Below are 112,482 nucleotides of genomic sequence, written 5' to 3' on the forward strand. Positions count from 1 at the left end.
CTTCGTCGACCTGATGGTGCTCCTCACCGAGGGGCGGGGCGGGCGGTACGACGGTGACACCTATGTGCCGTCCGGGCGGGAGCCGGTGCTGTACGTCGGATCGCGGCGCGGAGTGCCGTACCACTCGAAGATCGGGTACGACTGGACCGGTGAACGCCCGCCGCTGCCCCGCTTCTTCGGGCCCGACGAGGTCGGCGAACTGCTCGCCCGGCCGGGCGGTTTCGACTTCCGGCGGGATGTGTGGCCGCTGGTGGCGAAGGAGCTGGGGTTCGCGCACTACCACCGGCTGTTCACCGTCCATCCCGAGCGGACGGCCGTCGCCTGGCGGGACTTCGAGGAGAAGTACGCCGCCGCCGGGAGCGACGCCGAGGTGCGGGCGCTGGTGGCGGCCGCCGTGCCGGATCCGGCCGACCGGCTCGACCTCGCGGCGCTGGACCGTCCGCTGGACGGGCTGCGGTACGGCTCGCACGAGGAGTTCCAGGACGCCCTGCGGGCGTATGTCGAGGGAGACCTGAGCCGTCGGCACGATCCGCGCTTCAGCGCCGACCTGGCGGTGTTCCTCGGACTGCTCTCCGTCTACGGGCAGTTGGTCCGGCTCGGGAACATCGGGCCCTGGTGGCACGGGTTCTTCAGCTACCTGGCGTCCGGGCCGCCCGGGCCCCGGCTGCGGCAGCTGCTCGCGCTGTCCCGGGCGGGGCTGCTGAAGTTCGTCGGCGCCGGGATGACCGTGGCGGCGGAGGACAGGGTGTTCCGGGCGTCCGCCGCCACCGTGCCCGGGTTCGCCGTGGAGGCGCGGGCCCTCGTCGAGGCGCGGCTGCCCGAACCGTCCGTGGGACGGGCCCGGGACGCGCTGCTGCGCGAGTTGCGGACCGACGGGGCCGCGGAGACGCCCGACGGGCTGCTCCGGGTGGACCCCGCCGACGGGCGGATCCTCGACGGGGGCGGACGGCCGCATCCTCGGCGGTTCGCGCTCGGGCCGTTCACCGACGGCCGTACGCCCGGCGCGTTCACCCGGCCGCGCACCGGAGGGCCCGCGTTCCGGCAGAACGACGCCACGGCGCGCACGGCACTGGCCTTCCTGCGCGGCCTGGCCGGCCGGGCCGCCGCGTAGTCCGTCTGTCGAAGGTGCTGTGAGGAGGAGGAGTTCTGTGGTGCTTTTCGGAGAGGCTGGTGGCTTATGACCGGCTCGTACGGCCGGGGGCTCCTGCACCTGGCCGCCGCCGTGGACCAGGCCGGCGTGTTCGACGCGGAGCGTTACGTCGAACTGGTGCGGCTGGCCGAGAGCGGGGGACTGGACTTCGTGACGCTCGACGGCCGGTTCGGGTGGGCGGAGACCGACGCGCTCACCGTGCTGGCGCAGGTGGCCCCGCACACCCGGCGGATCGGGCTGGTGCCGATGGCGACCGCCCCGCAGGACGCCGTCGCCCACCTCGACCGGGTCAGCCAGGGCCGGGCCGGCTGGTGGAGCGACACACCGGAGCCCGCGTGGCCGCACCCGGTCCGGGTGGCCGACGCCACCGAGGGGTCCGCCCGGCGGGCCGCCGCCCGGTACGCCGATGTCGCCCTGGTGCGGGCCGCGAGCTCCGCGCAGGCTGCCGCCGTACGGGACGAACTGCGGTCACACGCGCGGGAGTCCGGGCGGGAGCCGGATGCGTTGCGGGTGCTGGTGAGCCTGCTGGTGGATCTGGGGGACGGGGAGTGCGCGGCCGAGCCGGGGCACGGCGGCGGTGGCCCCCGGCAGACCGTGCGGGGGCCGTTGTACCGGGGCGGTCCGGTGGATCTGGCGGAGCTGATCGCCGGCTGGCACGGCGAGGGGGCCGCCGACGGCTTCCACCTCGTCCCCGCCGAGCCGCGCCGTGACCTGGAACGCCTGGTCAACGGCACCGTGGCGGTGCTCCAGCACCGCGGCCTGTTCCGCACCTTCTACCCGGGCAGCACCCTGCGCGAGCACCTCGGCCTCGCCCGGCCCGCGGGCCAGTTCGCGGCGCCGTGAAACACCCCGGGCCCTCCGGTTGTTATGGACGGGCCGGACACCCCTGAGAGCACACGATGCGGGACATGACGAGACCGACGGAAGGGCTGATCGTATGACCGTGGACGCGTCCGACGACTGGAAGCGCTGGCACGAACAGCGCGTGGAGCAGGTGTCGGCTCCCTACGGGCCGCTCGCGCTGACCGGCACCCACTGGATCGAGGACCATCCGGACGGCCGCCTTCCGGGCGTCCCCGGGGTCTGGGCGGCCGACGGCGACGGCGTCGTCCTCACCGCGACGGAGACCGACGGCCTGGCCGTGGACGGTGCGCCCTTCGCCGGTGAGATCCGGCTCGCGGCCGACCGCGAACCCGCGGCCCGGGTCACGCTCGGCGAGCGCCGGCTGGTCGTGCTGATCCGCGAGGGCGTCTGGGGCGTACGGGACTACGACCCGGCCGCCGGGACGCGCCGCGCCTTCCGGGGTATCGACGCCACCCCCTACGACCCGAACTGGTCGGTGCCGGGGCACTTCACGCCGTACGGCGACTGGCGCACCGCCCGTGTCGAGACCGCGGACGGAGTCGAGCGCCTCCTCGTGCTCGCCGGGGAACTCGCCTTCACCCTGGCGGGCGAGGACCTGACACTCAAGGTCGCCGAACAGGCCGACGGGCGGCTCTGGGCGGTGTTCGCCGACACCACCAGCGGCGACAGCAGCTACCGGTTCAGGTTCCTCTATTCGGCCGCCCCGGACACCGACGGCTCCACCACCGTCGACTTCAACCGGGCGCAACTGCCGCCGTGCGCCTTCGCGGACCACTTCATCTGCCCCTTCCCCCCGCCGGGGAACAGGCTGGACCTCGCGGTCGAGGCGGGAGAGCGCCGACTGGTCTGAGGGACAGGAGGGGTCACGACAGGGGCGAGATCGCACAAAGTCGCCACAGTTCACACACAGCCGCACGGCCGAAAGGCGCCCTTGCGGCTACCGGTCGTTCGCCCGAATACTCCCCCACAGCGCTTGTCAGGGGCATTGCGTGTTCGGAATCCGGGCACGACCCCTGGCTGCGCCTCACGGGCCCCGACCCCACGCGGGCCCCCGACTTCCCCTGGGAGGGAACGAAAAGTGAGGATCAAGCGCACGACCCCCCGCAGTGGCATCACGAGACGGACCCGGCTGATCGCCGTCGGCACCGGCTTCCTGGCCGCGGCGGCGTTCGCCGTCCCCACCGCGAGCGCGAGCGACGTCCACACCTTCAGCACCAGCCAGTTGAAGGCCGTGAACAGCTCTGTTCTGAAGGCGGACATCCCCGGCACCGCCTGGTCCGTCGACAGCAAGACCAACCGTGTCGTCGTCACCGCCGACTCCACGGTGTCCAACGCCGAGATCGCGAAGATCAAGCGGCAGGCGGGCGCCGACTCCGGCGCGCTCACCATCAAGCGCACCCCCGGCACCTTCAAGAAGCTGATCACCGGCGGCGACGCCATCTACGGCGGCGCCTACCGCTGCTCGCTCGGCTTCAACGTGCACAGCGGCAGCACGTACTACTTCCTGACCGCCGGACACTGCGGTGAGGTGGCCTCGACCTGGTACAGCAACTCCGGTCACACCACGGTCCTGGGCACCAACGTCAGCTACAGCTTCCCGACGAACGACTTCGCGCTGGTGCAGTACACCAACAGCTCGATCGCGCACCCGAGCGCGGTCGGCAGCCAGACCATCTCCAGCGCGGCCACGCCCAGCGTCGGGACCACGGTGTACCGCCGCGGCTCGACCACCGGCACCCACAGCGGCCGGGTCACCGCGCTCAACGCCACCGTCAACTACGGCAGCGGTGACATCGTCTACGGCATGATCCAGACCACGGTCTGCGCCGAGGGCGGCGACAGCGGCGGCCCGCTCTACGCGGGTTCCGTGGCCTACGGTCTGACCTCCGGCGGCAGCGGCGACTGCACCTCCGGCGGTACGACCTTCTTCCAGCCCGTCACCGAGGCGCTGAGCTACTACGGCGTGAGCGTCGGCTGACGATCCGTACGGATCCGCTCCCGGCGGTGGCCCCCGCACGCAACCGGCGTGCGGGGGCTCCCTTTTGCCCGGGGTGCGGGGTTACCGTCGTAGGACCTTAGAAGTCACCCCTTGGGGGCCGGCATGGTCGAGGCGCTGGTGGCGGCCGGAGCCGCTCTCGTGTCCGTCGGAGCGGTCTACGCGCTGGCCGCGGCACGGGTCGTCAGACAGTACGAGCGGGGCGTGGTGTTCCGCCTGGGCCGGCTCCGACCGGAGGTGCGCGCACCGGGGTTCACCATGATCGTCCCGTTCGTGGACCGGCTCCAGAAGGTCAACATGCAGATCGTCACGATGCCCGTGCCCGCACAGGAGGGCATCACCCGGGACAACGTGACCGTACGCGTGGACGCCGTCGTCTACTTCAGGGTGACCGCGCCCGCCGAGGCGGTCGTCCGGGTCGAGGACTACCGGTTCGCGGTCTCGCAGATGGCACAGACCTCGCTCAGGTCCATCATCGGCAAGAGCGAGCTGGACGACCTGCTGTCGAACCGCGAAAAGCTCAACCAGGGGCTGGAGTTGATGATCGACAGTCCGGCCGTGGAGTGGGGCGTCACCATCGACCGCGTCGACATCAAGGACGTCTCGCTGCCCGAGACCATGAAGCGGTCCATGGCCCGGCAGGCCGAGGCCGACCGCGAGCGCCGGGCCCGGGTCATCAACGCCGACGCCGAGCTCCAGGCCTCGAAGAAGCTCGCGGAGGCCGCCAAGGAGATGTCGGAGCAGCCGGCCGCGCTCCAACTGCGGCTGCTGCAGACGGTGGTGGCGGTCGCCGCCGAGAAGAACTCGACGCTGGTGCTGCCGTTCCCGGTGGAGCTGCTGCGGTTCCTGGAGCGGGCGCAGCAGCCCCTGCCCCCGGCGGCAGGGGCTGATGGTGCCGGCGGGTCGGCAGGGGCGAGTTCCGGCCAGGAGTAGGTGTCACTGTCCGCCGCCCGTTACTCGCGCGTGGTGTTTGCAGTGGGAATCCTCCTGCGGCGACTGTGAACGGTTCGGGCACCGGGGGCGCACAACATCCGCGCACGCGCGTCCTGAAGTCGACCTTGTGTGCTCCCTGTGGGTCTCGGAATAGTGGGCGCCCGTCAACCAGCCTTCCGGCCCTTGAGGTCCCCACAACCTTACGGGCCGCCCCCCCCCACAGGAGGACGTGAGTTGAAGCACCGACGCATACCCGGGCACCGGGCGGCCGTCGCCGGCGCGGGCGTGGCCGCGCTCGTCGCCGCCGGCGTGACCTTCCAGAGTGCGAACGCCAGCGAGCCCGCCAAGTCCGCCGTACCGCAGATCCTGTCCGCCCCGGCGGCCGGAAAGCTCGCCTCGACGCTCGCCGCCGACCTCGGCACCGACTCGGCCGGCACGTACTACGACGCCCGGTCGAAGAACCTCGTCGTCAACGTGCTCGACGACACCGCCGCGCAGGCCGTCGAGGCGGCCGGGGCCAAGGCGAGACTCGTCGCCAACTCCCTCGCCGAACTCGACGGCGCGCGGACCGCGCTGAAGCAGGACGCGACCATCCCCGGCACCTCGTGGGCGACCGACCCGGTCAGCAACAAGGTCGTCGTCACCGCGGACAAGACCGTCACCGGGGCCGACCTGACCAAGCTCGCCAAGGTCGTCGACGGGCTCGGCGAGAAGGTCGAACTGCGGCACTCGAAGGGGGAGTTCAAGACCTTCATCGCCGGCGGTGACGCGATCGGCGGCTCGGGCGGGCGCTGCTCGCTCGGCTTCAACGTGGTCAAGGGCGGCGAGCCGTACTTCCTGACCGCGGGGCACTGCACCCAGGCCATCTCCACCTGGTCGGACTCCGCCGGCGACGTGATCGGCCAGAACGCCCAGTCCAGCTTCCCGGGCAACGACTTCGGCCTGGTCAAGTACACCTCGGCGGTGGACCACCCGAGCGAGGTCGACCTCTACGACGGCACCACCCGGAAGATCACCGGCGCCGCCGAGGCGACCGTGGGCATGAAGGTCACCCGCAGCGGCTCCACGACCCAGGTCCACGACGGCACGGTCACCGGTCTCAACGCCACCGTGAACTACTCGGAGGGCACGGTGAGCGGGCTCATCCAGACCGACGTGTGCGCCGAGCCCGGCGACAGCGGCGGCTCGCTCTTCTCGGGCAGCAACGCGATCGGCCTGACCTCCGGCGGCAGCGGCGACTGCACCTCCGGCGGGGAGACGTTCTTCCAGCCGGTGACGGAGGCGCTGTCGGCCACCGGCACCCGGATCGGCTGACGCACGCCGTATCCCTTAGAGGCCCCGCCCCTCCGGCGAATTCCGGGAGGGCGGGGCCTTCGTGCGTGCCCTCGCGCGCGGGCACGGTACGGCGTCTTCCGGCCGTCGCTCACCCAGTCAAAGAATCGATGTTGTGTTCGAATGTGGGTCGCTGACCGGGGCTGATGGGGTTAGAGTAATCGAACGCGAGTACGATGAACATATCGGATGTATGGCTGAAAAGGGGTGGAGTGATGGAGGTGCGGCATGACGGGCTTCGCCCATCTGCACGTCGCGTCCGGTTACTCCGCCCGCTACGGCGCATCCCACCCCGAGCAACTGGTCCGGCGGGCGGCCGAGCGGGGCATGTCCGCGCTCGCGCTCACCGACCGGGACACGGTCACCGGAGCTGTTCGATTCGCCCAGGCGTGCATGAAGGAAGGGGTCCGGCCGGTCTTCGGCATCGACCTGGCGGTCCAGGCCCTGGCGCCCCCACCGCCGACCCGGCGGCGCCGTACCCCGGCGCACGGCGGTGCGCACGTGATCGAGCCGCCGCTGCGGTTCGTGCTGCTCGCCCAGGACCGGGCGGGCTGGGCGCGGCTGTGCCGCATCACCTCGGCCGCCCATGTCGGCGCCGTCTCCGGTACGCCGCCGGTGGTGCCCTGGGAGGCGCTGCGCGAGTACGGCGGTCCGGGGCTGACCGTCCTGCTCGGACCGCTCTCGGAGCCGGTGCGGGCGCTGTCGGTGGGCCGGGAGGACGTCGCGATGAGGCTGCTGGCGCCCTGGAAGGAGATCTTCGGGAGTGGGGTCCGGTTGGAGATCGTTGCGCAGAAACGTTTCGGCGTCGGGGCGGGATCGCTACGACTGGCCGCCCGCACCCTCGCCCTGGCCGACCGCACCCGCACCACCGCGGTCCTCTCCAACGCCGTCCGCTACGCCGACCCCGACCAGCACCGCCTCGCCGACGTCCTGGACGCCGCCCGGCTGCTCAGACCGATCGACCGGCGCCGGCTGGACAGCGGACAGCGCTGGCTCAAGGGCGAGAGGGAGATGACGGCCGTCGCGCGGCTGGTCGCCGAATGCGCCGGAACGGATGCCCGGCGGGCCCGCCGGCTGCTGGCGGACACCGTCGCCACGGCGGCCGCCTGCACCGTCGATCCCCGGGCGGACCTCGGACTGGGCACGCACCACTTCCCGGAACCGTCGCTCTTCGGCGCCACGCCCGGAACGGGCGGAGCCGCACGGCTGCTGCGCCGGCAGTGCGAGGCAGGCCTGGCCCGACGCGGCCTCGACCGCGATCGAACGGCACTCGACAGGCTGGACGAAGAGCTCGACGTGATCTCCGCGCTGCGCTACGACTCGTACTTCCTCGCCGTCGGCCAGGTCGTGGCCGACATCCGGGCCAAGGGCATCCGGGTCGCGGCCCGAGGCTCGGGCGCCGGGTCGATGGTCTGCCACACGCTGGACATCGCCACCGCCAACCCGCTCGACCACCGTCTGCTGTTCGAACGCTTCCTGAGCGCCCGCCGGGCCTCGCTGCCCGACATCGACATCGACGTGGAGTCCGCCCGCCGCCTGGAGTGCTACGACACGATCTTCGAACGCTTCGGCAAGGAACGGGTGGCGGTCACCGCCATGCCCGAGACCTACCGTGCCCGCCGGGCCCTGCGGGACACCGGCCTCGCCCTCGGCATCGCCCCGGCCGAGGTCGACCGGATCGCCAAGAGCTTCCCGCACCTGAGGGCATCGGACATCACCGGCGCGCTCGCCGAACTGCCCGAGCTACGGCAGCTGGCGGCCGAGGCTCACCGCTACGGCCCTCTGTGGGAGCTTGCCGAAGGTCTCGACTCCCTGGTCCACGGCATGGCCATGCACCCCTGCGGCGTGGTCATCAGCGACGCCACCCTCCTGGACCGGCTGCCGGTGCAGCCCACACCGCAGGGCGACTACCCCATGGCCATGGCCGCGAAGGAGGAGATCGAGGCGCTCGGCAACATCAAACTCGACGTCCTGGGAGTCCGGATGTTGTCCTCAATGGCTCATGCGATCACCGAGATCGAACGGGCGACCGGAAACCATATCGACCTGGACGACCCGAAGCAGGTGCCGCTCGATGACGTCTTCGCGTTCAAGCTCATCCAGGCCAGTCAGACCCTGGGGTTGTTCCAGCTGGAGTCGCCCGGGCAGCAGGACCTGTTGTCCCGGTTGCAGCCGCGCGACGTGCAGGATGTCATCGCCGACATCAGTCTTTTCCGTCCCGGTCCGGTCGCCGGCGGCATGCCCGAGCGGTACATCGCCGCCCGCCACGGCGGCGCACCCTCGTACGCCCATCCGGACCTGGAACCGGTGCTCTCGGACACCTACGGCGTGACCATCTGGCACGAGCAGATCATCGAGACGCTGCGGGTGCTGACCGGCTGCGACCGGGCCTTCGGGGAGATCACCCGGCGGGCGCTCGGCGACAAGGAGCAACTGCCCAGGATCAGGGACTGGTTCCACGAGCGGGCCCGTGGGCGCGGTTACAGCGCGGCCGTGCGGGAGGAGGTGTGGAAGACGGTCGAGGCGTTCGGGGCGTACGGCTTCTGCCGCGCCCACGCGGTCGCCTTCGCCGTGCCCGCCCTGCAGAGTGCCTGGCTCAAGGCGCACTACCCGGCGTTCCTGCTGGCGGGCCTGCTCGAACACGACCCCGGGATGTGGCCCAAGCGGGTCCTGGTCGCCGACGCCCGCCGGGGCGGTGTCCCCGTCCTGCCCGTCGACGTCAACGACTCCCGGGTGCGGCACACCGTGGAGAAGACCGACGGAGACCGGTGGGGGGTACGGCTCGCCCTGTCCGGGGTGCGCGGCATCAGCGGGGAGGAGTGTGCCCGGATCGAGGAGGGGCAGCCGTACGGATCGCTGTCGGACTTCTGGCAGCGGGCCCGTCCCAGCAGACCGGTCGCCGAACGCCTCGCCGAGATCGGCGCCCTGGACTGCCTCCACGACGGCCGGCTCACCCGGCGTGATCTGCTGCTTCAGATCGCGGAGTTGCACCGGCAGTCCCGCAACCGGTCCGCGGGCGCGGGCCAACTGCCCATCGACGCGGGCGCCGTCGGCGGGGCGGAACCGAGCGGGCTGCCGGAGCTGACCGGACGTGAAGCCCTGAGCGCCGAGTTGAACACCCTCGGCATCGACGTCTCCAGGCATCTGATGGAGCACCACCACCGGCTGCTGCGGGAGATCGGCGCGACCGACGCGGCCCACCTGGCCGGGATGCGCGCCGGTCAGCAGGTCCTGGTCGCCGGGGTGCGGGCCTCTACGCAGACCCCGCCGATCGCGAGCGGCAAGCGGATCATCTTCGTCACCCTGGAGGACGGGTCCGGGCTGGTCGACCTGGCGTTCTTCGAGGACTCCCACCCGGCCTGCGCGCACACGGTCTTCCACAGCGGGCTGCTGCTGGTGCGCGGCACGGTCCAGGTGCGCGGCACCCGTCGTACCGTCGTCGGCACGATGGCCTGGGATCTGGACGAGATCGCCGCCGCGCGTCGGGACGACGGCCCCGAGGCCGCGCTCGCCCTCCTCGGCCGGAGCCGCCCGCACCCGACCCCCGCCCAGCCGCGGCGCACCCTGGTCGACGGCACCGCGGGTGCCCGGCTGCATCCGTACGCCGACCTCCAGCCGGCCGGCACCCGCTCGGCCGACCTGAAGAAGTTCGGCCACCGCAGCCCAGGGAGTGCGGGATGAACGGGACGACCACGCGTCAGCGGTATATCGCCCACCTCCACCTGCACGCGGCGCTGACCGAGGATCAGTACGGTGATGTAATCGAACTGATGTCTGGTATCACGCCTCACGTCCACGCCGTTCCGCCCGACGCCGTTCAGCTGGACCTGACGTCGGCGCTCCGATATTTCGATCTGTCCCCTTACGACGTCGTGCAGTTGGCGAAGATGAGACTGAAGGCCCACTACGGCATCGACAGCAGCGCCGGGCTCGCGGGCAACCGCATGCTGGCGGCTATGGCCGCCGACGCGTCCGCGCCCGGGGACACCACCTGGGTTCGGGCCGGGCAGGTGGCCGACTGGCTGTATCCGCGGCCGGTCACCGCGCTGCCCGGGATCGGCCGCGCCACGGCGGAGACGCTGCGCAGGTACGGCCTGCACACCGTCGGCCAGATCGTCGACCTGCCCGCGGGAACCCTGCAGCGACTGCTCGGTACGGGCCCCGCCCGGCTGCTGGCCGAGCGCGCCCGCGGCCACGACCCCCGCCCGGTCACTCCCTCGGAACCGGCGGCGCACCTGGCCGCCGACCTCGTGCTGGAACGGGACTGTCTCGACCCGGCGCGGCAGCATCGAGCGGTCCTGGAACTCGCCGAACGGCTCGGCCAACGCCTGCGCGTCGAACACCAGGTCGCCGGTCGGCTCGCCCTCACGGTGCGGTACGCCGACCGCAGCTCCACCACGCGCACGCGGGCTCTGCCGGAGCCGACCGACCACTCACCCGCCCTCGCGGCAGCGGCCCTGGGGCTGCTGAACACCCTCGGACTGCAGCGGGCGAGAGTGCGCGCCTTCCTGCTCCGCGCCGATGTCCTGCTGCCGGCCGACAACGCCTACCGCCAGCTCTCCCTGGACCCCGGTGACGATCGCGCCCGAGCGGCCGAGGCCGCCGCCGGCCGCGCCCGCCGACGCTTCGGCCTGAAGGCCGTACGGCCGGCGACCCTGGCCGACTGAGGATTTCTCGAAGGTGCCCGACCTGGGCGCCGTCCGCCGTCAGTTGGCCCAGGGCGGTGTGATCGTCGTGCCGTCCGCCAGCTCCGCTGTGAGGCCGACGGACGTGGTGACCCAGGAGAGCGCGGTGTGATCGGTCGGGTTCTCGACGGCGAGGGTGGCGCCGGCGTTGACGATGACGGTGTCGCCGGCGCGGATGCGGTCGGTGCGGCCGTCGAGGGTGATCAGGAGTTCACCGACGAGCAGGTGGAAGATCTCCTCGTGGGTGACGGTATGGGCGGGGGCCCTGGTCCCGGCCGGTATCTCTCCTCGCCATGCGCACAGCTCCTTGCTGCCGGTGCGGGGAGTGGCGTACGAGACGAAGCGGGCGCCGTGGATCTCATGGGTGGTGGCCTCGGAGGAGCGGACGACGGGCATGGAGCCCCCTGGCGATTTGGTCAAGCAGGTTGACTACTTCGCCTATGGTCAAGCTGCTTGACCATCCCGTCAAGGGTGTTTGAATGCCTCCGTGCAGAACTCCGAGGCCATGGCCCTGTCCGCAACCCTGCTCGCCGCAGCCGGTGAGCTGACCCGGCGCATCAATGAAGGGGTCGTCGCCCGCGGCTTCGAGGGGATCAGGCCCGCCCATGGCTTCGCCTTCGCGCGGCTCGCCCCGGACGGGGCCACCGTCACCGAGGTCGCCCTGCACCTCGGGGTGACCAAGCAGGCGGCGAGTCAGCTCGTCGACGAGATCGTACGCAAGGGCTATGCCGAGCGGCGGGCGCATCCCGGGGACGCGCGGGCGCGGCTGGTCGTGCTCACCGAGTCGGGGTGGGCCTGTACCCGTGCCGCGGAGGAGGCTGCCGCCGAGGTCGCGGGGGAGTGGGCCGAACTGCTGGGCGAGGGTGAAGTGCGCGTGTTGGGGCGGAGTTTGGCGCGGATCGCTCCTTATGGTCCGATCAGGCCGACCTGGTGATGATCCGTCAGGGTTTCGTGAGGCGCTGGGATATTACTGGAAAGTTTTACTGACGCGTAACTTCACGCTTGCACTACCCGTCCGTAACTTGATGAGTGAACAGCATCCTCGTGATCCGGATCACAGGGCGTAAGGCCGTCGCACCTCCCTTGAGCCGCAAGGAGATCACACGATGCTGCCCTGGAAGCGAGTGCTCAGACCGCTGACCGCACTGCTCGTCGCCGCCGCGGTCGCCACCGTTCCCGCCGCCACCGCCCATGCGTCGAGTGCCCCCAGCACCGGCTGGAACGACTACTCCTGCCACCCCTCCGCCGCCCACCCCCGCCCCGTGATCCTGGTCCACGGCACGCTGGGCAACTCCGTCGACAACTGGCTCTCCCTCGCCCCGTACCTGGAGGACCGCGGTTACTGCGTCTTCTCCCTCGACTACGGCCAACTGGACGGCGTCCCCGTCTTCTACGGCCTCGGCCCCATCGACAAGTCGGCAGAGCAGCTCTCCGCCTTCGTCGACAAAGTGCTCGGCGCGACCGGCGCCGCCAAGGCCGACCTCGTCGGCCACTCCCAGGGCGGCATGATGCCCCGCTACTACCTGAAGTACCTCGGCGGCGCCGCCAAGGTGAACGCCCTCGTCGGCCTCGCCCCCGACAACCACGGCGCCACCCTCAGCGGCCTCACCAACCTGCTGCCGTACTTCCCCGGCGCCGAGGACCTGATCAAGGCCACCACCCCCGGCCTCGCCGACCAGCTCCCCGGCTCCGACTTCCTCACCAAGCTCAACGCGGGCGGCGACACCGTCCCCGGAGTGCACTACACGGTCATCGCCACCAAGTACGACGAGGTGGCCACGCCCTGGCAGAGCCAGTACCTGAGCGGTTCGGACGTCGACAACGTCCTGCTCCAGGACCTGTGCCCGCTCGACCTCTCCGAGCACGTGGCGATCGGGCTCTTCGACCGGATCGCCTTCCACGAGGTGGCCAACGCGCTCGACCCGGCGCACGCCACCGCCACCACCTGCGCGTCGGCGTTCAGCTGAGCCGCTGACCGGGTGAGCACCGCCGGGGCCTGTCCGGCCTGAGCCGCCGATCAGGCCCCGGAGCCAGTGATCAGAAGCTATCCCCAAGAAACCGCCGAATCACCTGCTGAGGGCGGTGCGAGGAGATCCTTATGCTCCCGTTAAGGGAGTGCTGAGACAGGGATCAGGTAGGTACCGTGCGCGGCATGGGAGAGGACGAGATCAGGCCGGCCGTCGCCGCGGACGCGGCCGCCGTGAAAGCCGTGACCGATGCCGCCTACCGGCCCTACGTCGAGCGCATCGGGGTGGTGCCGGTGCCCATGACGGCGGACCACGCGGCGAACGTGGCCGCGGGGAAGGTGTTCGTGACGGGGGACCCCGTCGTCGGGCTCGTCGTCCTCGAAGAGCACGACGACCATCTGTTCCTCGACAGCATCGCCGTCCATCCCGACACCCACGGCAGGGGTGTCGGGCGACGGCTGCTGCACTTCGTGGACGCACGCGCGCGTGCGCTCGGCCTGCCCGAGGTCAGGCTCTACACGAATGCGCTGATGGTCGAGAACCGGAAGATCTACCCGAAGTACGGCTACGAGGTCGTGGAACGGCGCCTGGAAGGGCCGTACGACCGCATCCACTACCGCAAGCGGCTGGACTGACCGCGGTCAGCCGTCCGGCCACCAGGTGCGTGCGATGTCCTTGCGCACCTCGGGGCGTCCGGCGGGGCGCTCGTCCGCCTCGTCGCGGATTCGGCGGCTGTCCGTCTTCTTCAGGGGCCTCTGCACGGTTGTGCGGCGCATGGCTGCCTCCTTCAGTGCCTACCCAGTTCCGTGATGTCACGGCGGTAGACCCTTTCGGCGAGAGTTCCTCATCGATGCCGGTCTGTCAGTGGTCGCAGTCACATGGACCGGCTGTCAGTGGTGGGTGTCACTCTTGGGGGCATGACGAACCAGAGTGATCGGGCGGTTGCGGTGAGTGTCGACTGGGATGCGGAGGCCGCCGGCTTCGACGAGGAGCCGGATCATGGGCTGCGTGATCCCGATGTGCGGCTGGCCTGGGCGGGACGGCTCCGTACCTGGCTGCCCGAACGCCCCGCCGACGTGCTCGACCTCGGCTGCGGGACCGGCAGCCTGGCCCTCCTCGCCGCCGAGCAGGGCCACCGTGTCACCGGGGTCGACAGCTCCCCGGCGATGGTGGAGCGGGCCCGCGCGAAGCTCGCCGGCCGGGACGCGGTGTTCCTGATCGGCGACGCGGCGGCACCGCCGGTGGGCGAGCGGCTCTACGACGTCGTCCTCGTACGGCATGTGCTGTGGGCGCTGCCCGACCCCGCGCGCGTGCTGCGGCGGTGGCGCGGGCTGCTGCGGCCCGGAGGCCGGTTCGTGCTGGTGGAGGGGGTGTGGGGGACCGTCACCCCGGTCGGTGTACCGGCCGACCGGCTCACCGCTCTCCTCACGCCCCTCGCCGGGCACGTGCGCGTGGAGGGGCTGTCGGCGGAGACGGCGCTGTGGGGGAAGGAGGTGGACGACGAGCGGTACGCGGTGGTGGCGACGGTGTAGAGGGGTGCTTCAGGACAGCAGGGCCTCGAAACCGCCCTCGTGGGCCAGGGTCTCCAGCGTGTCGAGTGCCTTCACGGCTGCTTCGGCTGCCGCCGGGTCCCGCTCCGCCAGCCCGCTCTCCGCGAACTCGTCCTCGTCCAGGCGCCGTACGTCCGTGCCGTCGGCGGAGCGCCACAGGTCCAGGTCGAGATCCTCGACGACGAGTCCGTCGCCGGTGAGCGTCGCGGGGCGGGTGATGTCGCAGTACCAGCCCTTTAGCGTGCCGTCGGCGGCGCGGACCTCCTTCACGGCGTACCAGCGGTCGCGCCAGTAGAACTCGGTGAAGACATCGCCCTGTTCGAAGCGGACGAAGCCGAAGTCGCGGGTCACGTCACCGGCCCAGGGGGCGCGTACGGCGATCCGGGTGCCGTCGTCGTGCAGCAGCTCGGCGGGGTAACGGATCTTCGTGCGGCCCGCCTTGACCAGGACGACCTCCACCGTGGCCGTCGGTTCAGCCGAGTTCGCGGACATATCTGACCTCCGTTGCGCAGATTTCGTATCCGAACCACTTGTTGATCGCGAGCATCGGGCCGTTGCCGCTGTCGTTGCCCGTGAACGCCTCCGTGCAGCCGGCGGCGCGGGCGCGGTGCAGGGAGTTGTTCTTGGCGAGCTTGGCCAGGCCCCGGCCGCGGAAGGCGCGGGCCGTGCCGGTCATGACGGTGCCGTAGCGGGTGGCGCCGTCCGTGCGGGCCGCGCTGAACGCCGCGGGGCGGCCGTCGACCAGGACGACCGAGGTCAGCTCGTGGCTGAACAGCGGATGCCGCCAGGTTCCGTCCAGCCAGGTCTCGTAGTCGGCGAATTCGTAGCCGATGTCGCTCGGCTCGTCCGTCATCGTCTCCGCGTCGAGGGCGAAGAACGGCCGCGGATCGTCGGCGAAGTCCGCGCCGGTGCGCAGTTCGACGCCCGGGGGCGGGGTCCGCAGCGGGGGGAGCGTGCCGTGCGCGAGATCCAGGCGCAGGAAGTGGGCGGAGCGGCTCGCGGTGTAGCCGCGGCGCTCCGCGAAGGCGCGGTTGGACGGGGCGTCCAGGACCCAGGCGTACGACGTGGTCGCGCCGACGGCCGACAGGTGCTCCTCCGCCGTACGGGCGAGCAGGGCGCCGGCGCCCCGGCCGGTGCGCCGCGGATGCACGTACACGTTGGCGAAGCCCTGGCCCGGCTCCGTGCTCTCGTGGGCGAGACCGACCTGGGCCGTGCCGACGACCTCACCGTCCTCCTCCGCGATCAGCTGGCGGAAGCGGGCGTCGGGGTGGGTGTGGGTCAGGTCGTGGACCAGGGACTCCGGGGTGAACAGCATGAAAGGGAGGGCGAGCTGCCGGACCCGGGCGAAGCCCTCGGCGTCGGACCGGACGTCGGGGCGCAGGTCGCGCACGATCACTGTCATGCGGCGCACGCTATGCGGGACGTGTACGGGATGCCTCTCATTTTCCGGCGGGTACGGGAGAATCGGGCCGTGACCTTGAAGATCCACATCGATGACAGCGCGCCGCCGTACGAGCAGGTGCGGGCGCAGATTTCCGAGCAGGCGCGGGGCGGGGTGCTGCCGGTGGGGTACCGGCTGCCGACGGTCAGGGGACTGGCCGAGTCGCTGGGCCTGGCGGTGAACACGGTGGCCAAGGCGTACCGGGCGCTGGAGACGGACGGGGTGATCGAGACACGGGGGCGCAACGGAACGTTCGTCGCCGCGGCGGGCTCGGCCGCGGAACGTGAGGCGTCGTCGGCCGCACAGGCGTACGCGGAGCGGGTACGGCGGCTGGGGCTGGGGGAGCAGGAAGCGCTGGCCGCGGTACGAGACGCGCTGCGCGCGGCCTACGGCGAGGGCTGAGGGGAGTTCGGCACCGCAGGGATGCGCCGGGTGCGCCGGGATGCGCCGTGGTGGCTGAGCGGCGTTGCGGCGGAAAAGCGAGATCCATACGGCCGCGCGGTCAGCTGCTCGTGCTCGGTTCCGGTGTCCTCGTCACCCGCAGTCCCGCACGCTCCGCCGCCCTCCCGAACGCCACCGCGTCCCGTACCGCGGCTCCGCCCGGGTCGTTGTTGAAGTACGTGTAGACGTCGGCCTTCTCGGGGTACGTCGTGGCGATGCGGTCGATCCAGGTCTCCAGGGAGCGGCGGCCGTAGCGGGGCCAGGGGGTGGCCCGGCCCTCGTGGAAGCGGACGTAGGCCCAGTCGGTGGTGCGCCAGAGCGGGGTCATGGGGTGGGCCTGGACGTCGGCCCAGCACAGGGCCGCTCCCCGGGACCGCAGTACCTCGCGCGTTTCGCGCGTCCACCAGGAGTCGTGGCGGGGTTCCACCGCCACCCTCGTGCCGCGCGGGAAGCAGGACAGGCACGCGTCCAGCAGGGGCGGGTCCGCCCTGAGCGTCGGGGGGAGTTGGAGGAGGACCGGTCCCAGCCGGTCGCCCAGGCCCGCCGCGTGGGTCATCAGACGGCCGACCGGCTCCTCGGGGTCCTTGAGGCGTTTGATGTGCGTGAGGTAGCGGCTCGCCTTGACCGCGATCACGAAGTCAGGGGGGACCCGGTCCCGCCAGGACTCGAAGTTCTCGCGACTCGGCAGCCGGTAGAACGCGTTGTTCAGCTCCACTGTGGTGAAACGCGCCGCGTACTCCTCCAGCCACCGCCGCATGGGCACCTCGGCCGGGTACAGGACGCCTCGCCAGTCCTTGTACTGCCAGCCCGACGTTCCGACGAAGAAGGGCATATCCCCATCAAAGCACTACAGGTAAAGGCCCGCGTCCGCGCCCTCCCGCGCCCCCGGCACCGACGTCGGTGATGTGCCCCGGCGCAGTGCGTACAGCTCCGCCAGGGTCGCCCCCTCGCGGCCCACGCCCTCCTCCGTACCGAGCCAGTTCACCGCCTCGCGGTGGGTCAGCGGGCCCACCTCGATCCGGGCCAGGCAGCGGCCGGGGCGGACGACGGCGGGGTGCAGCCGCTCCAGGTCCTCGTTGGTGGTGACACCGACCAGGACGTTGCGGCCCTGGCCGAGCAGGCCGTCCGTGAGGTTCAGCAGCCTGGACAGCGCCTGGCCCGCCGTGTGCTTGGCCTCGCCGCGGATCAGTTCGTCGCAGTCCTCCAGCAGGAGCAGCCGCCAGCGGCCCTTGCCCGCGCCGTCCTCCTCGCCGATCGCGATGTCCATCAGATAGCCGACGTCGGAGAAGAGCCGTTCGGGGTCGAGGACGCAGTCCACCTGGCACCAGTCCCGCCAGGAGCGGGCGAGGGTGCGCAGTGCGGAGGTCTTGCCGGTGCCCGGCGGGCCGTGCAGCAGCAGGAGCCGGCCCGCGATGTCCTCCGGGGTCGTCTTCATCAGACGGTCCATCGCGTCCGCCACCGGCGCCGTGTAGTTGGCGCGGACCTCGTCCCAGGTGCCGGCGGAGATCTGCCGGGTGGTGCGGTGCGGACCCCGGCGCGGCGAGACGTACCAGAAGCCCATCGTCACGTTCTCCGGCTGCGGTTCCGGCTCGTCGGCCGCGCCGTCCGTCGCCTCGTTCAGCACCTTCGAGGCCAGCTCGGCGGTGGTCGCGGTGACCGTCACGTCCGCGCCCCGGTTCCACCGGGAGACCAGGAGGGTCCAGCCGTCGCCCTCCGCGAGGGTCGCGCTGCGGTCGTCGTCGCGGGCCACCCGCAGTACCCGCGCCTCCTTCGGCAGCAGGGTCGCCCCGGAGCGCACCCGGTCGATGTTGGCCGCGTGCGAGTACGGCTGCTCGCCCGTCGCGAAACGGCCGAGGAACAGCGCGTCGACGACATCGGACGGGGAGTCGGAGTCGTCGACGTTGAGCCGGATCGGCAGCGTCTCGTGCGGCTTGGCAGACATGCCGCCATGATCCGTCACCGGGGCCCGCGGCGCACCCGTTTTCCGAAGTGGGCGGGGAGTGTCGGGTGTGCGCCGGGCTTCCGGAGTGTCCGAAGTGCCCCCCGGCCCTGTTACACAGCTGTCGATAGCCGATACCTGCCCCCGGGGCGATTTCCGCCACTACTGTTGTCCTTGATGGGACGTCATGGGTGGAATTCGGGGGCTCGGCGGTGGCGGCTCACCGCCCTGCTCGGGGTGGGTGTGGCCGCTCTCGCCCTGATCGTGACACTGATCAACACGCTGCCCGGGGGCGGCGGTGGCACCGCGGGCACCACCCGCGACGGCGACAAGGTGCACGGCACCCCCGCCACCCCGCCGTACGCGACCGAGCCGTACGTGGGCTGGGGCTTCACGCACACCCAGTACAGCGCCGACGAGGGCAGTACGACCGCCACCGAGCGGGTCGAGGGAATGCTGGCCAAGGCTTCCGGGATGCCACAGGACCAGGCCGTCATGGGCTGGGGCGCCGACAACCCCGAGCCGGTGAAGGGCCGTTACGACTTCGGCGCCCTCGACCGCCGCGTGGACTTCATGCGCAGGTCGGGCGGTACCCCGGTGATCACCCTGTGCTGCTCGCCGGACTGGATGAAGGGCGGCAAGGCCGGCGTCGACAACACGAACTGGAGCCAGGCCGCCCTGGAGACCGCGCCCACCCCGGACCACTACCAGGACTACGCGGACCTCGCCGCGACCGTCGCCAAGCGCTATCCGGACGTACGGCACTTCATCGTCTGGAACGAGTTCAAGGGCTTCTGGAACAACGCGAAGGGCCGCTGGGACTACGAGGGCTACACCGAGCTCTACAACCTCGTCTACAAGGCGTTGAAGGCCGTGAACAAGGACATCATGGTCGGCGGGCCGTACCTCGTCATGGACAGTTTCGACCCGCGCCAGACGGAGAACGCCTCGGCCACCCTCAAGGGCCCCTGGGGCGTCATGGACCAGCGGGTGATCGACGCCTTCGACTACTGGAACACCCACAAGGCGGGCGCCGACTTCGTGGTCGTCGACGGGTCCAGCTACACCAACGACGACGACATGCTGCCCGACGAGTTCGCGGCCACCGAGAAGCTGACGTACGTCAGCGAGTGGGTACGCAAGCAGACGCACGACCTGCCGCTGTGGTGGGCCGAGTACTACGTCGAGCCCGCCGACGGCAACGACCGGCGCGACGGCTGGACCGAGGAGCACCGGGTCGCCGTCCAGGCCACCGGCATGATCGCCCTGGTCGAGGGCGGCGCCGACTCCGGCTTCTACTGGAACCCGGAGGACGAGAAGGGCGGCGACTGCCCCGGCTGCCTGTGGACGACGACCGACAGCGGTGACGGCGGGCAGGAACTGCCCATGTACGACCTGGTGTCCCGGTTCGGCGAGGCCTTCCCGCCGGGAACCAGGTACGAGAACGTCTCCGTCGCCAAGGACGACGCGCCCAACGTCCGCGTCCTGGCCAGCGACAGGACGGTCCTGGTCGTCAACACCCTCGACCGGGCGATCAGCGCCCAGGTGGACGGGAAGCGGTTCGACATGAAGGCGTACGAGGTGAAGTGGCTCACCCGGTGAGCCCTGTGAGCCGGATGAGCCGGGTGAGCCACTTCGGATCCCTCAGTTGAGGGTCAGGAAACGCTGTACCAACGAGGCCAGCAGCACCGCGAGCAGCGGCAGCGAGAACCAGAAACTGCTCTGCAACCAGTGCAGTCGACGCACCCCGGGCCGTGCCGCGACCCGGACCACCTCGCGTGCCGTCAGCAGCAGGATCAGCGCCACGGCGGCGAGACCGCCGATCACCGACCACGGCGTCCAGGTGATCCGCGGCCCGATCGGGCCCGGATCCGGCTTCGGGACCGCGCCCGCGGGCTGCTTGCGCAGCCCGTACATGGTCACGTCGTCGTTGACCAGGACCTTCGTCAGATCCTGCCGGTTGTCCAGGTTCTGGACCAGCCGGCTCTCCCAGGTCGCCGAGTAGCCGGCGTCCATCCGGAGATAGGTGACCTGACTCCTGTTGATCATCAGATACGAGTTCGGTCCGGCGTCCCTGAGTGCCTTGACCAGGCTCGACACCAGCACCGGGTCGGTCGGCGCGAGCGTCGGCACATAGTCGACCCGCTCCATGTCCTTCGCGCCCCACGGGATCGCCGGGGTCACGTCGTTGGCCGTGTCGTTGCTCAGCCACAGCAGCCGTACCGTCGGCTTGTCGTGGGCGTAGACGTAGTCCATGGCGGCGACCTCGCCGGGGCGGACCCGCTCGAAGGTCTCGTTGCCCCACCGGGCCACCAGGAAGCCGCCCATGAGCAGCAGGCCCGCCATCAGCGCCGCCACCGGGGCCAGACTGACCCGGTCCTTCTCGCGCTCCTTCGCCGTGGCGCCGGTGCGCGGGAACAGGGCGAGGCCGGCCAGCAGGGCCGCGCCCGGCACGGCGAACATGAAGACGCGCAGCGCCATCTCGCCGCCGTACGACTGCATGCCGAAGCCCAGGAACGGGACGAAGGTCAGGACCAGCAGGGAACGCTCGCGGTACCGGTGGAAGCGGCGGCGCCACCAGCCCCAGACGGCGAACGCCATCATGCTCCCGGCGAGCAGGACCCTGATGTACAGGACCAGCTTGTGGGTCGAATCACCGCCCTGGATACGGCCGGAGACGGACGTGGTGACATTGCTGCCGACCCCGCCGACCCCGCCGAACAGCTCGTTGAAGTGACCGGACCAGTACGGCTCGGCCATGAAGCCCAGCCAGACGGCCGCGACCACCCCGAACAGGATGGGCAGGCCGCGCAGTTCGGACCTGCCGACCAGCACCAGGGCCGCCAGCACGCCCAGCATCACGAACGGGGTGAGCTGGTGCGCCGGGACGGTCGCCGCGTACAGGCCGATCAACACCATGAGGAGGACGGCCTGCTGGCGGCGGTCGGCCGGTTCGACCTCCGCCTCGCCCGGGCGGTACTTCGTCCAGATGACGTGCGGGGCACGGAACCAGACGAGCAGGATCGCCACGAACATCAGATAGAGCAGATAGGTGAACCCCTGCGGGGAGAAGTAGTCCTGGCCGACCCAGCCGCACAGCACGAAGATCCAGATGCCGGTCCACTTCGCCCGCCAGCTCGCCCGCAGCGACCGTACGAGCAGGAACATCGGCGCCAGATAGGCCAGTTGGATGAACGTCGGCCACCAGCGGATGACCTCGGTGAAGTCCGTGACCCCGCAGGCCCTGCCGATGAACGCGGCCGCCGCGAAGAAGCCCGGCCAGCTCCAGCGGGCGTCCAGGTCGGGTACGGCGGACCCGGTGCGGTCGATGTAGTCGATGAACCCGAGGTGCTGCCAGGCGGTCGGGAAGCGTGGCTCCGTCTCGATGACCGCCGGCAGCGCGTGCAGCGAGACGACCGTCGCGAGCAGGGTGACCAGCAGCAGCGCCTTGTGCTCCCGGCGCAGCCAGAGCAGCGCGGCGAACACCGTGACCAGCAGCGCCGCCCCGACCAGCGTCGGCAGCGGCAGCACCGAGATCAGCCCGAGGCCGCCCATCCGGTCCAGGTCGGAGTCGTCGAGCCGGGCCGCGGGCACCCAGTAGAGGAGAAGGGCGGCGACCAGGAGACAGCCCAGGACGACTCCCGGGCGGGTCGGGGTCAGCCGCTCCCGCAGCGGGCGCGCGGGCGCGGACTCCTCGGGAGCCTCGGCCGCCACCTCACCCGCTTCCTCCGGTACGACCGCGGGTACGACGGCTTCCCCGAACGGCGCGTCGACCTCCGCCTCCTTCAGCAGCGAGGCCTCGGCAGGACCGAGCGAGGCCTCGGAGCCCGGTTCGCGTTCTTCCACCGGCAACCCCAGGTTCCGCGGCGGGCGCAGAGCCCACGTCGGCCGATCGTCCGGTCGGACAACGGGCGTACCCGTGGGCGGAGTTCCCGGCCCGGGGCGGACGTCCGGCCGTCGTTCCACATGGTCGAAGTCGACGTGGATGCCGAGGGCGAGGGTGTCGCTGTCCAGTGCCCAGGCCGGGCCCCGCCTGCGCGGTGCCGCGGTCGGCGGGACCTCGCTCGCCCCCAGGTCGGCGAGGTCCCCGTCCGGTGCCGTGCCCTCCGGGATCTCGGCCGGGGCCGCCCGGAGGGTCTTCCAGAGCCTCGGCGCGGCGATCGTCACGATCACCGCGAGGCTGGAGATCTCGGCCACGCCCGCGCCGGTCAGTCCCATCCGGGGCAGGAGCAGCAGGGTCAGGCCGAGGACCAGCAGGCACAACAGCCCCTGCAGCCAGGCCAGTCCACCGGTGCGGCTCTGCGCGCGCAGCACCGCGAAGTACGTCTCCATCACGACCCTCAGCAGCGCGCCGACCGCGAACCAGCGCAGCAGCGGGGTCGCCGCGTCCGCGTAGCCGGGGCCGAACACGCCGAGGATCCAGGGCGCTCCGAAGAACAGCAGCGCGCAGATGGGGATCATGATCCGGGCCATCCGCTTCAGCGCTGCCCGGGTGTTGGCCGCGAGCCGGGCCGGGTCGTGCGAGCCCTCGACGGTCAGCGAGGCACCCATGTTGATGGCGAGCAGGTTGGTGGTGCCGCCGATGGTGGTGGTGATGTAGAAGTACGCGTTGTCCTCGGAGCTGACCTGCGAGGCGATGATCACCGGGACCAGGTAGACCACGGCGAGCGAGAACAGCGAGCCGGTGTAGTCGCCGGCCAGGAACCGGCCGATCTCCTTCAGCGTGGGCGGTTTCGCGTGGTCCTCGGTCGCCTTGATGTGCCGGGGCACCAGGCGCCGGAACACCAGCCAGCCCAGCGGTACGAACGAGGTGGCGATCGCGGCGACCCAGGAGACGAAGACACCGGCCATCGGGATCGCCGCCGCGAAGGCGACGAGGAGCGCCAGCTTCACGGCGGAGAACACGGTGTTGCCGACGGGCACCCAGGGCGCGCTGCGCAGCCCGGTCAGCACCCCGTCCTGGAGCGTGAGCAGGTTCCAGGCGATCACCGCCCCGATGAACCCGAGCCCGGGCAGCGGCCCGTGCAGGAAGTGGTACGACGGCCCCCACACGCCCAGCGTCGTCAGGAAGACGCCGGCGGCCAGCGCCACGATCAGCGAGCTGCCCGCGTAGGTACGGAAGATGAGTCGGCCGGTGTGCTTGCCGGCCACCGGTATGAAGCGGGCCAGGGCGCCGGTCAGGGTCACCGCGGTCAGGCCCGCGAGGAGCTTCATGGCGGCGATCGCGGCGGAGCCCTGGCCGACCACGGACTCCGAGTAGTAGCGGGCCGCGGCCAGCCAGAAACCGAGGCCCAGCACGGCGGAGATGCCGGTGTTGAGCATCAGCGCGTAGGCGTTCCGGAAGAGCGGGCTGCCGCCGGACGAACCGCGTCCGGGCAGGCGAAGACGGCGCCCCGACTGCTCGGGCGCCGACGTCCGGGTGGTCGCGGCCTCTGTTGTGGTGGTCGTGTCAGACACGGGAACGGATGGCCTTCCGGCGGACCTGGCGGGCTCTGCGGAGAACGGCGTACCCCTTGGTGAGGGCACGGTCCTTGGCGAAGTTGCGGGCGATCGCTCGGCCTTCGAGCAGGCGCGCGAACTCCTCGGCGTCGGTGCTGCGGTGCACGGTGACGCGGTGCAGCGCGTACGGACCCTGACGGCGGCGGGCGAGACCGTTGCCCACGGCGAGCGCCTGGGCGTAGCCGGACTCGCGCACGGCCTGCCGGACCCGGCGGCTGGAGTAGCCGTACGGGTAGGCGAACGAGACGGGCAGGGCGCCCAGTTCCTCGGTGAGGATCTCCCGGCACCCCACCAGCTCCGTGCGCAGCCGGTCGTCGTCGAGCTGGTCGAGCTGCGGATGGGTGTGGCTGTGGGCGCCGATCTCGCAGCCGGCGCCCGCGAGTTCGCGGATCTGGTCCCAGTCGAGCATGGTGTCCAGGCCGCCTCCGGTGTCGTACGCGCCCCTGATCCAGCCTGTGGAGACGAACAGGGTGTACGCGAAACCGTGCTTGGCCAGGACGGGCAGGGCGTGCCGGTGCACGCCCTCGTAGCCGTCGTCGAAGGTGATCAGGACGGGGCGGTCGGGGAGCGGGCCCCCCGAGCGCCAGCCGGCCGCCAGGTCGGCCGTGGTGACCGGGGTCAGGCCCAGGTCGCCGATGAGCGCCATCTGCGCGGCGAACGCCTCCGGCGCCACCGACAGGGCGCGGGTGGCCGCGTTCGGCGCGGTCGCCACCGAGTGGTACATGAGGATCGGGACCGGTGCCTCAGCCATCGGATCTCCCCTCGATCTCGGCGACGGAGAAGGCCGCCCCGCCCCGCCGCGCCCGCACGCTGCCCACCACATAGCCGCCGGCCGCCGTCAGCACCCCGGCGACGATCGCGCCCGCCCGGCCCGCGCCGCCCGGCCGGGCCAGCAGTGCGTCCCGCAGGCCACGAGCGACCCCGGCGGGCAGCACACGCGTGGTGTACCGGCGTTCGGACTCCAGGCCCTTGCCGGCGCCGACACTCCGGGCGACCAGGGCCTTGGAGAGGCCCTCGGCGTAGGCGCGGGTGCGGAAGTAGCCGAAGTGCTCCCGGACTTCCGGGACCCGGTGGTGGATCACCGCGCGGTCGTCGATGAGGAGCACGGCGTCCGGGCGGGCCCGGGTGAGGCGGATGCACAGCTCCGTCTCCTCGCAGCCCAGCGGGCGTTTGTCGCCGTCGCGGCCGATGCCGGTGGCGAAGCCGCCCGCCGCGTCGAAGGCCGTACGCCGGAAAGAAGCGTTTCCGCCGAGGACGTTACGGACCCGGACGCGACCCGGGGGCAGGCCCCGGTAGGTGCAGCCGACGACCCAGTCGAACTCCTCCGGGAACCAGTCCGGGCGGCGGCCGGAGGCCCAGACGGGCATGGTCCGGCCGCCCACCGCCATCACCTTCGGGTCGGCGTACCCCTCGGCGAAGCGGCGCAGCCAGTCCCGCTCGGCCACGGCGTCGTCGTCGAGGAAGGCGATCACCTCGCCGTAGGAGGAGGCGATGCCCGTGTTGCGGCCCGCGGACAGGCCGCGGGGGCCCGCGTTGGCGAGCACCCGCACCTCCGTGACCTCCTTGTACTCCTTCGTGAGCCGTTCCAGGAGCGCCGGGTTGTGGTCGACGACCAGCAGGGTCTCCAGCGCCGGGTACGACTGGGCGCGCACCGAGGAGACCGCCGCGAGGATGTCCTCCCAGCGGTCCTCGGTGTAGACGCAGATCACGACGGAGATGTCGGGATCGCTCAAGACGACTCTCCCCGGCCCGTGGTGAGCATCGGGGAGCGCCGCACCTGCCGGCGCAGGTCACGCCGGTTGGAACGCTCCCTGAGGATCACCTTGAGGACGCGGAGTCCGTCGCGTACGGCGCGCAGGTTGCTGGTGCCGTGGATGCGGAGGTACTCGTAGCTGGGTATCTCCTGCACCTTCAGGCCCGCCTTGACCACCCTGATGTTGATCAGGGTCTCGATCTCGAAGCCGGTGCAGTCGAGGTCGATCTTGTCGAGGCAGTGCCGCCAGAACGCGTTGTATCCGTAGCAGAGGTCGGTGTAGCGGGCGCCGAACTTGCGGTTGACGACCGTGCACAGCGCCCAGTTGCCGAGCTTGCGGATGAAGGTCATGTCGTCCGTGCCGCCGCCGTTGGCGAAGCGCGAGCCCTTGGCGAAGTCGGCGCCCGAGACCAGGGCGGAGACGTACGACACGATCTCGTGGCCGTCGGCCGAGCCGTCCGCGTCCACCATGACGATGATGTCGCCGGTGCACGCCTCGAACCCGGTGATCAGGGCATCCCCCTTGCCCCTGCCACTCTGTTCGACGACTTTCACTCCTGGCCACAACTCCCGCGCGACTTCGACGGTGTTGTCGGTGGAATTGCCGTCGACAAGGACCACTTCGTGTATCCAGTCCGGAAGTGTCTTGAAGACGTAGGGGAGATTCTCCGCCTCATTCATGGCGGGGATCACCACGCTCACCGGCGGTGTGATCGCCAGGTGGGAGGAGATCGGGCGGTATTCGGCCGACATTAACGGATCTTGGCCCGAAGTCGGCTGGTGCAGAACAGAACTCATGAGTCTTGTCCCTCTCGTCCGGTGGACCGCCCGCCCCTGGGCGGCCCGGCTTGGTATCCGGTTCGAAAGGGGGGTTCTCACCCGTGGTGCGGCGAACGGATCTCCGTACCCGCAGGTGAGCTGGCAAAGCTGGCCGGTCTGCCGGAAAACGGCAGCCGGTCGCGCGGCACGACTCGGAAACGACAGTGGTCATACGCATTGCGGTCACCGAGCACGGCACCCCCCTACCGCGCCCCGCCCGGAACGTCGCGGTCCTTGAGCCCTCCCCTAGAGCCGCGTAGTGACGATCCGATGCGGGTGAGATGTACGACGGTATTGATGATTGGACCAGTATGGCAAGGCCTGGAACTAGCCCTCACGTTTTTGTTGGTTTGGCCGTTACACAACTTTGGCCGACCTTGTTCATTGCCTCGAACGAATTTTCCTGACCTGTTCGAGAATTCGCTCCACCGGTCGCATTCGCACCAGCAGAAGCAGAAGAAGACTGACCGCGGCCACGGCGACGATTCCGCCGCGCCAGGACCAGCGGTGTGTGGCGAGCATGCCCTGGGCGATCAGCATGTCCAGGGTGACGGCGCCCGCCACTGCGGTGAGCGCCCGGGCGAACGGGTCGAGTCCGCGCAGCGCCACTCCGATCGCCGCGGCCGGCGCGGCGAGCAGAAAGAACAGCGCGAACGGCCCGCGTAACGGCGAGCCGGAGTCGGACAGCGCGAGCAGCGCGCCGATCCCGGCGACGGCCGTCGCGGCCCCCGCGAGAAGGGGTGTCAGATCCCTCCCGGGTCCTGGCCGTGCCCGCTCTTCGCCCTCTGATGATGGTGTCTTGAGCCGTATGGTCTGCATGACCGACTTTGCCCCCCAAGGCGTCGGATGCCGGGCTTCAATGTCGCGCAGCCCAACGGGGGGCGTCAAGCAGGTCTCCGGACATGACCGTTCCCCGGAGACACCTGTTGCCTCCGGGGAACAAGTCGCTCGATTTCGGTCTGTATCAGTGATCAGTTACGACATGGACCTCAGGTGAATGTTTTGGCATGGACACTTCCCGTCAACACGCGTAGTTGCTACGACAGTTGTGGCAGAGATCCTGCTAAAGGGAGGTTCCATGAGACGTTCCCGAATTACGGCATACGTGACTTCACTCCTCCTCGCCACCGGCCTCGCCCTCACCGGGGCCGCAACCGAAGCGCAGGCCGCGACCGGGGGCTATGTGGCGCTCGGTGACTCGTACTCCTCGGGCGTCGGCGCCGGGAGTTACATCAGCTCCAGCGGCAACTGCGACCGCAGCACCAACGCCTACCCCTACCTGTGGAACGCCGCCCACAGCCCGTCCTCGTTCTCGTTCCTCGCCTGCTCGGGCGCCACCACCGACGACGTGCTCTCCGGCCAGCTCGGCACGCTCAGCTCGTCGACCGCCCTGGTCTCCATCACCATCGGCGGCAACGACGCGGGCTTCGCCGACGTCATGACGACCTGTGTGCTCAGCTCCGACAGCACCTGCCTGTCCCGGATCGCCACCGCCGAGGCCTACGTCGACTCCACACTCCCCGGCAAGCTCGACACCGTGTACGACGCGATCAGCACCAAGGCCCCCAACGCCAAGGTGGTCGTGCTCAGTTACCCCCGCTTCTACCTGCTGGGCACCACCTGCCTCGGCCTCTCCGCGACCAAGCGCTCCGCCATCAACGGCGCCGCCGACTACATCGACACCGCGATCGCCAAGCGCGCCGCCGACCACGGCTTCGTCTTCGGCGACGTCCGCAGCGCGTTCTCCAGCCACGAGATCTGCTCAAGCAGCTCCTGGCTGCACAGCGTCAACTGGCTGGACATCACCGAGTCGTACCACCCCACCGCGGCCGGCCAGTCCGGCGGCTACCTGCCGGTCCTGACCAGCAACGCGTCCTGAGCCTCACTGCGAGTTCGAGGGCGAAGGCGATGCGGAGGCCCCGCCGGTCGGGGTCTCCGTCGTCGTGGTGCAGGTCACGGAGAACGGCACCGAGTTGGACGTGGTCTCCACCGGGCTGCGCACCTCGACGGCGATCGCGTCGTTCAGCGTCCCGCTGTCGGACCAGGTCGTCACGGTCACCCTGGACTGCCGGGTCTTCCCGCCGCCGTCCGGGAAGGACAGCGTCTTCCAACCCTGGTCGTCCAGCGACCCGTTCTTCAGCACCCACCGGTACTGCACGTTCGCGGGCACGCTCCCGACCGTGAACGTCGCCGTGAACGAGGGCGCCTGCGCGGTCGGCGGCGGACAGGTCCCCGAGTAGTCGGTACCTGACCCGGCCACGCCGACCTTCACGCTCTGCGCCGGCGCGCTGCTGCTGTTCGCGGACGGCGACGGCGACGCGGACTGCGTACTGCTGCTCCTGCTGGGCGCCGGGGAACTGAGGTTGCTCGCCGACTGACTGGCACTCGCGTTGCCACCGTTGCCGCCGCCGTTGTCGTGGTTGAGCAGGACGTACGTCAGCCCGCCCAGCGCGAGGGCGGCCAGCACCAGGCCGACGAGCAGGACGGTACCGGCCCTGCGGTTGCCGCCGCGGTCGTCGGCGTCCGTCCGTCCGTCCGCCGCGGTGGGCCACGGCGGTGTCGGCAGCGGAGGTGGGGGGGAGGGCCGGCGCGGCTGGTGGGCGACGAGCGTCGGGGTCTCGTACGGCGCCGGGACCGGGACCGTGGCGGCCGTGCCGGGGGTGCCGCCCGCCGCGACCAACCGCAGGTCCCGCTCGGCCTGTTCGGCCGGCAGCCGGGCGGCCGGGTCCTTGCGGAGCAGCCCCTCGATGACGGGGGCGAGCGGCCCGGCGCGGTAGGGCGGCGGCAACTCCTCGTCCACCACGGCCCGCAGGGTGCTCAGCGGGGTGTCCTGCCGGAACGGGGAGGTGCCCTCCACCGCCGCGTACAGCAGCACACCGAGCGACCACAGGTCGGACTCGGGGCCGAACGCCCGCCCCAACGCCCGCTCCGGGGCGAGGAACTCGGGCGAGCCGATCACCTCGCCGGTCATGGTCAGCGCCGAACTGCCCTCGACCGTGGCGATCCCGAAGTCGGTGAGCACCACCCGGCCGTCGTTCGACAGCAGCACATTGCCGGGCTTCACGTCCCGGTGCAGCACCCCGGCGCCGTGCGCGGCGCGCAGCGCGGACAGCACCTCGGCGCCGATGCCCGCGGCCCGCTGCGGAGACATCGGCCCTTCCGCCTCCAGGACGTCCGCCAGGGACACCCCCGGGATCAACTCCATGACGATCCAGGGCCGTCCGCCCTCCATCGCCACGTCGTACACCGTCACCACGTTGCGGTTCGCGACCCGGGCCGCGGCCCAGGCCTCGCGCTCCAGACGGGCGTACATCCGCTCGACGTCCGGCCCGGGCAGCCCGGCCGGCGCCCGCACCTCCTTGACGGCGACGTCACGGCCCAGCACCTCGTCCCGGGCCCGCCACACGGTGCCCATGCCGCCCTCGCCGAGCGGGGACAGCAGTCGGTAGCGGCCCGCGATCACTCGCTCACGGCCCGGCTCTTCGGTCACGGGTGCTCCCCACGGCAGCTCGCGCGAATTCATCACAAACGTAACTCAAAGGAGTGCGGATGCGGCCCCCTTGAGCACCAATCCGGCACCCAGGGCCACGACGACCAGTGCCGACGCCAGCGGGATGGTCCTGCGGACCAGGGCGGCCGTGGGATGGGTGGTCCAGCGAGGCCGTTTGTCCATCACCCGCGTCATTCCCGTACCCAGCTTGACGACGGCGAATCCGGCGGCGGTCAGCGTCAGCGCGAGACCGACGCCGTAGGCGACGACGAGAAGGAGCCCGAACCAGGCCTGCCCGAGGGCCGCGGCACCGACGAGGACGACGACGGCGGAGGGGCTGGGGACCAGACCGCCGGCGAACCCGAGGAGGATCGTGCCGCGCAGGGTCGGGGCGGTGCTGTGCGTGTGCGTGAAGCCGCCGTGGGAGTGGGTGTGGCCGTGGGCATCGCCGTGGTCGTGGTCGTGGCCGTGCGTGTGGCCATGGTCGTGGTCGTGGGTGTGCCCGTGGTCGTGGTCGTGTTCATGCGTGTTGTGCGCGTGCCCGTGGTCGTGGGTGTGCGCCTCGGCGTGGTTGTGGGCGTGCCCGTCGCTGTGGCCGTGGCCGTGGTCGTGCGTGTGCGCCGTGCCGACCAGGGCCAGTTGGCGGTCCTCGGTCTCCGCGTGTGCGTGGTCGTGGCCGTGGTGATGGGCGTGCTGGGGGATCCTGTTCCGCCAGGCGCGCCGCGTCAGGTTCACGCCCGCCGCCAGGACCATGACCCCGCTCGCGATGCCCAGCCAGGCGATCACCGACGGCGTGGCCGCCGAGCCCGCCGTGACCAGGATGCCCAGGGCCACCACGCCCAGCGTGTGCGTGACCGTCACCGACGCGGCCAGCGGGAGGACGTCGCGGAGGCGGGCGCGGCCGCCGCGGGCCGCCGCCGTCGCCGCCATCAGGGTCTTGCCGTGGCCCGGGGCGAGGGCGTGCATCGCGCCGAGGGCGATCGAGATGAACAGCGCGAGCGTGGCGAAGCCGAAGGTGAGGTGGTTGCGGGCGACCAGATCGGTCAGGGCCTGGGTCCAGCGGTCGATGCCGCGGGGGAGGATCGCGGCGCCCGGGGTGTCCTGCCGTTCCGCGGTGAGGGCCGGGCCGCCGGGGCGTACGTGCACGGCGGCCGTCGTGATGTCCGCCGGGGAGGACAGCAGGTCCTTGGGATAGCTGGTGAGCTCGTGGGAGAGGGACGCCTTCGGCACGTCCGACTTCGTCAGCGTCATCCGGTCGCCGCGCGCCGTGATCTCCCGCCAGCCGGGGCCGCTGTCGGTACCCGCGCTGTGGAAGCCGAGGGTGACGGTGGCGCCCTTCCGGAGCGGCGCGGTGAACCGGCACTCGACCCGGAGGGTGTTCAACCCGGCCTGACCGGGCCGCAGTTCGGCGTGACTGGTCTGCACGGTCAGGGGGGTCGCACGGCCGTCGACCGTGAGCCTGCTGCCGTCCGCCGCCGCCGTGCAGCGCTGCTCGGCCCACTTGGCCGTGCCCAGCCGCTTCAGGTCGGGCTTGGCCTGGGTCGCCGGGATCTCGGCGAGGTCCTCGAAGTGGTCGACGCGGAGCTGTCCGGGGGCGGCGACCAGACCGTCGTACTTGTTGACGGTGAAGTTGCCGAGCGGGTGGGCGCTCGCGGCGGCGGCCGGGAGGAGGGCCAGGGCACAGGCGGCGGTGAGGACGGCGGCGGCGCGGCGGAGGTTCACTTGGACGCCTCCAGCGCCTTGCGGGCCGCGCGGGCGCCCAGCGGGGAGAAGCCGGGGTTGAGCTTGAGGGCCTTGGTGAGGGCGGCACGGCCGGCGGTCTTCTCACCGTTGGCCAGCTCGATCATGCCCTGGTGGTAGAAGAAGGAGGCGTTGCGGTAGCCGGTGGCGGTGGCCTGCCGGGCGTACGGCAGCGCTTCCTTGTCCTTGCCGTTGACGTGCAGGGCCCAGGCCAGCGCGTCCGCCGTGTGCACGGTGTGGCGGCGGGCCCACTCGGCGCGCGCGGCCTTCAGCGCCTCGGCCTTGTTGCCGTGGTCGGCGGCGGCGAGGGCGGTGTCCAGGTCGGCGTTGACGCCGTTGGCGCGGGCGAGCGCGATCCAGGCCTCGACGAGCGCGTACTGGTCCTCGGCCTTCGCCTTGTCGCCCTTGGCGTTCCGGTCCTCGTACAACTCGCCGAGCTCGACGAGCGGCTGGGGCAGCGGATAGCGGGAGACGACCAGTTCCATGCCCTTGATGGCGTCGGCCCGGTCGCCGCTCGCCGCCTGGGCGCGGGCCCGGCCCTCCAGCGCGGGGAGGTAGTTCTCGTCGGCGGTCAGAGCGCGGGCGTAGTAGTCGAGTGCGCTCTTGTAGTCGCCCTGGTTCCAGGCGAGCAGACCGAGCTGCGCGGCCACGTAGGAGATGTCGCCCTTCGAGGTGGCCGTGGACAGCGCCTGTTGCAGCACGCGTTGCGCGCCGGCCACGTCGCCCCGCAGTTCCCGCACATACGCGTACCGCGTGAACACCGGTACGCCCGGCTTGCGTTGGTCGGCGAGGTCGGCCGCCTCGGCCGCGTCGTCGTACCGGCCGAGTTCGACCAGGGCGTCGATGCGGGAGGCCAGGGCGTTCGCGCTGTACGGGTTCTGCTTGAGGGCCTGGTCGGCGTAGGTGAGAGCCTGGGCGAACTGGTGCCGGGCGGCGGCGAGCGCGGCCTCGGCGGCCAGCGCCTGGTCGTTGTCCGGGGTGATCTGCAGCGCGCGCTTCAGGACCTTCTCGGCCTGCGGGTAGCGGGACGGGTCGCCCTTGGTGCGGGCCTGCTCGACATAGGCGAGGCCGAGGGTGGCCCAGCTGTCGGAGTCCTTCGGCTGGGTGCGGAGATGGGCCTGGAGAGCGGCGATGCTCGCGTCGAGGCTTCCGCTCGCGAGCAGCGCCGGGTCCATGGCACTCGACGTGGCCACCGGTGCCGTACCGCCGTCCCGGGAGGCCCCGAAGGCGATCGCGCCGCCGGTCAGCGCGATCGCCAACAGCACGGCGGAACCGGCGAGTCGAGCCCGACGCCAGTTGCGCCCGGCGGCGGCGAAGCGCCGTACGGCGGCGATCCGCTCGTCGTCCTTGGCCACCGTGTCCTTGGCCTCTGTGGGCTGCTTGTCGTTCGTACCCGGGGCCATGCCCTCTCCTAGTAGACGTCGCATGGGGCGGCGCGGCCCGCTGCCGTGGGGGATTGGGTGGGAGCGGGCCGCGCCAGTTTGTGAGGTGGGGGGAAGGGGTTGTGTGGGGGGAAAGGGGTGGGGGGAAGGCGAGCCCTTAGTACGGACGCTGCATCCGGCGGCGCCACCGGCCGAACACCGTGCCGAGCACCAGCACACCCGCCGCGCCCGCCGCCGCGGAACCGGCGATCAGCATCGTGTTGTTGCCGCTGGAGCCGGACAGCGCATCACCCAGCGCGCTCTTCGTGGTGCTCCCGGAAGCCGTGCCCTTGGCGATCGGGCCGCGCGAACCGGACGTCGGCTCGGCCACGTACGGGAAGGACTTCTCGAAGTTCTTGTCGTTCTTGTCGACCGCGTCGCCCAGGTCGTTCTTGGAACCGACCAGCTCGCCCTCCATGACCTGGAGCGCCTCGTCGATCACGTCGTCGGTGAGCCGGCGGCCGTTCGGGAAGCCCGCGTTGTCGCCGTCCAGCACACCGAGCCGCTTCGGCTTGGCGGTGGGCTTGATGGACGTGTTCAGGCGGAGCATCTCCGACGCCTTCGCGTACGGCTGCAGCGTGTTGAGGCCCTTGACGCCCGTGAGGAACACCTGGACGAGGTCGTTGCGGGGCTCGGAGGGCGCCTTGATGTGGTAGATCGCCTCGATGAGCTTCGGCAGTTCCGGGTTGGTGACGTTCTTCAGGAACTGCGCGTCGTCCTTGGGCTGGGACGCGTTGAACTTGTCCTTGTCCTTCTGCGGGTTGACGACCTCGTTGACCAGCGGGTTGCCGAGGCGCGAGACCTGCGTGAAGCGGCCCTGCGCGTTCTTGCGCTGGGTCGTTGCGTAGATGCCGACGGTCGGGTGCTTCGCCGACTGCCGGATCAGGTCGTTCGGCACCTGGAGGGCCATCGTGTTGACGTTGTAGCCCTTGAGGGTGTCGTTGCCGACCTCGGAGAGGTTGCCGCCGTACAGCAGGTCGAAGACGCGCAGGTCGGCGAAGAACGGGTCGTCGGCCTGGCCGGCGAAGGTCGCGCCGCCGTTGCTCGTCTTGTAGATGGCCTGGGAACGCAGCTTCGCGTAGTCCGGCATCGACGCCTTGCCGACGTCCGACGGCGCCACCGGGATGTCGCTGGCGATCCTCGTCGTGTACTGCTGCTTGCCGTTCTTGAACTTGATGAGGTCGAGGTTGTACGACTGCGTGACGTTCAGGTCCGGGTCGGTCAGGTTGTCGACCACACCCGTGTTGTAGAGGAACGTCTTCTTGTTCTTGATCTGGGTGCGGAAGGTGTAACGGAAGATCAGGTCGTCCTTCGCGTCACCGTTGTTGTCGATGTGGATGTCGTACTGTGCGTCGTCCGCGAACTGGTAGAAGTTCGGCCCGCCGGCCGGCTCCTCGAAGGGGATGACGTTCGACACGATCGTCGTGGTGTCGGGCTTGTCCGGGCTGACGAACGCGTACAGGTCGGTGTTGTCGTACTGCGGGGTCCCCGAGATGAGGGGGGCTTCCCGGTGGGAGGAGGCGGAGGCCACCCCCGGTACCAGCGCGGCGACGCTGGCGGCTGTGATCCCGCCGGTGGCCAGTGCCCCACAGATGAGTGTGACAAGGCCCTTGCGCCCCGCACCGCTCCTGGAGATTAGAGGTGTCATGCCGTCCGTCCCTCGGTCCCAACTTGCTTGACGGACGGGTATACGGAGCCGGAGGGCCGTTTGGATTGGTCCGAAGAAAAAAATCTTTTCTTCCTGCTCGACCCGCGTTTTTGCCTTCCGCATACGTACTTCTGCCGGAGGTGCGTCCAGTTGCGAATGCCTGGTGTGGGAGGACGGGCCGGGTGCGGCCGGAGGAAGGGGGACGGGGTGGAGGCGGACGAACTGCTGGTGCTCGTCGCGGCCGGCGACCAGAAAGCGTTCGAGGACCTCTACGCTCTGGTGTCCGGGCCGGTGTTCGGGCTCGTACGACGTGTGGTCCGCGACCCCGCCCAGTCCGAGGAGGTGTCCCAGGAGGTGCTCCTCGAACTCTGGCGCTCCGCGCCCAAGTTCGACCCCTCCCGGGGCAGTGCCCTCTCCTGGATCCTCACCCTCGCCCACCGCCGCGCCGTGGACCGGGTGCGCAGCGCCCGCGCGGCCGGCGAACGCGAGCAGCGCGAGGCCCTGCGCGCGGGCGAACCCGCTTTCGACCAGGTCGCCGAAACGGTGGAGGCCGGCCTGGAGCGCGAATGGGTACGCCGCTGCCTGGACCGGCTCACCGCCCTCCAGCGCCAGTCCGTCACCCTCGCCTACTACGACGGCTACACGTACCGTGAGGTCGCCGAGCGGCTGAAGCTGCCGCTGGGCACGGTCAAGACACGGATGCGCGACGGACTCACCCGGCTGCGTGACTGCCTGGGAGGTGTGGCATGAGCCTGGTCGGCCGCCTGCTGCACCGAGAGGACCTGCACTCCCTGGCCGCGCCCTATGCCCTGGACGCCCTGGAGCCCGGTGAGCGGCGCCGCTTCGAGAAGCACCTCAAGGACTGCGACCGGTGCGCCGCCGAGGTACGGGCGCTGACCGAGGACGCGGTACGGCTCGCCTGGTCCACGGCCGCCCCGCCGCCCCTCGCCTTGCGCGACCGGGTGCTGGCCGCCGTCCGCGCCACCCCGCAGGAGCCGGCCCCCGGCCACGAGCACGTCCCCAACCTGCCGCCGCACGTCTGGGGCATACAGCCCCCGCCGGCCCGCGTCCGCCAGCGGGCGCGCCGCCCTCTGTTCATGCCGTTCGCCACCGCCACCGCGGCCGCCGCGCTGGTCGTGGCCTCGCTCTTCGGGGTGCAGGCCAACCGGACGCAGGATCAGCTCGACGCCGAGCGGGCCCAGTCGCGTGAGATCGCCCACGTTCTGGCCGCGACCGACGCCCGCGCGACCAGCGCGAAGGACGCCGAGGGCCGAAGTATCGGAGCGGTGACCTCCCTGTCGGAGGGGCAGGCCGTCGTCACGCTCAGCGGATACGGCACCCCGTCCGGCGGACGGGTGCATCAGCTCTGGCTCATGCGCCCCCATGTGCAACCGCGCTCCCTCGGTCTTTTCAAGGACGACACGCCCCTGGTCGCCACGGGTCTGAGCAGATCCGCGACGTCACTCGCGGTGACCGTGGAGCCCGCGGGGGGATCGGCGCAGCCCACCAGCCAGCCAGTTGTCCAACTCGCCCTGAAATCAGTTGGATTCGGAGAGTAATCAAACAAGCGTTGTCAACACCCTTGCGGGGAAGGTGAATCCTGTGACCGCGATACACGAGTGCCCCATCGGGGCGATAGGGTTACCCTGCCCGGGCCGGGTGGACTCGTACGGGTGGGGAGTGACATGGATCAGATAACACGCAGCAGGGCGAGGGTCCCTGCGATCACCTGCGGGAGCAGCGCGACAAGTTCGCGCCTCGACCGCCATCTGTCGGTGCTGGCGGGTCCCGCCATACCGCAGCAGCAGGCGGTCGAGGCGACGTCACTGATGCGTGAGCTGACCGCGCGTGAACCCGCGCAGCGCAGCGACCGGGGTGCACGGGTCAGCCGTGTCTCCCTCTTCGCACCGCTGCGTCGGCTGCGCCGTTCGCTGTTCGGCGGCAACAAGCACTGACCGCCGGGTCCGCGCTCAGACAGTCACGCCGTCCCGGCGTAGCGCTGCCATCTCCGCGTCCGTCATCCCCACGGCACGCAGCAGCGCCTCGGTGTGTTGTCCGAGCGCGGGCACATCCCCCATCCGCGCCTCGTCCCCGCCCGGCAGCGTGATGGGCGGCAGCAGTGCACGCAGCGGCCCGACCGGCGACCCCACTTCCCGCCACCGCTCCCGGGCCGCCAGCTGCGGATGCCCGGCCAGCTCATGCAGATCCCGAAGCCGCGCGCACGCGATGCCCGCGGCTTCGAGGCGTGCCACCGCCTCGTCGGTGCCGAGCGCCCCGAGGGCCTTCCCGACCAGCTCATCGGTCCGCGCCCGGTTCGCCACCCGCGCCGCGTTCGTCGCGAACGCCGGATCCGAACCCAGTTCCGGCCGCCCGACGACCTGTTCGGCCAGCCGCCGCCACTCCCGGTCGTTCTGCACCGACAGCAGCACCCGCCCGCCGTCCCCCGTCGGATAGGCGTCGTACGGCGCGATCACCGCGTGCGCCAGCCCGGTGCGCTCCGGAGGTTTACCGCCGTGGATCGTGTGATGCAGCGGATGCCCCAGCCACTCGGCGAGGGCGTCCAGCATCGACACCTCCACCGGCCCGCCCCGCCCGGTCGTCCCGCGCCGCACCAGCGCCGCGAGGACGCCCGAGAAGGCGTACATGGCCGCCGCGATGTCCGCCGCCGGGATTCCGGCCTTCACGGGCTGCTCCGGCGTCCCGGTGACCGACACCAGGCCCGCCTCGCACTGCACGAGCATGTCGTACGCGCGTTTGCCGGCGTACGGCCCCGACGCGCCGTATCCGGAGATGTCCACGGCGACCAGCCGCGGGTGTTCGGCGCACAGCGTGGCCGCGTCGAGGCCGAGCCGGGCGGCGGCCCCGTGCGCCAGGTTCTGCACGAAGACGTCCGCGTCCGCGACGAGCCTCTTCACGATCTCCAGGCCCCGCGGGTCCTTCAGGTCCAGCGCGATGGACTCCTTGCCCCGGTTGCACCACACGAAGTGCGAGGCGAGGCCGCGGGCGGCGGTGTCGTAACCGCGTGCGAAGTCGCCGCCGTCGGTCCGTTCGACCTTGATGACCCGGGCGCCGAGATCGGCCAGCTGCCGGGTGGCGAAGGGCGCGGCCACGGCCTGTTCGACGGCGACGACGGTGATGCCCTCCAGGGGCAGCGGGAGACGGTCCATGAGCGGATCATGTCCCGCGACCGGCGGGTCTGTCAGCAGCGCCGGTACGACCGGACAGGTCAGCGGCGCCCGTACCGGCGTACCGCGAGCGGCAGGAAGACGGCGGTCAGCAGCGCGCACCAGGCGAGCGAGCCCGCGACCGGGTGGGCCACCGGCCAGGCCGCGCCCTCGGGGACGGGCGCGTTGCCGAAGAGCTCGCGCAGGGCCGTCGTCACCGCGCTGATCGGGTTCCACTCGGCGAGCGTGCGCAGCCAGCCCGGGAGATTGTCGGTGGGGATGTAGGCGTTGGACAGCAACGGCAGCACGAAGGAGGAGGCGCCGAGCTGACCGGCCGCGTCCTCGCTGCGGGTGAGCAGGCCGAGGTGGATGCCGACGGTCGTGCAGGCGAACCGGAAGAGGAGCAACAGCCCGACGGCGCCGAGGGCCCCGCCGACCGAACCCTCGACACGCCAGCCCACGGCGAGGCCCACCAGGAGCAGCGGCACGGTACCGATCGCCGTCACGACCAGGTCGGCGACCGCTTGCCCCAGCGGTACGGCGGCCCGGCTCACCGGCATGGTCCGGAAGCGGTCCATCACACCCCGGTGCGTGTCGGCGGCGGCCTGGAACATCCCGGTCATGACCCCGCCGGCCGCGGTCGCCACCAGCAGCCCCGGGACGAGGTAGGCGCGGTACTGCGGGCCGGGCATCGCCAGCGCGCTGCCGAAGACATAGCCGAAGAACAGCAGCATGTTGACCGGCATCAGCTGGGTGAGGACCGCGAGGCCCGGGCTGTTGCGGACCCGGCGCAGCTGCCTGCCCGCCATCGCGGCACCGTCGTGGGCGAGCGCGCTCATACGGCACCTCCCGTCAGCCGGAGGAAGACGTCGTCCAGGGTCGGCTGTCTGACACTCGCGTCGAGCAACGGCACACCCGCCGCGTCGAGTTCGCGGACCAGGCGGGGGAGGGTGAGCGTCGGATCCGTGGTGAGGGCACCGACGGTGTGCCGCTCGTGGTCGAACCGGGGCTCGGTCCCGGTGAGTTGATCGAGCACGGCGGCCGCCTTCGGCAGCGCGTCCGGGTCGGCGACCACCGCCTCCACGTGCCGGCCGACGACCGCCTTCAGTTCGGCGGGCGAGCCGGTCTGCGCCACCCGGCCCCGGTCCATCAGCACGATGTCGTCGGCGAGCCGGTCGGCCTCCTCCAGGTACTGCGTGGTCAGCAGCACGGTCGTGCCGTCCGCCGTCAGCTCCCGGACCGCGTCCCATATGCCGTTCCTGCTGACCGGGTCCAGACCGGTGGTGGGCTCGTCGAGGAACAGTACGTCGGGGCGCCGGACCAGGCTCGCCGCGAGGTCGAGCCGGCGGCGCATGCCGCCCGAGTAGGTCGCCGCCCTGCGGTCGGCGGCCTCGGCGAGGCCGAAACGGTCGAGGAGTTCGGCCGCGCGGTCGTTCGGGCCCCGCACCCGGTGCAGCCGGGCGAAGAGCCGGAGGTTCTCACGGCCGGTGAGATCGCCGTCGACGGAGGCGTACTGGCCCGTGACGGAGATGCTGCGGCGGACGGCCGCCGCGTCCCGGACGAGGTCGTGCCCCGCGATACGGGCGGAGCCCGCGTCGGGCCGGAGCAGGGTGGTCAGCACCCGTACGGCCGTCGTCTTCCCCGCCCCGTTCGGCCCGAGCAGTCCGCAGACCGAGCCCTGCCGGACGGCCAGATCGAGACCGCGCAGCGCGTGCACGGCACCGAAGCGTTTCTCCAGACCCTCACTAAGTACAGCGTACGTAGTCGTCATGGGGCGACCATAGCGCACTACGTACGGCGTACGTAACTAGCATGGTGGGCGAGGTGATGATCGATGTCAGTCCGAGGGGCCGAACCCGAGGTGATCTGGGCACGCCCCGAGCGGGCGGGGCGGGGGCCGAAGCCGGCGTTCACACGCACCGACATCGCGACGGTCGCGGTGCGGATCGCCGACGCGGAGGGGCTGGACGCCGTGTCGATGCGGCATGTGGCGGCCGGGGTGGGGTGCGGGACGATGTCCCTGTACAACTACGTCCCCCGCAAGGAGGACTTGTACGAGTTGATGGTTGACGCGGTCAGCTCGGAACACGAGTTGTGGGAGCCGACGGGGGACTGGCGGGCCGACATGATGCGGGTCGCCGAGCAGACGCGGGGGTTGATGCACCGGCATCCCTGGGTGCCGCGGCTGATGTCACCGGTGTACGGGTTCAGCCCCCATGCGCTGCGGTATCTGGAGCACTGTCTGGCGTGCCTGGATCCGATGGACGCGTCGTACGGTACGAAGCTCGAGCTCATCGCCATGGTGAACGGTGTGGTGACGACCTTCGTGCGGAACGAGATCGACAGCGCCGAGCGGGTGCGGAATCTGCCGTGGTCGGAGGAGCGGGAGAACGCGATGCGGACCGCCTATCTCGCGGGGCGGGTTGCCTCGGGGGCGTATCCGCGAATGGCGGAGGCGTTTGCGGAGGGGCCGGGGGCGGTTGACATGGAGGCCGTTTTCAGGCGGATGGTGGAGAGGGTTCTGGGTGGGTTCGCGGCGTTGTGATGTGCGGGGCGGTGGGGGCTTGTCGCGCAGTTCCCCGCGTCCCCGAACAGGTCGGTCACAGCAGCGTGAGCTGGCCCGCGGGGCCCTCTTCCGTGTGTTCCAGGATTGACGCTGGTTTGCGGGACGTCTCCGGGAGTGGGAGTACGTTCGCTGTCCTCAGGTCTGTCGTCGTGATCGGGGAGTTGATCTCCAACTCGGTCTGCCGGGACCGTACTTCCGACAGCAGGGCCAGGACCGTGATCAGCTCCAGCAGTTCCGACGTCCATGACTGGGACCAGGCCGCGGGGGCGATCGCCGCCAGGGTTCCCGGTTCCGCCGTCTCTGCCGTCCGTGCTGCGAACCACGCCTCCAGGACCCGTACCTCACCCATTCTGAAGTCCCATGCCTCCGGCGGGACCGGGGAGACGCGGCCTTCGTCGAGGTGGAGGGTCTCCTCCTCCGGGTCGTAGACGGCCGTGAGGGGGCGGGAGGGGAGCGGGGCCCGGACGTAGGGGCGGCGGCCGCCGGGGAGCTTCGGGCGTTCGCCGTCCCGGCGTAGCAGCCACAGGGCCCGGTGGCCCAGTTCCACGCCCTGGGACCAGAGGCCGGGGTCCTCGGTGAGGGGGACGGTGTGGTCCGGGCGGATGGCCGTCAGGGTCCAGGCGAGGACGTCCGGGGGAGTGGGCGTCAGGCCCAGCCGGTCGGCGAGGTGCTCCAGCAGGCCCGGAGCCAGGTTCGGTTCCCTGCCGCCGGGGCGGCGGTAGAGGGGGCGGATGCGGCCCGCGCGCAGGGCGGGGAGGAGCGAGGTCGCCAGCAGCGGCAGGCCCTCCGCCGACTCCACCGCGAAGATCTGGTGGGCGTCCGCCACCCGCCACAACTCCGGGCGGGCCGTGTCGATCAGACGGTGGTCCGGGATCAGCCACTGTTCGTCGAAGGGGGCGGCGAGGACGCGGACCGGGTCCGCGTACGGGCCCGAGGCCTGCTCCAGCCGCTCCGTGCCGGTCGGCTGGCCCGGGAGCTGGGGTACCGCCGAGTGGATCGTCCGGGAGCGCGTCGGCTCGAACAAGGTCTCCCGGGCGGGGCCCTCCGCCCTGAGGAGGGCGTCCCAGCGGGCCTTCAGGGTCGCCGGGTCGGGGGCCGTCGGCCACCCCCGGCCGAGCCGTAGTGGTGCGACGGACCACGGCATGAGGTCCGCCAGCAGCGGAGCGTCGTCGCGCGTCACGCCCGGCATCGTACGACGAGTTCAGGTTGCGTCGAGTGTGACCGTGAAGGAGAAACGGTCTCCCCGGTAGTGGATGACCGCCAGGTCCAGGACCCGGCCGGCGGTGTCGTAGGTGACGCCGGTGTAGTGCAGGATCGGGCTGAGGAGGGGGACTTGGAGGAGACGGGCGGTCTCCGGGTCGGCCAGCCTCGCCTCCACCGTGTCCGTGATGCGGCTGATGTCCGCGCCGACGACATCGCGGAGCACCTTCGTCATCGGCCAGCGGGCCAGGTCCTCCGGGTCGATGCGCTCGGCCAGTTCGGGGCGGACGTGGTTGTAGGCATGGTTGGTGGGCTCGCCCGTCTGCTCGTCGCTGCGCAGGCGGTGGTACGTCGACACCTCGGCGAGATCAGGGAAGAACTCGGTGAGTTCGCCGGTCACCGGGGCTGTGCCGTGGTCCAGCAGCTCTGCCGTCATGCCCGACTGCTGGGCCACGATCGCGTCCACCGAGCCGAGCAGCCGTACCGGGGTGCCCCGGCGGGCGTCCGGCTCGATGAAGGTGCCCCGGCGGCGGTGCCGGCTGATCAGACCCTCGTCCTCCAGCTCCTTCAGCGCCTGCCGCATGGTCAGCACGCTCACGCCGTAGTGCTCCGCCAGCTGTTCCTCGGTGGGCAGCCGGAGCGGGTCCCGGGGCGAGCGGCCGAGTATCGAGGCGCGCAGCGACTGCGACACCTGGTACCAGAGCGGCAGCTTGCGGTTCAGGACGATCGAGTCCGGGGCGAAGGAGGTCACGGGCCATCCGTACCGTCGGGGGATCTTCAGTGCAAGGGGCGGAAGTGGCGTTCCAGGCCCTGCCAGACGTCGTCGTACCGCAGCTGGAGGTGCTCGGCGGTCGCGGCCTGGGGGGTGAGCGTCACCGGCCAGCGGGTCTCGAACATGAACGCCAGGCCGTCGTCGATCCTCTGGGGCTTCAGCTCGGCCGCGCTCGCCCGGTCGAACGTCTCCCGGTCCGGACCGTGCGCCGACATCATGTTGTGCAACGAGCCGCCGCCCGGCACGAACCCCTCCGCCTTGGCGTCGTACGCCCCCTCGACGAGCCCCATGTATTCGCTCATCACATTCCGGTGGAAGTACGGCGGCCGGAAGGTGTTCTCGCCCACCAGCCAGCGCGGCGCGAAGACGACGAAGTCGACACCGGCCAGGCCGGGGGTGTCGGACGGGGACGTCAGCACGGTGAAGATCGACGGGTCGGGATGGTCGTACGAGATGGTGCCGATCACATTGAAACGGCGGAGATCGTAGACGTAGGGCACATGTGTGCCGTGCCAGGCGACCACGTCCAGTGGGGAGTGGTCATATGTGGCGGTCCACAGGTTGCCGCAGAACTTGTTGACCACCTCCACCGGGCCCTCGATGTCCTCGTAGGCTGCGACGGGGGCCCGGAAATCCCGGGCGTTGGCGAGGCCGTTGGCGCCGATCGGGCCCAGGTCGGGGAGGCGGAAGGGCGCGCCGTAGTTCTCGCACACATAGCCACGGGCGGAGGCCTCCAGCAGGTCCACACGGAAGCGGACCCCACGCGGGATCAGCGCCACATGTCCCGGCTCCATATGCAGCAGGCCGAACTCCGTGCGCAGCAGCAGCCCGCCGCGCTCCGGGACGATCAGCAGCTCGCCGTCCGCGTCGGAGAGGACCCGCTCCATCGAGGTGTTCGCGTGATAGAGGTGCACGGCCATGCCGGTGCGCTGGGTCGCGTCGCCGTTGCCGCCCAGGGTCCACAGGCCCGCGAGGAAGTCCGTGCCGGGCGGCGGCTCCGGCAGGGGGTTCCAGCGGAGCCGGTTCGGGTCCGGGGCGATGTCGGTGAAGGGGCCGGTGCGCAGCCCGCCGTCGTCGGCGGCGCGGGTGAACGCCGGGTGGGCGGCCGAGGGGCGGATCCGGTACAGCCAGGAGCGGCGGTTGTGGGCCCGCGGCTCGGTGAAGGCCGTACCGCTGAGCTGCTCCGCGTACAGGCCGAGGGGGGCGCGCTGCGGGGAGTTCCGGCCCTCGGGCAGGGCGCCGGGTACCGCCTCCGAGGAGTGCTCGTTGCCGAACCCCGAGAGGTACGCCAGTGCCTCGGCGGTCTTCCGCACGTCCCCGCTCATGATCGCTCCCTGAACCTGTGAGTCCCTGAGTGCCCGAGTCCTGATTCCTATGTATCACCGTAGGATTGCGCGGGGGTGGGTGCAAGGGGGGCGCGATGCGTCCCGGTCGTCCCGGCCTGCTCGTCCCGGCCTGCTCGTCCCGGTCGTCCTCGCGGGGTAGGGGAGAACCCGACTCCAGGGGGATCCGGTCTTCGCGGCGCTGTTCTACGCTCCCGGGCATGTCGTGGACGCGGGGACTGCCGAGCGCGCTGGCGGCCTGCGTGCTGCTGCTGGTCGCGGCGGCGGGCTGCGGGACGGGGGAGGCGCACGGGCGGCGGGATGCGGGGTCCCCCTCACCGGTGGGCAAGATCCTGGACGACACGGACGAGGGCGGGCGCCACTACCGGGAGATCGACAAGAAGCTGGCGCCCGACATCGGCACGGAGGTCACCCCCGACGCGGCCGGCGGCTGGGACGTCCGGCTCGACGTGCACCGCTTCCGGTTCTCCCCGGCCGGCAGCGCGGCGCGGGCGGTCGCCGGACGCGGCCTCGCCTACCTCTTCGTCGACGGCGACCTGGTGACCCGGCTGCGCAGCCCCGCGTACCACCTCCCCGCGAGGCTCGTCCCGCACGGCACCCACCACATCACCGCCCGGCTCTACGCGGACGACGGCACGGTGTGGGCCGTGCACGGCAAACCGGTCGAGAGCACGGCGGACGTCACGGCGTCCGGCACGGAGACGGCGACACCGACGGCGTCGGCCGCGGCGGCCGGATGAGTGCATGTGCCATCCGTCTCCGTACTGGGGGGCGAGGTTCACCTGATCCCGGCGGAAAGGCATCATGAAGCCCGTGTCCCAAGCGACCTCGCTTCGCAAAGCGCCCGTGCAGCGCCGTAGCGCCGAACGACTGACCAGGATCCTCGATGCCTGTGCCGACCTCCTGGACGAGGTGGGCTACGACGAGCTGAGCACCCGGGCCGTCGCGGCCCGGGCCGGGGTGCCCATCGGCTCGGTCTACCGTTTCTTCGGCAACAAGCGGCAGATGGCCGACGCCCTCGCCCAGCGCAACCTGGAGCGCTACACGGAGCGGGTCACCGAGCGGCTGAAGGACGCGCCGAAGGGCGAATGGCGGGCCGCGATGGACGCGGTGCTCGACGAGTACCTGGCCATGAAGCGCACCGCCCCCGGCTTCTCGCTCGTCGACTTCGGCAACCAGATCCCGGTCGGCGCGCGCTCCGAACCCAACCGCAGGGTCGCCGACCGCCTCACCGACCTGCTCTCCGACTACATCGGCCGCACCCCGGACGAGAACCTGCGCCGCACGTTCCTCGTGGCCGTGGAGACCGCCGACACCCTGGTCCACCTGTCCTTCCGGATGGCCCCGGAGGGCGACGAGACGATCATCGCGGAGACACGGGAGCTGCTGAGGGCCTATCTGGCCCGAGTTCTGGACTGACAGCGGGGAAACCGCCCCGTCAGGGGCGCGGGCCGTATTTGATATGCGGCTCCGCCGCGTGGGCGCGACCAGCCACGGACAACCCGCATCCGAACAACTCGACCTGTACCCGGGGTGCAACAGACCTCCCATCCCGGCATACCGCTCGGTATGCTCGGCCCGAGTTCCACGACTCCCGGGAGGCCCCGCATGTCCCGCACCGCCCTGCGTATCTGCCCCCTCTGCGAGGCGACCTGCGGGCTGACCCTCACCATCGAGGGCACCCGCGTCACCGGCGCCCGCGGCGACCGTGACGACGTCTTCAGCAGGGGGTTCATCTGCCCGAAGGGCGCCTCCTTCGGGGCCGTCGACGGCGACCCCGACCGGCTGCGCACCCCCCTCGTCCGCAGGGACGGCGAGCTGCGCGAGGCCACCTGGGCGGAGGCCTTCGACGCGGTCGCGGCCGGGATCCGGCCCGTCGTGGAGCGGTACGGCGCCAACTCCGTGGGCGTCGTTCTCGGCAACCCCAACGTCCACACCATGGCCGGCGCCCTCTACCCGCCGGTGCTGCTCGCGGCCCTCGGCACCCGCAGCGTCTTCACCGCGTCCACGGTCGACCAGATGCCCAAGCACGTCTCCAGCGGACTGCTCTTCGGCGACGCCAACGCGATACCGGTGCCCGACCTCGACCACACCGACCACCTCCTGCTCATCGGCGCCAACCCCCTGGAGTCCAACGGGAGTCTGTGCACCGCCCCCGACTTTCCCGGCAAGCTCAAGGCGCTCAAGGCCCGCGGCGGCACCCTCACCGTCATCGACCCGCGCCGCACCCGCACCGCGAAGCTCGCCGACCGGCACATCGCCATCCGGCCCGGTGCCGATGCCCTGTTGCTCGCCGCGATGGCCCAAGTCCTCTTCGAGGAGGGCCTGGTGGACCTCGGCGACCTCGCCCCGCACGTCCAGGGCCTCGACGAACTCCGTGCCGAACTGGGGGACTTCACCCCGGACGCGGTCGCCCGTGCCGCGGACGTGGACGCCGGTACGATCCGGGAACTCGCCCGCGAGCTCGCCGCCGCCCCCACCGCCGCCGTATACGCCCGCATCGGCAGCTGCACCGTCCCGCACGGCACCCTCGCCAGCTGGCTCGTCGACGTCCTCAACATCCTCACCGGCAACCTCGACCGGCCCGGCGGCGCCCTCTTCCCGCAGGCCGCCACCGACAAGACCCCGCGCCCCGCCGGTCCCGGCCGGGGCTTCGCGCTCGCGCGCTGGCACTCCCGGGTCAGCCGGCACCCGGAGGCGAAGGGAGAGTTGCCGCTCTCCGCGCTCGCCGAGGAGATCGACACCGCGACCGCCGAGGGCGAGCCGATCCGCGCGCTCATCGCGATCGCCACCAACCCCGTGCTCTCCGCCCCGGACGGTGCCCGGCTCGACAAGGCCCTGGACTCCCTCGACTTCATGGTCAGCGTCGACCCCTACCTCAACGAGACCGCGCGCCACGCCGACGTCGTCCTGCCCCCGCCGCCGCCCTCGCAGAGCCCGCACCACGACTTCGCCTTCAACACCCTCGCCGTCCGCAACCAGGTCCGCTACACCCGTCCCGCCGTCCCGCTGGAGCCCGGCCGGATGGCGGAGACCGAGATCCTGGCCCGGCTGGTGCTGGCGGCCGGCGGCATGCACGGCGCCGAACCGTCCGCCGTGGACGACATGGTCATCGGCCAGACCCTGGGCAAGGCGGTCACGGAGCTCCACTCGCCCGTGCACGGCCGGGACCCGCGGGAACTCGCCGGGCAGCTCACCGGGGACACCGGCCCCGAGCGCCGACTCGACATGATGCTGCGCCTCGGCCCGTACGGCGACGGCTTCGGCGCCCGGCCCGACGGGCTCACCCTGGAGCAGCTGCTCGCCCACCCGCACGGCATCGACCTCGGGCCCCTCGGGTCCCGCCTGCCGCAGCCGCTGAAGACCAGGAGCGGCCAGGTCGAACTGCTGCCGCGGCCGATCGCCGACGACCTGCCCCGGCTGCGCGCGGCCCTCGACACCAGCCCCGCGGCCCTCGTCCTCGTCGGCCGCCGGCATCTGCGCTCCAACAACAGCTGGATGCACAACGTGCCCGCCCTCACCGGCGGCTCCAACCGCTGCACCCTGCACATCCACCCCGAGGACGCCGAACGGCTCGGCGTGCGCGACGGCGCCGACGTCCGCGTCAAGGGCGCCGGGGGAGAGGTGGTCACCCCCGCCGAGGTCACCGACGGCGTCCGGCCCGGGGTCGTCAGCCTCCCGCACGGCTGGGGCCACGACCGCCCCGGCACCCGCCTCAGCCACGCCCAGGCCGCCCCCGGCGTCAACGTCAACCAGCTCCTCGACGGCAGCCTGCTCGACCCGCTGTCCGGCAACGCCGTCCTCAACGGCATCCCCATCGAGGTGACCGCAACCCTGTGACCTGGAGTTTTGCGCTTATTGCTCGCGTGTCAACGTCTTGTTAACGACGTTTGGCGCGACCTAACGTCATCGCATCGCCGGCCCTGGTGGGAGTTCAAGGGCGAACGTTAGGTAATCCATTCATGCTGACCATCCTCGGCTTCACCATGATCGCGACCTTCCTGGTCCTGATCATGCTGAAGAAGATGTCGCCGATCGCGGCGCTCGTGCTGATCCCCGCGCTGTTCTGCGTGTTCGTCGGCAAGGGCGCCCACCTCGGCGACTACGTCATCGACGGCGTCACCAGCCTCGCGCCCACCGCGGCGATGCTCATGTTCGCGATCGTCTACTTCGGTGTGATGATCGACGTCGGCCTCTTCGACCCGGTCGTCAAGGGCATCCTGCGGTTCTGCAAGGCCGACCCGCTGCGGATCGTCGTCGGTACGGCCCTGCTCGCCGCGATCGTCTCCCTCGACGGCGACGGCTCCACCACCTTCATGATCACCGTCTCGGCGATGTACCCGCTGTACAAGCGCCTGAAGATGAGCCTGGTCGTGATGACCGGTGTCGCCGCGATGGCCAACGGCGTGATGAACACCCTGCCCTGGGGCGGCCCCACCGCCCGGGCCGCGACCGCGCTCAAGCTCGACGCCAGTGACATCTTCGTGCCGATGATCCCGGCGCTCGCCATGGGCCTGCTCTTCGTCCTCGCCCTCGCGTACGTCCTCGGCCGCCGCGAGCGCAAGCGGCTCGGCGTGCTGACGCTGGACGAGGTGCTGGTCGAGGAGCAGGAGACGGTCCTCGTGGGGGCCGGCAAGTCCCCGGCGCGCGCCGGCGCTCCGCGCCCCGGCCTTCCCGGGACCCCCGACGGCGAGCACGGCGGCGAGGACGGCGGTGAGCACGGCGGCGAGGACGACGGCTTCCAGGGACTCGACCCGCACCGCGAGACCCTGCGTCCCAAGCTCTACTGGTTCAACGCGGCGCTCACGGTCGCCCTGCTCACCGCCATGATCATGGAGTGGCTGCCGATCCCGGTGCTCTTCCTGCTCGGCGCGGCCCTCGCCCTGACCGTCAACTACCCGCAGATGCCCGCCCAGCGGGCCCGCCTCGCCGCCCACGCCGAGAACGTGCTCAACGTCTCCGGCATGGTCTTCGCCGCCGCCGTCTTCACCGGCGTCCTCCAGGGCACCGGCATGGTCGACCACATGGCCGAGTGGCTTGTCGGCAACATCCCCGACGGCATGGGCCCGCACATGGCCCTCGTCACCGGCGTGCTGAGCATCCCGCTCACGTACTTCATGTCCAACGACGGCTTCTACTTCGGCATCCTCCCGGTCCTCGCCGAGGCCGGCCAGGCCCACGGTGTCCCCGCCGTGGAGATCGCCCGCGCCTCGATCGTCGGCCAGCCGCTGCACATGTCCAGCCCGCTCGTGCCGGCCGTCTACGTCCTGGTCGGCATGGCCAAGGTCGAGTTCGGCGACCACACGCGCTTCGTGGTCAAGTGGGCCGCGCTGACATCGCTGGTGGTGCTCGGGGCAGGAATCCTCTTCGGAATCATCTGACATAGCGCAAGGAGGCCTCACCATGGCGCCCGGCAGGAACCGCGGCTGGCTGCTCCGTCTCGTCATCGCCTTCGGCTTCGCGCAGGGGGCGGTGTCGATGGCCCGGCCCGCCGTCTCCTACCGGGCGCTCGCGCTCGGCGCGGACGAGCGGGCGATCGGTGTCATCGCGGGCGTCTACGCCCTGCTCCCGCTCTTCGCCGCCGTACCGCTCGGCCGCCGCACCGACCACGGGCGCTGCGCGCCCCTGCTGCCCGTCGGTGTGGTGCTGATATCCGGCGGCTGCGCGCTCAGCGGACTCGCGGACTCCCTCTGGACGATGGCCCTGTGGAGCGGGGTGATGGGCCTCGGCCACCTCTGCTTCGTGATCGGCGCCCAGTCCCTGGTGGCCCGCCAGTCCGCCCCGCACGAACAGGACCGCAACTTCGGGCACTTCACCATCGGGGCGTCACTGGGCCAGCTGATCGGCCCGGTCGCGGCCGGTGCGCTGATCGGCGGTCCCGACATGGCGGGCACGAGTGCGCTCGCGCTGGTGGTGGCGGGTGCGGGGGCCGCGGTCGCGTTCACGTCGCTGTGGCGCATCGAGGACCGTACGGCGGTCACGTCCCGCACGGCGGAGGGGGACCGCGTGCCGGTGGGCCGCATCCTGCGCGCCCGGGGAGTGCCGGCCGGCATGCTGATCAGCCTGTCCGTGCTGTCCGCGACCGACATCCTGACCGCGTACCTCCCGGTGGTCGGCCAGCACCGGGGTATCGCGCCCGCGGTGATCGGCGTGCTGCTCAGCGTGCGGGCGGGGGCGACGATCGCCTGCCGGCTGGTTCTCACGCCGTTGCTACGACTGCTGGGCCGGCCGGTGCTGCTGACGGTGACGTGTCTGCTGGCGGCCGTGCTGTGCGCGGGGATCGCGCTGCCGGTGCCGGTGTGGGGGCTCGGGCTGATGCTCGCGGTGCTGGGGTTCTGTCTGGGGGTGGGGCAGCCGTTGTCCATGACGACGGTCGTGCAGGCCGCGCCGGAGGGGGCGCGGTCGACTGCGCTGGCGTTGCGGTTGACGGGGAATCGGCTGGGGCAGGTGGCTGCGCCGGCCGCGGCGGGGTTGGTGGCGGGGGTTGCGGGGGTGGCGGCTCCGTTTGTGATGCTCGGGGGGCTGTTGCTCCTGTCTTCCGGAGTGGCGTTGCGGTCGCAGGAAAGTACGCCCAGTGGGGTGGGGGCGGATGTGCGTTCGCGGCTGCTGCGCCGTCGTGGCTTGTCGCGCAGTTCCCCGCGCCCCTAAGGGGGTTGCCCTGCCGCATGCTGAACAGATCCGTCCGTTTTTTGGCTTGCCTGGTCGCTTTCTGAGTATCTCGGTATGTGTCTTCCCCCTCCCCCACACATTCCGTTAACTTCCGTGACCCACAGGCCCGTACGTCCCGCACGCGGCCTTCGGCCACGGAGCAGCCATGACACGCGCCATCTCCCTGCACAACGTCAGCAAGGCCTTCGCGCGAGGCGTTCGCGTGGTGGACCGGTTATCGCTGGACATCGCTCCCGGGGAGTTCCTCGTGCTGCTCGGTCCGTCCGGTTGTGGCAAGTCGACCGTGCTGAGAATGATCGCGGGACTGGAGGAGATCGACGAGGGAGAGCTGTTCCTCGACGGCGAGTACGGCAACGACCTCCTGCCGTCCGACCGGGACATCGCGATGGTGTTCCAGAACTTCGCCCTCTACCCGAGCATGACCAGCCGCGACAACATCGGCTTCCCGCTGCGCATCGAGACGCCCGGCTCGGACCCGCGCCCCCGGGTGGACGCCACCGCCCGCATGCTGGGCATCGAGGACCTCCTGGACCGCTTCCCCGGCCAGCTCTCCGGCGGTGAACGCCAGCGCGTCGCGATGGGACGGGCCATCGCCCGGCATCCGTCGGCCTTCCTGATGGACGAGCCGCTCTCCAACCTCGACGCCAAGCTCCGCAGCCATCTACGTGCCGAGATATCGAAGCTGACCCGGGAACTGGGCGTCACCACGGTCTACGTCACCCACGACCAGGCCGAGGCCATGTCGCTCGGCGACCGGGTCGCCGTCCTGCGCGGCGGGGTCCTCCAGCAGGTGGACACCCCGCGGGCGGTCTACGCCCTGCCCCGCAACGTCTTCGTCGCCGCCTTCATCGGCACCCCGCGCATCAACCTCCTGCGAGGGGTGATCCGCGCCCCGCTCGACGGCGCGATGACGGTCAACCTGGGCAAACAGGCTCTGCCGCTGCCCGAACCCCTCTCCCTGGACCACCGGTTGCTGCGGGTGCAGCAGGGCCGGGAGGTGATCGTCGGGCTGCGTTCGGAGGCGGTGCGGATCGCCAAGCACTCCACCGCCCGGCCCGGGGAGGTGCCGCTCACCGGTCTGGTGGAGCATGTCGAGTTCCAGGGGCACGAGGTGCTCGTCCACTTCGACACCGGCTCCCGGCCCGCCGTCGTACCGGAGCTGGAGGCCCCGCGCCCGACCGGCCGGCCGTCCCGGCGCCGGCGGCGGGAGGGGGCGGTGACGGTGCTGGACCGCCTTCGGGACCGGGCGAGTTCGAAGCGGGCGGGACCGGTCGTCGTACTGGAGGATCCGCCGGAAGCCCGACCCGTGCCCCCGGAGGGGCGGCTGCCCGGCGATCTGGTCGTGCGCACCACGCCCGATCTCCAGCTCCGGCACGGTATGCAGATCCCGCTCCTGGTCGACCTCGCCCACCTGTTCGTCTTCGACCAGCACGGCGAACGGATCTGCCCGTCCCCGGCACGGCTGCCCGACCTGGACGAGTGAATCACTCCGGGAATCCCGGTCCGGAGAGGGGGAAATCGCCTAGGAATGGGGCATGCGCACTCATTCCCTCCGTAACCGGTCGGCTCTCGCCGTCGCCGGGCTGCTGCTCGCCGGTGCCCCGACCGCCTACACGGCGTTGGCCGACGGCCGGCCGCCGGCCGCGCCGACGCGTGGAAAGCCGTATGTCGAGACCCGGCTGTTCTTCGGTACCGCCCGCCCCGACGGCGGGCCCGCCGTCACCGACCGGCAGTTCATGGCCTTCGTCGACAAGGAGGTCACCCCGGACTTCCCCGACGGACTCACCGTGCAGAGCGGGCGCGGGCAGTGGCGGGACGCGCACGGCACGATCGAGAAGGAGCGGTCGTACGAGCTGATCCTGCTGTATCCGGTGTCGGCGGCGCCGGGCGGCGACCGGAAGATCGAGGAGATCCGGCGGGCCTACGAGAAGGCCTTCGCGCAGGAGAGCGTGGGGCGGGTCGACGAGCGGGCCCAGGTCGACTTCTGATCGTGCCCGGGTCGGTTTCTGACCGTGTCGACTCCTGATGTCGGCGGGGCATGTCTGGCGCACTAAAACTATCGTCGCTAGTTTGTGTTTCGGACGACGAGGACACAGCTCCGCCGGGAGGAAGCAGCATGAAGGCACACGACGGCCTGTACATCGACGGCGCCTGGCGCGCCGCCGAGAGCCGGGATGTGATCGAGGTCGTGAACCCGGTCGACGAGCAGGTCATCGGCCGGGTCCCGGCGGGCGGCGCGCTGGACGTCGACACCGCCGTACGCGCCGCTCGTGCCGCCCTCCCGGCCTGGGCCGCCACCCCGCCCGCCGAGCGGGCCGCCCGCCTCCGCGAGCTGCGTGACGTCCTGGTGGCCCGCAAGGACGAGATCGCCGAGACGGTGAGCGCGGAGCTGGGCGCGCCGCTGCAGTTCTCCCAGATCGTCCACGCGGGCGTGCCGATCGCGGTCGCGGGCTCGTACGCCGAGCTGGCGGGTAACCATCCCTTCGAGGAGAAGGTCGGCAACTCGACCGTCTACCAGGAGCCGGTGGGCGTGGTCGGCGCGATCACGCCCTGGAACTACCCGCTGCACCAGATCGTCGCCAAGGTCGCCCCGGCGCTCGCCGCCGGCTGCACGGTCGTCCTGAAGCCCGCCGAGGACACCCCGCTCACCGCCCAGCTGTTCGCGGAGGCCGTGCACGAAGCGGGCCTCCCCGCCGGTGTGTTCAACCTGGTCACCGGCCTCGGCCCGATCGCCGGGCAGGCCCTCGCCGAGCACCCCGGGGTCGACCTGGTCTCCTTCACCGGCTCCACGGCCGTCGGCAGGCAGATCGGCGCGACCGCCGGGGCGGCCGTCAAGAAGGTGGCCCTGGAGCTGGGCGGCAAGTCCGCGAACGTCATCCTGCCGAGCGCCGATCTCGCCAAGGCCGTGAACGTCGGCGTGGCCAACGTGATGTCCAACTCCGGCCAGACGTGCAGTGCCTGGACCCGGATGCTGGTGCACGCCGACCAGTACGAGGAGGCGGTGGAGCTGGCGGCCACGGCCGCCGCCAAGTACGGCGAGCGGATCGGTCCTGTCGTCAGCGCCAAGCAGCGGGCGAGGGTGCGGGGTTACATCGAGAAGGGCATCGCGGAGGGGGCCCGGCTGATCGCGGGCGGTCCCGAATCCCCGCGTGAGCAGGGCTACTTCGTCAGCCCGACCGTCTTCGCCGACGTCACCCCCGAGATGACGATCGCGCAGGAGGAGATCTTCGGCCCGGTGCTGTCGATCCTGCGCTACGAGGACGAGGCGGACGCGCTCCGCATCGCCAACGGCACGGTCTACGGGCTCGCGGGCGCCGTCTGGGCCGGGGACGAGACGGAGGCGGTGGCCTTCGCCCGGCGCATGGACACCGGGCAGGTCGACATCAACGGGGGCCGGTTCAACCCCCGTGCCCCGTTCGGCGGTTACAAGCAGTCGGGGGTCGGCCGCGAGCTCGGCGCGCACGGCCTCGCCGAGTACCTCCAGACCAAGTCCCTGCAGTTCTGAGGAGGGTTGAGCCATGGCCGTCCGTGCCGCCGTACTGCCCGCCGTGGGCGCCCCGCTGTCCGTCACCGGGATCGAACTCCCGGACCCCGGCCCCGGCCAGGTCCGGGTGCGCCTGGCCGCCGCCGGTGTCTGCCACTCCGACCTCTCCCTCTCCGACGGCACCATGCGGGTGCCGGTCCCGGCGGTCCTCGGCCACGAGGGCGCGGGTACCGTGGTGGAGGTCGGGGAGGGCGTCACCCGCCTGGCACCGGGTGACCCGGTCGTCCTCAACTGGGCGCCCTCCTGCGGGCGTTGCCACGCCTGTTCGCTCGGCGAGGTGTGGCTGTGCGCCGACGCGCTGTCCGGTGCCGCCGACGTCTACGCCCGTACGGCGGACGGCACCGACCTCCACCCCGGCCTGAACGTCGCCGCGTTCGCCGAGGAGACGGTGGTCGCCGAGTCCTGCGTCCTGCCGCTCCCCGCCGGCATCCCCCTCACGGACGCGGCCCTCCTCGGCTGCGCGGTCCTCACCGGGTACGGCGCCGTCCACCACTCGGCGCGGGTCCGCGAGGGCGAGACGGTGGCGGTGTTCGGCGTCGGCGGGGTCGGCCTCGCCACCGTCCAGGCCGCCCGGATCGCGGGCGCGTCCCGGATCATCGCCGTGGACGTCTCCGCGGCGAAGGAGGAGCTCGCGCGAGCGGCGGGCGCCACGGACTACGTCGTGGCCTCCGACACCACACCCCGCGCGATCCGCTCCCTCACCGCCAAACAGGGCGTGGACGTCTCCGTCGAATGCGCCGGCCGCGCGGTCAGCATCCGCGCGGCCTGGGAGTCCACCCGCCGGGGCGGCCGTACGACCGTGGTCGGCATCGGCGCCAAGACCGAACAGGTCACCTTCAACGCCCTGGAGCTCTTCCACTGGGGCCGCACCCTCTCCGGCTGCGTCTACGGCAACTCGGACCCGGCCCGCGACCTGCCGCTGCTCGCCGAACACGTCCGGGCGGGCCGCCTGGACCTCGGCGCGCTGGTGACGGAACGGATCACTCTGGAGGACATTCCGGCGGCGTTCGAGAACATGGTGGCGGGCAAGGGCGGCCGGGCGCTGGTGGTGTTCTGAGCGGGCGGTGTCCGCATGGCCGTCACGCCGACTCCCGCGCCTCCTCGGGCCGGGTCCCGGTCGCGGCCACGACCCGGGAGGTCCGCGCCCGCGACCGGGAGACCGCCACACCGGCCAGGCACAGCACCCCGCCCGCGAGTGTCAGCGTCCCGGGCACCTCGCCGAGCGCCAGCCACGACATCAGCACGACCAGCGCGGGCACCGCGTAGGTGGTCGCGCCCATCCGGCTGGCGGTCGTGCGGGCGAGCGCGTACGCCCAGGTGGTGAAGGCCAGGGCCAGCGGGAACACGCCCAGGTACAGCATGTCGAGGGTCGCGGAGAGCGGGGCGTCGGCGGCCTCGCCGACGAGCTGCCCGGCGAACGGCAGACAGGCGACGGCGCCGACGAGACACCCGTACGTCGTCACCTGGAGGGCGCTCGCCTGCCCGAGCGCCGGCTTCTGCGCGACGACCCCGCCGGCGTACGCGACGGCCGCGAGCAGGCACAGCACCACGCCGAGCACCGAGGAACCGCCCTCGCCCGACATCGACAGGCCGACGGTCACCGCGCCCGCGAACGACACGGCCATCCCCGCGAGCAGCCGCGGGGGCATCGGATCGCCGAGCAGCCGGGCGCCGAGCAGCGCGATGAGGATCGGGCCGATGTTCACGACGAGGGCGGCGGTGCCGGCGTCGACCTGCTGCTCGCCCCAGTTGAGGACGACGCTGTAGAAGCCGAACCAGAGAAGGCCCGATATCGCGATGCCGCGCCAGGCGGACCTGGGCGGCAGGCCTTCGCGCCGCACGACACAGAGCAGCCCGAGCACGAGGGACCCGGACAGCAGCCGGCCGAGGGCGAGAGCGCCGGGGGAGTAGGAGTCGCCCGCGCTCCGGATGGCCACGAAGGCGGAGGCCCAGAGCACGACGGTGACGGCGGCGGCTGCGGTGGGGAGGAGGTGGTGGCGGGGTGCGGTGGGCGTCGTCTTCATGTGGCCGAGGGTAGGGAGTGGGGGAGGGCGGGGGCTGGCGGATTTCGGACAGGTGGCTATGGCGCCCCTTCAGGGGCGCGGGGAACTGCGCGACCAGCCCCCACCGGCCCGCACCCACCCTCCGGCCGAAGCTCCCCTACGCCGTCTCCTTCACCACCGCGAACTGTTCACTCAGCCCGTCCAGCAACGCCCGCAACCCCGTCTCGAACGCCCGCTCGTCGATCTTCTCCTGGCGTTCCAGAAGAAGGTGCGCCTGCCCCAGATGCGGATAGTCGGCCGGATCGTACGCGCTCGCGTCGTCCACGAACCCCCCGGCGAACGACCCCAGCGCCGACCCCATGATGAAGTACCGCATCAGCGCCCCGATCGACGTCGCCTGCGCCGGCGGCCACCCCGCGCCCACCATCGCGCCGTAGACCGCGTCCGCGAGCCGTAGTCCGGCCGGGCGCCGGCCGGGCCCGCGGGCGAGGACCGGGACGATGTTCGGGTGGTCGCGGAGTGCGGCGCGGTACGACACCGCCCAGTCGTGCAGGGCCGTCCGCCAGTCCCTCCCGTTCCCCTCCTCGAACATCGACAGGTCGACCTGCGCGCTCACCGAGTCCGCGACCGCCTCCAGGATCTCGTCCTTCGTGCGGAAGTGGTTGTAGAGCGACGGTCCGCTCACCCCCAGCTCGGCCGCGAGCCGTCGCGTGGAGACGGCCGCCAGACCCTCCGCGTCCACGAGTTCCCGTGCCGTCGCGACGATCCGGTCGGTGCTGAGGAGGGGCTTGCGCGGTCGGGCCATGGCGCACATAGTAGGGCTGCACAACAGAAACTAGCAGTGCTAATTTAAATGGGTGGGGTGATCGCATGGTGAACCTGGGGCTCAGCGAGGAGCAGACCGCCGTTCGGCAGCTGGCCAGGGACTTCGTGGAGCGTGAGGTCACCCCGAACGCGATCGCCTGGGACCGTGCCGAGGACGTCGACCGGGGCATCGTGAAGAAGCTCGGCGAGGTCGGCTTCCTGGGGCTGACGATCGACGAGGAGTACGGCGGCTCGGGCGGCGACCATCTGTCGTACTGCCTGGTCACGGAGGAGCTGGGGCGCGGGGACTCCTCCGTGCGCGGGATCGTGTCGGTCTCCCTCGGGCTGGTGGCCAAGACCGTCGCCGCCTGGGGGACCGAGGAGCAGAAGCGGCGCTGGCTGCCGGGGCTGACCTCCGGCGCGTACGTCGGCTGCTTCGGCCTGACCGAACCCGGCACCGGCTCCGACGCGGGCAACCTCACCACCCACGCCGTTCGCGAAGGCGACGAGTACGTCGTCAACGGCACCAAGATGTTCATCACCAACGGCACCTGGGCCGACGTCGTCCTCCTCTTCGCCCGCTCCACCGACGCGCCCGGCCACAAGGGCGTCTCCGCCTTCCTCGTGCCGACCGACACGCCCGGTCTGACCCGCCGCGCCATCCACGGCAAGCTCGGCCTGCGCGGCCAGGCCACCGCCGAGCTGGTCCTGGAGGACGTCCGGGTGCCGGCGTCCGCGATGCTCGGGCCCGAGGGCAAGGGCTTCTCGGTCGCCATGTCGGCGCTGGCCAAGGGGCGGATGTCGGTCGCGGCCGGGTGCGTCGGCATAGCCCAGGCGGCGCTGGACGCGGCCGTGCGGTACGCGGGAGAACGCGAGCAGTTCGGGACGCCGATAGCGGGCCACCAACTGGTCCAAGAGCTGATCAGCGACATCGCGGTGGACGTCGACGCGGCCCGGCTGCTGACCTGGCGGGTCGCCGATCTGATCGACCGCGGACTGCCGTTCGCCACCGAGTCCTCCAAGGCCAAGCTCTTCGCCTCCGAGGCCGCCGTACGCGCCGCCAACAACGCCCTCCAGGTCTTCGGCGGCTACGGCTACATCGACGAGTACCCGGCCGGCAAACTCCTGCGCGACGCCCGGGTGATGACCCTCTACGAGGGCACCAGCCAGATCCAGAAGCTGCTCATCGGGCGGGCGCTGACGGGGGTTTCGGCGTTCTGACCACCACCGGGCGGCGCACTTGAGTACCTCCTGAGTACGTCGGCGGATGTGGCGCCGCCCGCGTTCGCCGATGCTCGACCCATGAGCGACACACCGGTCAGACAGCAGAACACGGCCGCCTTCTACGGCCAGGCCGTCCTCTCCTTCGGCATCGCCATGGCGGCCACCGTCATCGGCATCTTCCGGCTGCACGCCGACGCCTGGGTGCGCGGCTTCCTCGGCATCGCCGTGCTCTATCTCGTCACCTCCGCCTTCACGCTCGCGAAGGTGATCCGGGACCGGCAGGAGGCCGGGCAGATCGTCAGCCGGGTCGACCAGGCCAGGCTGGAGAAGCTGCTCGCCGCACACGACCCCTTCGAGAAGCTCTAGCCGCCGTGAAGGCCGCCGTGAAGGCGTCGCGAAAAGCTCTGAGCGGGCACACTAAGCGCTCGCTCAGCTTCGGCGGTATGGTGGAGCTCCTGTATCGAGAGGGGCGAGCGAGCGATGAGTACGGCGGAGGACACGACCGGCGGCGAGATCGAGCCGTGGGAAGAGGTCACCCCTGACGCGGCCCGGCGCCTGCTGGTCGCCGCCGTGGAGGCCTTCGCCGAGCGCGGCTACCACGCCACCACCACCCGCGACATCGCGGGCCGCGCCGGCATGAGCCCCGCCGCGCTCTACATCCACTACAAGACCAAGGAAGAGCTGCTCCACCGGATCAGCCGGATCGGCCACGACAAGGCCCTGGAGATCCTCCGGACCGCCGCCCGGGGCGAGGGCACCGCCGCCGAGCGGCTCGCCGACGCCATCAGCTCCTTCGTCCGCTGGCACGCCGGGCGGCGCACCACCGCCCGGGTCGTGCAGTACGAACTCGACGCCCTCGGCCCCGACGCCCGCGCCGAGATCCTCGCGCTGCGCCGCCAGGTCGACGCCGAGGTGCGCGGGATCGTCCAGGAGGGCGTCGAGACCGGCGAGTTCGACGTCCCCGACGTGCACGGCACCACCCTTGCGGTGCTCTCCCTCTGCATCGACGTCGCCCGCTGGTTCAACGTGGACGGCCCCCGGACCCCGGAGGAGGTCGGCGCGCTCTACGCCGACCTCGTGCTCCGGATGGTGGGGGCCAATTGACGCCCTCTCCTGCCCGAGGGCAGGAGATTCCGGTCCGTACCGCTACGCGGTACCACCTCGGGTTCCTGTTTCACGGGCCACTGCCGACCGGTGAAGATCGGTCTTACACGGCCTCCGCAGGCCTGGCTTCCCGCCCGTCCGGCGGTAGGCCCGACAACTCCGTTGTCGGGCAAGGCGATCCTGTCATGGCGCCGCGCCCCTTTGGGCGGGATGCCCGACACTTCCACTCTGAGGGTGGAGATGCCGGGCAGGTGTTCGGTAGCCGGCGGCCGCTCAGAGGTAGTAGCGGGCCACCGACTCCGCGACGCAGACCGGCTTGTCGCCGCCCTCGCGCTCCACGCTGAACGCGACGGTCACCTGGACGCCGCCCGTGACCTCCTCCACGCCGGTGATCGTCGCGGTGGCGCGCAGCCGGGAGCCGACCGGGACGGGGGAGGGGAAACGGACCTTGTTGGTGCCGTAGTTCACACCCATCTTCACGCCCTCGACCTTGATCAGCTGGGGGCCGAAGAGCGGCAGCAGCGACAGGGTCAGATAGCCGTGCGCGATGGTCGTCCCGAACGGGCCCGCGGCCGCCTTCTCCGGGTCGACGTGGATCCACTGGTGGTCGCCCGTCGCGTCCGCGAACAGATCGATCCGCTTCTGGTCGACCTCCAGCCAGTCGGTGTAACCCAGCTGCTCGCCCACGGCCGCCTTCAGCTCGTCGGGGGAGGTGAAGATCCTCGGTTCTGCCATGTCGCCGGCCCTCTCGCAGTCGCACAGTCACGCTTGCATTCTCTAAGCAACTGCTTAGCATGGTCGGGTGTGGGCCCCCTGTCAACGGACCGCGGTCCGGGCGGGTCGGTAGGCTCTGAGGGGTGCCGCAGATTCCCGAGAAGATCCAAGAGCTGAGCGTCGGCCAGTTGTCCGCGCGCAGCGGGGCCGCCGTCTCCGCGCTGCACTTCTACGAGGCCAAGGGCCTCATCAGCAGCCGGCGGACCTCCGGAAACCAGCGCCGCTACAGCCGCGACACGCTGCGCCGCGTGGCGTTCGTCCGGGCGGCACAGCGCGTCGGCATCCCGCTGGCCACGATCCGCGAGGCGCTCTCGGAACTCCCCGAGGAACGCACCCCGACCCGGGAGGACTGGGCCCGCCTGTCGGAGGCGTGGCGCGCGGAACTCGACGAACGCATCCGGCAACTCAACCGGCTGCGCGACCACTTGACCGACTGCATCGGGTGCGGGTGCCTGTCGCTGGCCACGTGCGTCCTGTCCAACCCGGACGACGTGTTCGGCGAACGCCGGGTGGGGTCCCGGCTGTTGCCGGAAGCGGTGAAGAAGGAGCCGTAGTTCTGCTGCGGGCCGGTGGGGGCTGGGCGCGCAGTTCCCCGCGCCCCTGACGGGGCGCCCTACGACGCCCACTCCCAGCGGATGCCGAAGCGGCACGGCCCGGCCGCCAGTGCCACCGCGTGTACCGAGCCCGAGGTGTCCAGGCGCAGCGGATGGGTGCGGGGGCGGGTGTCGAGGGCCGTGGTGCGGAAGGAGTGGCAGGCGGCCGGGAGGGTCTGCGGGGCGAAGCGGACCTCCAGGAGGTGCTCGCGCATCGGGACGTGGATGGCGGTCTCCAGGCACTCGGAGTACGGCCGGGGTTCGCGGTGTTCGAGGGTGTAGTCGACGATCACCGTCTCGCCGCGGGCGAGGGGGCGGTCGAAGAGCATCTCCGCCACCACCAGGCCGTCCTCGGGGATCTCCAGGACGCTGCCCAGCCGGCAGGGCGGGGCGAGCCGCACCCGGGGCGGCGGGCCGGGGGAGTCGAGCCGGTACAGGGCGATCCAGCGGTCGGCGCCGTCGGCCTCGGCGCGCAGCAGCCGGCGGCTGGTCAGTGCGGTCGGACGGCGGTCGGGGCCGATGTCGAGGCGGTTGTGGCAGCTGAGCCGGGTCAGCGTGTCGTCCCAGCGGGTGTCGATCGCGTCCAGGGCGGAGCTGATGTCCCGGCGGCCGGACCAGGTCTCCGCGAGCCCGGGGTGATCGGGCGGCGGTGGGAGCCAGCGGCCGCGCGGGCGGGGCGGACCGAGCAGGGCGCTGAGCGCGGCCGGGGGGAGGTGCAGGACGTCCTCCAGGGCGGCCAGCGCGGCCAGCGACTGTTTGCGCTCGGGGCGGTAGCGCCCGGACTGCCAGGAGCTGAGCGTCGCCGGTGCCACCGGGGTGCCCAGTCGCCGGAGCCGGTACTGGATCCGGTCGAGGCTCAGCCCGCTGTCGGCGATGGCCGCCCGCAGCGCCTCGTGGAACGGGCCCTCCCGCAGCAGCCGCGACAACCGCCCCTGCTCTGCGGGCAGGTGCGGTGACGCGGCCGCCTCGGGTCTGGATGTCACATGCACCAGTCTTGGCGGGGCAGCACGGTTCGGCGGAAGGCCGTTGCCCCGATGTTTGATCAGAGTTGCCCGACATTTGGTCGAACCTGGGTGAACCGGTTCGCGGCCGGTTGGATTTCGTATCCGTTTCCGCGTCAAATCCCTCAAGACTGAACGGCCTTGATGGCCTTGCCATGTTCATGAAGGCAAGCGGAAGCTGCTGTCCGTGCCCGGCGGAAGATCGCTTCGGCCGCCGGGGGCATCCCCCACTCCCTCACCTGACGGAGAATCATGTCAGCGAGAGCTTCCGCCAGCATCGTCGTCGCCATCGCAGCCGCCCTCGGCACCGTCCTCGCCACCCCGGCGCTCGCGGCCGCGCCCGCCGCCTCCCCCGCGCACACCCCGGCCCAGCTCACCCAGTCCGTGGCGAGCCACGAGAGCCACGCCCTGCGCGGTCTGTCGAAGGCCGGCAAGGTCAAGGCCAGCGTCTCCTCCACCAACTGGTCCGGTTACGCGGCCACCGGCTCCTCGGGCGCCTACACCTCGGTGACCTCCTCCTGGACCCAGCCGTCCGTCACCTGCGGCTCGGCCACCACGTACTCCTCGTTCTGGGTCGGCCTGGACGGCTACAGCAACTCCGCGCTGGAACAGACCGGCACCGAGGCCGACTGCATCGGCGGCACGGCCGTCTACGGCGCCTGGTGGGAGGTGCTGCCCGCCTCCGAGAGCGCCTACTCCGGTGTCACCGTCAAGGGCGGCGACAAGTTCACGGCCACCGTGACCTACAACGGCAGCACCTTCGCGATGACCCTCACGGACTCCACGCAGGGCTGGACGAAGACCACCACGCACGCCGGCTCGTCCGGCTTCAAGAACGCCTCCGCCGAGGTCGTCGCGGAGGCCCCCGAGGTCGGCGGCTCGGTCGCGAGCCTCGCCAACTTCGGCACCGTGACCTTCACGGGCGCGAAGGCGAACGGCTCCAACCTCGACACCTTCTCGCCGACCGAGATCGTGATGACCAAGAGCAACGGCTCCACCGTGCGCGCCCAGCCGGGATCGATATCCGGTGGCAGCTTCTCGGACGTCTGGAAGGCCAGCTGATCGCCACTCCATGAGGAGTTGGGGGGTGCGGCATCCCCGGCGCACCCCCGGGTGGTCAGGCCGACATCAGCAGCCGCCCGCGCCTGGCGTAGGCCAGGGCTTCGGGGGTGAGTACCGGACGCGGTACCAGAATCCCGCAGTCCACGCAGACCGGGCCGGCAGAGGGCTCGTGGTCCAGGTCGTACTTCCAGATGAGGCGCTCCCCTTCGCACACCGGGCAGGCCGTGCCCGGTTCGCGCTCCAGGGCGGCGATCAGCCGTCGCAGCACCTCGGCGAGTGGTTCGTCGGGATGGACCCGGGGGTCGTCGCACCAGGCCACTCCGAATCCGCCCCAGGTGAGCCGGTGCCAGTCGTCCACGCTGCCCGGGCGGCGCAGACCGTCGTGCTTCTCCTTCTTGCGACGCTCGGCGAACTCGACCTCATAGGCCAGCCAGACCGCCCGCGCCTCCTCCAGCTCCTCCAGCGCGCCCACGAGACGCACCGGATCGGGGGACCTGTCCTCGGGACCGAACCCGGCCCGCGCACACAGATGGTCCCAGGTCGCGCGGTGCCCGTAAGGAGCGAACCGCTCCAGGCACTTGCGCAGCGAATAACGCCGTAGCGCCAGATCGCACCGTGGGTCTCGCACCTGTCTCGCCAGACTCCGGAAACCGGCCATCGCCCTGCACCTCCGTCACACCTGCACCTGTACTTCGGTCACTTCGGCGTCGTCGCACGGGCTTCGCACGACGTTGCCGTATAGACGTATCGACACTCGAATCGGCTCCATCCGATTTCCGATGCCGCCCATAAGGCCGCCCGCCTTGACCGACGTCCCCTAGGGCCTGTCCGGCGGATCCAGCCGCAGACGCGAGGCTTGGTACGCCCATCTGCGGCGTTGTCGTCGGTCGCCGACGCTCCGCGTCGACTCCCTCCTCCGCCTTGCAGCTGCACGCACCAAGCCTCGCTCACCAGTGTTGATGAGTCGCCGCTACTTCCCTGCGACTCGACCCGCCGGACAGGCCCTAGTGCCGGGCCCGTTGGGGACCACTCCAAAACTTGACGCATGTTCATCTTCAATCCCGGGGATACCGGCGGTAACGTCCGGCCCACCCCCGTCGTGAGGAGCTGCCATGCCACGGCGCACCAGACATCACGCGTTGTTCGACAGACTGAGAACTCCCCGCAAGCTCCCCGGGTTCCTGAAAGCCGCATCCGTATGCGCGCTGATAGCCGGGCTGCTCTCCCCGCTGGCCCAGGCCCCCGCCGCGGCGGCGGCCTCCAACGACTACTGCGGCGGACAGTGTTCCGACATCCTGCCGCCCGGCGAGAACGGCAACGCCACCCTCGCCCAGATCCTGCTCAACCAGGCCTTCGGCACCGAGCCCGACCACGCCGAGGACCAGCTCGGCCCCTACGCCAACCTGGCCACGGGCGCTTCCACCCTCACCGACGCGAAGATCAACACGTTCTTCAACGACGCGTCGTTCGGGGTCGCTTCGAGTCAAGTCGCCTCCACGGAAAGTCCGGCCGGCCGCACCGACGTCACGATCGTCCGTGACAAGGCGACCGGGGTGCCCCATATCACTGGTACCACCAGATACGGCACGGAGTTCGGCGCGGGATATGCCGCCGCTGAGGACCGGCTGTGGCTCATGGACGTGTTCCGTCACGTCGGCCGCGGCCAGCTGACCACCTTCGCCGGTGGCGCCGCCTCCAACCAGGGCCTTGAACAGGAGTTCTACCGCAACGCCCCGTACTCCGAGGCCGACCTCCAGGCGCAGATCGACACCGCCGTCGCCAACAACGGCACCCGCGGCCAGCAGGCCCTCGCCGACGCCGACGCCTACCTCGACGGCATCAACTCCTACATCGACGCCTCCGACAGCGGGCGCTACTTCCCCGGCGAGTACGTCCTGACCGGACACAAGGACTCGATCACCAACGCCGGCACCATCGACCACTTCAAGATCACCGACCTGGTCGCACTGGCCTCCGTGATCGGCTCGCTGTTCGGCTCCGGCGGCGGTGGCGAGGTCAACAACGCCATCTCCCTGCTCGCCGCCCAGGAGCAGTACGGCGTGACGGAGGGCACCAAGGTCTGGGAGTCGTTCCGCGAACGCAACGACCCCGAGGCCGTGCTCACCGTCCACGACGGCACGAGCTTCCCCTACGGCACCAAGCCGGACAGCCCGCAGGGCGAGGCGCTCCCCGACGCCGGATCGGTGACCACCGAGCCCCTGGTCTACAACGCCACCGGCACCGGCGCCGACCAGAGCGCCAGCGCCGCCTCCGCCGCGGCGACCGCGACCGCGCTCAGCTCGGCCAAGCGCGGGATGTCCAACGCCCTGGTCGTCAGCGGCAAGTACACCGCGAGCGGGCATCCGATCGCCGTCTTCGGACCGCAGACCGGCTACTTCGCCCCGCAGCTGCTCATGCTCCAGGAGATCCAGGGCCCGGGCATCAGCGCCCGCGGCGCCTCGTTCGCCGGCCTGAGCATGTACGTCGAACTGGGCCGCGGCCAGGACTACTCGTGGTCCGCCACGACCTCCGGCCAGGACATCATCGACTCCTACGCCGTCGAGCTCTGCCAGGACGACTACCACTACCTGTACCACGGCACCTGCACCGCCATGGACGAGGTCGACCAGACGAACTCCTGGAAGCCGACCACGGCGGACAGCACGGCCGCGGGCTCGTACACGATGAAGGTCTACAAGACCAAGTACGGACCCGTCGAATACCGGGCCACCGTCGGCGGGGTGAAGGTCGCCTACACCACCCTGCGCTCCTCCTACATGCACGAGGTCGACTCGATCATCGGTTTCCAGATGCTCAACGACCCGAGCTATGTGAGCAGCCCGCAGACCTTCCAGAGCGCGGTGCAGCACATCAACTTCACCTTCAACTGGTTCTACGCCGACTCCTCGCACACCGCGTACTACAACAGCGGCAACAACCCGGTGCGGGCGAGCGGTGTCGACCCCGAGTTCCCGGTCTGGGGCCGGGCCGCCTACGAGTGGCAGAACTGGGACCCGGCCACCAACACGGCCGACTACACCCCGGCCTCCGCGCACCCCCAGTCCATCGACCAGGACTACTACATCTCCTGGAACAACAAACAGGCGCTGAACTACACGACCGCCAGCTGGGGTGACGGTTCGGTCCATCGCGCCAACCTCCTCAACGACCGGGTGAAGAAACTCGTCGCCGCGGGCGGGGTCACGCGCTCCGCGCTTGTCAAGGCCATGTCGGATGCATCGCTGACGGATCTGCGGGCCGAGGACGTGCTGCCCAATCTGCTGAAGGTGATCAACAGCAGTACGGTGACCGACTCCACGGCCGCCGCGGCCGTCACCAAGCTCCAGACCTGGCTGACGGCGGGCGGCAAGCGGACGGAGACGTCGGCGGGTTCGAAGACGTACGCCAACTCCGACGCCATCCGGATCCTGGACGCCTGGTGGCCGTTGCTGGTGAAGGCCGAGTTCCAGCCCGGCCTCGGTTCCGACCTGTACACCGCGATGACCGCCAACCTGCCGATCGACGAGGCCCCGTGGGCCGCGCACGGGCCCACCGGCGCGCACGCGGGAAGCTCCTTCCAGTACGGCTGGTGGAGCTATGTCGACAAGGACATCCGGTCGGTGCTGGGCCAGACCGTGTCCGGGCCGCTGGCCGAGCAGTACTGCGGCGGCGGCAGCCTCAGCTCCTGCCGGAGCATCCTGATCAGCACGCTGGACACGGCGGCCGGCACGAGCGCGTCCACCGTCTACCCCGGGGACTCGCTGTGCTCGGCGGGCGACCAGTGGTGCGCCGACTCGATCGTCCAGCGCACCCTGGGCGGCATCAAGCACTACAACATCAGCTGGCAGAACCGGCCGACCTACCAGCAGGTGGTGGAGTTCACGTCCCACCGGTGACGTACCGGGGGCGGCGGGTCACACGATGCGGCCCGCCGCCAGCACCACCCGTGCCAGTTCGGGGTGCACGATGTCGCTGTGCGCCCCGGACGGCGGGTCGCCGTTCTTCACGACCGCCGCCGCGTCGACGTTCACACACCCCGACGCGGCGAGCGGGCCGCGCAACGCGCCCGCCAGGTCCAGCGACTGGGTGCCGGGCACCGCCTGGACCCCGTCGTGGCCCATCGCACCCCACTCCGGACCGAGCTGCTCGACCAGGTCGAGCAGCGGGCGGGGCCCGCCGTCCTCGTCCAGCAGCGAGTTGTTCGTGTCCGCCATCCGTGAGGCCAGCGGGTACATCGTGCCGAGCGCCTCGTCGAAGCGGGAGTAGCAGGACACCAGCGGACCGTCGATCCGGTTCTGCTGACCCTGCAACACCCCGGCCGTGCGCGGGTCCTCGGGCACCCGGCCCGCGAACGCGTAGTGCGAGAAGGCCCCTTGGAGCAGCGTCACCGACTTCACCGTGCGCACCCCGTCGGGCAGCCCGCGCAGCGCGAACGACACCAGCCGGCCGCCGAAGCTGTGCCCGACCAGATGCACCCGGACGTCCGGTGCCACCCCGGCCAACTGCCCGATCAACGGCCCGAGTCCGCGCTCCCCGATGGTCCCCGCGCGCCGCTTCATCGCGTAGTACGACGCCTGCCGCAGCAGTTCCTTCGCCCCGTCCCAGGGGTTCGGCAGCGCGAACTCCGGTGCGTCGGCGCCGTGTTCGAGGGCGGCCAGGGCCTGCGCGAACTGCGCGCACACGGTCGCCGTGTCCTCGGTGAACAGCGCGGGCTCGCTCTGCGGGACGCCCTCCGCGAGCGTGTCCGCCGCGAACAGCGGCTGCGGGCCGCCGGGTACGACCTCGACGAGCTGCCGTACCAGGCGCCCGAACTCCTCCAACTCGTTGGCCGGCCGCTGGTCCAGCAGCCGGGCGAGCTGGTCGACCACGGTGGCCCGCCCCGGGAACGTCTCCAGGAGCGCGTGCCGGGCGTCCAGGTCGAGGGCGGGTGCCGGTGCCGCCACCGGCTCCGGAGCGGCCGTGGACCTCGGGAAGTCGGGGATCGGCTCGTCGGAGAACCGCATCGACGGCCAGATCACCCCGACATACCCGATCCTCGCCCTCGGCGCGAGCTTCGGAATCGGTGCGAAGAAGTGCCGGTACAGGGCGGTCGCGCCCGAACGGTCGTTGTTCCAGCCGTGCGCGAAGACGATCAGGTCATGGACGCCATGACCGGTCACCTCGCCGAGGAACCGGTCGCGTTCGGCCCCGTCCGGGTCCCCGTCCGCGTCGAAGGTCAGCTCCCAGTAGGGAGTCACGCTCATCACAGGATCGGCCATGTCAGGCTCCTCGTCCCCCGAACCGGTGCGATGTGCGCGCATCGTCCCGCCGCCGGGCGACATTGGCCATACAACGCGCCTCACCTGTAGAGCAGAAACTCCTTTCGGATGCGGCGGAACGCGGTCAGTTCGTCCTGCCAGGCGCCGACGATCCCGTCCGTGTCCGCGCCGGCGTCGATCATCGTGCGCACGGTCGTGGATCCGGTGAGCTTGTCGATCCAGTCGTCCGAGCGCCAGGCGAAGCCGCTCCACACCTTCTTCGCGGTGACGAGAAGGGCGATGCCGGTGCGTACGGGGTCGTAGACGGCCCGGTCGTGGACATGGATCTGCACCCCGCCGACGGTCCTGCCCTGGAACTTCGAGAAGGTCGGCGCGAAGTACGCCTCCCTGAACCGCACGCCCGGCAGCGCGAGTTCGTTGGCCGCGGCCGCCCAGCGGGCGTCGATGCCCTCCGCGCCGAGCAGTTCGAAGGGGCGGGTCGTGCCCCGGCCCTCCGACAGGTTCGTGCCCTCGAAGAGACAGGTCCCCGAGTACACCAGTGCGGTGTCCGGGGTCGGCATGTTGGGGCTCGGCGGCACCCACGGCAGGCCGTGGGCGTCGTAGAAGAGGGAGCGGTGCCAGCCCGTCATCGGTACGACGTCCAGTGCGACCGGTGCGGTCAGGAACTCCGCGTTGAACAGCCGGGCCAGCTCGGCGACCGTCATGCCGTGCGCCTGGGCGATCGGCCGGCGGCCGACGAAACTGGCGAACTCCTGGTGCAGGACCGGGCCCCGCGCGTCGCGGCCGGTCACCGGGTTCGGGCGGTCCAGGACGACGAAGCGCCTGCCGGCCAGCTGGGCGGCCTCCATGCAGTCGTACAGCGTCCAGATGTACGTGTAGAAACGGGCGCCGACGTCCTGGATGTCGAAGACGACGGTGTCCACGCCGGAAGCGGTGAAGACGTCGGCGAGGGGCCGGCCGCTCTTGAGGTAGGTGTCGTAGACGGGGAGGCCGGTGGCCGGGTCGTCGTAACGGCCCTCGGAGCCGCCGGCCTGGGCGGTGCCGCGGAACCCGTGCTCCGGGCCGAAGACCGCCGTCAGCCGGACCCGGGGGTCGGTGTGCATGACGTCGACGATGTGGCGGGCGTCCTGGGTGATGCCGGTGGGGTTGGTGACGATGCCGGTCTTCTGGCCGTGGAGGAGGGAGTAGCCGTCGGTGGAGAGGCGGTCGAAACCGGTGCGGAGGGGGCCGGGGGCGTCCGCCGGGGTGGCTGTGGGTAGGGGTGTCACGGCTGCTGCCGTGGCCGCTGCGAGCAGACTTCGTCTGGAAGGGCGCCGCATGGGGGTGGCCTCCGTCGTCGTCCGGGTGCGGGTGGTGTGTGGCTGGTCGCGCAGTTCCCCGCGCCCCCAGGGGGTTGCGGTGGTCGCGTCTCGAAGCGTGGTCCTGCGCCCTTAGGGGGTGTGACTGTCGCCCTTTTCTCAAACATACCGACCGGTTAGTGTGTCGGTGCTGAGCCGAGTCTGGTCGCGTCGTGTCGAAGGAGACCGATGGTGGGAGCCGTGCAAGATGCCCGAGTCGTCGTCACCGGGGCGGGAGGTGGCATCGGGGCTGCCCTGGCCCGTCGGTTCGCCGCCGAAGGCGCCCGCGTCGTCGTGAACGACCTGGACGGTGACAAGGCGGCCGCCGTCGCCGAGGAGATCGGCGGGATCGCCGTGCCGGGGGACGCGTCCGGCATCGTCGGCGCCGCCCGGGACGCGCTCGGCGGGACCGTCGACGTCTACTGCGCCAACGCCGGTCTCGGCTCCGGCGGCTCCGAGGCGGCCGACGCGGCCGTGTGGGACTCGGCCTGGGACGTCAACGTCATGGCTCATGTGCGGGCCGCCCAGGAGCTGGTGCCCGAGTGGCTGGAGCGCGGGAGCGGGCGGTTCGTGTCCACCGTGTCCGCCGCCGGGCTGCTCACCATGATCGGGGCGGCGCCCTACAGCGTCACGAAGCACGCCGCGTACGCCTTCGCCGAGTGGCTGTCGCTGACGTACCGGCACCGGGGGCTCAAGGTGCACGCGATCTGCCCGCAGGGGGTGCGCACCGACATGCTGGCCGCCACCGGCAGCGCGGGCGATCTGGTGCTCCAGCCGACCGCGATCGAACCGGAGGGTGTGGCGGACGCGTTGTTCGAGGGGATGGCGCAGGACCGGTTCCTGATCCTGCCGCATCCCGAGGTCGCCGAGTTCTACCGGGCGCGGGCCGCAGCCCCGGACCGCTGGCTGACCAACATGAACCACATCCAGCAGAAGTGGGAGACCACCCGGTGACGCAGTCCGAGACCGAGTCCCTCTACGCCGCCAAACCCTGGGTGGCGCTGCTCAACGAAGCCCAGCGCGGGCCGGTCGATCCCCCCGACTCCCTGGTGCACGCCCTGCGCGCCGCCGTCGCCGAGGCGCCCGACCGCGCCTTCCTCGCCTACTTCGACGCCCGGCTCAGCTTCCGCGAGGTCGACGAGCTGAGCGACTCCGTCGCCGCGTACCTCGCCGGGCGCGGCCTGGAGCGCGGCGACCGGGTCGCCGTCGTCCTGCAGAACTCGCCGCACTTCGTGCTGGCGCTGCTCGGCGCCTGGAAGGCGGGCGCGACCGTCGTGCCGGTCAACCCGATGTACAAGTCGGGGGAGGTCTCCCACGTCCTGCGGGACGGCGAGGTGGCCGCGCTGGTCTGCTCGCAGCGGGCCTGGGAGTCGTATCTGCGCGAGACGGCCGCCGACTCGCCGGTGCGGATCGTGCTCACCGCGAGCGAGCTGGACTTCCAGACGCGCGACGACGCGCGCGTGCTGGCCTTCGAGCGGCTGCCGCAGGCCGAGGACGCCGAGGACCTGGTCGCCGTCGCGCGCAGGGGCGGGAAGGCGCCCGCAGGACGGGACCCGGAGCCCTCCGACATCGCGCTGATCAGCTACACCTCGGGGACGAGCGGCACCCCCAAGGGCGCCACCAACCTGCACAGCAACATCATGTACAACGCCGAGCGGCAGCGGACCGGGCTCGCGCTGCCCGACGCGCCGGTCTACTACGCCCTCGCGCCCCTCTTCCACATCACCGGCATGGTCTGCCAGCTCGGCGCCTGCCTGACCAGCGCGGGCACGCTCGTGCTGACCTACCGCTTCGAGCCGGGCCTGGTCCTGGAGGCGTTCGCCGAGCACCGCCCGCAGTACACGGTCGGCCCGTCCACGGCGTTCATGGCCCTCGCCGCCCACCCGGACGTCACCCCGGAGCACTTCGCCTCCTTCGTGAACATCTCCTCGGGCGGCGCGCCGGTCCCGCCGGCCCTGGTGGAGAAGTTCCGGGCGGGCTACGGGCCGTACATCAGGAACGGCTACGGACTGACCGAGTGCACCGCGCCGTGCGCCTCCGTGCCGCCGGGGCTGGAGGCGCCCGTCGACCCCGCCTCGGGGACGCTGGCCGTCGGACTGCCCGGCCCCGACACCGTCGTCCGCATCATCGACGACGAGGGCCGCGAGGTGCCCTTCGGCGAGCAGGGCGAGATCGTGGTGCGCGGGCCGCAGGTCGTGCCGGGGTACTGGCGGCGCCCCGAGGCCACCGCCGAGACCTTCCCGGACGGCGAACTGCGCACCGGCGACATCGGTTTCGTGGACGCCGAGGGCTGGCTGTACGTCGTCGACCGCAAGAAGGACATGATCAACGCGTCCGGCTTCAAGGTGTGGCCGCGCGAGGTCGAGGACGTGCTGTACACCCATCCGGCCGTACGCGAGGCGGCCGTCGTCGGGATCCCGGACGGGTACCGCGGGGAGACCGTCAAGGCGTACATCAGTCTTCGCCCGGGAACCGCAACCGACCCGGACGATCTCGCCCTCTATTGCAAGGAGAGACTGGCGGCCTACAAATATCCGCGGCAGGTGGAGATCCTGCCCGACCTGCCGAAGACGGCAAGTGGGAAGATCCTCCGGCGGGAACTTCGTTCCCGACCGCAACAGAGTTAGCGGACATACGAGAAAGGCAGGTGGCGGCAGTGCCCAGGACGACGGACGGAGACGGGGCTCCTGTTCCGCAGCGGCTTCTCGCCGCCGCCACCCGGCTCTTCGCGGAGCAGGGCTACGACCGCACCTCAGTGCAGGAGATCGTGGAGGCGGCAGGCGTCACCAAGGGGGCGCTCTACCACTACTTCGGCTCCAAGGACGACCTCCTGCACGAGGTGTACGCGCGCGTGCTGCGCGTCCAGCAGGAGCGGCTCGACGCCTTCGCGAACGCGGACGAGCCGATCGAGAAGCGGCTGCGGGGCGCGGCCGCCGATGTCGTCGTGACGACGATCGAGAACCTCGACGACGCGATGATCTTCTTCCGGTCCATGCACCATCTGAGCCCGGAGAAGAACAAGCAGGTGCGCGCCGAGCGCCGGCGCTACCACGAACGCTTCCGCGCGCTCATCGAGGAGGGCCAGCGCGAGGGCGTCTTCTCCACCGCGACCCCGGCCGACCTGGTCGTCGACTACCACTTCGGCTCGGTGCACCACCTGTCGACCTGGTACCGCCCGGACGGCCCCATGGCCCCCCAGGAGGTCGCCGACCACCTGGCCGACCTGCTGCTGCGGGCGCTCCGCCCCTAGCCCTGGCCGTCGTGGTCGTCGGGAGCGGTTCCGAGGCCCGCCTCGCGGGCCCAGGCGGCGGCCTCGGCGCGGTCCGCGACGCCGAGTTTGGCCAGGACCGTGGACATATGGTTGCTGACCGTCTTGGGGGAGAGGCCGAGGCGGGCGGCGACCGTCGCGTTGGAGCTGCCCCGTGCGATCAGCGTGAGCACATCGCGCTCGCGCGGGGTCAGTTCCGGGCCGAGCGCGGGCTGCGGGTGCGGGTGGCTCAGCCGGCCGAGCACCCGCCGCGCCACGCCCGGCCCGAAGATCGCCTCCCCGGCGGCCACCGCCCGGATGGCGCGGACGATCTCGTCCTGCCCGGCGCCCTTGAGGACATAGCCGCGGGCGCCTGCGCGCATCGCCGCGAACACCGAGTCGTCCTCCTCGACCATGGTGAGCATCAGCACCGCCACCGAGGGCGCCACCCGGCCGATCTCCCGGGTCGCCTCGATGCCGTTGAGGTCCGGCATCCGGATGTCCATCACGACGACATGCGGCCGCAGCGTGACGGCCGCGCGTACGGCCTCCCGTCCGCTCGCCGCGACCCCGACCACCCGTACGGCCGGGGTGCCACCCTCCCGCACCGACTCCAGCAGCGCCGACAGCCCGGTGCGTACGACCGGGTGGTCGTCGGCGAGGACGACCCGCAGCGCGTCGTCCTCGGGCGCGGCCGTCATGCCGTCCCTCCCAGGGGCAGCAGCGCCACCACCCGGCCGCCGCCCGCCACACAACTGCCGCCCAGCTCGGCCGCCCGCTCCTGCATCGAGGTGATGCCCACGCCCGGCCGCCACTCCGTCTCCTCCTCGGCCGGCGCCCCGTCGTCGCGCACTTCGAGCCGCAGCCCCTCGCCGATCTCGATCCGCAGATCCACGTGCGAGGCGCGGGCGTGCCGGGCCGCGTTGGTGAGGGCCTCGGTGGCGATCCGGTACGCGGCGACCTCGACGGCGGCCGGCAGGGGCGGCAGGGACTCCGGGGCGTCGACGCGGACGTGCAGGGGCGCGCCGTCCGCCCGCCAGGACATCCGCACCGAGCGCTCCCGCAGGGCGCCCAGGAGACCCAGCTGGTCCAGGTCCGGCGGCCGCAGCCCGTCCACGAGGCGCCGTACCTCCGCCACCGCCCCGCCGATCTCCGACCGCAGCTCGCCCAGCAGCCCGGCCGCACGCTCCGCGTCGAACGCCAGCAGATTGCGCACCGCGTCCGCCTGGAACGCGGCCCCCGCGAGCGTCGGCCCGAGCCCGTCGTGCAGATCCCGCCGGATCCGCCGCCGCTCCTCCTCCCGCGCCCCCACGATCCGCTCCCGCGAGTGCTGCAACTGCCGGGACAGATCGGTCGCGTGCAGGGCGGCGGCCAGGGGGACGGCGAGCAGTTCGAGGACGGCGAGATCGGCGGGCGCGGGCTGCTGCTCACCGGGTCGCAGCCCGATGACCAGCTCGCCGACGGCACGGCCGTCGTAGAGCAGGGGAAGGGCGTGCCGGCGTTCGCAGGGGGTGCCCCAACTCCCGTCGGCCGTGCCGGACGTCGAGAGGACGCAGACGTACGGCAGGCGCAGACCCTCGCCCACCGCCTCCGGCACCGCGCCGACGCCGGTCCCGGCCAGCCGCTCCCCGATCCGGGAGACCGCGCGCACCGGGTCGTGCCGGTCGCCGTACAGCCCCCGGTCGACCGCGCGCTGGAGACGGCGGCGGGCCGGTTCGAAGGCGAGCGCGAGGACCACGGTGATCAGGGCGGGCCCGAGGAGTTCGGGGCGGGGATCGAGGAGCGACTGGAGGAAGGTGACCAGACCGGCGTACGCGGTGATCACCGCCAGGGTGAGCAGGACGTACAGGACTCCGCGCGACAACACCAGGCGGATGTCCAGGAGTTCGTGGCGCAGCACCGCGATGGCGATGGCGACGGGCAGCAGCAGGGCCACGTACGAGGTGTACGGCAGCGGCATTCCCAGGGCCAGCAGCGCCGTTTCGAGGGCCATGGGCAGGATTCCGGCGATCAGCCACAGCAGTTGACGGCGCTCCCGCTCCCCGCCCCGCCGGTAGCGCAGGCCGAGCGAGACGAGGGCCGCCCCGAGCACCAGGGCGGACTTGACCAGGGCGACGGTGAAGATCAGGGGCATCCGGTCGGACGGCAGCGGCACATACAGGGGTGCGGCCCGGGTGCCGTGGAACAGCCCCCAGTCCCAGCGGGACCAGACCACCACGTCCAGCGGGGCGGTCGCGAACTGCGCGAGGAGGACCGCCCGCCAGCGCCGGCCGGGCAGTCCCCCGTCGGGGAACAGGAAGATCGCGGCCATGAACACCGTCGCCGAGCCCGCGATCCAGCTGTGGCGGCCCACGGTGGTGAGGGTGCGCAGCAGCACGGTCGGCCATCCGGCCACGAGGCCCTCGGCCGCCAGACCGGTCGAGAGCCCGGTGAAGCCGTGGCCCAGGCCGAAGAGGACCAGCAGCCAGCCGAGCGGATTGCGCGGCCGGCACAGGGCGATGAGCGTGCCGCAGACGGGATAGGCGAGCCCCATGCCCAGGTCGATGACCATGTCGTACCGGGTGAGCGTGGAGAGGGAGACCCCGGCCATCGCCAACGCCCCGGCCCCCACCGCCACTTGGCCGAGGGCCAGCCCCAGAAGAGCGTGCGCCGCGCGCCGACGGGCCGGCCGGTGGATGTCCTCCATGAGGCCTATCGTCCTGGTTCGCCCACCCGGGTGTCATGGGAACCGTTCCCGGTTCACCCGGGACGGTTTCCGGGCTCCGCCCGACCGCTTCCCCTCAACACCCGGTCCGCGGCGGGGAGATGCTCGTGGTGGCCAGACAACGGCGGTCGCGAGGCGGCCGAACCGCACTACAGGGGGATTCCATGCGCACACTCAACCGGCGGCTGCTCGGCGGCGCCCTCGGCTCGCTCCTCGCCCTCGGCGGCCTCGCCGCCGTGCCGGCCGCCGCGCACACCGCGGCCACGACCGCCCGAGGGACCTCCGCCCGGCTCTGCTACGGCGGCCACCCGATCGCCAACAACTTCATCTACCGGCGCTGGAAGGACCTCGGCGGCTCCGGCGGCTACCTGGGCTGCCCGACCGGCGACAACCGCCGTCTGTCCAACGGCGCCGAACGGCAGAGCTTCCAGAACGGCCAGCTCGCCTGGTCGCCCGACCAGGGGCACCGGATGGTCGTCGCGGCGTTCGAGTACAACGGCCGGGCGTACTTCAACTGGGGGCCGACCGACCCCTTCCACTACGACCGCTTCCTGGTCCGCTGGACCAGCGCCGCCGACCCGTACGGCACCCAGCGCGAGCTCACCGGGGGCAACAGCGGCTGGAAGTCCGTCGTGAAGGAGACCAGCGGCGCCTACACCTTCACGGTCGAGGGCTGTGACCTCGGCAGCTTCGGCCACACCTGCCGGCAGGGCTGGACCGTGCCGGTGACGACCGACTGACCGCCGCCTCGGGGGAGAAGGGGCCGGCGCGCGCATGGGGGACGCGCGCACCGGCCCCGACGGCGTCCCGCCTACAGGTACTTCTTCAGCTCCCGGCGCGCCAGCGACCGCTGGTGCACCTCGTCCGGGCCGTCGGCGATCATCAACGTCCGCGCGCTGGCGTACAGTTCGGCCAGCGGGAAGTCCTGGCTGACCCCGCCCGCGCCGTGCAGCTGGATCGCCCGGTCGATGATGTCGACGACCGAACGCGGCGTGGCGATCTTGATGGCCTGGATCTCGCTGTGAGCGCCCCGGTTGCCGACGGTGTCCATCAGCCAGGCCGTCTTGAGGACCAGCAGCCGGAGCTGCTCGACGGTCACCCGCGCGTCGGCGATCCAGTTGTGCACCACGCCCTGCTGGGCCAGCGCCTTCCCGAAGGCCGTCCGGGAGACGGCCCGCCTGCACATCAGCTCGATCGCCCGCTCGGCCATGCCGATCAGCCGCATGCAGTGGTGGATCCGGCCCGGGCCGAGGCGGGCCTGGGCGATGGCGAAGCCGCCGCCCTCCTCGCCGACCAGGTTGGCGGCCGGCACGCGCGCGTGGTCGAAGATCACCTCGGCGTGGCCGCCGTGGGAGTGGTCCTCGTAGCCGAACACCTGCATCGCGCGCTTCACGGTGACACCCGGGGTGTCACGCGGGACCAGCACCATGGACTGCTGGCGGCGGATGTCGGCGCCGTCCGGGTCGCTCTTGCCCATCACGATGAAGATCTTGCAGTCCGGGTTCATCGCCCCGGAGATGTACCACTTGCGCCCGGTGATGACGTAGTCGTCGCCGTCCCGCTCGATGTGGGTGGTGATGTTGGTGGCGTCGGAGGAGGCCACCTCCGGCTCGGTCATGGCGAACGCGGACCGGATCTCCCCGGCGAGCAGCGGCTCCAGCCACTGCTTCTTCTGCGCCTCGTCGCCGAACTGGGCGAGCACCTCCATGTTGCCGGTGTCCGGGGCCGCGCAGTTCAGCGCGGTGGGCGCCAGGTGCGGGGAGCGGCCGGTGATCTCGGCGAGGGGCGCGTACTGGAGGTTGGTGAGACCGGCGCCGTACTCGGCGTCGGGCAGGAAGAGGTTCCACAGGCCCTGCCTGCGGGCCTCGGCCTTCAGCTCCCCGACCACGGCCGGGGTGTCCCACGGCGAGGCCAGCGCGGCGCGCTGCTCCTCCGCCACCGCCTCGGCCGGGTAGACGTACTCGTCCATGAAGGCGAGCAGCTTGGCGCGCAGTTCCTCGGTGCGCGCGTCGAACGCGAAGTCCATGGCCGGTCAGCCTTCCTGGAGAGTGGTCAGTCCGTGGTCGATGAAGACGGGGACGAGCTCGCCGATGCGGTCGAAGCCCTGCCCGAGCGTCTGGCCCAGCGTGTAGCGGTAGTGGATGCCCTCCAGGATCACGGCGAGCTTGAACCAGGCGAACGCCGTGTACCAGGAGACGGCCGAGACGTCCCGCCCGGAGCGGTCGGCGTAGCGCTCGACCAGCTCCTGCGGGGACGGGTGGCCGGGCGCCTCCGCCGTCGTCGACACCGGTGAGTCCGGGGCCCCGAGCGGCTGGCTGTACATCACCAGCAGGCCCAGGTCGGTCAGCGGGTCGCCGAGCGTGGACATCTCCCAGTCGAGGATCGCCCTGATCCGGTCGTCGTCGCCGATCAGGACGTTGTCGAGGCGGTAGTCGCCGTGGATCACGGCGGGCGCGGGGGAGTCGGGCAGCCGGCGGCCCAGGGTCGCGTGCAGCTCGTCGATGCCGGCCAGCTCGCGGTTGCGGGAGGCGTCCAGCTGCTTGCCCCAGCGGCGCAGCTGCCGGTCCAGGAAGCCCTCCGGGCGCCCGAAGTCGGCCAGGCCGACCTCCGCCGGGTCCACGGCGTGCAGCTCGACGAGGGTGTCCACGAGGGACAGCACGGCGTTGCGGGTGCGCTCCGCGCCGAGCGGGACCAGCTGGTCGGAGGTGCGGTACGGGGTGCCCTCCACGAACTCCATGACGTAGAAGGGCGCGCCGAGGACCTCCTCGTCCTCGCACAGCAGCACCGGGCGCGGCACCGGCACCTCGGTCGGGTGCAGCGCGCTGATCACCCGGTGCTCGCGCTTCATGTCGTGCGCGGTGGCCAGCACATGGCCCAGCGGCGGCCGCCGTACGACCCACTTCGAGGTGCCGTCGGAGACCGCGTAGGTGAGGTTCGACCGTCCGCCCTCGATCAGCCTTCCGGTCAGCGGACCGGTCACCAGGCCGGGGCGCTCGTGGTCGAGCAGTCCGCGCAGCCGGTCGAGATCCAGTCCGGGCGGGTGGTCGGGGCTCATGCATCGCTCCTACGAACGAGTGAACAGGACCCGACTCATGATGCCGACCAGTCGGTATGTCGTCCAGCCGGTGAGCCAAACGTGACCGGGACCACCCTACGACCCCACCACGAGCCGACGGCTCCCCGCGCGCGCAGTGCGGGGAGCCGTCGTCGGGGCCGGGACCGTCTCAGTGATCGTCCCAGTGGCCGTTGTGCTCGGCGTGCCGGTGGCCGTCGTGCAGATAGTCGATGTGGTCGCCGTGCAGCACACCGGTGTGTCCGCAGCCGTCGCCGTGCCGGTGGTCGTGGCTGTCGTGGGTGACATGCCCGGCGGGCTCGCACTCGTCCCAGTGGCCGCCGTGCTCGCGGTGCAGATGCCCGTTGTGCGCGTAGTCGACGTGGTCGCCGTGCGGCACCTGGTCGTGCCCGCAGTCCGGTCCGTGGCTGTGGCCGTGCGCGGTGTGTTCCTGATGAAGGGTGGTCATGCTGCTCACCTTCAGGGGTGCGTGGTTCAGGAGTGTGGCGTGACGCCGACGGACAGGCTGCCACGCAAACAGTGCATATACGGGCATCCCGGTTGCGTGGCGTCCGAGTACCCCGGAGTGTCGTCTGCATGAAGGGCATCAGCTACAGCCGGTACGGCGGACCCGAGGTACTGGAGTACGGCGAGGTCAGGGACCCGAAGGTGGGCCCCGACACGGTGCTGGTGAAGGTCCGGGCGGCGGCCGTGAACCCGGTCGACTGGAAGTGCCGCGAGGGTCACCTGCACGGCGTCCTGGACGCGGTCTTCCCGGTGATCCCCGGCTGGGACGTCTCCGGGGTCGTCGTGCAGCCGGGGGCCGCCGTCACCGAGTTCGCGGCCGGCGACGAGGTGATCGGCTACGTCCGGGAGGACTTCCTCTCCCGGGGCACCTTCGCCGAGTACGTCGCCGCCCCGGTGCGCACCCTCGCCCGCAAGCCGCGCAACCTCTCCTTCGAGCAGGCCGCCGGGCTGCCGCTGGCCGGTCTCACCGCCTACCAGGTGCTCGTCCACGCGCTGGACGTCAAGCGCGGCGAGACGGTCCTGGTGCACGCCGCCGCCGGCGGGGTCGGCTCCCTCGCCGTCCAGCTCGCGGCCCACCTCGGCGCCCGGGTCATCGGCACGGCGAGCGAGCGCAACCACGACTTCGTCCGGGGGCTCGGCGGCGAGCCGGTGAGCTACGGCGCGGGTCTGGCCGAACGTGTCCGGGGACTGGCCCCCGAGGGGGTGGCCGCCGTCTTCGACACCGTGGGCGGCGACGCCCTGACCGTCTCGGCGAACCTGCTCGCCCCCGAGGGGCGCATGGCCTCCGTCGCCGACCCGGACGTCGTCGACTTCGGCGGCCGCTACTGCTTCGTGCGCCCCGACGCCGAGGACCTGAAACGGCTCTGCGCGCTCGCGGAGCAGGGAGCGGTGACCGTCCATGTGTCGGAGACGTTCCCGCTGAAGCGGACGGCCGACGCGCACCGGCGCAGCCAGGAGGGGCGGACGCGGGGGAAACTGGTGGTCACCGTGGACCGGCCGGAGGAGTAGGCCGCCTGGAGCGGGTCCTCATACGACCAGTGCGGCGGCGCAGACCGCGATCGCGAGCGTGCACAGCACCGCCGCGGTCGCCTGCCGCGGGGCCAGCGCCGGGGGGCGGCCGGTGGTGGCGAGGGCACGGATACGGCGGTTGGCGACCAGGAGGAAGCCCAGCCAGAGGGCGCAGCAGACCACGCAGACGATCACGCCGCCGGCCGAGGAACTGTCGTGCAACGCGGACTTCGCGGCGAGTATGGCGGCGACGGTCGCCGACAGCGTCGTACGCCGCCAGGCCAGCCGGGTGCGTTCCGGCTGGAGCCCCGGGTCGCGGGCCGGTTCCGTCACCCCTCCCACCCGACGAGCACGACGATCACCATCGCGACGGCGACCACGGCGACGACCACGCTCAGCAGCGCCGGGAACCGGGACACGGGCAGGTCCTCGCCGCGCCGCATCGCCCGCTCGCAGCGCATCCAGTGGTTCACGGCGCGGAGCGAACACAGCACGCCGGCCGCGAGGAGCGCGAGCGCGAGGCCGACGCGCCAGCCCCAGCGGAGGTCGGGCAGGAACTGGTCCACGGCGAATCCACCGCCGATGAGGGCGAGGGCGGTACGCAGCCAGGCCAGGAAGGTCCGCTCGTTGGCGAGGGAGAAACGGTAGTCGGGGGTCGTTCCCTCCTGGCGCACGACCTCGGGGGCGAACCACAAACGGACGTTTCTCGCGAATTCGATCACGTATAGGAAGACTACCGGGGGGTGCGGTGTCGTTGTCCTACGGGGCGCGCAGCCTCTCCCACGCCGCCAACCCGTCCGGTACCCACTCCCACTCCCCGAGGCGGGCTGCCAGTTCCTCCTCGGTCAGGAAGTCGTGCCATGCCACCTCCTCCACCTGCGGCTGTACCGGGAGGTCGCAGCGGACCTCGTACACCGCCGACCACCAGCTCCGGCCCGCGCCGTCGTCGTACAGGAACTTGAAGAGGAACGTCGGCCGCGGGAGCCCGCTCACGCCCAGTTCCTCCTCGGCCTCCCGCAGCGCCGCGTCGTCGTAGGACTCGCCCGCGCCCACCACGCCCCCGACGAACATGTCGTACAGGGAGGGGAAGACCAGCTTGGTCGCGGTGCGGCGGTGGACGAAGACGCGGCCGGTGGTGTCGCGGGCCCGGATGAAGACGCAGCGGTGGCGGAGGCCACGCGCGTACGCCTCGCCGCGGGGGGACTGTCCGACGACCCGGTCGTGCTCGTCGACGATGTCGAGGATCTCGTCAGCAGCGCTCATGCCGCCCATCCAAGCAGCCGACGGGCGTGGGCGTCAGCGCGGCTGGAGAGCCGGCGCCGGCTCCTTCGGCGCCGTACCGCGCGGCATCGCCGGATGCAGCCCGAGCAGCACGATGCCCGCCACGATCGCCGCGAGCCCCGCCGCCTCCCAGGCCAGCGCCCCGGTGTCGGTGCGCAGCCGGTCCCCGAGGAAGCCCACGCCGCACAGGATCCCGGCGAGCGGCTGGGCCGCGGTGAGCGCGGGCAGCGAATTGCGCAGCTCGGCGGTCTCGAACGCGCTCTGCACGAGGATCAGCCCGGTGACCCCGAGGACCAGCACGCCGTACGGCTGCCAGCCGGTCAGGACCTCCATGATGCCGCCCTCGGAGAAGCGGGTGCCGGTGACCCGGGTCAGCGCGTCCTGTACGCCGTACAGCAGGCCGGCGGCCAGGGCGAGGAGGGTCGGTCCCGAGCTGAGGCGGGAGCGTTTGGCGTAGGTGGTGAGCAGCAGGGCTATGCCGACCACCACGCCGATGATCAGCCAGTGGCGCAGCGGGTTGGCGACGGCGTGGCCGCCGCGTGGCTCGCCCGCCACGATGAAGGTGGTCACCCCGCCCGCGAGCAGGATGAGACCCGCCCACCCCTGGTGGCTGAGGGGATGCTTGGTCTGGTGCCGGGAGAGCGCGAGGGCGAACAGGAGGTTCGTCGCGAGCAGTGGCTCGACGAGGGAGATCTCCCCCTTGCCGAGGGCGACCGCGCCCAGGACCATGCCGACCACCATCAGGCCGATACCGCCGAGCCAGCGCGGCACCTTCATCAGGTCGAGCAGCAGCCGGGGCGAGAGGAAGTCGCTGAGCGGGGCCGTCTGGGCGACGTTCTGCTGGAGCACGAACCCGAAGCCGAGGCAACAGGCGGCACTCACGGCGAGAACCAGAACCAGAACGGACACGCTGCGTACCTCGATCATGCGGCCGGGCTACGGGGTGCGTAGTGGCCGACTGTAGCGTTGCCGGGCGGGGATTGCTCCGGGCTTACCCGGAACCGGGCGGTTGACTCGGTCACGATGCCCGAGCCGATCACGGTGGTGGATCAGGGCGGCGGCGAGACCGTACCGCCATGGTCCGCCGCCCGGGCGGTCCGCGCCATGGCGCACGCCACAGCCGGAACCCGAAGCCCTACGGTCACGGTACGCCAACCCGGCCTCCGCGCGCGTCAAGTTCCGCCCCGTTGACGGTAGTTGAACTAAGGACCACCAGCGTTCAGCTTGACGCAAAGTCTTGGCTGGGGGTTTGCTGTGCGTGATCGGCCGATGGCAGCCCGACAACCAGGAAGTTCCGCGGTGCCCCCAACCCCGCCCCTCTTAGGCCCAGGCCGGGCCGTCGCCGAAGGTCCCCGCGCGACAGCGCACCCCGGGTGCGAACACTGTCCCGACGACGCCCTGGACGACGCCGAACTCATCTCCGCCCGTGCCGCGTTGGCCCAGGGCCGCTGGCAGTCCGCCCGCTCCCTGCTGCTCCATACGGGTGAGGACTGGGACCGCCGCGGCCACCGGGTCACCGTCCTCGCCCGCGAGCCCTACGCCATCGCCTGGGCCAGAGAGTGGCTGCTGGCCGAGCCGGGCTCCGCCGGCGCCGCCACCCTGTACGCCCTGACCCTGGTCCGGCGCGCCCTGCGCGGCAAGGAGCAGCCCGAGCGGGCCCGCGAGGCCTGCGCGGGCGCCGCCGCGCTCGCCCCGGCCGACCCCACCCCCTGGCTCGGCCTCCTCCTGCTGGCCCGTTATCTGGGCACCGACGACGAGACGCGCCGGACCTTCGGCGAGGTGCGCCGCCGTCATCCCGAGCACCACCACGCCCATCACCTGATGGCGGCCCGCATCGCGGAGACCGAGGCCGAGGGAACGTACGAACTGTGCGCCTTCGCGGAACGCTCGGCCGCCGAGGCCCCGGCCGACTCGCCGCTCGCCGTCCTCCCCGTCGTCGCGTACGCCGAACGCCATCGCGTGCTGGCCGTCACCGGCCGGGCCCCCGCCGACCCGGCCGCGGCCGGTCACTGGGCCGAGCCGTCCGCCCGGCGCGCCCTGACCGCGGCCTTCGACTGGTGGCTGGAGTGGGGCATCGAGGAGCATCCGCGCCGCCACGTCGACCTCAACCACCTCGCCCACGCCACCTCCGGCGCCGGCCGGTATGCCGAGGCCGCGGCCCTCTTCCAGCGCATCGGCCGCCATGCCACCCCGACACCCTGGTCGTATCCGGACCGCGACCCCTGCGAGGCGTTCCGGGCGGCCCGGGAACGCGCGCTGGGCGGATCATGAGAAGAGGTTGTGGATTCCTTACGGCTGCCGGATTTCGTGGCCGAGGGCGTCCCGAGGGTGTTCGAATGAGTACGTGAACCCTGAACAATCCGAGGAACCACGGCGCAGCGAGGAGGGCAGCCCGGTCGGCCGCCGGGTGTTCCTCGGCACCATCGGCCTCGGCGCGCTCGGACTGGTGACCGCGCCGGTGCTGCAGCGCGTCACCGAGTCGGTTCTCGGCACCTTCTCCGGCAAGGACCCCACGGGCCTGACCGGACTGCTCCCGAACGGCGGCGGCTTCCGCTACTACTCGGTGACCGGGTCGGTGCCGACCAAGACCGCCGCGAACTACCAGCTGAAGATCGACGGGCTGGTCGACAAGCCGGGCACCTACACCCTGGACGAGCTGCGGGCCCTGCCGCAGACCAAGCTGGTCAAGGACGTCCAGTGCGTCACCGGCTGGCGGGTGCCCGACACGCCCTTCGAAGGCGTCCGGCTCTCCCATCTCCTGGACCTGGCCGGCGTCCGGGACACCGCCAAGGCGATCCGCTTCACCTGCTTCGACGGCGCGTACAGCGAGAGCCTCACCCTCGACCAGGCGCGCCGGCCGGACATCCTGGTCGCGCTGCGCATGCAGAACAAGGACATCACCCATGACCACGGCGGCCCGGTCCGCCTCTATGTGGCCCCCATGTACTTCTACAAATCGGCCAAGTGGCTCTCCGGCATCACGGTGACGGACAAGGTGCGGCCCGGATACTGGGAGAACCTCGGCTACGACGTCGACGCCTGGGTCGGCCGCTCGAACGGACGCGACGATGAGCCTACGAGCTGAGGCACCGGCCGTGACGGAGCGGCTGCACCGCTTCACCGCCGCCGAGCGCTGGATCCACCGCACGACGGGGGCGCTGATGGGCATCTGCGTGCTGACGGCCGCCTGCCTCTACATCCCCCAGCTGGCGGTGCTGGTCGGCCGGCGCGAACTGGTCGTCCGCATCCACGAGTGCGCGGGCCTCGCCCTGCCCGTCCCGGTGCTCCTCGGGCTCGCCTCCCGCGCCTTCCGCAGGGACCTCGGCTTCCTCAACCGCTTCGGCCCCCACGACCGGCTCTGGCTCCGCGCCGCCCTGGCCCGCGACAAGCGCCCGTCCTCCCGCCCGGCGGGCAAGTTCAACGCCGGCCAGAAGATCTACGCGAACTGGATCGCCGGCGCGACCCTGGTCATGCTCGGCACGGGCCTCCTGATGTGGTTCACCCACCTGGCCCCCCTGATGTGGCGCACCTCGGCCACCTTCGTCCACGACTGGCTGGCCCTCACGATCGGCGTCGTCCTGGCGGGCCACATCGGCATGGCCATGGCCGACCCGGAGGCGAGACGAGGCCTGCGCACGGGAAAGGTGAGCCGGGAGTGGGCGAAACGCGAGCACCCACTGTGGCGCCCGTAGCCCTACCGGGCGAAACCCGACGGGCTCCCTGGAAAAGAGCCCGACAGAAACACCACTCCGCCGACGCCCACGACACTGCCGAACACCAGCGTGGTGCCTGGGGCGCCGTAGCGGCACCGCCGAACACCGCCGCGGCGGCCGAGCGCCGTCGCGGCGGGAAAACAAGTGCAGCCGAGGGGGCTCGCTGAACCCTGCCGCACGGGCATTTCTCTCCCCGCCGCGGCGGCGATCGCCCGAGACGGCGGAGCCCGGCGGTGCCCGACCGGCCGCATCACTGGACTCCAGCTGAACCCTGGCGCACGGGCTTTGCTCTCCCCGCCGCAACGGCGATCGCCCGAGACGGCGGAGTCCGGCGGTGCCCGACCGGCCGCATCACTGGACTCCAGCTGAACCCTGGCGCACGGGCTTTGCTCTCCCCGCCGCAACGGCGATCGGCCGAGACGGCGGGGTCCGGCGGTGCCCGATCGGCCGCACTACCGGACTCCAACTGAGCCCTGCCGCACGGGCTTTGTTCTCCCGCCGCGACGGTGATCGGCTCAGACCGTGGAGTCCGGCGGTGCCCAGGCGAGCCGTATCACCGGACTCCATCGGTGTCCTCAGTCCTCGAAGTCCAGCAGTACCTTGCAGGACCTGCTTCGGTCGGTGGCCAGGTGGAACGCCTCCTCGGTCTGCGGTACCGGCACCACCGCGCTGATCAGTCCGTCGAACACCGGCTCCCTGGCCAGCAGTTCCAGCGCCTCGTCGAACTCCGTGTCGAAGCGGAACGCGCCCCGGAGTTCGATCTCCCGGCTCACCACCAGGTTCCCGGCGAACGGCGACTGCCCCGGCGGCAGCATGCCCAGTTGGACGACGACTCCGCCGCGCCGTACCAGCCCCAGGCACGTGTCCAGGCCCGCCGCCACCCCCGACGCCTCGACGGCCGCGTCGACCTCGGTCGGTCGGCCGGTGTCGTCGGGGTCGTCGGCCCGTACGACCGTGTCGGCGCCCGCGATCGTCGCGTAGCGCAGCGCCTCCGGCAGCAGGTCGGTGACCGTGATGTGGGCCGCCCCGGCCGAGCGGAGCGCCGCCACCACGAGGCAGCCGATCGGGCCGGCGCCGGTGACCAGCACGTGTTTCCCGGCCACCGCCCCGGCGCGTCGCACCGCGTGCAGGGCGACCGACAGCGGCTCCGCCAGTGCCGCCCGGCGAAGCGGCAGCCCCTCCGGCAGGGGACGCAACTGCGCCTCCGGCACGGACAGTTGACTCGCGAAGCCGCCCTGGACGTGCGGGAAACGCGCCGCGCTGCCGAGGTAGCGGGTGTCCCGGCAGACGTTCGCCCTGCCGTCCGCGCACTCCGGGCAGAGCCCGCACGGAGTCGCCGGGTGCACCGCCACCGGCAGCCCCGCGAACCGTCCCGTGACGGCCGTACCCACCACCTCGTGGCCCAGCACCATCGGCTCCCGCAGCCGGAAGTCACCGACCCCGCCGTGCCGCCAGTAGTGCAGGTCCGAGCCGCACACACCGCCGTAGCGGACGGCGACCAGGGCCTGGCCGGGCGCGGGCTCCGGGGACGGCAGTTCCGTCACCCGCAGGTCGCCCTCGCCGTGGATCACACAACCCAGCATCCGCCCAGCCCCTTTCACAGCACGCTCGTCATGCCGCCGTCGACGTACAGGATCTGTCCGCTCACGAAGTCGGCCGCGGGGGAGGCGAGGAACAGCACCCCGCCCACCAGGTCCTGCGTACGGCCCCAGCGGCCGGCCGGGGTGCGGCGGCGCACCCACGCGCTGAACTCCTCGTCGTCGACCAGCGGTCGGGTCAGCTCGGTCTCGATGTAGCCGGGGCCCAGACCGTTCACCTGGACGCCGTGCGGGCCCCAGTCGGCGCACATGCCCTTGGTGAGCATCTTCAGCGCGCCCTTGGTCGCCGCGTACGGCGCGATGCCCGGCCGTACCACCTCGCTCTGCAGCGAGCAGATGTTGATGATCTTGCCGTGGCCGCGCGGCGTCATCCGGCGCGCGGCCTCCCGGCCGACCAGGAACGCGCTCGTCAGGTTGGTGTCCAGGATGCGGTGCCAGTCCGGGTCCGTGAACTCCAGGAGCGGTGCGCGCAGTTGCATGCCCGCGTTGTTGACCAGGATGTCGAGCGGGCCCACCCGTTCCTCGACGTCCTCGATGCCCGCGGCCACCGAGGGCCCGTCCGTCACGTCGAACACGGCCGTGTGGACCGTGCCGGGGAGCTCCGCGGCCGCCTTGGCGAGCCGTTCGGGGTCCCGGCCGTTGAGGACCACCGTGCAGCCGGCCTCCGCCAGGCCGCGGGCCAGCGCGAGGCCGATGCCCCGGCTGGAGCCCGTGACCAGGGCGGTCCGGCCGCTGATGTCGAAGAGGGGGTGAGCCGTCATCGTCGTACCGCTCCTAGATCGCGAGGGACTAGATCACAAGGGACAGGAGGAGGACCAGGCCGCCCGCGACGACCGAGATGATGCACTCCATCACCGACCAGGTCTTCAGGTTCTGGCCGACGCTGAGCCCGAAGTACTCCTTGACCAGCCAGAATCCGGCGTCGTTGACATGGCTCAGGAACAGCGAGCCGGCGCCGATGGCGAGGACCAGGAGGGCCGTGTGGGTCGTCGACATGTCGGCGGCCAGGGGGGCCACCAGGCCCGCCGCGGAGACCGTGGCGACGGTGGCCGAGCCGGTCGCGAGGCGGATCGCCACCGCGATCAGCCAGGCCAGCAGCAGTGCCGGGATGGACCAGTCCTTGGATATCTCCAGGATCATCCGGCCGACTCCGCAGTCGATCAGCGTCTGCTTGAAGCCGCCGCCCGCGCCGACGATCAGCAGGATGCCGGCGATGGGCATGAGGCCCTTCTCGACGGTCCCGGAGATCCGTTCCCTGGTGAACCCGGCCGGCCGGCCCAGCGTGAAGATGCCGACGATCACGGCCGCGAGCAGGGCGATCAGCGGGGAGCCGATGACGTCGAAGACACGCTGGACGGTGTGCGTCGGATCGTCCACGACGATGTCCACCAGCGCCTTGGCCAGCATCAGGACGACCGGGAGCAGGATCGTGGCGAGGGTCGCGCCGAAGCCGGGGCGCTTGTCCAGATCCTCCGACGGGCGCTGCGGGAGCATCCGGTCGGGGGCCTGCACGTCCACCCAGCGGGCGGCGACCTTCGAGAACAGCGGACCGGCGATGATCACGGTCGGGATCGCGACCAGGACGCCGAGGGCCAGGGTCACACCCAGGTTCGCGTGGACCGCGTCGATCGCGACCAGCGGGCCGGGGTGCGGCGGCACCAGGCCGTGCATCACGGACAGGCCCGCGAGGGCCGGGATGCCGATGCGCATCAGGGAGTAGTTGCCGCGCTTGGCGACCATCAGCACCACCGGGATCAGCAGCACGATGCCGACCTCGAAGAACAGCGGCAGACCGATCACGGAGGCGATCAGCACCATCGCCCACGGCATCGCGCGCCCGCCGGCCTTCGCGAGGATCGTGTCGACGATCTGGTCCGCACCGCCGGAGTCGGCCAGCAGCTTGCCCAGGATCGCCCCGAGCGCGATCAGGACACCCACGCCGGCGACGGTGGAGCCGAGGCCGGTGGTGAAGCTGGTGATGACCTTGTCGAGCGGTGCCCCGGCGAACGCGCCCAGCGCGAGCGAGCCGATGGTCAGCGCCAGGAAGGCGTGGAGCTTGAACTTGGTGATGAGCAGGACGATGACCGCGATGCCCGCAAGCACGGCGATGCCCAGCTGGGCATGTCCGGCCGAGGTGATGGGCGCGACGGTGTCCGCTGCCAGCATCTCGACGCTGAGTCTGGTCACGGGGATTCCTTGCAGTTATGGGGACAAAGGGGGGAGTTGAGGGGGGAAGCTACTGAGGGGTGAGGTCGGGCAGCGTGTCCAGCGCCCGCACCGCCCGGGCGGTGATCTCCTCGGGGGTGCCGGAGACGTCCACGGAGACGCCCGGCTCGTCCGCCGCCAGCGGCTGGAGCGTGGCGAACTGGGAGTCCAGCAGCGCGGTCGGCATGAAGTGACCCTGCCGGTGCGACATCCGGTCCTCGATGAGCTTCCGGTCGCCGGTGAGGTGGACGAAGACGATGCCGGGGGCGGCGGCGCGCAGCCGGTCGCGGTACGACCGCTTCAGCGCGGAGCTGCTGACCACCCCGCCGAGCCCCTCCCGCCCGTGCGCCCAGGAGCCGATGGCGTCCAGCCACGGCCACCGGTCGGCGTCCTCCAGCGGGTGCCCGGCGGACATCTTGGCGATGTTGGCCGGCGGGTGGAAGTCGTCGCCCTCGGCGTACGGGACGCCGAGCCGGGCGGCGAGCAGGGGACCGATCGTGGTCTTGCCCGTACCGGCGACGCCCATCACTACGACGACGTGGGGGGTCCGCATCACTGCCTCGCTGTCTTCCTCATCCGGTGTCGGCCTCACTGAAACCCATTAGGTACGACGAATTCAAGAGTGTGTGACATATAAGTCTGACTTTTTGGCTCGGTGATCCACTCTGTACGCTGAGTGCATGAGCACACCGGGCCGGGGGTTGCACGGCCGCGTACTGGACGCCCTCGGCCCCGCGATCACCGCGGGCGAGTACCCGCCGGGCAGCGTCCTGCGGACGGACGAGCTGGCCCAGCACTTCGAGGTGTCGCGCTCCGTGATGCGCGAGGCCGTCCGGGTCCTCGAATCCATGCACCTGGTCGAGTCCCGCCGCCGGGTGGGGGTCACCGTCCGACCCAAGGCCGAGTGGAACGTCTACGACCCGCAGGTCATCCGCTGGCGGCTGGCCGGCGCCGACCGCCCGCACCAGCTGCGCTCGCTCACGGTGCTGCGCTCGGCGATCGAGCCGGTGGCGGCGGGCCTGTCGGCGAAGCACGCCACGGCCGAACAGTGCGCCGAGCTCACCGAGTGCGCGCTCGGCATGGTGGCCAACTCACGCGGCCACCGGCTGGAGGCGTACCTCGTCCACGACATGGCGTTCCACCGGGTGATCCTCGCCGCGTCCGGCAACGAGATGTTCGCCCGGCTCGGCGACGTCGTGGCCGAGGTGCTCGCGGGCCGTACCCATCACGAGGTGATGTTCGAGGACCCCGACCCGGCCGCCGTCACCCTCCACGTCCAGGTCGCGGAGGCGGTGCGGGAGGGCGACGCGGCCCGTGCGGAGCTGCTCACCCGAGAGATCACGGTGGGCGCCCTGCACGAGCTGGACATCCTGGCGCCGTAGGTCCCCGGACGGCCTTCAGTCCAGGAACTCCCCGTCCACGTACACCCATGCCCCGTCCACGCGCTCGAACCGGCTGCGCTCGTGCAGCGAGCCGCCCTGGAAGGACGCGCGGAAGGTCACCGTGCCGGTGGCGTGGAAGGCCGAGCCGTCGGTCGTCCCCAGGATCTCCAGACCGGTCCAGCGCATCCCCGGGTCGAAGTCGATCCGGGGCGGGCGCGTTCGCGGATGCCAGGTTCGCAGCAGATACCCCTCGTCGCGCTTGACGAAGGCGCAGTAGCGCGAGCGCATCAGCCGCTCCGCGGTGGGCGCCGCGGCCGCACCCCGGTGGAATCGGCCACAGCACTCTTCGTACGTCTCCGCAAGACCGCAAGGGCAGGAGGGGTTGTGAACTGGGGCGGAGTCGTGCTGCCGCCTGGATTGCGAGGTACGTCGGGACATGGGATCCATTCTGCTGCACCACTGGCTGTGTGAATTCTGTGAACTACCTGATCCGACACGTGCCCATCCCGTGCGGGTCGTACAAGCCTGTCTTCATCGAACCTCCCTGCGGGCTGGCGTGAACCGGACTTGCTCCTGCAACGACCGACTCACCATGGTGGAGGTGCACTTGAGCATCAGGAGTCACAAGCGTGCGTGCTTGACCCGGGCGGCCGTCCGTCCGGGGTACTGACGGGGGAAACTGATACGGGGTGCGTGGCCGGTGCGTCTGGACGCGCCGGGGACCGATTCTGCCGCGCGCATCCCACCACCTCTCCCTCTGCCGCCTCTTGGTGCCTGCCACCGGTGCCTGAGAAGGGATAGGAGGGGGAATGCCGACGAATGCCGTGAGCGCCGCGAGGCCGACGTATCCGGGCGTCTACGTCGAAGAGCTTCCCAGCAGCACCCGCACCGTCTCCGCCGTGACCACCTCGGTGACCGCGTTCGTGGGACACACCCGGCGCGGCCCGCTGAACCAGCCGGTGCGCGTCACCGGATTCGCCGACTTCGAGCGGCGCTTCGGCGGCCTGAGCGCGCAGAGCCCGCTCTCCTACGCGGTCCACCAGTTCTTCGGCAACGGCGGCACCGTCGCCGTGATCGTCCGCGTCGCCAAGGCCGGCAGCGGCAAGGCCGCCTGTGTGGTCCTGGAGTCCACCGAGGGCCACAGCGAGACCCGGGTCCTCGAAGTGCACGCCAAGGAACCCGGCGTCTGGGGCAACGGACTGCGGGTGGCCGTCGACTACGACACCCCGGACTGCGAGAAGACCTTCAACCTGCGGGTCTACGACGCCCGGGGCGACGCCCGCGAGAGCTTCAACGGCCTGTCCATGGACGCCGACAGCGGCAGTTACGCGCCGACCGTCGTCAACGCCGGCTCGCGGCTGATCCGCGTCGAGGCGGTCGGCGAGGGACGCCCGGACCCGTCCGGCACGGTCTCCAAGCCGTTCGGCCACCGGTTGCCCGACCTCGCCGTCGACCTCACCGTGAAGATCGGTGACGTGGAGCGTGAGTTCAAGCTCTACGACCCCGACTGCGACGGCGAAGCCCCGTCCACCGTGGCCGAGTTGGCGCTGCTCCTCGAACGCAAGCTGAGGGCGCTGCCCGACGCGCCCGGCAGGCACGCCTTCGCCGGCGTCGAGGTCACCGCCTTCGGCCGCCGTGTCCAGGTGGTCGCCGGCTCCACCGACCCCGAGGACGTCGTCCGGTTCCTCGGCGAGTGCGCCAACGACCTGGGCCTGGAGGCCTCGGTCAACCCGCCGGTGTTCCCGCTGGCGGGCGGTGAGGACGGGGAAGCCCCCGGCCCGCGCGACCTCATCGGCTCCGAGGCCGACAAGACCGGCATCCAGGCGCTGCGCCAGGTCGCCGACGTCAACCTGCTGTCGCTGCCCGAACTGGCGTCGTACGAGAAGACCGAGGACGCCCTCACCGTCGTGTCGGCGGCCCAGCGGCTGTGCGAGGAGCGGCGGATCTTCCTGCTCGTGGACGCGCCCGCCACCTGGGTGAGCGTGGACTCCGCGCGGGCCGGGATCTCGGCCTTCGACGCCGTGCGCGGCAACCACGCCGGCCTGTACTTCCCGCACATCCAGCTCACCGACCCGCTCACCGGGCGGCTGCGCGCCTTCCCGCCGTCCGGCGCGGTCGCCGGCGTCGTCGCCCGCACCGACTCCGAGCGCGGAGTCTGGAAGGCACCGGCGGGCACCGAGGCCCAGCTGGTCGGAGTGCACTCGCTCACCGTCGATCTGACGGACCGTGAGACCGGCCTGCTCAACCCGCTCGGCGTCAACTGCCTGCGCACCTTCCCGGTCACCGGACCGCTGGTCTGGGGCGCGCGCACCCTCGAAGGCTCCGACGCCCTCGACAGCGCCTGGAAGTACGTGCCGGTGCGGCGGCTCGCGCTGCACGTGGAGGAGAGCCTCCAACGCGGCCTGCAATGGGTCGTGTTCGAGCCCAACGACGAGAACCTCTGGCAGCAGATCCGGCTGTCCGCCTCCTCGTACCTGCACACGCTCTTCCGCCAGGGCGCCTTCCAGGGCAGCACCCCGCGCGAGGCGTACTTCGTCAAGTGCGACCACGAGACCACGACGGCCGACGACGTCGCGAACGGCGTCGTCAACGTGCTCGTCGGCATCGCGCCGGTCCGTCCGGCCGAGTTCGTGGTCGTCAAGATCCAGCAGACGTCCGGCCAGTTCGCGCTCTAGCGATTCAGGGAGAGCTGAAGGAATCCGATGGCTGAGTTCACGGTCAACGCGCACCGCTTCGACCCCTACAAGAACTTCAAGTTCCTTGTGCTGTGGGACGGTCGGACGGTCGCCGGCATCAGCAAGATCAGTCCACTGAAGCGGACCACGGAGGTCGTCAAGCACCGCAACGGCGGCGACCCCTCCTCCCCGCGCAAGTCACCCGGCCGCTCCGAGTTCGACGGCATCACCCTGGAGCGCGGGGTCACCCACGACCCCGAGTTCGACCGCTGGGCCAACAAGGTCTGGCAGGTCGGCGCGGGCCTCGGCGCGGAGGTGTCCCTGGCCGACTTCCGCAAGGACATCGTCATCCAGGTCCTCAACGAGGCCGGTCAGGTCGCCGTCTCGCACAAGCTCTACCGGACCTGGCCGAGCGAGTACCAGGTCCTCGGCGAGATGGACGCCAACGCCAACGCGGTGGCCATCCAGTCGCTGAAACTCGAGTGCGAGGGCTGGGAGCGGGACTACGAGGTGCCCGAGCCGGAGGAACCCTCGTTCCTCAACCCGGCGTGAGGTGACGGGTGCTGGGGGAGCGGGCCTCGGGGGAGGCGGACCTGCTGGCCACCTGGGAGGCGGGCCTCGGCGAGGCACCGGCCGGCCGGGCGCTGCTGCTGCACCGCGCGGCACGGCCCGACGCCGACCCGGCACGGCTGCCCGCCCTGCCGGTGGGCGACCGTGAGGCGGACCTGGTCGCGCTGCGCCGGACGCTGTTTGGCGAGCGGATGGAGGTACGCCTCGAATGCGCCGCCTGCGGCCAGGACATGGAGTTCGACCTGGACGCCGGGGAGCTCGCGGGCTCGCTCGGCGGGCGCGGCGAGCCGGTGGTGCGGATCCAGGAGGGCGGCTGGGACGTCGAGTTCAGGCTGCCGTCCGTCGCCGACCTGCACGCCGCGTCCCGGTCGGCCGACCCACGGGCGGCCCTGCTCGCCCGGTGCCTGGTCGCGGCGGTGCACGACGGCACGGCCGTGGCCGGTCCGGCGCTGCCCGCCGCGGTGCAGCGCCGGATCGCCGAGGCCGTCGAGGCCGCCGACCCCGGCGCCGACCTGGTGATCGACGTCGCCTGCCCCGAGTGCGGCGCGGCCACCCGGGCCGAGCTGGACATCGCCTCCTACCTCTGGACCGAACTGGACTCCTGGGCACGGGACGTGCTGCTCGACGTCCATCTGCTCGCCACCGCCTACGGGTGGAGCGAGCCGGAGATCCTGGCGCTCAGCCCGCTGCGGCGCCGCTACTACCTGGAGCTGTGCGCGGATGTCTGACACACCGGCCCCGCCGGACTTCCTGGACCGGCTGATCGCCCGGCACGCCGCCGCGCGACCGGCCGCGCCGCGGGTACGGCCCCGGCTGCCCGGCCCCTTCGAGCGGGTCGAGGCGGTACGGGCCGCGCCCCCGGCGCCGGAGGAGGACGCGCCGTCGTGGCCCGCGAGCACACCGGCGGCCGTACCGGCGACGGCCGTGCCGCGTCCGGCGGTGGCGGAGACGCGGACGACGCACACGGAACGGGAGCGGACCGTCGTACACACGCGGCAGGCGCCCGCATCCGCCGCGCCGGTGGTACGACGGCCCGAGGCGCCGCTGCTGCGGCCCGCCGTGCCCGTCACGCCCGAGCCGAGCCCGGTGCCCGAGGCCGGGCGGCGGACGGCGGGGCGTACCCGGCCGGAGCCGTCACGGACCTCGGCGTCCATGCCCATCCCCCCGGGCAGGGACACCGCTCCCGACGCCGTGCCGGCGGCGCTGCGACCCAGCGCCGCCGACACGGCGGCCGCCCGGGACGCGGTACGCCAGGCCGCCGCCCGGCGACCGGGGCGGGCCGCCGAACAGGTGGTCCAGGTGCAGATCGGGCGGCTCGAAGTGACCTCGACGCCGACGGCCGCCGGGGACGGCCGGCGCCGCCCGCCCGCCACGGAGCGGGCCGCGGCGACCCTCAGCCTCACCGAGTACCTGACGCGGAGGAACTGACGTCATGAGCAACGCACTCGCCATCGCCCATGTCACCCAGGCCCTCGCGCTGCTGCTCGAGAACAACGTGGGCCCGGAGTTCGGCGAGGCCGTCAAGGTCGAGCCGCGCAAGCCGCCCGCCGATCCGCAGCTGGAGCAGCCCACCATCTCGGTGTTCCTCTACCAGGTCACCCCGAACACCTCCCAGCGCAACAACGACCTGCCGACCCGCGCGTCCGACGGCACCCTCGTCAAGCGGCCCGCCGCCGCGCTCGACCTGCAGTTCCTGATCAGCGCGTACGGCGACGAGAAGGAACTGGTCGGGCAGCGGCTGATCGGCTCCGTGGTGCGCACCCTGCACGAGATACCGGTGCTGCCGAAGGACGTCATCGAACAGGCCGGTGAACGGCCCTACCTGGCCGGCAGCGACCTGGCCGAGGCCGTGCAGCGGGTCCGCTTCACGCCCACGGTGATGGACATCGACGAGACCTCCAAGCTGTGGGGGATGCTCTACCAGACGCCCTACACCCTGTCGGTCGTCTACCAGGCCACCCTCGTCCTCATCGACGGCCGCCAGACCCCGGTCCCGGGCAAGCCGGTGGAGCGGCCCGAGGTGCGGGTACTCCCGTTCGGCGCACCGGTCCCTCCGGGGGCGGCGCCGAGAACGCCTGCGAAGGCGGTGGCGAAAACCGCCGCGAAGGCTCCCGCCAAGGCCACGGCGAAGTCGGCCGAGTCGGCTCCCGCCAAGGCCGCCGCGAAGTCGGCCGAGTCGGAGACCGCCGAGTCGGCTCCTGCCGAGGCCGCTTCGAAGACTCCCGCCCGGGCCCGCAAGTCCCCGCCCCGGACCGGCAGGTCGGCGCGGTCGGAGCCCCGGAAGAACGCCCAGCGTCGGCCCGGCACCGACGACGGCACCGAGAACTGAGACGGCATGGAGACGACGGGGGCAGGTGAGGACATGGGGACGTACGAGAGGACGGCCGCCGGCGTGGGAGGCACGACGCTGACCGCGGAGATCCGGCGCGTCCTGGCCCGTGTCGACGCGCACGGGGCGCGTGCCGCCGGGGCGGCCCGGGGCGGGACGCGGTCCACCACCGTCGACGGCGCGTCCACGGACGCGGGCGCCGTGCCGAACGTCTCCGGTTCGGCCCTCGCTCCGCCGGCCGCCCCGGCCGTCGCCCCCCTCGACGCCCTGGTCGCCTGCTTCAGCCTCACCCCCTTCGAACGCGACCTCGTACTCCTCACCGCCGCCCACGAGTTGGAGCCCACGACTGCCGCCCGGTGCGCCGCGGCGGCCGGTGACCCGGAGCGGGCGTACCCCACCTTCTCGCTCGCCCTCGCCGCGCTCGCCGACCCGCACTGGAGCGCGCTCACCCCGGTCGCACCGCTGCGCCGCTGGCGGATCACCGAGCTCGACGACGAGTCCCGGCTCACCACCTCGCGGCTGCGGCTCGACGAGCGCATCCTGCACTTCCTGCTGGGCTCGCCCTATCTGGACGCCCGGCTGCACGGCCAGCTGCGCCGCACCCCGGTGCCGGACGCGCTGACACCGTCGTACGACCTGGCGGCGACCCGGCTCGCCGAGGGCTGGACGAGCGGGGCCCAGACGCCGTTGGTCGAGCTGACCGGGGGCGATCTGCGCAGCCGGGCCGACATCGCCGCCGCCGCGGCCGCCCGCTCCGGGCTCGGGCTGTACGCGATGAGCGCGGAGGACGTCCCGGCCGACCCCGCCGAACGGGACCGGCTCGCCCGGCTGTGGCAGCGCGAGGCGATCCTGCTGCCCGCCGCGCTCCTCGTCGAGGCCGGCGAACTGGACCGGGACCAGCGGGCGGCGACCGGGTCGTTCCTGGCCGGGGCCGCCGTACCGGTGGTGGTGTCGAGCGAGGACCCGCTGCGGTCGGAGCGGTTGTACGGGGCCCGGGTCGCCGTACCGCGCCTGGACGACGAGGAGCAACTCGGCCTGTGGGCGGGAGAGTTCCGGGAGCTCGATCTGGCCGAGGGCGAACTCCGTTCCCTCGTGGCCCAGTTCCAGTTGCCGCCGCACGTCGTACGGTCCGCGGCGGCCACGGTACGGCACCGGCTCCCGCACGAGGACGAACTCGACGTCGCCGAACTCGCCTGGCGGGCCGGGCTCGACGAGGCCCGCATCGGCATGGACGAACTGGGCCGGCGCATCGCTCCGCAGGCCGGCTGGGACGACCTGGTGCTGCACGAACGGCAGACCGGGGTGCTGCGCGAGATCGTCGCGCATGTGCGGCAGCGGGCGACCGTCCACCAGGAGTGGGGATTCGCGAACACCCTGCGCCGCGGCCTCGGTGTGACGGCCATGTTCGCGGGCGGCTCCGGCACCGGCAAGACCCTGGCCGCCGAGGTCATGGCGAAGGAACTCGGCCTCGACCTCTTCGTCATCGACCTCTCGCAGGTCGTCAGCAAGTACATCGGTGAGACCGAGAAGAACCTCCGCCGGGTCTTCGACGCCGCCGAACGCGGGGGCGCGCTGCTGCTGTTCGACGAGGCCGACGCGCTGTTCGGCAAGCGCAGCGAGGTCAAGGACAGCCACGACCGCTACGCCAACCTGGAAGTCAGCTATCTGCTGATGCGGATGGAGGCCTACCGGGGCCTGGCCGTCCTCACCACCAACATGAAGAGCGCCCTCGACACGGCGTTCCTGCGGCGCATCCGGTTCGTCGTCGACTTCCCCTTCCCCGGCGAGCCGGAGCGGGCCGAGATCTGGCGCCGGGTGCTGCCGCCGCAGGCCCCGGCGAAGGACATCGACCCGGCGCTGCTCGCCCAGCTCACCGTCGCCGGCGGCTCGATCCGCAACATCGCACTGTCCGGCGCGTTCCTCGCCGCCGAGGAGGGCGGCCGGCTGCAGATGCGGCACATGCTCGCCGCCGCCCGCACCGAGTACCTGAAGCTGGAGCGTTCCCTGACGCCGACGGAGGTCCGCGGATGGGTGTGAGCTCACGAGACAGGGAACCCTCGGCGATCCGCGTGGAGATCGGCGAGCTGGTCCTGGACGGCTTCCGGGCCGATCCGGAGCGTGTCTCCGCCGCGTTCGAGACCGAACTGACCCGGCTGGTACGGCTGCACGGCGTGCCGCTCGCGGCGGACGGGCCCCTCGCCGTCGACGCGCTGTCCGGGCTGCCGCCCCTGCCCCCGGGCCTGTCCGCCCGGCGCCTCGGCCAGGAACTGGCGCGGGCCGTCCACGAAGGGCTCAGCGGCCACGGGGAGGTGAGCCGATGAGCGGTTCCCGGACCCAGGACGCGCGTGCGGAGCAGTCGGCCGAACAGCGCCGCCGCAAGCGCAGGGAACAGGCCGCCAAGTCCCGTACGCCCGAGCCGAAGAACATCGTCAGCGGCGCCGGACAGCCTCTCGACCCGGGCCTGCGCCGCGAGTTGGAGGAACAGTTCGGCCACGATCTCGGCCGGGTACGGCTGCACACCGGCCGGGACGCCGGGCAGCTGACCGAACTGCTCGGCGCGGACGCGGTGGCCGTCGGCCAGGACGTCTTCTTCCGCGAGGGCGCCTTCCGCCCCGGCACCGACGAGGGCCGGCGCCTCCTCACCCACGAACTCCAGCACACGGTCCAGAACCCGCACGGCCTGGGCGCACTGCGGGCCGGGCGCGAACCGGGCGCGGTGAGCCTGCCGCAGCAGGCGATCGAACGGGAGGCGGAGGCGGCGGCTCAGGCGGCGGTCCGGGACGAGGCCGCCGAGCCGGTCCAGGAGGGCCGGGCCACCCCCGGCTGGCTGCGCTACGCCACCGTCGACGCCGACCGGCAGCGCGCGGAGGCGATCGACCCGGCGACCCTCGTCGACCGGCTCGCCAACTCGCTCGTCCGCTCGCTGCGCGGCGACCCCGAGGACCTCTCCCAGCGCACCCGCCGGCAACTGGCCGGACTGCCCGCCGAGTTGCTCGACGGCGTCCTGGCCCGCCTGGAGAGCAGGCTGCTCGGCCCGGAGCACGACCGCGTCCTCGACCTCGTCGACGAGATCGAGGCGTACGGCGACTTCCCCGACGACCGCGTGGAGCGCGACGCCCACGACGCTCCCGAGATCGAGCCCGACACGGCCGAGGAACTGCGCACCGAGCGGGACAGTGCACAGCGCCGGGACCGGGAGGACCACGCCGACCAGGAACGGCCGGTCACCGCGTCCGGCCCGGAGAAGGAGCGGGCCGAGCGGGAGGGGGCGCCCGGCAGCACGCCGCTGAACGGCGGTACCCGTGAGCAGCAACTGGCCGGGTCCGAGGAGCGCACCCGGCGGGAACGGGCGCAGACGGAGGCTCGGGAGCGGCGGGAGCGGGCGGGTTCCTCGGGTTCCTCGGACGGCGCGGCGCGTGGGGGCGGGGCGCCGGCGGCGGGGGTGCGGGACGAGACACCGTCGGCCACGGCCGGGCAGCAGCAGTCGCCGCAGCCGCAGCCGCAGGTGGCTGGTGCCGATGTCGATGCCGCTGCCGGTCCCGCCGCGCAGCAGACACAGGACCAGGAGACCGACAGCGGCGACCAGGACCAACAGGCCGAGCAGAGCCGGCAGGACGAGCAGGTTCAGCAGCAGGCCGGACCGGAGACCGGCGACGAGCAGGGTGTGCCCGTCGCCGGCGCGGAGGAGTCGGCCGCACGCAACCGGCCCGGTGCCGCCGACCAGTTCGCCGCCGGTCGGCAGATCCCGGCGGCGGACAAGCCGGCCACGGACCGGCCGACGGGCTCGCCCGGGTCCGGCACAGACATCCCGCTGCCCACGCCGTCGAGCCGCCTGGACGGTGTACGGAGCCAGGACCTCGACGGACCCGAGGAGACGGCCGGCGACGAGGGCGCCCTCTCCGACAGCACCTCGGAGGTGGAGGTCGGCGGCGCCGAACCCAGCGCCTGGGACGTCGAGCTCCAGCCGGAGGACTTCCTGCCGGCGCAGGACCCCGATGTGTCCGGGGTGCCCACGGCGGACCAGGGAGCGGACGCGGCCCTTCCGTCCTTCCCGGCGCCACCGCCGACCAAGGCCGACCAGGTGCAGGCGGAACGCGACGCGGAGGACGCCGAGGACGCGGCGGCGGAGGCGGACGTCGAGGACGGCACCCCGCAGACCCCGGCCGCCGAGCCGGAGCCCTTGTCACCGCCCGCGCCCGAGGCCGTGGGCGGGCCCGGTGACACCCTGCTCACCGGGCTGGAACCGGGGGAGAAGGCCACCGGGCTGCCGGACACCGGCGCCGTCTCCCAGGATCCGAAGAGCGCCGACGATCCGAAGGCCGGCCCCGTCACCGCGCAGACCACGGTGCAGCGGGCGACCGGGCCGGACGGGACCGGCACCGCTCAGGAAGCCGCGGCCAAGGAGGAGAAGGGCACCCCGGCGGCGGGGGAGCGGGGCGGGGCCCCTCAGGAGAAGGGCTCACCGCAGGCGGTGGGCGGTACGGCCGCGCCGCAGACCCCCGGAAGCCAGAAGGAGCAGCAGCAGACCGGATCCGGATCGACCCCGGTCGGCGGAGACGATCGTACGGCCGACACCACGGCGCCCCCGGCAGCCCGGGACTCACAGCTCACCGGGGGCTCCAACGCCGACCGGCCGGGCACCGCGACCAGCGGCGCGCAGAGTGCGGCGGCAGCAGAGCCGGACCGCGCCACGCCCGCGCAGACCGCGCCCGCACCTGCACAGAAGACCACCCCCCGGTCCGCGGCCCCCGCACCGAAGCCGACCGCGTCCACGGCCACCACTACCGCCACCGCTACGGCCGCCGAGGACGCGGTGGGTGCCGCCCCGCAGCCGGAAAGTGCCCCCGCGACGGCAGCCGCCTCCAGCCCCCCGCCCGTCACCGCCACCGGCGTCGGCAGCAAGCCCGTCGGCAAGGGGAAGGGGAAGAAGGACTCGGCCCCCGCGCCGAACCTCTCCCAGGTCTCGCCCGAGGCGGGCCTGAGCACGGCCGCGACCCTCAAGCCCGACAAGGCCCTGGCGGCGATGGGCGGGGTGAGCGGCTCGGTCGACCGCAGCGTGGGCGACGAACACAAACAACTCGCCGCCGCGCCCCCGTCCATGCAGCGCCCGGCGGGCGCCCCGCAGACCCTCGAAGGCAAGCCGAAGACGGACGCGCCGGCCCAGTACTCGCAGGACCCGGCACAGAAGTCACAGGCGCCGCAGCAGGAGAACGCTCAGGTCACGGGCGCGAAGGAGCCCGAGGGGCAGATCGACGCGGAGAAGGCGGAGGAGCCGAGCGGCTGGCAGACGTTCAAGATGGCGCTGGGCTTCGGCCTGGGCTGGCTAGCCTCGGAACTCGGTTTCAAGGTCGACAAGCAGGAGCTGGCCGCCAAGTTCGCCGGGCTGCCCACCAAGGACGAGGCCCTGAAGCAGGCCCAGGCGGGCAACGCGCCCGGCGTGCAGATGCAGGGCGCGGCCCAGCAGACGTCCGACGAGCAGGGCGCCGCCGTCGACACCAAGGGCCAGGACACGGTCGGCACGGCACGGGACGACTCCGGCCGTGGCATGGGCGAGGACCAGGTCTATCCGGATGCTCCCCAGGAGGAGCTGAAGGGCAAGGTGCCCGGCGCGGACGGCGGCCAGAACGCGGGTGCCGCCCCCGCCGCCGCGACCGGCGCCGTACCCGTGGACGCGGCCTCGGCCGTGGCCGAGCACGACAAGGGCCCGGAGTTCCAGGCGGCGTTCAGCCAGGGCCAGAAGGGCATGTCCGCCGGCCGCCAGACCAAGGACAGGGACACCCGCGACGCGCAGACCAGGAACCGTCAGCAGGTCGACACCGAGATCGCCGGGAACACCAAGGACCAGGCGGGGCAGCGCACCAAGGCCCTGGACGAGGTCACCGCGCAGCGGGAGGACTGGCGCAAGGACCAGGACCAGTCGCTCAAGAAGCTCGGCGACAGGAAGAGCGACCGCGCGGACAAGGTCCGCAAGGACGTCCAGGACCGCGAGAAGAAGACCGACGACGACGTCACCCAGCAGAAGACCGACAGCGACAAACAGATCAAGGACAAGGGCGACCAGGCCGAGACCGACGCGAAGACCAAGGCGGACGGCGCGGCCCAGGACTCGGGCAACTGGCTCACCAAGGCCTTCGACTGGATCAAGCAGAAGGTCATCGAGATCAAGAACGCGATCGTCCAGATCATCAAGGACGCTCGTGACGCGGTCGTCGGCTTCATCAAGAACTTCAAGGACACGGTCGAGCGCTGGATCAACGAGGCGCGCACGTTCATCGTCGACACGATCAAGAGCCTGATCGACGACCTGATCCAGTTCGCCGTCGACATGGTCCGGGAGATCATCGAACTCGCGGCGCGCATCAGGAAGTTCATCACCGACCTGATCGCACAGGCGATCGCCTTCGTGACCCGCCTCGCGGCACAGCTGAAACAACTCGTCACCGACCTGCTCGACCAGCTCGCCAAGATGCTCGGCGACATCCTGAACATCCTCAAGAAGATGCTCATGGACGTCATCAAGTCGGTCATCGACGCGGTCAGGACGATCCTCGACTACGCCTCCAAACTCCTGGGCGCGCTGGGCCAGTTCATGATGATCGCGGTCGACTTCCTGGACGACCCGGGCGGCTGGCTGAGCGGCGCGAAGAACTCGGCGGTGGACGGTGCACAGCACTACCTCTTCCGCGAGGTGCAGTCCGCGGTCAAGCAGTGGTTCCAGGAGAAGATCCAGGAGATCCTCGGCATCCCCAGGGCGATCATCGACAAGCTGATCAAGGGCGGCTTCTCCCTGGAACGGATCGTGAAGGAGACCTGGGACGCGGTCGTCCCCCAACTCCCCTTCATCATCGGCGAGATCGTCATCACCAAGGTCGTCGCGAAGCTGATTCCCGGCGCGGGCTGGGTGATGGCCGTCATCGACGCGATCCGCACGGCCATCGGCGCGCTGGGCGCGATCCTCCAGGCCATGGGCGCGGTCATCTCCTGGCTGCTGGCGGTCCGCCAGGGCGGCGCGGGCCTCCTGTTCGCGAAGGCGGTGGCGGCCGGCGTCGTCGCCCTCCTCGAACTCGCCTACCAGTACCTCCTCAACGCGATCGGCAAGTACGTCGCCAAGGTGGGCCGCCGCCTGAAGGGCATCGCGGCCAAACTCTTCCGCGGCGGCCGGGAGGGCGAGGGCGGGGGCAGGCGCCCGACCGGGGGAGCGGAGGACGAGGGCGCGCCCAAGAACACGGAGGCGCCCACCCGGAAGCCCACGGCCGGCGAGACGGACACCGCCCCGACCCGCCCGAAGCCGACGGAACCGGAATCCACCACTCGCCCGAAGGACCGTCCCGCCGGCAAGCCCGCCGACAGGCACTCCGCCGAGCCGGACACCCGACCCACCCCGACGGCGAAGCCCAAGCCGACGCCGCGGCCCCGCCCCGAGCCGGAGGCCGAGCCAAAGCCGAAGCCGAAGTCCGAAGCGGAGCCCGAGCGGAAGAGCCCCGGCGACAAGACCCCGGCGAAGCCGAAGGACGAGGCACCCCGGCGTCCGAAGGACACCGAGGAGGCCCCGGGCGCGAACAGGCCGAAGGGCGAGGAACCCGGCAGGCCCAAGGAGAGCGAGCCGAACAGGCCCAAGGAGGACACTCCGGCCAAACCAAAGGGCGACGAGACCCCATCGAGGCGCCCCGGCGACAAGGGCGAGGACCCGAAGCGCCCGAAGAACGGCAAGGACGAAAACCCCAAGAGGCCGGGGCGCGACGAGGACGACCCGAAGAAGCCCAGGAACGGCAAGGACGACGACCCGAAGAGGCCCAAGCACGACGGCGACGGCGAGCCACGCAAGCCGAAGCCGGACGAGCGCGATCCTCGCCGCCCCAGGAACAAGCCCGACAAGGAAGGCCCCGGCCGGCCCAAGTCCAAGCAGGACAAGGACCGGCGCAAGAAGAAAGAGGACTCGAAGGAGTCGAAGGAGGAGCGGCTCGCCAAGATCGTGGCCCGGATCCGTCCACAGATCCGGCGCCTGCTCAGCCGAGGCACCAGGCCACTCGTCATGAACACGGCCCTCGCCGGCCTGCGCCTCTGGCACCGGCTGACCGGCCTCAGCGCACAGGACGTACGGCCGTTCACCATCGTCGCCAAGCTCAACCCCGAAGAGAGTGTCACCGACGAGGAAAAGGCCCGTATCGAACTCGACGCTCATCTGGACAAGGTGGGCAACCGGAAGGAGCTCGAGGAGGCGCTGGGGATCACCCAACTGGACGACTGGTTCCTGTTCATGGACCAGGGCAGCATCCTCGACTTCGTCCAGAAGATGAAGAAGCGGATCTCCGCGCTGGCCGCCGACGAGCAGAGGAATCGCAACAACTGGGCCCTCCGGATCATCCGGAGAGCGGAACAAGAGGTCAAACAGAGCGCTTCGGCCGTCGAGCAGGGCGGTAGCCCTACCGCCACGAACGACACGCAGATCGCCAACAACATCCAGAACATGCTGGAGTTCGGCGGTTACCAGGAGCAGAAGAGCAGGCTCACCTCGAACGGTACGAGTAAAACGGCCAGCACCAAGTGGGACCGGAAGTTCGACAGGCTGGGCTATGCGCGGAAGGCCCTCATGCTGAAGCGTGCGGAACAGAGCGGGGGTCTGATTCTCATCAAGGTCGGGGACGGCAAGACCTTCCCGAACCCGCTCCCGCCCGAAAAGATACCGGAAATGCTGGCGACACCCCGCATCACCAACATCACCCAGGCGTTCAAGCAAGCGGTACGCAGGCGCGCGCTCGAATTGGTGGCAGGCCGTCCAGACCTGCAGGCTAGAATCAATGCCAAGATCAATCAGATGCACCCCGACCACGAGATAGACCTGAAGTTCAGCGGGCTGGACTCGTATAAGAACCTCTACCTTCTCGACGCGAAGACGAACACCCAAATGGGACCGGCGATCAGCGTTAATACCACGGGTGCTTCCGAGGGTACTGTGGTGACAATTTCGGTGAAATGGTGGGACGAATGACCTCTTACGGTGAACTTGTCGAACTCTTCGGCTCGGAGAATGTCGCCAGGTGGCCGATGGCTGAGCTCCAAGAGATCGGCCTCTCGCCCGCCAGTGCTCAGTTCCTCGCGGGTGTGGGCCTTCCCGTAGACGTCCCCCTGCTCTTCACGACCCAGGTGGAGGGGGAGCCGATCCTGTTCTCCTCGTATGAATTCATGCTCGGCGGTGAACCTGCCAAGATTCTCATCATCGGAGGCCCTCCGGGTGACGCGGGAACGCGGTTCTTTCTCGATGTCCACGATGACATCGTCGGTCTCTTCAGCTTTTCCGCGACGTCCCCCGGAAGTGAAGTCGTCAACGCCTCGCTCGAAAGTTTTGTCACCTTTTTGCGACTCTATTCGGAATGCGCGCAGAAGCTTGTCGACGCCAAGCCGGTCGAACGTCTGAAAGCGATTCGGGAACTCTCCTCGCGGCTGCGTGAGCAGGATCAGTTCGCATTCGACCGGAATGATGGTTGGTGGTCCGTCGTACTGGATCACCTGCGAGGAGATTTGAGGATCTAGACCCGATGACCAGATACGCAGACATCCCCAAACCCATCCGCTCCGGCATCGTCGTGGTCGACTCCGACAGCGGTACCCCCCAGCGCATCATCGTGCTCCAGTTCAACCCGGACACCCTGGAGCGCAGCATTGCCCCGCAGTCCGCCGGGGACAGTACCGACAGTGCGAGCGGGGGGACCGGGAGCGGGGACCGGAACGAGGCGCTTCGGCTCAAGGGGCCGGCCCAGGAGTCCTGGAAGTTCACCGCCGAGATCGACGCCACCGATCAGCTGGAGATCGCCGCGCCCGACGGGATCCATCCCCAGCTCGCCACCCTCGAGATGCTCGTGCAGCCGACCACCGCCCAACTGCGGGCCGCCGGCAGGCTCGCGCAGAACGGGACCATCGAGATCAGCCCGATCGAGATGCCGTTGACGCTGTTCACCTGGGGGAGCAAGCGGGTCATGCCCGTGCGGCTCACCGAACTCAGCGTCAACGAGTCCGCTTTCGACGTGAACCTCAACCCCATCCGCGCCTCGCTGAGCATCGGCATGAAGATCCTCACCGTCAGCGACCTGCCCGCCGGGCACCGCGGCGCCGACCTCTACATGGCCCACCTCGCGCAGAAGGAGCGGCTCGCCGCCGCCGCGCGGGGCGGGAGTCTCGGGGCCCTCGGGCTGCCGGGCACGGACGTACTGAGCGGAAGGGGCTGAGCAGCGGACCATGGCTGACATCGAGTCGTACGAGAGTGCCCTGGGCGCGATACCCGGTGCCCATCCGTATCCGCGGACCAGCCGCTACCACGATGCCGGGATCGGGGTGTACCGGCTCCCGGACGGCACCGAAGTCCGGTATGCCAAGCGGCGGTTGCTGCCCCCGTTCGACGCACAGGACACCCAGGACCACGTCGTCGGCGCCGGCGAGCGGCCCGACCTGCTCGCCCAGCGCCACTTCGGCGACCCCGGCCAGTGGTGGCGCATCGCCGACGCCAACCCCGTCCTCGATCCACGGGAACTGACCGGCGAACCCGGGCGGGTCGTGGAGATTCCGGAGTCCGGAGGGACCCGGCGTGTCTGAACAGCCCGTGGGGCAGGGCCCCGTCCACATCACCCTCCTCATGGGACCGAAGCTCGCCCGGCCGGTGCCGGCCGAGGTGACCGAGGCGCTGCTGTCCGCCCAGATCACGGCGACCGCCGGCGAGCGCAGCGGCTTCCAGCTGGCCTTCGACCTCACCAAGAACGGCGTCATCAACCAACGGCTGCTGCCCGACGGGTTCTTCGACCCGAAGACGCGGCTCGTCGTCACCGTCAGCGTGCGCGGCACCACCGACGTCCTCTTCGACGGGCTGGTCGTACGCCAGGAGGTCGGCGCCAGCAACCAGCCCGGCCACTCCACCCTCACCGTCACCGGCGAGGACCTGACCCTGCTCATGGACCTGGAGGAGCGCACCGCCCGCTACCCCAACCTCCCGCCCTCCGAGCGCGTCCTCGCCATCCTGCGCCGCTACTCCGACTACGGCATCCGGCCCGACGTCTACGCCGAGAAGATCACCCAGCCGCCCCACCAGGACCTGCGCGTCCCCTACCAGACCGGCACCGACCTCCAGTACGTCACCGACCTGGCCAAGGCCAACGGCTACACCTTCTACCTGGAGCCCGGCCCCGACCCCGGCCGGTCCTCCGCCCGCTGGGGCCCCGAGGTCCGTCTCGGACTCCGCCAGCACGCCCTGAACGTCAACATGGACGCCAACACGACCGTCGACCAACTGACCTTCGCCTACGACGGAACGGCCAGGGAGGAGCCGCAGGCCCGCTGGCAGGACCCGGGGACCCGGCAGGCCACCCTCCTGCCCCAGCCGCCGATCAGCCCGCTGCGCCCGCCCCTCGGCCGGCGGCCCACCCCCGCGCTCAGGCGCAGGACCCTCGCCGGCACCGCCAAGCAGCAGCGCGAGCAGGCGGAGGCCGAACTCCTCGCCCGCGCCGCCGTCTCCGCCGACGTCGTCTCCGGCTCCGGCTCCCTCGACGTCAACCGGCACGGCTACCTCCTGCAGCCCCGCCAGCTCGTCGGCGTGCGCGGCTCGGGACGGGCCTACGACGGCGACTACTACGTCAAGTCCGTGACGCACATCCTGCGCCCGGGCTCGTTCCAGCAGAACTTCACCCTCTCCCGGGAGGGCCTGGAAGCCCGCAGCGACTACGTCCGGCCCTAAGAAGTCGTCACACCTCATCACTCAGGAGCAGTTCAGCATGGCGGCAGCAGCCAGCAATCGCTACCTCGGCAAGTTCCGCGGCCGGGTCGTCGACAACGACGACCCGCTGCGCATCGGCCGTGTCACCGTCGAGGTCCCGGACGTCCTCGGCGACGAGCCGTCCACCTGGGCGCTGCCCTGCCTGCCGTTCACGGGGCAGGAGGCCGGACAGTTCGTCGTGCCGCCGCCCGGCTCCGGCGTATGGGTGGAGTTCGAACAGGGTGACCCCAGCTTCCCCGTGTGGACGGGATGTTGGTACGGCACCGCCGACGAACTGCCGCCCGACGCGCGCCGCGCGTTGCAGGCGAACTCGCCCGACAAGCCCGTCGTCGTGCAGACACCGGGCGCGCACAAGATCGTCATGAACGACACCGCCGGCCCCGAGCAGGGGATCCTCCTCCAGGCCCAGGGCGGCGCGTACATCCGCATCACCAGGGAAGCCGTGGTCATCGCCACCGGCGCGGGCGCCGAAGTCCTGCTGCGGGGCGACCAGGTGACCATCAACCAGGGTCAGCTGACCGTGGGATCGAAGCGATAGAAGACGGGGGACGAAGGAACTTGTCCGGGAGTCTGCTCGATGCCGGCGCCGTGATCGGCTGCCCGCACGGCGGCCGGGTCACCGCCGCCACCACATCCTCCGGCGGCGTACGGCTCGGGGGCGCCGCCGTCGCCACGGCCGCCCACACCTATGTCGTCGCCGGCTGCCCGCACACCGTCGACCGGGTGCCCTCGCCGTGTGTCACGGTCCGCTGGACCGCCCACGGCAGCGGCGTCACGGTCGACGGCGCACCCGTGCTGCTCGACACCTCAGCGGCCCTGTGCCTGTCCGCGGCCCTCGTGCCGCAGGGACCCCCCGTGGTCCAGGCCGCACAGCGAAAGGTCACCGTCCGATGAGCCGCGCCTCACGTCAACGCCCGCGCACCGACATCGCGTTCCCCTTCCGCGCCGACCGCCGGGGCCGCACCGCGCACGCCCCCCACGCCGAGCACGTGCACGACCTGGTCGAGCAACTGCTGTTCACCAGCCCCGGCGAACGCGTGATGCGCCCCGACTTCGGCTGCGGTCTCCTCGACCTGGTCTTCGCCCCGAACAGCCCGGAGCTCGTCAGCACCCTCGAACTCTCCGTGCAGGCCTCGCTCCAGCGCTGGCTCGGCGACCTCATCGACGTCGTCGCACTCGACATCGAGAACGCCGACGCCGTGGTCCGCGTGCATCTGTCGTACGTCGTCCGCGCCACCGGCGCCGTCCGCGAGGACGTCTTCGAAGGGAGGGCGGCCGTATGACCACCGCCACCCGACGGGCGAAGGTACGCGCCGCCCAGCTCAACGGCGTCGACGCGGTCGAAGTGAGCGACGACGGACTCCTGCTCACGGTCACCTTCCTCGGCAAGGCCCCGCACGGCCTCGGCCCCGAGAACGTCCGCATCGACGGCGGCCGCCGTGTCACCGGCATCACCGCCGTCGACGTCAGCGTGGAACGCGAGGAGGACCCGGAGCTCGACGACCGGCTCTACGTCACCCTCGACCGCGCCGGCGACACCTCCCGCCACCGGCTCTCGCTCGTCGAGACCGACCCGTACGGCCGCCCGGGCACGGAGCCCTTCCGGGGCTTCGACCAGCGCTACCACAGCGCCGGCTTCTCCTTCCGGCCCGACCGCCCCACCCCCTTCGACTGCACGGAGGACCGGGCGGACACCACGGACTTCCCGGCCGCCCCCGTCGTCGACTACACCGCCCGCGACTACGACACCATCCGCAAGCTGCTCCTGGACCGGCTCGCGCTCACCACCCCCGACTGGGCCGAGCGCAACCCCGCCGACCTGGGCATCACCCTCGTCGAACTGCTCGCGTACACCGGCGACCAGATCAGCTACCAGCAGGACGCGGTGGCCACCGAGGCCTACCTGGACACCGCCCGCCGCCGGGTGTCGGTACGCCGGCACGTCAAGCTCATCGACTACGCGATGCACGACGGCTGCACGGCCCGGGCGTACGTCACCGTCCGGACCGCCGGTGACACCACCCTCGCCCCCGGCACCTTCCGCTTCGCCTCCGTCGACGTGCGCACCCTCGACCCGCACGACCGCCCCGAACCCGGCACCGTCATCGACGAGAACGACCTCGGCGACCTCGACGAGCGCGGCTCGGTGGAGGTCTTCGAACCGGTCGTCAGCGCCGACCCGCTGGAGCTGCGCGTCGCCCACAACGCGATCCGCCTGTGGACCTGGGGCGGCGAGGTGTGCGCCCTGCCCAGGGGCGCCACCTCCGCCACCCTGCGCGACCGGTGGCAGGACCCGGAGACCTGCCGGGACCGCCGACTGGCCCTGCGACCGGGTGACCTGCTCGTCCTCGAGGAGGTGAAGGGGCCGCGCACCGGCACCCCCGGCGACGCCGACCCGAGCCACCGGCAGGCGGTCCGCCTCACCTCCGTCACCCCGGCCGTCGACCGCATCGAGGACCAGCCGGTCCTGGAGGTCACCTGGGCCGCCGATGACGCCCTGCGCTTCCCGCTCCGCCTCACCACCCGCGGCGGCCGCGACTGCCTCCCCGTCGAGGACGTGACCCTGGCCCGCGGCAACGTCGTCCTGGTCGACCACGGACGGTCCGGATTCCGGGACACGGCCACCGTGCCGCCCGTACCGGCCGTCGTCGCCCCCTGCGACCCGCCCGCCTTCGGCTGCCGGGACCGGGAGGAGGGCAACGCCCCCGCCCGGCTCATCAACTCCCTCACGGACAAGGCCGAGAGCGGGCAGGCACTCGCCCCCGACGACGTCCGGGAGCTGTTCCAGGTCGTCGGCGAGGCCGCCACCGTACGCGCCGGAATCGGTCTGGAGCGGGCCGGGCAGCGACATGAACGCGTGCTGCCGGGTACTGCATACGCCCAGGCCACGGCCCTGCGCACGCTGCTCGCACAGTCCGTCTACCCGGGCATCCTGCCCCGCTTCCGGCCCGTCCTCGGCCGGGCGCCGGTCGTGCAGGCCGTCCCCTTCCCCGACGCGGCCGGGGTGGCCGCCGACCAGGCCGAGCGGATCGCCGGGATCCCGGGCCGGGTACGGCAGCGGCTCGTCGAGCTGTGGCGCAGCGCCCGCGACCGGGACGGGCTCGACGACGCCGAGATCGACGAACTCGCCGTGGTCTTCGGACCGAAGGTCCTGGAACGGTTCGAGCTGCGCGCGCACCCGGTACGAGCCCTCCGTGAACTCCTCCACAAGAGCGACGAGTTGCTCGACGGAAAGCTGAGCCGGGTGGCGGTCCTCGCCTCCCGTGCCCGGGCCGGCACGGTCCTCGACCCGCACATCGCCTGGGAGATCGACCACAGTTGGGGCCCCGCCTACGCGGCCGGACTCCACCCCGACGAGCCGGTGCTGCGCGGCTCCGCCACCGCCGCGCTCGCCCAGGACCCGCGGGCCGCGCTGCCCGCCGTACGCGTCGAGGACGGCGACCAGGTCTGGCAGCCCCGCCGCGACCTGCTGCACAGCGCCCCGCGCGACCGGCACGTCGTCGGCGAGCTGGAGGACGACGGCCGGCTCGCCCTGCGCTTCGGCGACGGCCGGCACGGCACCCGGCCCACCCCGGGTGCCCGGCTCGCCCTGCGCTACCGGCTCGGCGGCGGCATCGCGGGCAACGTCGGCGCCGAGGCCATCAACCACCTCGTCGTCCAGAGCGACGGCGAGCGGCCACCGGCCGCCGCCGTCCGCAACCCGCTGCCCGCCACCGGCGGCACCGAACCAGAACCCGTCGAGCAGGTACGCCAGTTGGCCCCCCTCGACCTGCGCCGCACCCGGCTGCGCGCCGTCACCGCCGAGGACTACGCGGCCCTCGCGAGCGAACTCCCGGGCGTGCAGCGCGCCGCCGCCGAGATCCGCTGGACCGGCAGCGCCCAGGAGGCGCACATCGCGATCGACCCGTACGGCAGCGCGCAGCCGGCGGCGGAGCTGCTGGCGCGCGTCGAGCAGTCCCTGGAGCAGTACCGGCGCATCGGCCACGACCTCGTGGTCGGCCCCGCCCGCCTGGTTCCGCTGGACATCGCCCTGACCGTCTGCGCCCGGCCCGGCCACCAGCACGGCCAGATCCTCGCCGAGCTGTACCGCGTCCTGGGCAGCGGCCGGGGCGGCTTCTTCCACCCCGACGCGCTGACCTTCGGCGAGCCGGTGCGGCTCAGCCGCCTGGTCGCCGTCGCCGCTGCCGTGCCCGGCGTGGAGAGCGTCCGGGTCACCACCCTGCGGCGGCTGTTCGAGCAGGACCGAGGAGAGAGGGAGGACGGCGTGCTGCGGCTCGGCCCGCTGGAGATCGCCACCTGCGACAACGACCCGGACCGGCCGGAGAACGGCCTGCTGGCGCTATCCCTGGGAGGTGCGGCCCGATGACCGCCACCGATGAGTGCGGCTGCGGCTGCGGCGGCCACGACGAGCGGGTGGCGCCGGCGCCGGTCCACAACCCGCCCGGCCGGACCGCGCTCGACTACCGCGTCGGCACGTACGGCTCCTTCCTCGCCGCCCTCCTCGACCGGCTCGCCTCACCCGCGTACCCGGCCCTGGCCGGGCTCACCGTCCGCACCCCGGACGACCCGGCGATCGGTCTGCTCGACGCCACCGCCGTCCTCGGCGACCTGCTCACCTTCCACGCCGAGCGGATCGCCGACGAGGCGTACATCCGTACGGCCAACGAGCACCGGTCGCTGGTCCTGCTCGGCAGGCTGGTGGGCCATCGGCCGCGCCCCGGGGTCGCCGCGGCCACGCATCTGGCGTACACCCTCGAACGCGACGCGCGTGCGGAGACGCTGTCGGTGCTGATTCCGCGGGGCGCCCGCAGCCAGAGCGTGCCCGCCTCCGCCGCGGAGGAGTCCCTGACCTTCGAGAGCAGCCGGGACCTCACCGCCCGCTGGGACTGGAACGAGCTGAAGGTCCGCAGGCGGCGGCCGTCGCTCATCACGCCGGACGACCTGGGGCGCCGCTCCGAGCTGTTCGTCGAGGGCACGGCGAACTCGCTCCAGACCGGTGATCAGTTGCTGTTCGTGTTCGGGGAACAGGCGGGCGGGGAACGCAAGTTGCTGCCCGTCGCCGGCGTACGGATCGACCGGGACGACGACATCACGGCGCTCACCCTGCCCGGGGCCGCGCCGGCCACGCTCAAGGAACTCGTCGACGAGGCGCGGCTGTGGATCGCCGAGCCGGCGACGCCCGGAGAGCCGGGGGACGAGCCGCCGACGCCGGAGGCGCCCAACCCGCGGCCGGTGAGCCGGCTGATCGAAGACTTCGAGGATCAGGTGCTGGCGCCGTTGCGGGCGGCGCTGGACGGGGTCGGGACGCCGGAGAGTCTGGCGGTTGTCCTTGTGGAGCCCGTCGCC

General features: G+C 71.5%; 102 protein-coding genes (2 of these 102 only partly in view). 60 read left to right on the top strand and 42 right to left on the bottom strand.

The window, feature by feature from the left end; translation table 11 throughout:
* The 8 genes from AB0D85_RS10550 to AB0D85_RS10585 form a co-directional block, all read left to right on the top strand.
* Positions 1-1,111, top strand: partial view of an FAD/NAD(P)-binding protein gene (locus AB0D85_RS10550; RefSeq protein ID WP_362316776.1) — the 3' portion only. The gene continues 647 nt to the left of window position 1, outside the view; the window shows 1,111 of its 1,758 coding nt (coding positions 648-1,758); its start codon lies off the left edge, out of view; it ends in the stop codon at positions 1,109-1,111.
* Between the two features lie 66 nt (positions 1,112-1,177).
* On the top strand, positions 1,178-1,993 hold the full coding sequence (locus AB0D85_RS10555; RefSeq protein ID WP_362316779.1) for an LLM class flavin-dependent oxidoreductase: 816 nt from the start codon (positions 1,178-1,180) through the stop codon (positions 1,991-1,993).
* Between the two features lie 94 nt (positions 1,994-2,087).
* A complete protein-coding gene (locus tag AB0D85_RS10560) occupies positions 2,088-2,864 on the top strand; it encodes a DUF1684 domain-containing protein (RefSeq protein ID WP_362316782.1) in 777 nt (258 codons plus the stop codon).
* Between the two features lie 228 nt (positions 2,865-3,092).
* Positions 3,093-3,992: a S1 family peptidase gene (locus AB0D85_RS10565; RefSeq protein WP_362316784.1), complete on the top strand. Its 900-nt coding sequence runs from the start codon at positions 3,093-3,095 to the stop codon at positions 3,990-3,992.
* Positions 3,993-4,115: 123 nt separating this feature from the next.
* Positions 4,116-4,943, top strand: coding sequence for a slipin family protein (locus AB0D85_RS10570; RefSeq protein ID WP_362317974.1), 828 nt, complete (start codon positions 4,116-4,118; stop codon positions 4,941-4,943).
* A 234-nt stretch (positions 4,944-5,177) separates the two neighbouring features.
* Positions 5,178-6,257 (top strand): S1 family peptidase, encoded by a 1,080-nt coding sequence (locus AB0D85_RS10575; protein ID WP_362316787.1) that lies wholly within the window; start codon positions 5,178-5,180, stop codon positions 6,255-6,257.
* A gap of 246 nt (positions 6,258-6,503) precedes the next feature.
* A complete protein-coding gene (locus tag AB0D85_RS10580) occupies positions 6,504-9,956 on the top strand; it encodes a DNA polymerase III subunit alpha (protein ID WP_362316789.1) in 3,453 nt (1,150 codons plus the stop codon).
* Complete coding sequence (locus tag AB0D85_RS10585) at positions 9,953-10,942, top strand: ImpB/MucB/SamB family protein (protein WP_362316791.1); 990 nt, start codon at positions 9,953-9,955, stop codon at positions 10,940-10,942. The genes AB0D85_RS10580 and AB0D85_RS10585 overlap by 4 nt, the downstream gene beginning before the upstream one ends.
* Before the next feature lie 39 nt (positions 10,943-10,981).
* Here the strand turns inward: AB0D85_RS10585 and AB0D85_RS10590 are convergent, their stop codons facing one another.
* On the bottom strand, positions 10,982-11,356 hold the full coding sequence (locus AB0D85_RS10590; protein ID WP_362316793.1) for a cupin domain-containing protein: 375 nt from the start codon (positions 11,354-11,356) through the stop codon (positions 10,982-10,984).
* Between the two features lie 91 nt (positions 11,357-11,447).
* On the opposite strand from AB0D85_RS10590, the gene AB0D85_RS10595 reads away from it, so the two are divergent.
* The 3 genes from AB0D85_RS10595 to AB0D85_RS10605 all read left to right on the top strand — a co-directional run bounded on the left by AB0D85_RS10595 (position 11,448) and on the right by AB0D85_RS10605 (position 13,562).
* On the top strand, positions 11,448-11,894 hold the full coding sequence (locus tag AB0D85_RS10595; protein WP_362316796.1) for a MarR family winged helix-turn-helix transcriptional regulator: 447 nt from the start codon (positions 11,448-11,450) through the stop codon (positions 11,892-11,894).
* A 172-nt stretch (positions 11,895-12,066) separates the two neighbouring features.
* The gene (locus AB0D85_RS10600; RefSeq protein ID WP_362316799.1) at positions 12,067-12,927 is read left to right on the top strand and encodes an alpha/beta fold hydrolase; all 861 of its coding nucleotides are present in this window, start codon (positions 12,067-12,069) and stop codon (positions 12,925-12,927) included.
* Positions 12,928-13,112: 185 nt separating this feature from the next.
* Positions 13,113-13,562: a GNAT family N-acetyltransferase gene (locus AB0D85_RS10605; protein ID WP_362316802.1), complete on the top strand. Its 450-nt coding sequence runs from the start codon at positions 13,113-13,115 to the stop codon at positions 13,560-13,562.
* A 6-nt stretch (positions 13,563-13,568) separates the two neighbouring features.
* Here AB0D85_RS10605 and AB0D85_RS10610 read toward each other — a convergent pair whose 3' ends face one another.
* The gene (locus AB0D85_RS10610) at positions 13,569-13,703 is read right to left on the bottom strand and encodes a hypothetical protein (RefSeq protein WP_362316805.1); all 135 of its coding nucleotides are present in this window, start codon (positions 13,701-13,703) and stop codon (positions 13,569-13,571) included.
* Positions 13,704-13,844: 141 nt separating this feature from the next.
* Between AB0D85_RS10610 and AB0D85_RS10615 the strand changes: the two genes are divergently transcribed.
* Positions 13,845-14,459, top strand: coding sequence for a class I SAM-dependent methyltransferase (locus tag AB0D85_RS10615; RefSeq protein ID WP_362316807.1), 615 nt, complete (start codon positions 13,845-13,847; stop codon positions 14,457-14,459).
* Positions 14,460-14,468: 9 nt separating this feature from the next.
* On the opposite strand, the gene AB0D85_RS10620 is transcribed toward AB0D85_RS10615, so the two are convergent.
* A complete protein-coding gene (locus AB0D85_RS10620) occupies positions 14,469-14,969 on the bottom strand; it encodes a DUF402 domain-containing protein (RefSeq protein ID WP_362316810.1) in 501 nt (166 codons plus the stop codon).
* The gene (locus AB0D85_RS10625) at positions 14,950-15,879 is read right to left on the bottom strand and encodes a GNAT family N-acetyltransferase (protein ID WP_362316813.1); all 930 of its coding nucleotides are present in this window, start codon (positions 15,877-15,879) and stop codon (positions 14,950-14,952) included. Before AB0D85_RS10625 ends, AB0D85_RS10620 begins: the two co-directional genes overlap by 20 nt.
* Before the next feature lie 69 nt (positions 15,880-15,948).
* Here AB0D85_RS10625 and AB0D85_RS10630 point away from each other — a divergent pair, with 69 nt between their 5' ends.
* Entirely contained in the window at positions 15,949-16,320 is a 372-nt protein-coding gene (locus tag AB0D85_RS10630; RefSeq protein ID WP_362316815.1) for a GntR family transcriptional regulator, read from the top strand.
* A gap of 100 nt (positions 16,321-16,420) precedes the next feature.
* Here the strand turns inward: AB0D85_RS10630 and AB0D85_RS10635 are convergent, their stop codons facing one another.
* On the bottom strand, positions 16,421-17,191 hold the full coding sequence (locus tag AB0D85_RS10635; RefSeq protein WP_362316818.1) for a DUF72 domain-containing protein: 771 nt from the start codon (positions 17,189-17,191) through the stop codon (positions 16,421-16,423).
* Between the two features lie 15 nt (positions 17,192-17,206).
* Positions 17,207-18,301, bottom strand: a complete 1,095-nt coding sequence (locus tag AB0D85_RS10640; protein WP_362316820.1) for a DUF5925 domain-containing protein — start codon at positions 18,299-18,301, stop codon at positions 17,207-17,209.
* 174 nt (positions 18,302-18,475) lie between these two features.
* On the opposite strand from AB0D85_RS10640, the gene AB0D85_RS10645 reads away from it, so the two are divergent.
* Positions 18,476-19,900 (top strand): xylan 1,4-beta-xylosidase, encoded by a 1,425-nt coding sequence (locus AB0D85_RS10645; protein ID WP_362316823.1) that lies wholly within the window; start codon positions 18,476-18,478, stop codon positions 19,898-19,900.
* A 42-nt stretch (positions 19,901-19,942) separates the two neighbouring features.
* On the opposite strand, the gene AB0D85_RS10650 is transcribed toward AB0D85_RS10645, so the two are convergent.
* The 5 genes from AB0D85_RS10650 to AB0D85_RS10670 form a co-directional block, all read right to left on the bottom strand.
* On the bottom strand, positions 19,943-23,755 hold the full coding sequence (locus AB0D85_RS10650; RefSeq protein ID WP_362316826.1) for a lipopolysaccharide biosynthesis protein: 3,813 nt from the start codon (positions 23,753-23,755) through the stop codon (positions 19,943-19,945).
* Entirely contained in the window at positions 23,748-24,548 is an 801-nt protein-coding gene (locus AB0D85_RS10655; protein WP_362316829.1) for a polysaccharide deacetylase family protein, read from the bottom strand. The genes AB0D85_RS10650 and AB0D85_RS10655 overlap by 8 nt, the downstream gene beginning before the upstream one ends.
* Positions 24,541-25,530 (bottom strand): glycosyltransferase family 2 protein, encoded by a 990-nt coding sequence (locus AB0D85_RS10660; RefSeq protein WP_362316831.1) that lies wholly within the window; start codon positions 25,528-25,530, stop codon positions 24,541-24,543. Before AB0D85_RS10660 ends, AB0D85_RS10655 begins: the two co-directional genes overlap by 8 nt.
* Positions 25,527-26,348 carry a glycosyltransferase family 2 protein gene (locus tag AB0D85_RS10665; protein WP_362316833.1) on the bottom strand — a complete coding sequence of 274 codons (822 nt, stop codon included), beginning with the start codon at positions 26,346-26,348 and terminating at the stop codon, positions 25,527-25,529. Before AB0D85_RS10665 ends, AB0D85_RS10660 begins: the two co-directional genes overlap by 4 nt.
* A gap of 402 nt (positions 26,349-26,750) precedes the next feature.
* Positions 26,751-27,188 (bottom strand): hypothetical protein, encoded by a 438-nt coding sequence (locus AB0D85_RS10670; RefSeq protein WP_362317978.1) that lies wholly within the window; start codon positions 27,186-27,188, stop codon positions 26,751-26,753.
* 259 nt (positions 27,189-27,447) lie between these two features.
* On the opposite strand from AB0D85_RS10670, the gene AB0D85_RS10675 reads away from it, so the two are divergent.
* A complete protein-coding gene (locus AB0D85_RS10675) occupies positions 27,448-28,248 on the top strand; it encodes an SGNH/GDSL hydrolase family protein (protein WP_362316836.1) in 801 nt (266 codons plus the stop codon).
* Positions 28,249-28,251: 3 nt separating this feature from the next.
* Here the strand turns inward: AB0D85_RS10675 and AB0D85_RS10680 are convergent, their stop codons facing one another.
* The 4 genes from AB0D85_RS10680 to AB0D85_RS10695 form a co-directional block, all read right to left on the bottom strand.
* Positions 28,252-29,859 carry a protein kinase gene (locus AB0D85_RS10680; protein ID WP_362316839.1) on the bottom strand — a complete coding sequence of 536 codons (1,608 nt, stop codon included), beginning with the start codon at positions 29,857-29,859 and terminating at the stop codon, positions 28,252-28,254.
* 45 nt (positions 29,860-29,904) lie between these two features.
* The gene (locus AB0D85_RS10685) at positions 29,905-31,581 is read right to left on the bottom strand and encodes a nickel transporter (protein WP_362316841.1); all 1,677 of its coding nucleotides are present in this window, start codon (positions 31,579-31,581) and stop codon (positions 29,905-29,907) included.
* Entirely contained in the window at positions 31,578-33,002 is a 1,425-nt protein-coding gene (locus tag AB0D85_RS10690) for a tetratricopeptide repeat protein (protein ID WP_362316844.1), read from the bottom strand. Before AB0D85_RS10690 ends, AB0D85_RS10685 begins: the two co-directional genes overlap by 4 nt.
* Before the next feature lie 136 nt (positions 33,003-33,138).
* The gene (locus AB0D85_RS10695; RefSeq protein ID WP_362316847.1) at positions 33,139-34,668 is read right to left on the bottom strand and encodes a DUF4331 domain-containing protein; all 1,530 of its coding nucleotides are present in this window, start codon (positions 34,666-34,668) and stop codon (positions 33,139-33,141) included.
* Positions 34,669-34,875: 207 nt separating this feature from the next.
* On the opposite strand from AB0D85_RS10695, the gene AB0D85_RS10700 reads away from it, so the two are divergent.
* The 3 genes from AB0D85_RS10700 (at position 34,876) to AB0D85_RS10710 (ending at position 36,623) form a co-directional block, all read left to right on the top strand.
* Entirely contained in the window at positions 34,876-35,418 is a 543-nt protein-coding gene (locus AB0D85_RS10700) for a sigma-70 family RNA polymerase sigma factor (RefSeq protein WP_362316850.1), read from the top strand.
* Positions 35,415-36,227: an anti-sigma factor gene (locus AB0D85_RS10705; RefSeq protein WP_362316852.1), complete on the top strand. Its 813-nt coding sequence runs from the start codon at positions 35,415-35,417 to the stop codon at positions 36,225-36,227. Before AB0D85_RS10700 ends, AB0D85_RS10705 begins: the two co-directional genes overlap by 4 nt.
* Positions 36,228-36,353: 126 nt before the next feature.
* A complete protein-coding gene (locus tag AB0D85_RS10710) occupies positions 36,354-36,623 on the top strand; it encodes a hypothetical protein (protein WP_362316854.1) in 270 nt (89 codons plus the stop codon).
* Between the two features lie 15 nt (positions 36,624-36,638).
* On the opposite strand, the gene AB0D85_RS10715 is transcribed toward AB0D85_RS10710, so the two are convergent.
* The 3 genes from AB0D85_RS10715 to AB0D85_RS10725 are packed head-to-tail and all read right to left on the bottom strand — an operon-like array spanning position 36,639 to position 39,603.
* A complete protein-coding gene (locus tag AB0D85_RS10715; RefSeq protein ID WP_362316857.1) occupies positions 36,639-37,835 on the bottom strand; it encodes a CaiB/BaiF CoA-transferase family protein in 1,197 nt (398 codons plus the stop codon).
* Between the two features lie 59 nt (positions 37,836-37,894).
* On the bottom strand, positions 37,895-38,671 hold the full coding sequence (locus AB0D85_RS10720; RefSeq protein WP_362316859.1) for an ABC transporter permease: 777 nt from the start codon (positions 38,669-38,671) through the stop codon (positions 37,895-37,897).
* Entirely contained in the window at positions 38,668-39,603 is a 936-nt protein-coding gene (locus AB0D85_RS10725) for an ATP-binding cassette domain-containing protein (protein WP_362316862.1), read from the bottom strand. Before AB0D85_RS10725 ends, AB0D85_RS10720 begins: the two co-directional genes overlap by 4 nt.
* 63 nt (positions 39,604-39,666) lie before the next feature.
* Between AB0D85_RS10725 and AB0D85_RS10730 the strand changes: the two genes are divergently transcribed.
* Positions 39,667-40,377, top strand: a complete 711-nt coding sequence (locus tag AB0D85_RS10730; RefSeq protein WP_362316865.1) for a TetR/AcrR family transcriptional regulator — start codon at positions 39,667-39,669, stop codon at positions 40,375-40,377.
* A 55-nt stretch (positions 40,378-40,432) separates the two neighbouring features.
* Here AB0D85_RS10730 and AB0D85_RS10735 read toward each other — a convergent pair whose 3' ends face one another.
* The 3 genes from AB0D85_RS10735 to hmgA are packed head-to-tail and all read right to left on the bottom strand — an operon-like array spanning position 40,433 to position 43,695.
* On the bottom strand, positions 40,433-41,587 hold the full coding sequence (locus AB0D85_RS10735; protein ID WP_362316868.1) for a type ISP restriction/modification enzyme: 1,155 nt from the start codon (positions 41,585-41,587) through the stop codon (positions 40,433-40,435).
* 12 nt (positions 41,588-41,599) lie between these two features.
* Positions 41,600-42,349, bottom strand: a complete 750-nt coding sequence (locus AB0D85_RS10740) for a GntR family transcriptional regulator (protein ID WP_362316872.1) — start codon at positions 42,347-42,349, stop codon at positions 41,600-41,602.
* Positions 42,350-42,375: 26 nt separating this feature from the next.
* Positions 42,376-43,695 (bottom strand): homogentisate 1,2-dioxygenase, encoded by a 1,320-nt coding sequence (hmgA, locus tag AB0D85_RS10745; RefSeq protein ID WP_362316875.1) that lies wholly within the window; start codon positions 43,693-43,695, stop codon positions 42,376-42,378.
* A gap of 218 nt (positions 43,696-43,913) precedes the next feature.
* Here hmgA and AB0D85_RS10750 point away from each other — a divergent pair, with 218 nt between their 5' ends.
* The 9 genes from AB0D85_RS10750 (at position 43,914) to AB0D85_RS10790 (ending at position 54,983) form a co-directional block, all read left to right on the top strand.
* Positions 43,914-44,453, top strand: coding sequence for a hypothetical protein (locus AB0D85_RS10750; RefSeq protein ID WP_362316878.1), 540 nt, complete (start codon positions 43,914-43,916; stop codon positions 44,451-44,453).
* Positions 44,454-44,517: 64 nt separating this feature from the next.
* Entirely contained in the window at positions 44,518-45,132 is a 615-nt protein-coding gene (locus tag AB0D85_RS10755) for a TetR/AcrR family transcriptional regulator (protein ID WP_362316881.1), read from the top strand.
* A 189-nt stretch (positions 45,133-45,321) separates the two neighbouring features.
* Positions 45,322-47,553 carry a molybdopterin oxidoreductase family protein gene (locus tag AB0D85_RS10760; RefSeq protein WP_362316884.1) on the top strand — a complete coding sequence of 744 codons (2,232 nt, stop codon included), beginning with the start codon at positions 45,322-45,324 and terminating at the stop codon, positions 47,551-47,553.
* 122 nt (positions 47,554-47,675) lie between these two features.
* Positions 47,676-49,094 carry a citrate:proton symporter gene (locus AB0D85_RS10765; protein WP_362316887.1) on the top strand — a complete coding sequence of 473 codons (1,419 nt, stop codon included), beginning with the start codon at positions 47,676-47,678 and terminating at the stop codon, positions 49,092-49,094.
* A 22-nt stretch (positions 49,095-49,116) separates the two neighbouring features.
* The gene (locus tag AB0D85_RS10770) at positions 49,117-50,361 is read left to right on the top strand and encodes an MFS transporter (protein WP_362316889.1); all 1,245 of its coding nucleotides are present in this window, start codon (positions 49,117-49,119) and stop codon (positions 50,359-50,361) included.
* Between the two features lie 166 nt (positions 50,362-50,527).
* Positions 50,528-51,865 (top strand): ABC transporter ATP-binding protein, encoded by a 1,338-nt coding sequence (locus tag AB0D85_RS10775; protein ID WP_362316891.1) that lies wholly within the window; start codon positions 50,528-50,530, stop codon positions 51,863-51,865.
* Positions 51,866-51,917: 52 nt separating this feature from the next.
* The gene (locus AB0D85_RS10780) at positions 51,918-52,370 is read left to right on the top strand and encodes a DUF3574 domain-containing protein (RefSeq protein ID WP_362316894.1); all 453 of its coding nucleotides are present in this window, start codon (positions 51,918-51,920) and stop codon (positions 52,368-52,370) included.
* A 128-nt stretch (positions 52,371-52,498) separates the two neighbouring features.
* On the top strand, positions 52,499-53,887 hold the full coding sequence (locus AB0D85_RS10785) for an aldehyde dehydrogenase family protein (RefSeq protein WP_362316897.1): 1,389 nt from the start codon (positions 52,499-52,501) through the stop codon (positions 53,885-53,887).
* A 13-nt stretch (positions 53,888-53,900) separates the two neighbouring features.
* On the top strand, positions 53,901-54,983 hold the full coding sequence (locus tag AB0D85_RS10790) for a Zn-dependent alcohol dehydrogenase (protein ID WP_362316899.1): 1,083 nt from the start codon (positions 53,901-53,903) through the stop codon (positions 54,981-54,983).
* Between the two features lie 22 nt (positions 54,984-55,005).
* On the opposite strand, the gene AB0D85_RS10795 is transcribed toward AB0D85_RS10790, so the two are convergent.
* Together AB0D85_RS10795 and AB0D85_RS10800 are read right to left on the bottom strand one after the other, a co-directional pair.
* Positions 55,006-55,950 carry a DMT family transporter gene (locus AB0D85_RS10795; protein WP_362316902.1) on the bottom strand — a complete coding sequence of 315 codons (945 nt, stop codon included), beginning with the start codon at positions 55,948-55,950 and terminating at the stop codon, positions 55,006-55,008.
* A 136-nt stretch (positions 55,951-56,086) separates the two neighbouring features.
* A complete protein-coding gene (locus AB0D85_RS10800; protein WP_362316905.1) occupies positions 56,087-56,734 on the bottom strand; it encodes a TetR/AcrR family transcriptional regulator in 648 nt (215 codons plus the stop codon).
* A gap of 68 nt (positions 56,735-56,802) precedes the next feature.
* On the opposite strand from AB0D85_RS10800, the gene AB0D85_RS10805 reads away from it, so the two are divergent.
* The 3 genes from AB0D85_RS10805 to AB0D85_RS10815 all read left to right on the top strand — a co-directional run bounded on the left by AB0D85_RS10805 (position 56,803) and on the right by AB0D85_RS10815 (position 59,061).
* Entirely contained in the window at positions 56,803-57,954 is a 1,152-nt protein-coding gene (locus tag AB0D85_RS10805) for an acyl-CoA dehydrogenase family protein (RefSeq protein ID WP_362317981.1), read from the top strand.
* 81 nt (positions 57,955-58,035) lie between these two features.
* Positions 58,036-58,323 (top strand): YiaA/YiaB family inner membrane protein, encoded by a 288-nt coding sequence (locus AB0D85_RS10810; RefSeq protein ID WP_362316907.1) that lies wholly within the window; start codon positions 58,036-58,038, stop codon positions 58,321-58,323.
* Positions 58,324-58,437: 114 nt separating this feature from the next.
* On the top strand, positions 58,438-59,061 hold the full coding sequence (locus AB0D85_RS10815) for a TetR/AcrR family transcriptional regulator (RefSeq protein WP_362316909.1): 624 nt from the start codon (positions 58,438-58,440) through the stop codon (positions 59,059-59,061).
* A 273-nt stretch (positions 59,062-59,334) separates the two neighbouring features.
* On the opposite strand, the gene AB0D85_RS10820 is transcribed toward AB0D85_RS10815, so the two are convergent.
* Positions 59,335-59,796, bottom strand: a complete 462-nt coding sequence (locus AB0D85_RS10820) for a MaoC family dehydratase (protein ID WP_362316912.1) — start codon at positions 59,794-59,796, stop codon at positions 59,335-59,337.
* 122 nt (positions 59,797-59,918) lie between these two features.
* Here AB0D85_RS10820 and soxR point away from each other — a divergent pair, with 122 nt between their 5' ends.
* Positions 59,919-60,389, top strand: a complete 471-nt coding sequence (gene soxR, locus AB0D85_RS10825; protein ID WP_362316915.1) for a redox-sensitive transcriptional activator SoxR — start codon at positions 59,919-59,921, stop codon at positions 60,387-60,389.
* Positions 60,390-60,448: 59 nt separating this feature from the next.
* Here soxR and AB0D85_RS10830 read toward each other — a convergent pair whose 3' ends face one another.
* Positions 60,449-61,411, bottom strand: a complete 963-nt coding sequence (locus tag AB0D85_RS10830) for a helix-turn-helix transcriptional regulator (RefSeq protein WP_362316918.1) — start codon at positions 61,409-61,411, stop codon at positions 60,449-60,451.
* Positions 61,412-61,681: 270 nt separating this feature from the next.
* Here AB0D85_RS10830 and AB0D85_RS10835 point away from each other — a divergent pair, with 270 nt between their 5' ends.
* Positions 61,682-62,491 carry a G1 family glutamic endopeptidase gene (locus AB0D85_RS10835; RefSeq protein WP_362316921.1) on the top strand — a complete coding sequence of 270 codons (810 nt, stop codon included), beginning with the start codon at positions 61,682-61,684 and terminating at the stop codon, positions 62,489-62,491.
* Positions 62,492-62,546: 55 nt separating this feature from the next.
* Here the strand turns inward: AB0D85_RS10835 and AB0D85_RS10840 are convergent, their stop codons facing one another.
* Positions 62,547-63,149 carry a hypothetical protein gene (locus tag AB0D85_RS10840; RefSeq protein WP_362316923.1) on the bottom strand — a complete coding sequence of 201 codons (603 nt, stop codon included), beginning with the start codon at positions 63,147-63,149 and terminating at the stop codon, positions 62,547-62,549.
* Between the two features lie 454 nt (positions 63,150-63,603).
* Here AB0D85_RS10840 and AB0D85_RS10845 point away from each other — a divergent pair, with 454 nt between their 5' ends.
* Positions 63,604-66,387: a penicillin acylase family protein gene (locus AB0D85_RS10845; protein WP_362316926.1), complete on the top strand. Its 2,784-nt coding sequence runs from the start codon at positions 63,604-63,606 to the stop codon at positions 66,385-66,387.
* Positions 66,388-66,405: 18 nt separating this feature from the next.
* On the opposite strand, the gene AB0D85_RS10850 is transcribed toward AB0D85_RS10845, so the two are convergent.
* Together AB0D85_RS10850 and AB0D85_RS10855 are read right to left on the bottom strand one after the other, a co-directional pair.
* Positions 66,406-67,749: a serine-threonine protein kinase gene (locus AB0D85_RS10850; RefSeq protein ID WP_362316929.1), complete on the bottom strand. Its 1,344-nt coding sequence runs from the start codon at positions 67,747-67,749 to the stop codon at positions 66,406-66,408.
* 80 nt (positions 67,750-67,829) lie between these two features.
* A complete protein-coding gene (locus AB0D85_RS10855) occupies positions 67,830-69,068 on the bottom strand; it encodes a DUF1343 domain-containing protein (protein ID WP_362316932.1) in 1,239 nt (412 codons plus the stop codon).
* Positions 69,069-69,275: 207 nt separating this feature from the next.
* Here AB0D85_RS10855 and AB0D85_RS10860 point away from each other — a divergent pair, with 207 nt between their 5' ends.
* The 3 genes from AB0D85_RS10860 to AB0D85_RS10870 are packed head-to-tail and all read left to right on the top strand — an operon-like array spanning position 69,276 to position 72,336.
* Positions 69,276-70,040, top strand: coding sequence for an SDR family oxidoreductase (locus AB0D85_RS10860; protein ID WP_362316935.1), 765 nt, complete (start codon positions 69,276-69,278; stop codon positions 70,038-70,040).
* Positions 70,037-71,713, top strand: a complete 1,677-nt coding sequence (locus AB0D85_RS10865; RefSeq protein ID WP_362316938.1) for an AMP-binding protein — start codon at positions 70,037-70,039, stop codon at positions 71,711-71,713. Before AB0D85_RS10860 ends, AB0D85_RS10865 begins: the two co-directional genes overlap by 4 nt.
* Positions 71,714-71,742: 29 nt before the next feature.
* Positions 71,743-72,336 carry a TetR/AcrR family transcriptional regulator gene (locus AB0D85_RS10870; protein WP_362316940.1) on the top strand — a complete coding sequence of 198 codons (594 nt, stop codon included), beginning with the start codon at positions 71,743-71,745 and terminating at the stop codon, positions 72,334-72,336.
* On the opposite strand, the gene AB0D85_RS10875 is transcribed toward AB0D85_RS10870, so the two are convergent.
* Positions 72,333-73,034 carry a response regulator transcription factor gene (locus AB0D85_RS10875; RefSeq protein ID WP_362316942.1) on the bottom strand — a complete coding sequence of 234 codons (702 nt, stop codon included), beginning with the start codon at positions 73,032-73,034 and terminating at the stop codon, positions 72,333-72,335. The two genes, AB0D85_RS10870 and AB0D85_RS10875, sit on opposite strands and share 4 nt — an antisense overlap.
* On the bottom strand, positions 73,031-75,019 hold the full coding sequence (locus AB0D85_RS10880; protein ID WP_362316944.1) for a histidine kinase: 1,989 nt from the start codon (positions 75,017-75,019) through the stop codon (positions 73,031-73,033). Before AB0D85_RS10880 ends, AB0D85_RS10875 begins: the two co-directional genes overlap by 4 nt.
* 182 nt (positions 75,020-75,201) lie before the next feature.
* Here AB0D85_RS10880 and AB0D85_RS10885 point away from each other — a divergent pair, with 182 nt between their 5' ends.
* A complete protein-coding gene (locus AB0D85_RS10885; RefSeq protein WP_362316947.1) occupies positions 75,202-75,777 on the top strand; it encodes a hypothetical protein in 576 nt (191 codons plus the stop codon).
* Positions 75,778-75,848: 71 nt separating this feature from the next.
* Here the strand turns inward: AB0D85_RS10885 and AB0D85_RS10890 are convergent, their stop codons facing one another.
* The 3 genes from AB0D85_RS10890 to AB0D85_RS10900 form a co-directional block, all read right to left on the bottom strand.
* Positions 75,849-77,063: an acyl-CoA dehydrogenase family protein gene (locus tag AB0D85_RS10890; protein ID WP_362316950.1), complete on the bottom strand. Its 1,215-nt coding sequence runs from the start codon at positions 77,061-77,063 to the stop codon at positions 75,849-75,851.
* Positions 77,064-77,069: 6 nt separating this feature from the next.
* Complete coding sequence (locus AB0D85_RS10895) at positions 77,070-78,092, bottom strand: phosphotransferase family protein (protein ID WP_362316953.1); 1,023 nt, start codon at positions 78,090-78,092, stop codon at positions 77,070-77,072.
* Positions 78,093-78,261: 169 nt separating this feature from the next.
* Positions 78,262-78,558, bottom strand: a complete 297-nt coding sequence (locus AB0D85_RS10900; RefSeq protein ID WP_362316956.1) for a hypothetical protein — start codon at positions 78,556-78,558, stop codon at positions 78,262-78,264.
* Positions 78,559-78,686: 128 nt separating this feature from the next.
* Here AB0D85_RS10900 and AB0D85_RS10905 point away from each other — a divergent pair, with 128 nt between their 5' ends.
* Positions 78,687-79,625 (top strand): NADP-dependent oxidoreductase, encoded by a 939-nt coding sequence (locus tag AB0D85_RS10905; RefSeq protein ID WP_362316958.1) that lies wholly within the window; start codon positions 78,687-78,689, stop codon positions 79,623-79,625.
* A gap of 18 nt (positions 79,626-79,643) precedes the next feature.
* Here AB0D85_RS10905 and AB0D85_RS10910 read toward each other — a convergent pair whose 3' ends face one another.
* Genes AB0D85_RS10910 through AB0D85_RS10925 form a run of 4 tightly spaced genes read right to left on the bottom strand, consistent with a single transcriptional unit; the run spans position 79,644 to position 81,815 of the window.
* A complete protein-coding gene (locus AB0D85_RS10910; RefSeq protein WP_362316961.1) occupies positions 79,644-79,958 on the bottom strand; it encodes a DUF202 domain-containing protein in 315 nt (104 codons plus the stop codon).
* Positions 79,955-80,347, bottom strand: a complete 393-nt coding sequence (locus AB0D85_RS10915) for a DUF202 domain-containing protein (protein ID WP_316774507.1) — start codon at positions 80,345-80,347, stop codon at positions 79,955-79,957. The genes AB0D85_RS10910 and AB0D85_RS10915 overlap by 4 nt, the downstream gene beginning before the upstream one ends.
* A 37-nt stretch (positions 80,348-80,384) precedes the next feature.
* Positions 80,385-80,888 (bottom strand): NUDIX domain-containing protein, encoded by a 504-nt coding sequence (locus tag AB0D85_RS10920; protein ID WP_362316965.1) that lies wholly within the window; start codon positions 80,886-80,888, stop codon positions 80,385-80,387.
* 33 nt (positions 80,889-80,921) lie between these two features.
* Positions 80,922-81,815, bottom strand: a complete 894-nt coding sequence (locus tag AB0D85_RS10925; protein WP_362316967.1) for a DMT family transporter — start codon at positions 81,813-81,815, stop codon at positions 80,922-80,924.
* A 390-nt stretch (positions 81,816-82,205) separates the two neighbouring features.
* Between AB0D85_RS10925 and AB0D85_RS10930 the strand changes: the two genes are divergently transcribed.
* The 3 genes from AB0D85_RS10930 (at position 82,206) to AB0D85_RS10940 (ending at position 84,598) form a co-directional block, all read left to right on the top strand.
* The gene (locus tag AB0D85_RS10930; RefSeq protein ID WP_362316970.1) at positions 82,206-83,177 is read left to right on the top strand and encodes a hypothetical protein; all 972 of its coding nucleotides are present in this window, start codon (positions 82,206-82,208) and stop codon (positions 83,175-83,177) included.
* Between the two features lie 73 nt (positions 83,178-83,250).
* Positions 83,251-83,991: a molybdopterin-dependent oxidoreductase gene (locus AB0D85_RS10935; protein WP_362316973.1), complete on the top strand. Its 741-nt coding sequence runs from the start codon at positions 83,251-83,253 to the stop codon at positions 83,989-83,991.
* The gene (locus tag AB0D85_RS10940; protein ID WP_362316975.1) at positions 83,975-84,598 is read left to right on the top strand and encodes a cytochrome b/b6 domain-containing protein; all 624 of its coding nucleotides are present in this window, start codon (positions 83,975-83,977) and stop codon (positions 84,596-84,598) included. Before AB0D85_RS10935 ends, AB0D85_RS10940 begins: the two co-directional genes overlap by 17 nt.
* 596 nt (positions 84,599-85,194) lie before the next feature.
* On the opposite strand, the gene AB0D85_RS10945 is transcribed toward AB0D85_RS10940, so the two are convergent.
* The 4 genes from AB0D85_RS10945 to AB0D85_RS10960 are packed head-to-tail and all read right to left on the bottom strand — an operon-like array spanning position 85,195 to position 88,975.
* Positions 85,195-86,202, bottom strand: coding sequence for an L-idonate 5-dehydrogenase (locus tag AB0D85_RS10945; protein WP_362316978.1), 1,008 nt, complete (start codon positions 86,200-86,202; stop codon positions 85,195-85,197).
* 14 nt (positions 86,203-86,216) lie between these two features.
* Positions 86,217-86,978 (bottom strand): SDR family oxidoreductase, encoded by a 762-nt coding sequence (locus tag AB0D85_RS10950; protein WP_362316981.1) that lies wholly within the window; start codon positions 86,976-86,978, stop codon positions 86,217-86,219.
* Between the two features lie 28 nt (positions 86,979-87,006).
* Positions 87,007-88,404 carry a gluconate:H+ symporter gene (locus AB0D85_RS10955; RefSeq protein WP_362316983.1) on the bottom strand — a complete coding sequence of 466 codons (1,398 nt, stop codon included), beginning with the start codon at positions 88,402-88,404 and terminating at the stop codon, positions 87,007-87,009.
* A 49-nt stretch (positions 88,405-88,453) separates the two neighbouring features.
* Entirely contained in the window at positions 88,454-88,975 is a 522-nt protein-coding gene (locus tag AB0D85_RS10960) for a gluconokinase (RefSeq protein WP_362316986.1), read from the bottom strand.
* Between the two features lie 127 nt (positions 88,976-89,102).
* Here AB0D85_RS10960 and AB0D85_RS10965 point away from each other — a divergent pair, with 127 nt between their 5' ends.
* Positions 89,103-89,804, top strand: a complete 702-nt coding sequence (locus AB0D85_RS10965; RefSeq protein ID WP_362316989.1) for a FadR/GntR family transcriptional regulator — start codon at positions 89,103-89,105, stop codon at positions 89,802-89,804.
* Between the two features lie 15 nt (positions 89,805-89,819).
* Here AB0D85_RS10965 and AB0D85_RS10970 read toward each other — a convergent pair whose 3' ends face one another.
* Entirely contained in the window at positions 89,820-90,242 is a 423-nt protein-coding gene (locus AB0D85_RS10970) for a YchJ family metal-binding protein (protein ID WP_362316991.1), read from the bottom strand.
* Positions 90,243-90,613: 371 nt separating this feature from the next.
* Here AB0D85_RS10970 and AB0D85_RS10975 point away from each other — a divergent pair, with 371 nt between their 5' ends.
* The 17 genes in view from AB0D85_RS10975 to AB0D85_RS11055 are tightly spaced (at most 37 nt apart) and all read left to right on the top strand, a layout consistent with a single transcriptional unit that may run on beyond the window.
* Positions 90,614-92,479: a phage tail sheath subtilisin-like domain-containing protein gene (locus AB0D85_RS10975; protein ID WP_362316994.1), complete on the top strand. Its 1,866-nt coding sequence runs from the start codon at positions 90,614-90,616 to the stop codon at positions 92,477-92,479.
* Between the two features lie 27 nt (positions 92,480-92,506).
* A complete protein-coding gene (locus tag AB0D85_RS10980; RefSeq protein ID WP_355717858.1) occupies positions 92,507-93,031 on the top strand; it encodes a phage tail protein in 525 nt (174 codons plus the stop codon).
* An 8-nt stretch (positions 93,032-93,039) separates the two neighbouring features.
* The gene (locus tag AB0D85_RS10985; protein WP_362316997.1) at positions 93,040-93,777 is read left to right on the top strand and encodes a hypothetical protein; all 738 of its coding nucleotides are present in this window, start codon (positions 93,040-93,042) and stop codon (positions 93,775-93,777) included.
* The gene (locus AB0D85_RS10990; protein WP_362317000.1) at positions 93,770-94,477 is read left to right on the top strand and encodes a hypothetical protein; all 708 of its coding nucleotides are present in this window, start codon (positions 93,770-93,772) and stop codon (positions 94,475-94,477) included. Before AB0D85_RS10985 ends, AB0D85_RS10990 begins: the two co-directional genes overlap by 8 nt.
* A 4-nt stretch (positions 94,478-94,481) precedes the next feature.
* Positions 94,482-95,378: a DUF4255 domain-containing protein gene (locus tag AB0D85_RS10995; protein WP_362317003.1), complete on the top strand. Its 897-nt coding sequence runs from the start codon at positions 94,482-94,484 to the stop codon at positions 95,376-95,378.
* Positions 95,379-95,411: 33 nt separating this feature from the next.
* Entirely contained in the window at positions 95,412-97,415 is a 2,004-nt protein-coding gene (locus AB0D85_RS11000; RefSeq protein ID WP_362317006.1) for an ATP-binding protein, read from the top strand.
* Complete coding sequence (locus AB0D85_RS11005) at positions 97,406-97,699, top strand: hypothetical protein (RefSeq protein WP_362317009.1); 294 nt, start codon at positions 97,406-97,408, stop codon at positions 97,697-97,699. The genes AB0D85_RS11000 and AB0D85_RS11005 overlap by 10 nt, the downstream gene beginning before the upstream one ends.
* On the top strand, positions 97,696-104,367 hold the full coding sequence (locus AB0D85_RS11010) for a DUF4157 domain-containing protein (RefSeq protein WP_362317012.1): 6,672 nt from the start codon (positions 97,696-97,698) through the stop codon (positions 104,365-104,367). The genes AB0D85_RS11005 and AB0D85_RS11010 overlap by 4 nt, the downstream gene beginning before the upstream one ends.
* Positions 104,364-104,909: an SUKH-4 family immunity protein gene (locus AB0D85_RS11015; RefSeq protein ID WP_362317015.1), complete on the top strand. Its 546-nt coding sequence runs from the start codon at positions 104,364-104,366 to the stop codon at positions 104,907-104,909. The genes AB0D85_RS11010 and AB0D85_RS11015 overlap by 4 nt, the downstream gene beginning before the upstream one ends.
* Before the next feature lie 5 nt (positions 104,910-104,914).
* Positions 104,915-105,601, top strand: coding sequence for a hypothetical protein (locus tag AB0D85_RS11020; protein WP_362317018.1), 687 nt, complete (start codon positions 104,915-104,917; stop codon positions 105,599-105,601).
* A 10-nt stretch (positions 105,602-105,611) separates the two neighbouring features.
* Complete coding sequence (locus tag AB0D85_RS11025) at positions 105,612-105,965, top strand: hypothetical protein (protein WP_362317021.1); 354 nt, start codon at positions 105,612-105,614, stop codon at positions 105,963-105,965.
* A complete protein-coding gene (locus tag AB0D85_RS11030) occupies positions 105,958-107,097 on the top strand; it encodes a hypothetical protein (protein WP_362317023.1) in 1,140 nt (379 codons plus the stop codon). The genes AB0D85_RS11025 and AB0D85_RS11030 overlap by 8 nt, the downstream gene beginning before the upstream one ends.
* 37 nt (positions 107,098-107,134) lie before the next feature.
* Positions 107,135-107,674, top strand: a complete 540-nt coding sequence (locus AB0D85_RS11035) for a phage baseplate assembly protein V (protein ID WP_362317026.1) — start codon at positions 107,135-107,137, stop codon at positions 107,672-107,674.
* Positions 107,675-107,694: 20 nt separating this feature from the next.
* The gene (locus AB0D85_RS11040) at positions 107,695-108,030 is read left to right on the top strand and encodes a hypothetical protein (RefSeq protein WP_362317028.1); all 336 of its coding nucleotides are present in this window, start codon (positions 107,695-107,697) and stop codon (positions 108,028-108,030) included.
* On the top strand, positions 108,027-108,419 hold the full coding sequence (locus tag AB0D85_RS11045; RefSeq protein ID WP_362317031.1) for a GPW/gp25 family protein: 393 nt from the start codon (positions 108,027-108,029) through the stop codon (positions 108,417-108,419). The genes AB0D85_RS11040 and AB0D85_RS11045 overlap by 4 nt, the downstream gene beginning before the upstream one ends.
* The gene (locus AB0D85_RS11050) at positions 108,416-111,502 is read left to right on the top strand and encodes a putative baseplate assembly protein (RefSeq protein WP_362317033.1); all 3,087 of its coding nucleotides are present in this window, start codon (positions 108,416-108,418) and stop codon (positions 111,500-111,502) included. Before AB0D85_RS11045 ends, AB0D85_RS11050 begins: the two co-directional genes overlap by 4 nt.
* Positions 111,499-112,482, top strand: partial view of a putative baseplate assembly protein gene (locus AB0D85_RS11055; protein WP_362317036.1) — the 5' end (the start) only. Its footprint extends 2,790 nt past the window's final position; the window shows 984 of its 3,774 coding nt (coding positions 1-984); it begins with the start codon at positions 111,499-111,501; its stop codon lies off the right edge, out of view. Before AB0D85_RS11050 ends, AB0D85_RS11055 begins: the two co-directional genes overlap by 4 nt.

This window comes from Streptomyces sp. NPDC048277 (assembly GCF_040652235.1).
Lineage (GTDB): Bacteria > Actinomycetota > Actinomycetes > Streptomycetales > Streptomycetaceae > Streptomyces.

Excerpts from the sequence above, each read along its gene's own strand:
- AB0D85_RS11045 (WP_362317031.1), top strand. The coding sequence starts at position 108,027 with ATGAGCCGCGCCTCACGTCAACGCCCGCGCACCGACATCGCGTTCCCC.
- AB0D85_RS10850 (WP_362316929.1), bottom strand. The coding sequence starts at position 67,749 with ATGGCCGATCCTGTGATGAGCGTGACTCCCTACTGGGAGCTGACCTTC.
- AB0D85_RS10670 (WP_362317978.1), bottom strand. The coding sequence starts at position 27,188 with ATGCAGACCATACGGCTCAAGACACCATCATCAGAGGGCGAAGAGCGG.
- AB0D85_RS10960 (WP_362316986.1), bottom strand. The coding sequence starts at position 88,975 with ATGCGGACCCCCCACGTCGTCGTAGTGATGGGCGTCGCCGGTACGGGC.
- AB0D85_RS10845 (WP_362316926.1), top strand. The coding sequence starts at position 63,604 with ATGCCACGGCGCACCAGACATCACGCGTTGTTCGACAGACTGAGAACT.
- AB0D85_RS10600 (WP_362316799.1), top strand. The coding sequence starts at position 12,067 with ATGCTGCCCTGGAAGCGAGTGCTCAGACCGCTGACCGCACTGCTCGTC.
- AB0D85_RS10675 (WP_362316836.1), top strand. The coding sequence starts at position 27,448 with ATGAGACGTTCCCGAATTACGGCATACGTGACTTCACTCCTCCTCGCC.
- AB0D85_RS10795 (WP_362316902.1), bottom strand. The coding sequence starts at position 55,950 with ATGAAGACGACGCCCACCGCACCCCGCCACCACCTCCTCCCCACCGCA.
- AB0D85_RS10860 (WP_362316935.1), top strand. The coding sequence starts at position 69,276 with ATGGTGGGAGCCGTGCAAGATGCCCGAGTCGTCGTCACCGGGGCGGGA.
- AB0D85_RS10820 (WP_362316912.1), bottom strand. The coding sequence starts at position 59,796 with ATGGCAGAACCGAGGATCTTCACCTCCCCCGACGAGCTGAAGGCGGCC.
- AB0D85_RS10790 (WP_362316899.1), top strand. The coding sequence starts at position 53,901 with ATGGCCGTCCGTGCCGCCGTACTGCCCGCCGTGGGCGCCCCGCTGTCC.
- AB0D85_RS10610 (WP_362316805.1), bottom strand. The coding sequence starts at position 13,703 with ATGCGCCGCACAACCGTGCAGAGGCCCCTGAAGAAGACGGACAGCCGC.
- AB0D85_RS10705 (WP_362316852.1), top strand. The coding sequence starts at position 35,415 with ATGAGCCTGGTCGGCCGCCTGCTGCACCGAGAGGACCTGCACTCCCTG.
- AB0D85_RS10950 (WP_362316981.1), bottom strand. The coding sequence starts at position 86,978 with ATGACGGCTCACCCCCTCTTCGACATCAGCGGCCGGACCGCCCTGGTC.
- AB0D85_RS11025 (WP_362317021.1), top strand. The coding sequence starts at position 105,612 with ATGGCTGACATCGAGTCGTACGAGAGTGCCCTGGGCGCGATACCCGGT.
- AB0D85_RS10555 (WP_362316779.1), top strand. The coding sequence starts at position 1,178 with ATGACCGGCTCGTACGGCCGGGGGCTCCTGCACCTGGCCGCCGCCGTG.
- AB0D85_RS10665 (WP_362316833.1), bottom strand. The coding sequence starts at position 26,348 with ATGAGTTCTGTTCTGCACCAGCCGACTTCGGGCCAAGATCCGTTAATG.
- AB0D85_RS10625 (WP_362316813.1), bottom strand. The coding sequence starts at position 15,879 with ATGACAGTGATCGTGCGCGACCTGCGCCCCGACGTCCGGTCCGACGCC.
- AB0D85_RS11010 (WP_362317012.1), top strand. The coding sequence starts at position 97,696 with ATGAGCGGTTCCCGGACCCAGGACGCGCGTGCGGAGCAGTCGGCCGAA.
- AB0D85_RS10690 (WP_362316844.1), bottom strand. The coding sequence starts at position 33,002 with ATGGCCCCGGGTACGAACGACAAGCAGCCCACAGAGGCCAAGGACACG.
- AB0D85_RS10965 (WP_362316989.1), top strand. The coding sequence starts at position 89,103 with ATGAGCACACCGGGCCGGGGGTTGCACGGCCGCGTACTGGACGCCCTC.
- AB0D85_RS11000 (WP_362317006.1), top strand. The coding sequence starts at position 95,412 with ATGGGGACGTACGAGAGGACGGCCGCCGGCGTGGGAGGCACGACGCTG.
- AB0D85_RS10640 (WP_362316820.1), bottom strand. The coding sequence starts at position 18,301 with ATGTCTGCCAAGCCGCACGAGACGCTGCCGATCCGGCTCAACGTCGAC.
- AB0D85_RS10725 (WP_362316862.1), bottom strand. The coding sequence starts at position 39,603 with ATGACGACTACGTACGCTGTACTTAGTGAGGGTCTGGAGAAACGCTTC.
- AB0D85_RS10980 (WP_355717858.1), top strand. The coding sequence starts at position 92,507 with ATGGCTGAGTTCACGGTCAACGCGCACCGCTTCGACCCCTACAAGAAC.
- AB0D85_RS10945 (WP_362316978.1), bottom strand. The coding sequence starts at position 86,202 with ATGCTGGGTTGTGTGATCCACGGCGAGGGCGACCTGCGGGTGACGGAA.
- AB0D85_RS10815 (WP_362316909.1), top strand. The coding sequence starts at position 58,438 with ATGAGTACGGCGGAGGACACGACCGGCGGCGAGATCGAGCCGTGGGAA.
- AB0D85_RS10730 (WP_362316865.1), top strand. The coding sequence starts at position 39,667 with ATGTCAGTCCGAGGGGCCGAACCCGAGGTGATCTGGGCACGCCCCGAG.
- AB0D85_RS10995 (WP_362317003.1), top strand. The coding sequence starts at position 94,482 with ATGAGCAACGCACTCGCCATCGCCCATGTCACCCAGGCCCTCGCGCTG.
- AB0D85_RS10655 (WP_362316829.1), bottom strand. The coding sequence starts at position 24,548 with ATGGCTGAGGCACCGGTCCCGATCCTCATGTACCACTCGGTGGCGACC.
- AB0D85_RS10735 (WP_362316868.1), bottom strand. The coding sequence starts at position 41,587 with ATGCCGGGCGTGACGCGCGACGACGCTCCGCTGCTGGCGGACCTCATG.
- AB0D85_RS10835 (WP_362316921.1), top strand. The coding sequence starts at position 61,682 with ATGTCAGCGAGAGCTTCCGCCAGCATCGTCGTCGCCATCGCAGCCGCC.
- AB0D85_RS10880 (WP_362316944.1), bottom strand. The coding sequence starts at position 75,019 with ATGGAGGACATCCACCGGCCGGCCCGTCGGCGCGCGGCGCACGCTCTT.
- AB0D85_RS10900 (WP_362316956.1), bottom strand. The coding sequence starts at position 78,558 with ATGACCACCCTTCATCAGGAACACACCGCGCACGGCCACAGCCACGGA.
- AB0D85_RS10920 (WP_362316965.1), bottom strand. The coding sequence starts at position 80,888 with ATGAGCGCTGCTGACGAGATCCTCGACATCGTCGACGAGCACGACCGG.
- AB0D85_RS10895 (WP_362316953.1), bottom strand. The coding sequence starts at position 78,092 with ATGAGCCCCGACCACCCGCCCGGACTGGATCTCGACCGGCTGCGCGGA.
- AB0D85_RS10560 (WP_362316782.1), top strand. The coding sequence starts at position 2,088 with ATGACCGTGGACGCGTCCGACGACTGGAAGCGCTGGCACGAACAGCGC.
- AB0D85_RS10570 (WP_362317974.1), top strand. The coding sequence starts at position 4,116 with ATGGTCGAGGCGCTGGTGGCGGCCGGAGCCGCTCTCGTGTCCGTCGGA.
- AB0D85_RS11020 (WP_362317018.1), top strand. The coding sequence starts at position 104,915 with ATGACCAGATACGCAGACATCCCCAAACCCATCCGCTCCGGCATCGTC.
- AB0D85_RS10755 (WP_362316881.1), top strand. The coding sequence starts at position 44,518 with ATGAAGCCCGTGTCCCAAGCGACCTCGCTTCGCAAAGCGCCCGTGCAG.
- AB0D85_RS10580 (WP_362316789.1), top strand. The coding sequence starts at position 6,504 with ATGACGGGCTTCGCCCATCTGCACGTCGCGTCCGGTTACTCCGCCCGC.
- AB0D85_RS10785 (WP_362316897.1), top strand. The coding sequence starts at position 52,499 with ATGAAGGCACACGACGGCCTGTACATCGACGGCGCCTGGCGCGCCGCC.
- AB0D85_RS10970 (WP_362316991.1), bottom strand. The coding sequence starts at position 90,242 with ATGTCCCGACGTACCTCGCAATCCAGGCGGCAGCACGACTCCGCCCCA.
- hmgA (WP_362316875.1), bottom strand. The coding sequence starts at position 43,695 with ATGAGCGGGGACGTGCGGAAGACCGCCGAGGCACTGGCGTACCTCTCG.
- AB0D85_RS10765 (WP_362316887.1), top strand. The coding sequence starts at position 47,676 with ATGCTGACCATCCTCGGCTTCACCATGATCGCGACCTTCCTGGTCCTG.
- AB0D85_RS10620 (WP_362316810.1), bottom strand. The coding sequence starts at position 14,969 with ATGTCCGCGAACTCGGCTGAACCGACGGCCACGGTGGAGGTCGTCCTG.
- AB0D85_RS10645 (WP_362316823.1), top strand. The coding sequence starts at position 18,476 with ATGGGACGTCATGGGTGGAATTCGGGGGCTCGGCGGTGGCGGCTCACC.
- AB0D85_RS10605 (WP_362316802.1), top strand. The coding sequence starts at position 13,113 with ATGGGAGAGGACGAGATCAGGCCGGCCGTCGCCGCGGACGCGGCCGCC.
- AB0D85_RS10615 (WP_362316807.1), top strand. The coding sequence starts at position 13,845 with ATGACGAACCAGAGTGATCGGGCGGTTGCGGTGAGTGTCGACTGGGAT.
- AB0D85_RS11050 (WP_362317033.1), top strand. The coding sequence starts at position 108,416 with ATGACCACCGCCACCCGACGGGCGAAGGTACGCGCCGCCCAGCTCAAC.
- AB0D85_RS10770 (WP_362316889.1), top strand. The coding sequence starts at position 49,117 with ATGGCGCCCGGCAGGAACCGCGGCTGGCTGCTCCGTCTCGTCATCGCC.
- AB0D85_RS10710 (WP_362316854.1), top strand. The coding sequence starts at position 36,354 with ATGGATCAGATAACACGCAGCAGGGCGAGGGTCCCTGCGATCACCTGC.
- AB0D85_RS10890 (WP_362316950.1), bottom strand. The coding sequence starts at position 77,063 with ATGGACTTCGCGTTCGACGCGCGCACCGAGGAACTGCGCGCCAAGCTG.
- AB0D85_RS10585 (WP_362316791.1), top strand. The coding sequence starts at position 9,953 with ATGAACGGGACGACCACGCGTCAGCGGTATATCGCCCACCTCCACCTG.
- AB0D85_RS11005 (WP_362317009.1), top strand. The coding sequence starts at position 97,406 with ATGGGTGTGAGCTCACGAGACAGGGAACCCTCGGCGATCCGCGTGGAG.
- AB0D85_RS10975 (WP_362316994.1), top strand. The coding sequence starts at position 90,614 with ATGCCGACGAATGCCGTGAGCGCCGCGAGGCCGACGTATCCGGGCGTC.
- AB0D85_RS10990 (WP_362317000.1), top strand. The coding sequence starts at position 93,770 with ATGTCTGACACACCGGCCCCGCCGGACTTCCTGGACCGGCTGATCGCC.
- AB0D85_RS10800 (WP_362316905.1), bottom strand. The coding sequence starts at position 56,734 with ATGGCCCGACCGCGCAAGCCCCTCCTCAGCACCGACCGGATCGTCGCG.
- AB0D85_RS10905 (WP_362316958.1), top strand. The coding sequence starts at position 78,687 with ATGAAGGGCATCAGCTACAGCCGGTACGGCGGACCCGAGGTACTGGAG.
- AB0D85_RS11015 (WP_362317015.1), top strand. The coding sequence starts at position 104,364 with ATGACCTCTTACGGTGAACTTGTCGAACTCTTCGGCTCGGAGAATGTC.
- AB0D85_RS10760 (WP_362316884.1), top strand. The coding sequence starts at position 45,322 with ATGTCCCGCACCGCCCTGCGTATCTGCCCCCTCTGCGAGGCGACCTGC.
- AB0D85_RS10590 (WP_362316793.1), bottom strand. The coding sequence starts at position 11,356 with ATGCCCGTCGTCCGCTCCTCCGAGGCCACCACCCATGAGATCCACGGC.
- AB0D85_RS10695 (WP_362316847.1), bottom strand. The coding sequence starts at position 34,668 with ATGACACCTCTAATCTCCAGGAGCGGTGCGGGGCGCAAGGGCCTTGTC.
- AB0D85_RS10840 (WP_362316923.1), bottom strand. The coding sequence starts at position 63,149 with ATGGCCGGTTTCCGGAGTCTGGCGAGACAGGTGCGAGACCCACGGTGC.
- AB0D85_RS10855 (WP_362316932.1), bottom strand. The coding sequence starts at position 69,068 with ATGCGGCGCCCTTCCAGACGAAGTCTGCTCGCAGCGGCCACGGCAGCA.
- AB0D85_RS10940 (WP_362316975.1), top strand. The coding sequence starts at position 83,975 with ATGAGCCTACGAGCTGAGGCACCGGCCGTGACGGAGCGGCTGCACCGC.
- AB0D85_RS11035 (WP_362317026.1), top strand. The coding sequence starts at position 107,135 with ATGGCGGCAGCAGCCAGCAATCGCTACCTCGGCAAGTTCCGCGGCCGG.
- AB0D85_RS10635 (WP_362316818.1), bottom strand. The coding sequence starts at position 17,191 with ATGCCCTTCTTCGTCGGAACGTCGGGCTGGCAGTACAAGGACTGGCGA.
- AB0D85_RS10750 (WP_362316878.1), top strand. The coding sequence starts at position 43,914 with ATGTCGTGGACGCGGGGACTGCCGAGCGCGCTGGCGGCCTGCGTGCTG.
- AB0D85_RS10775 (WP_362316891.1), top strand. The coding sequence starts at position 50,528 with ATGACACGCGCCATCTCCCTGCACAACGTCAGCAAGGCCTTCGCGCGA.
- AB0D85_RS10810 (WP_362316907.1), top strand. The coding sequence starts at position 58,036 with ATGAGCGACACACCGGTCAGACAGCAGAACACGGCCGCCTTCTACGGC.
- AB0D85_RS10720 (WP_362316859.1), bottom strand. The coding sequence starts at position 38,671 with ATGAGCGCGCTCGCCCACGACGGTGCCGCGATGGCGGGCAGGCAGCTG.
- AB0D85_RS10780 (WP_362316894.1), top strand. The coding sequence starts at position 51,918 with ATGCGCACTCATTCCCTCCGTAACCGGTCGGCTCTCGCCGTCGCCGGG.
- AB0D85_RS10885 (WP_362316947.1), top strand. The coding sequence starts at position 75,202 with ATGCGCACACTCAACCGGCGGCTGCTCGGCGGCGCCCTCGGCTCGCTC.
- AB0D85_RS10875 (WP_362316942.1), bottom strand. The coding sequence starts at position 73,034 with ATGACGGCCGCGCCCGAGGACGACGCGCTGCGGGTCGTCCTCGCCGAC.
- AB0D85_RS10715 (WP_362316857.1), bottom strand. The coding sequence starts at position 37,835 with ATGGACCGTCTCCCGCTGCCCCTGGAGGGCATCACCGTCGTCGCCGTC.